Source organism: Thioalkalivibrio sp. ALE28 (assembly GCF_000377425.1).
GTDB lineage: Bacteria > Pseudomonadota > Gammaproteobacteria > Ectothiorhodospirales > Ectothiorhodospiraceae > Thioalkalivibrio.
The window spans coordinates 1-112972 of the sequence record NZ_KB898093.1 but is presented as its reverse complement, the minus strand read 5'-3'; the positions used below and the strand labels follow the sequence as shown (position 1 = coordinate 112972).

Here is a 112972-nt window from a genome sequence, read left to right as displayed (position 1 = left end):
CCTGAATGACTGGCGCGCGATGGCCTACCCCACCAGCTACGTCATCGACCGCGAGGGCCAGCTGCGCTACTACCTGTTCGGCGCGATCGAATGGACCGAACCCGGCGTCATCGACCAGATCCGCGAACTCCTCGACGAACAGGCGCAAGGGTAACGCCGCCGCCCGAAATACCCGCCACACGTGGGCCCTTGCGCGTGCTCGGCAATATTCGGGACTACGCTTGAGGAATGGCGGATGCCGAGGAGAATCCGATGGAAAAGCCCCAACCCGCATCGCCCCGTGTATGCGGCCTGCTCGCGAGCCTGGCACTGCTGGTGGCCTCGCCCACCTTCGCGGAGGTGGAGGTGGGCATCACCGCCGACATGGCCGAGTTCGAGGTGCGCCACGGCGACGAGCGCGTGACGGTGACCCGCGACCAGGACACCTTCGCGACCATCGATCTCGACTATGCGCAGATTGCGCGCCCCTGTCCGCCCTTCTGCATCCAGCCGATGAGCCTGGGTCGAGGGGTCGAGACGCTGGGTGAACTGGAGTTCATCGATTACCTGCGCCAGACCACCGAGCGCGACGACCTGCTGATCATCGATTCACGCACCCCACGCGAATATCGCCGCGGCACCATCCCCGGGGCCATCAACATCCCCTGGGATCGCCTGCACTTCGCCTCCGGGGCCGACCCGGACGACGTACGCAATGTGCTGAGCGACCGGTTCGACGTGGTCTTCGACGGGGACTTCTACGACTTCAGCCACGCGAAGACCCTGGTGCTGTTCTGCAACGGCCCCTGGTGCGGGCAGTCCCCCACCAACATCCGCACCCTGACCAATCTCGGTTACCCCGCCGAGCGCATCAAGTGGTACCGCGGGGGCATGCAAATGTGGCACGCCTTCGGCCTGACCACGGTGGAAGGCTCGACCGACGAATAAGGCACGACCGTCCGGCCGGCTATTCGGGCTCGGTCATGAGGGTACGGACGCGGTTGATGACGTCGGGGTCGTCCCATTCGATGGCGCTGTTGACGGAATAGCGCACGCGGCCGTCGCGGCCGAGGATGAAGGAGCTGGGGAAGGCGAATACGCGCCAGTCGGCGGCGACCCGGCCATCGAAATCCATCAGCACCGGGAAATCCACCTGGACCTCGTCCATGAAGGCGGAGATGTGCTCGGCGCTCTCCTGGTAGTTGACCGAAACGATGGCAAAACCCTTGCCCAGGGTCTCGGCCATGCGGTTCATCGACGGGATCTCGTGGACGCAGGGCGGGCACCAGCTGGCCCAGAAGTTCAGCAGGACCACCTGCCCTGCGTAATCGGACAGCAACTGCTCATCGCCCAGATGATCGGTGAGCGTGAAGTCGTCGACTGGTGGCGGGTGATCGCGCGCTACCAGCCCCCGGCCGGCCTCGACCTCGTGCGCGAGTTCCGGCATAGGCGCCGCCGCCAGCGGGCGCGGGACACTCGCCAGCAGCCGGCCCGCCTGCAGCAACTGCGCGGGCAGACGGGCCGCCATGGCCACTTCCTCCGGTTCGGGGTCGGAACGGCGCAGGTAGTAGAAGTCGCGCACCCCCGGGATCATCTGCACGAATACCGCGCTGCCACCCCGGCGCAGGTCGGTCAGTATCTCGTCCAGGTGCCAGCGGTAGACGCCCTGGGTCGGCTGCAGCAGAAACACCGGAAGGCTGGTGGCCCGCACGACATCCACAAACTCCGCGGGCGCCCCGGCGACCGGCGTGTCCACCATCAGGTTGGGGAAGGCCAGGGCCGCCCCGAGCACGTAAGCCGAGTCGGGCCCGTCTTCCTGCCACTTGCGCAGGCCGCGCAGCGCGGTGATGGCCGGGCGACCGGAGGCCACCAGCATGACCTCCTTGCCCGTCTCTTCATGCGCGGCGCGCAGCAACGCGGCCACGCTGACACCATCCAGGCTGCGCATGCTCTCGTTGGTGCGGGGGAGGAAATGGGCATCCAGCAGGTCCACCTGCCAGACCTCAATGCCCAGGGCCGCCAGCTCGCGGCCGAACTCGGCATGGTTGGCGTGTGCGCCCGCCTGCGGCAGCAGCCAGAGGTAGAGGCGCTCACCCTCGGCCGGGTAGACGGTCACGTCCAGCTCCACGCCGGCGGGATCCGTCACGGTCATCGAACGCGGCTCCGCGACGTCGGCCAGCACCGGCGCAGCCAGAATCAGGCACAGCAGCAGGCCAAGACGTGGCAGAACGCTCATCGACAAGGGACGCACGGATCAGGTAGACGGAAGGCGACTATAGCGCCCTGTCGGGCGGGCGGAAACATCGCCGGCCCATCCAGCAAACGGGATCAGCGCGGGTGAATGTGCCGGTAGGTACGCAGGCGGCGGGTCTTCTCCACCATCCGCCACAGGGAACGGCTGTTGTTGTAGCGCGAGACATGCTGCAGCGGGACCCACAGGATGTCGTGCGACTCGTGGCTGCCGGGCACCGGCAGGCGGTCATCGATCTCCAGCAGGAAGCGCACGTCGATGTGCTCGTGCATCGGGAAATGCGGGCTGGCGGGGATGGTGTGGATATCCAGGTCGAAGATGTCTTCCTCGACGAGCCGGATATGCTCGGGGGACAAGCCGGTTTCCTCGTGTGTCTCGCGCAGCGCCACCTGCAGGATATCCGCCTGACCATCGGCATGCCCGCCTGGCTGGAACCAGCGATGGTGCTTGCCGTGCAGCAGCAACAGGGCCTGCTCGCGATCCGGACTGACCACCCAGGCCGAGCCGGTCACGTGGGCCGGCGTCAGGTCGCAATTGAAGCAGTCCGGGTGGTCGTTGACGAAATCCAGCGCGCGGCGGACGAAGCCGGCCTCCTCGATGAAGGTCGTCTGGTGACGGGCGAGCAGGTCCAGCAGCTGCGCGCGATGCATCTCAGGTACCGGCGGGGTTGTGCAGCGCGTGGATCGCCGCGCGCGCCGCCTCGTCCACGTCGCCCTCGCGGCCGGCCAGGGTCAGACGCCCGAAGGCGCCCACCGCGCGCACATCGATCAGCGACACATTGGCCGCCTTCAACGCCTGATTCGCGGCATAGATGATGTAGCCGGCCGGCTCCGCCTCGAGGATGAACATGCTCTGATCCGGCAGGATCATGTTCCCGCGGCGGTTCTGGCGGTTGATCAGCACGGTGTGATCCGGGGTCATCCCGCGGATGGTCTCCTGCCAGGGGATGCGGCAGGGCTGACGATCCTCCTGGCTGGCGCCCAGGCGCGAGAGCAGCACGCGACCGGCCTCCTGCACCTCGCTCTGGTCGCGGTGGTGGATCACCATGGAACCGAACTCGCGCTCCACGACCTGCTGCGCGAGGTGCACGTTGGTCGCCTTCAGCGCCACGTCGGTCAGACGGTGCACCGCCATCCCCGGCGAAACCTCCACCCACAGGCAGGAGTCCCCCGGTACGGGCAGAAAGCCCTGGGAGACCGTAGCCATGTATTCCGCCAGCTGCGGCTGGAGGGAATCCATGTAGACGTAGGTACGCAGCTGGATCATCGATTCGCTCTGGGCCGGGGCCTGGGCCCCATGGGTCCCGCGCGTCGCGGCCCGAACCCGCGCGGGGCGTCCGCGCACAGGTTACGCAAGCCGCCTGCTACCGCCGGCCTGCGTGAGTACACGGGAGAATTGAGGGGCGTATTGTGAACGCAGCGGGCCTCAAGCTCAATCTCCGGGCCGCATCGGAGCCCCTGCAACGCGCCGACACAACCCCCGTATGGCCTCGTATAATGCTACGCCAGCCCAGCCGCCACAGGGATTGTCATGACAAAGCAGGACGCGGAACACCTCCTGGCCCGCGTGGAAGATGCCGACCTCGACCTGGCCGAGACCCTGCGCGAACTCGTCGACTGGCTGCGCCCGGAAGATCCCCGCAATGTGGCCCCGGTTATCGGCCGGATCGAACAACTGACCCTGGCGCTCGCGGACCACCCGGGCCTGCAGGAACGGCTGCGTCAGCGACTGGAGGACGGGCTGGAGGACGCCCGGCACCTGACGCTGTACACCGGGATCGGCCTGTTCTCGCGCAAGGGGTTCTTCCGCGAGGCGGCGGAGCTGATCTACGAGCGCATCAACCCGCGCCCGATGGATCGCCAGGATCTGAAGGACGTGCTGTTTCACGTCTTTCATCAGACCGACGATGCGGTATGGGTCGCTGCCCTTCCGGACGATGCCTGGTGGCGCCTGCTGGAGGCACTGGGCTGCCTGTCCGGCGAGCATCCCGGGGTCCTGCACCGGGCCCGCGAGGAGATCCTCTACGCCCTGGAGATGCTGTCCATCTGGGTGGCGGCCGAGGAACTGGAACCGGAACTCCTGCGCCTGGACCCGTCGATCGCGGAGCGCAACTCGGCGTTTGTGGCCCAGGAGCGCGAGATCTCCGCCTACGTGCGCGACTATCGTGCCGCGCTGGAGGACCCCAACCGCGAACGCATGGACGACCGCCACGCCCGCGTGCTGCTGGAGCAGTGCGGCGAGCAGATCGCGCGCCTGCGCCAGCTGGCCATCACCCACGGCAACAGCCTGTCCCTGACCCACCTGCTGGAACGCCTGGACCAGACCCTCCGGCGCATCCACAAGCTGCTCGACCTGCTGGAACCCGATGCGGAGCGCGATACCCGCGCCGCCTCGGTCGGCGTGTTCCGCGAACTCATCACCATCAGCGCCCGCCAGCACGGGGTGCGCGCGCTGTGGCAGGACAACATCAAGCTGGTCTCGCGCAGCATTACCCAGCATGTCAGCGACACCGGCGAGCACTACATCACCCAGTCGCGCGGCGAATACTTCCAGATGCTGCGCTCCGGGGCCGGCGCCGGGCTGATTATCGCGGTTATGGCGCTGATCAAGATCCAGATCGGGGCCCTGGATCTGTCCCAGGCGGCCTACACACTGTGGACCAGCCTGAACTACGGGCTCGGCTTCGTGCTCATCCACATCCTGCACTTCACCGTCGCCACCAAACAGCCGGCGATGACCGCCGCGCGCCTGGCCGCCGCCATCGAGGAGAGCGAACGGGGGACGGCCGACCCGCGCAAGATGGCGGACCTCCTGATGCGGGTGGGACGCTCGCAGTTTGCCGCGGTGCTGGGCAACGTGGGCATCGCCCTGCCCACCGCGATCCTGATCGGGCTGTTTTCCGCCCGCCTGTTCGAGGCCCCGATCCTGTCCGGCCAGGAGGCCGACTACCTGATGGACGGCCTGCGCCCGATCATGGGGCTGGCGCTGTTCTTCGCCGCGATCGCCGGGGTCTGGCTGTTCGTCTCCGGCCTGATCGCCGGGTTCTTCGACAACCGCTGCGCCTATCTCGACCTGCCCGGCCGGCTGCGGGAACACCCTTGGCTGCGCCGCCTGCTGCCCGCCGGCGCCCGCCACCGCCTGGCTGACTGGATCGGCTACAACTACGGGGCCCTGATCGGGAACTTCCTGTTCGGCGTCCTGCTCGGGGTCACCGGATATGTCGGCTACCTGCTGAGCCTGCCGCTGGATATCCAGCACGTGGCCTTCGCCTCGGCCAATCTCGGCTATGTCACCGCCAGCGAGGCACCCGGGCCGGGGATATTCACGCTGTTCCTGGTCTTCGTGCTGCTGATCGGGGCCGTCAACCTGTGGGTCAGTTTCGGCCTCGCGCTGTACGTCGCGCTGCGCGCCCGGGGCGTGCGCATGGGGGCCTTCGGCCGCGTCTTCCGCGCCTACGGCCATCATCTGCGCGAACGCCCGCGGGAATTCCTGTTCCCCCCGCGTGCCGTTGACGCCGCCGACGACAACGACAAAGGCGATGCTCGGTAGCCACGCCCGGGGTCTCCTGCTGCTGCCTCTGACCATCCTGTGGCTGGCCGGCTGTGCCGGAGCGGTGCCCAACCCGTCCGGTGGCGAGTCCCGCGTACCAATCCTCGCCCCCGAGGTCATCCACACCGCAGATGGTGATCGACTGCCGCTGCATCGCTGGGGTCCGGAGACCCCGGATCAGGTGGTGCTGGCCCTGCACGGATTCAACGACCACGGCGGCAGCATGCAGGCCCTGGGCGAGGCCCTCGCCGAGCATGCCATCGCAGTCTACGCCTACGACCAGCGCGGCTTCGGCGGCACGCGCAATGCCGGCTACTGGTCCGGTCATCGGATCATGGCCGAGGACGCCCGCACCGCGCTGCGGCTGCTGCAGGCGCGTTATCCCGATCGCACGCCCTACCTGGTCGGCAAGAGCATGGGCGGCGCGGTCGCCCTGCTGGCCGCGGCGGAGGCGCCCGATGCCGGGGACGGGACACCCCTTGTAGCCGGCACGGTGCTGATCGCCCCGGCCGTCTGGAGCCGGGGCGACATGCCCTGGTATCAGCGCTTCGGCCTGTGGCTGGGAGCGCGCCTGGCGCCCGGCTGGCGCCTGGACGGCGAGATGGCGGCGGAACTGGATATCCGTCCCACCGACGACCCCGCCGTGCTGCAACAGATGCGCGACGACCCGCTCGTGCTGCGCGACGCGCGCATCGATGCCCTCGACGGCCTGACCACCCTGATGACCCGCGCGCTGGAGACCGGTCCCGACCTGCCCGCGCCCAGCCTGACCCTCTACGGGGCGCGCGACGACCTCGTGCCACCGCGCCCCCTGGCGCGCCTGCTGGAGGGGCTTTCCGCGCAGGAGTCCGGTGCCCACCGCGCCGTGCTCTACCCCGAGGGCTACCACATGCTGACCCGCTACACCCGCGCCGGAACCACCTTCGCCGACATCGCCGCGTGGCTGCAGGACCCGCAAGCCCCCCTCCCCTCCGGCCACGAACGCAGCCTCGATGCGCTAACGCAATACCTTCGAGACCTGGACTGACTGGCCGCGCCGGCGCATCAAAGCTACGCTCGATGCAGCAACCTCTGGAGAACGCCCCATGACCCACTCGACCCCCAACCGTCTTGACGATCTGGTGGCCCGCAGTCGGCGCGACCAGGCGGAGCGCGAACGCGGCTATCGCGAGCAGGCCCTGAAGATGTATCCGTGGGTTTGCGGGCGCTGCGGGCGGGAGTTCACCCGCGCCAATCTGCGCGAGCTGACGGTGCACCACCGCGACCACAACCACGACAACAACCCCCCGGACGGCAGCAACTGGGAACTGCTGTGCCTGTACTGCCACGACAACGAGCACCAGCGCTATACCGATGCCACCCCCGGAAGCGGCAAGACGGGCGGCACCACGGCCACGCACAACCCGTTTGCCGGGCTGGCCGGCATGCTCAAGGGGGACAACGATCCGCAGGGCGACGACTCGGGGGCGTAACCCCCGCGACCGCTTTCACAGCCGGCGCCACCAGAACTGCAATGGCTTGTGGGTTTCCTGCGTCTCGCCAATATCCGGCCAGGGAAACTGGCAGACCAGGCCCTCGGCCCGGGTGTAGCCGCGCCTCCTCCAGAAACCGTCCAGCGGCCGATAGTCCGCCGGGCGCCGCGGGTGATCCTGCGGGCGCACCACCGCACAGAAGGTGGCATGCGCAAACCCCAACCGGCGGGCCGCCGCCTCGCGCGCGGCGAAAAACCGGTGCCCGGCTCCCTGACCACGAAACTCCGGCTCCAGCACTGACTCCGCGAGGTAGTAGTACGCCGCCGGGTCCAGCCCCTGCTCGCGAAACGGGGCCTGGAATTCCGCCTCGGCCGCGGCCAGAGGCAACGCGGTGGAAGCGCCCACCACACGGCCATCTTCCAGCGCCAGCACCAGCGTGCTGTCCGGGCAGTCCGCGTAGTCCTGCAGGTACCGCGCCTCGTACTCCGCACTGCCGTCGTAGAGGTACGGCCACTCGCGGAACACCGCGATACGCAGGCGTGCCACGGCGTCCAGATAGGGCGTTATACCCGCCCCGCCCACGGTCCTGAATTCCATTCGTTTCGGCCTCCTGCGCTCGCGCTCAGACCGCTCCCGGGGTGTCGGCCGGGGCCGGCTGCCCCACACCGCGCAGCAAACGGCCGAGGATATCGGTCCCGCTCAGGATGCGGCGCTGATCATCGGTCCACAGCAGGATGACATCGTCGCCGACCACGGTGTCGCCACTGCTGGCCGGGCGCACCTTGAAATGCGGCACCAGCCCGCCCAGACGTCGGCCCCCATCACGCACCACCAGAGGATGATGGCAGTGATGCTGGGGATCAAAGCGTTCCGGTGCAAACAGGGCCTCGCGGGTAAACTCCGGGACCCGGATCACCGTGCGCGGCTCGCCTTCGGGGTCGGTAATCACTATCCATCCCCGCCCCGGCCGATTGAGCCGAACCAGGAACGGATCATCGGTCCGCGGCGCGATCGCGGGGAAGACCGGGCGCCCGTCCGCGAATTCCATGGCGACCACGCTGTCCGGATCCAGCGCCTGCCCCTCGTGCTGCACCAGGATGTCGTCCAGCTCCAGGAAATTGCGGGCACCGCGGCCCTCGACCCGCGTGATCTCGCTGCCGTGCGCCTGCATATGCAGATCGATCAGATAGTGCAGATCGCGCTCCGGAAAGAACCGGATCTCCTCGCCGCCGAGCCAGCGATCCAGCACCCAGGCCGTGGGGCGCGCCACCGGATACATCAGGAACTGGTAGAACCGCAGCAGCGGATAGAGCGCCCCGGCCACCTTCAGCGCGTGCCGGGAGAAATAGGACTGCGGCAGGATCTCGGCAAAGATCGTGATCACGACCGTGGAGAACAGGAACGCCGCCACGCCCCCCATCACCGAGCCCGACAGCAGCGCCAGGAGCACGTTGACGGCGACATTGCCCCAGAGGATGGTCACCAGTGCAAAGTTCGCATCGCCGCGCAGGGCCAGCAGGCGTTCCGCGCGCGGATCCCCCTTCTGCGCCTGGACCTCCAGTTCCAGCTTGCTGCGCGAGAACAGCCCGAGATTGAGCCCGGACAGGATCGCCGATTGAGAGAGGCAGACGAGGATACCCAGCCAGGTCAGGAGGCTCATGGGGTCTTTACCTTGGCTCGCGCATACATGGCATCAGGGTACCGCGCCGTACGCCGTGCGCGCCCGCACGGAACAGGCCCTGCGCTTTGCGATACCACCCCAAGCCGCTGCAGAGCATCTACACTCGAAGACGGGGCCGGTGCCTGCCGGGCCGGCCCCGCAGCGGTCCCGTCGCCCCGTCCAACGGGTACCCGGGGCCACCGTCTACGCCACAGGAGGATCTGCATGGACACTGTCTGGATCGTTGTCGCCGATGCCGCGCGCGCCCGCATCTTTGCCTGCGAGGGCCGCGCCTGTCAGGGGATGCACGAGAGCGAGACGCTCTCGCACAGCGAGTCCCGCGCCCACAACCAGGATCTCGTCTCGGATCGCCCCGGGCGCAGCTGGAGCAGTGCCAGCGGGGATGCGCGGCACGCCATGCAGGAGAGTACCGATCCCGCCGCCAACGAACGCAACCGTTTTGCCCGCCAAGTCGCCGAGCGGCTCAAGGCCGCCTATCACGAGGGCACCTTCAAGCGACTCGTGATCGTCGCCGCGCCGACTTTCTTGGGCGCCCTGCGCGAGGTACTGGACCCGACCGTCGCCCAGAGCGTTACCGCCGAGGTGGCCAAGAACGTGACCAAGTCCACCGACGCCGCCAGCCTGCGCAAGCACCTGCCGGATTTCCTCTACTGACCGACCCGCCCCGGCCCCGACCCGGGGCCGGCCTTCACCACGCGCGCCACACCCAAGCGACGGGCGCGCGATTGTGTGCATGGATCCGAGTTTTCCTGGCTCAGTGCATCAGGTCATCGGGCTGCAGCGTTCCGAGCAGACGCGGCCCGTCAGTATGCGGCTCGAACACGGCCATCTCGGCCTCGTCGATCTCCACCTCCGCGGCGTGGCGCAGGTTCAGGTCATGGCCCACGATCACAATGTTCTTCCCCGGGGCCTCGGGCGGCGTGTTCAGGTGCCGCCGCAGCCCTTCGATCAGCTCCTCGCGGCGCGCAGCATCCTGAATAATCGGCAGATTGTAGAGTTCGGTCCGGATCTCGTACTCGCCGAACCCGTAGTGCGCGGTCTCCCAGTTACGGCAGAACTCGCTGGTCAGCACCTGCTCGACCGGTATGGCGTGCCGCTCGAAGCCCTTGCCCACCTGCCGCGCCTGTTCCCGCCCGCGGGTGCTCAGGTTGCGCTGCCCTTCGCAGTCCGTCATGTCGGAGAGGTCATAGTCGTCGTGCGACCGATCCGTGGCCGCATGCCGCCAGTAGATCACCAGCCCGCCCGCCTGCAGGCGCTCGATCAGGGCCTTCGGTGCCAGCGGCTCGGCGCCGGCCGGAGCCACCATCGCCAGCATCAGGGCCAGTACTCCACCCACCATCCCGTTCCTCACCACATCACCCCCGATCTTTCCGCCCTCCCCTTTGCGTAGACGCTCCGGCATCATTCTGCCCGGCCACGCGACCCCGGCCCGCCAGGGCGGGCTGGGGTCGCTTAGTCGAAATCCTCGGGGGTCAGTATGCCGAGCACGCGGGGCGCATCCCCGCCCGGCTCGAACACCGCGATCTCGCCTTCGTCGATGCGCACTTGCGCCGCGCGCTGGAGGTTGATGTTGTGCCCCACGATCACCACGTTGCTGTCGCCATCCTCCGGCGGCGTCACGAGATAGTCCCGCAGGGCCGTCACCAGCGCCTGCTGTCGCTGACGGTCGCGCACCGGCGGCACGTTGAACAGGTCGTCCCGAACCTCCCAGGAGCCCTCGCCGAAGGCGATCCGGGCGCTGTCGATATTGCGGCAGAACGCCGAGCTCAGGATGCGCTCGACCGGGATCGCGTGACGCTCGAAGCCGGCGCCGACCCGGCGCGCCTGCTCGCGTCCGCGGTCGTCCAGATTGCGCTGCAGTTCGCAGCGGCTCATGTCGGTCAGGTCCTGATCGCGGCGGCTGTGATCGGTCGCGGCGTGGCGCCAGTAGATCACCAGCCCGCCCGCCTGCATGCGCTCGATCAGGGCATCGGGCTCGAGCGCATCGGCACTCGCCAACGTGGGCAGGAACAGCAGGGTCAGCAACAGCCACAGGCCGGAACGAAACATCGGCATCTCCTCGCAAGAACACGCATTCAGTAGGCCTGCAGACCACGCGGCGGGGGCACCGGTTCGGTGCATCCGCCGACGGCACTCAACGCGACACTGCGTTGACGCCCCCCGACCCCAGCCCTAGTATGCCGTCACTGCCTTGCCCGGAAACCCGCGCCCCCATGACCTACTGTGTCGCCATCGACCTGGACGACGGCCTCGTCTTCGCCTCCGACTCCCGCACCAATGCGGGCGTGGACCAGGTGAGCACCTACAGCAAGATGCACACCTTCGAGATCGAGGGGCAGCGGGTATTCGTGGTCCTCGCGGCCGGCAACCTGGCCACCACGCAGTCGGTGGTGCAGCAGCTCAAGCGCGACATGGAGGAAGGCGCCGAGGAAAGCCTGGCGACGGTGGAGCGCATGTCGGATGCCGCCGAATACCTCGGCCGGCTCAACCGCGAAGAGGCGGAGAAGCATTCCGAGGCCCTGTCCCGCTCCGGCATCAAGGCCGAGGCTACCCTGATCATCGGCGGCCAGATCGGCGACGATGCCCCGGCGATCTTCATGGTCTACCCGCAGGGCAACTACATCACCACCTCGCAGCAGACGCGCTTTTTGCAGATCGGCGAGAGCAAGTACGGCAAGCCGATCCTGGACCGCATCATCGAACCGGCCACCCCGCTGGGGGATGCCGCGCGCTGCGCGCTGGTCTCCATCGACTCGACCATTCGTTCGAACCTGACTGTGGGGCCCCCGATCGAGGTCATGGTCTACGAGCGCGGCACCCTGACCTTCGACCATTACCTGTGCCTGGAGACCGACGACGCCTACCTGCGCTCGCTCACCCAGGCCTGGGACACCAACATCAAGAAGGCCTTCACCGACCTGCCGCGCTTCGACTGGGAGTCCGCCCACGCGCGCAAGCAGCGCGGGACCCGCGTCAGCCGCGGCTCCGGCAAGGCCGCAACGCCCGCTTCGAGCAAAGCGAAAAAGTCCCGCCGCTGAACGGATCGCAGCTTCACCCGCGATCCATCGACTACCTCCCTATGCCGCCTGCGTCTGGGTTTGCGCCGGCGCGATCCGGAACCAGGTCTCCACGTTCGCACCGTGGATGTCCCCGATATCCCGCTGCAGCACATCCATGAAGGCATGCAGGCCGTCTTCCGCGATCAGCTCCTCCACATGCGCACTGGAGGCGTGGCGGCGCGCCTGGATCACCAGGCGCAGCGGCAGTTCGTTGCGCGGCAGCTTCTCCAGCGCATCCTGCACCTGAGTCAGGGCGTGGGTCACCGAACGCGGGAAGGCGGTGTCCTGCAGCAGGAACCGCACCACGTCCACACCGTTGATCCGCCGCTTCACATGCTGGCGGTACATCTGAAAGCCACTCCCCGAACGCAGGATGCTGGTCCATAGCAGCCCCTCGTAGGGCTCGGGATCCTCGCCGTCCTTTTTCAGGAGTTTGAGGGCGCCCACGTCGACATGCCGGGTGGACATGTCGGCGCGCTCCAGATTGCGCCCCAGGCGGATGAAGTCATAGGCCGCATCATGACTCATGGTGCCGGCCAGCAGCCCTGTCAGGGTCTGGCAGCGCTGAACCACCTCGGAGAGAAACTCGAACCGGCCGCGCTTGCCGATGCCCTGATCGATATGGTCACGGGCGAACAGGTACAGCTCGTTCATCACCTCCCAGGCCTCGGAGGGAACCAGGTCGCGGGTGGTACGCACATTCTCGCGCGCCGCCCGCAGGGAGTTGAGCACCGAACTCGGGTTGTCGGCATCCGCCAGCAGGAATTTCACGCAATTGCGTTCATCGTCCCGCTGATAGTGGTTATCGAACAGGTCCTCGTTGCCGGTGACCTCTACCAGGCCCTTCCACGACACCTGCACCGATTTCGGCATGTCCAGCGCCAGCAGATTGAAGGCCGTGACCATGCGTGCCGTATTCTCGGCGCGCTCGACATAGCGCGCCATCCAGTAAACGCGTTCGGCGACTCTCGAGAGCATCTCAGTTCTCCTCGTCCACGATCCAGGTGTCCTTGCTGCCCCCGCCCTGCGAGGAGTTCACCACCAGCGAGCCCTTGCGCATGGCCACGCGCGTCAGCCCGCCGGCGGTCACGTCGGTGCGCACCCCCTGCAGGATGAACGGGCGCAGGTCCAGATGGCGCGGCTCGATCTCGTCGCCGCACAGGGTCGGGGCGACGGAAAGATCCAGCGTCGGCTGGGCGATATAGTTGCGCGGGTCCTTCTTGATCAGCTGGGCAAACTCGGCCCGCTGCTTCTTGGTCGCGTGCGGGCCCACCAGCATGCCGTAGCCGCCGGACTCGTTGGCCGGCTTCACCACCAGCTCGTCGAGGTGGTCCAGCACATAGGCGCGATCCTTCTCGTTCACGCAGAGATAGGTCGGCACATTGGGGATGATCGGTTCCTGGTCCAGGTAGTAACGGATGATCTCGGGGACATAGGCGTACATCACCTTGTCGTCGGCCACGCCGGCACCGGGGGCGTTGGCCAGGCCCACGTTCCCCTTGCGCCAGGCGCGCATCAGTCCGGGCACGCCCAGCATCGAATCGGGGTTGAACACCTCCGGGTCGAGGAATTCGTCGTCGATGCGGCGGTAGATCACGTCCACGCGCTCAAGACCGTCGATGGTGCGCATGTAGACGCAGTCGTCGTCCCCGACGACCAGGTCCGCGCCCTCCACGAGCTCGGCGCCCATGCGCTGGGCCAGGAAGGAGTGCTCGAAGTACGCGGAATTGTAGATGCCGGGCGTCAGCACCGCGATCTCGGGATAGTCCTGCGGGCGCGGCGAGATCGACGCCAGCATGTCGAACAGCTGAGTCGGGTATTCATCCACCGGCAGGATGCTGGAGCTCTCGAACATCTCCGGGAACACGCGCTTGGTGACCTGGCGGTTCTCCAGCATGTAGGACACCCCGGACGGGACGCGCAGGTTGTCCTCCAGTACGTAGAACTGCCCCGATCCGTCGCGCACCAGGTCGGTACCGCAGATATGCGCCCAGACGCCCTGCGGCGGCTTGATGCCGATGCACTGCTCGCGGAAATTCTTCGACTGGTTCAGAACGTAGCGCGGGATCACCTTGTCCTGAAAAATGCGCTGCTCGTTGTAGATGTCGTCGATAAAGAGATTCAGCGCGTTCAGGCGCTGCTCCAGGCCGGCGGACACCTGGTCCCACTCCTTGCGCGCGATCACCCGGGGGATGATGTCGAACGGCCAGGCGCGGTCGATATTCTCGCCCTCGGTATACACCGTAAAGCTGATCCCCATCTCGAGGATCGCGCTGTCCGCGGCCTGCTTGCGGCTGTGGATCTCGCCCTCGTCCAGCGAGGCCAGGTATTCCGCCAGCGCCTTGCCCGGCCCGCGCGGCTTGCCGGGCTTATTGATCAGTTCGTCATAGAACGGGGCGGGGTCATAGCGCTTCCAGTCGATGGCCATTCGTCGGATCCTCTGACGCGGTGGGCGGGTTCCTCTACAGTAACGCCTTTTCCGACCACTGGCGCGACGGCCAGGGCCACTCAGACGTCTCTCTGAGGCTTTCGTCCGCTACAGCCCGACCGAGGTTCCCATGCCCGACGCACTCGAACACCGCCTGATCGCGCTCTTCCAGCACCCGAAGATCCAGGGCTGCAACTGGCAGCCGCGGCTGTTCTGGCACGCCGCCGCGGACGGGTCACCGTTTGGGCGCCTGCGGGTGGACGGGGGCGAACTGGAGGTCTTCCTGGCCACGATCGTCGGCGAGGCGTCCACCGAGCAGGCGCGCCTGGACCGCGAACAGGACGGGCGAGGCCGCTTCATCGCGGCCAATGCGCGCCGCCACGAGCTGCCGCTCTTCACACGCCTCTGACACACCCCGGAATCATCACGCGCCCCGTCATCGCGAGGAGCGTAGCGACGTGGCGATCTCCCGGGGCGGCCCCTAGGGGGCATTCCAAGGCAGTGCTTGTAGCGGAGCCCGGCGAGCGGCGCCGCTCAGGCAGGCTTGCGGAATTCGACCTGTTTCCAGTAGCCGAACAGGCTGGCCGGGGCGACCATGCAGGGTTCCTGCCCGGTGACGCGGACAAAGTCCTCGAACTCCATATCGGGGCGAAATCCGACGGCCTTGGACAGCGGGCGCAGGCAGCGCTCGAAGCCGCGCAACAGCCATTGCTGCGAGGCGAAGTGATTCACCACCAGCAGGCGACCGCCGGGGCGACAGACCCGCCACATCTCGGCGAACAGGGCGTCGGGGTTCGGCACCACCGTGGCCACGTACATCGCCACCACCGCATCGAAGCTGTTGTCGGCAAAGCCGAGTTGCTCCGCGTCCATTTCGCAAAGCCCGGATACGGCCGGGAGTCCCCCGTTCAGGCGGCCCCGTGCGACCTCCAGCATCTCCCGGGAGACATCGATCCCGACGACCTCGCAGTCGTCCGGGTAGTCCGGCAGCGAGATGCCCGTACCCACCCCGACCTCGAGGATGCGCTTGCCGGAGAGCGGTGCCAGGGTTTCCTGCGCACTTGCGCGCCCGGTCGCGAACACCCGCCCGAACGTCGCGTCGTAATGACGGGCGTAGCGCCGGTAGCTCTTGCGAATGCTGACGAGATCCATGCCGAAGCGTCCCGAATCTGAATGGCCGGGCACCGCAACCCGGTGCCCGTGAACGAAACGAGCCCGATCAGGACTCGGGTTCGACTGCCTTCATGCTCAGACGAATGCGCCCCTGCTTGTCCACTTCGAGTACGCGAACCGTCACGGAATCCCCCTCGGCGAGGAAATCGCCCACGTTCTCGACTCGCTCGTCGGAGATCTGCGAGATGTGCACCAGGCCGTCGCGGCCCGGCAGGATGGAGACGAACGCGCCGAAATCCATGATCTTGGCGACCTTGCCGGTGTACTGCCGGCCCACCTCGATATCCGCGGTCAGCTCCTCGATGCGGCGCTTGGCCTCGAGACCCGCCGCCTGGTCGGTGGAGGCAACCTTGACCGTCCCGTCGTCCTGGATGTCGATGCTCGCGCCGGTCTCCTCGGTCAGGGCCCGGATGGTGGCCCCGCCCTTGCCGATCACATCGCGGATTTTGTCCGGGTTGATCTTCATGGTGATGAAGCGCGGCGCGTGGGAGGACATCTCGTCGCGATGACGCGGCAGCACCTCGTTCATGCAGCCGAGGATGTGCATGCGGCCCTCGCGCGCCTGCGCCAGCGCCTGCTCCATGATCTCGCGGGTAATGCCGTCGATCTTGATATCCATCTGCAGGGCGGTGACGCCGTCCGACGTCCCGGCGACCTTGAAGTCCATGTCGCCCAGGTGGTCCTCGTCTCCGAGGATGTCGGACAGCACCGCAAAGCGGTCCCCTTCCTTGATGAGGCCCATCGCGATCCCCGCGACCGGCGCCTTCAGCGGCACCCCGGCATCCATCAACGCGAGCGACGTACCGCACACCGAGGCCATGGAGCTGGAGCCGTTGGATTCGGTGATCTCGGAGACCACGCGGACCACGTACGGGAAGTCCTCGTCGTTCGGCATGGCCGCGGCGACGCCGCGCTTGGCCAGACGCCCGTGCCCGATCTCGCGGCGCTTGGGCGAGCCCACGAATCCGGTCTCGCCGGTGCAGTAGGGCGGGAAGTTGTAGTGCAGCATGAAGCGGTCGCGGCGCTCGCCCTCGATCGCGTCGATCACCTGGGCGTCACGGTCGGTCCCCAGCGTCGCGACTACCATGGCCTGGGTCTCGCCGCGCGTGAACACCGCGGAGCCGTGGGCACGTGGCAGCACGCCGGTGTCGATGCGGATCGGGCGGACCGTCTTGTTGTCGCGGCCGTCGATGCGCGGATTGCCGTCGAGGATGCGATCGCGCACCAGACGGTACTCGAGATCGTGGAAGGCGGTCTTGATGGCATCCGCCGATGGGCCGGACTCGGCGTCGCTGGCGAGGGCCTCGACGGCCTGGGTGCGCAGCTCGCCGATGCGCTGGGTACGCGCCTGTTTCTCGGCAATCTGGTAGGCCTCGACCAGGGCATCGCCCACTACGGCCTTCACCTGATCCTCCAGCGAATCGCTGGTGGCCGGGGCCTCCCACTCCCAGGCCGGCTTGCCGGCCTCGGCCGCCAGCTCGCGGATCGCCTGGATCGCGGCCTGCATCTGCTCGTGGCCGAACATGACCGCCCCCAGCATCGCCTCTTCGGAGAGTTGGTTGGCCTCGGATTCAACCATCAGCACGGCATTCTCGGTGCCGGCCACGACCAGATCGAGGTCGGACTCCTCCAGCGCGCTGTAGGTCGGGTTCAGCAGGTACTCGCCGGCGCGGTAGCCAACCCGCGCGGCCCCGATCGGACCCGCGAACGGGACCCCGGACAGCGCCAGCGCCGCGGACGTGCCGAGCATCGCGGGGATGTCGGGATCCACCTCGGGGTTGATCGACATCACCGTCGCGACCACCTGGGTCTCGTTCTTGAAGCCTTCCGGGAACAGCGGGCGGATCGGGCGATCGATCAGGCGCGAGGTCAGGGTCTCCTTCTCGCTCGGACGCCCTTCGCGCTTGAAGAACCCGCCGGGGATCTTGCCCGCGGCGTAGGTGCGTTCCTGGTAGTTCACGGTCAGGGGAAAGAAGTCGCGTCCCGCATCGGCCTCCTTGCGGGCGACCACGGTGACCAGGACCACGGTCTCGGCCATGTTGACGAGGACGGCGCCACTGGCCTGGCGAGCGATGTCACCGGTTTCGAAGGTGACCGTATGGTTTCCGTACTGGAACGACTTCTTGTATGCCACGTTATTTCCCGTTTCCCGTGTTCATCCAACGTTGATGCCTGAATTCTGGCCTTCGCGGGCCATTGCGCGGCCCCGAAAGCGAACAGGCCCGCACCAGTGGCGCGGGCCTGTCGTGCCGGCCTTAGCGGCGCAGCCCAAGCTCCTGAACCAGGGCCTGATAGCGGTCCTGGTCGTGGCGCTTGAGGTAGGTCAGCAGCTTGCGACGCTGGCTGACCATCTTCAGCAGGCCGCGGCGCGAGTGATGATCCTGCTTGTGCTTGTCGAAGTGCCCCATCAGATGCTGGATGCGGGCCGTCAGCAGCGCGACCTGGACCTCCGGCGAACCGGTGTCGTTGGCATCGCGCTTGTGCTTCTCGACGATGGCCGATTTTTCTTCGGTAGTGAGCGACATGAAAACCTGACTCCTGAGATTACTTGACCGTTAATCGACCAGTGGCGCTGGCGATAGGCGCGCAATGGTACCACGGCCCACGCCGGCATGAACAGAATACAACCACCCGCTTGCCGGGCCGCCGTCAGGCCGCGGGAACGAACAGCCGCCGCGCCCGCACCTGCCCCGCGTCGTCGCGCACCCCCACCGCCAGGAAGGCCCCTGCGGCATCGAACACCCGGACCAGGGCCCAGCCGGTTTCGGCCTCGCGCGGGGCATCGGACGCGCCCGGGGCGTCGGCGATCACCGCCGTCGCCGCCGCGGGATTGCCATGGCGCATGGCGGCACTGGCGGCTGCATCCAGGGTCACCGCCGGCCAGTGCGCGAGCGCCGCCTCGGCGGGTTGCAGCAGGGCTTCGATGGCCGCGGCCCCGCCGGGCTCGAACGCGGCCTCGACCGTCTCCAGCGACACCATGGACTCGGCATCGAAATGGCCATGCCCGACCCGGTGCAGGGTATCCACCGCCGCACCGCACCCCAGCGCATGCCCGATATCGGCGACCAGCGACCGGATGTACGTGCCCTTGGAGCAGTGCACCTCCAGGCGCAGCCGGTCCGGGGCGGTCTGCTCGATACGCAGGGAATGTATACGGACCGGGCGCGGCGGCCGCTCGACCTCCACCCCGCGCCGCGCCAGCTCGTACAGCCGCTGGCCCTGGTGCTTGAGCGCCGAGACCATCGGCGGGACCTGGGCCTGATCGCCGCTGAAACGCTGCTCCAGCTCGCGCAGGGTGGTCGAATCAATCGCCGGCACCCGGGACTCGCGGATCACCTCGCCATCGAGGTCGGCGCTGTCGGTCTCCACTCCCAGCTGTGCCTCGGCGATGTAGCGCTTGTCCGCATCCAGCAGCCAGCCGGAGACCTTGGTCGCCTGACCGAAGCACAACGGCAGAAGGCCGGTCGCCCGCGGGTCCAGTGCCCCGGTGTGACCGGCCTTCTTCGCCTGCAGCAGATACTTGACGCGACCCAGCGCCTGGTTGGAACTGCGCCCCCGAGGCTTGTCCAGCAACAGGATGCCGTCGACCTCGCGCCGCTTGCCCGCCATGGATGGATCGCCCGACCGGAAACGCCGGGGCTCAGGCCCCGCGTTCCGGCCCTTCGCCCGGGTCACGGGCGTCCTCGGCATCCCCCTGTGAGGACTCGCCGCTACCGTCCCCGGCATCGGGATCGTCCGCGTGGTGCGCACGATCCTCGGCCAGTGCCTGGTCGATCAGCGACGACAGGTGCGCCCCGCGCTCCGGGGTGTCGTCGTAGGTGAAGCGCAGTTGCGGCACCGAGCGCAGGCGCATGCGCTGCCCCAGAGCCCGGCGCAGGAACCCGGCGGCATTGTTCAGCCCCTGCTGCGCCTCCGCGCCCTTCTCGGCTCCGCCCAGCTGGGTGAAATACACCCGGGCATGAGCCAGGTCGCGGGATACCTCGACCCCCGCCAGGGTGATCATGCCAACGCGCGGATCCTTGACCTCCATGCGGATGAGCTCGGCCAGCTCGCGCTGAATCTGCTCGCCGACCCGGTCCGAGCGATGAAAGTCGCGGTTTCCGGGCATCAGAGGGTCCGTGCCACCTCGACGCGCTGGAAGACCTCGATCTGGTCGCCCGCCTTCACGTCGTTGTAGTTCTTCACCGCGATCCCGCACTCGGTGCCGGCCTTGACCTCGTTCACGTCGTCCTTGAAGCGACGCAGGCTTTCCAGCTCGCCCTCGTAGACCACCACGTTATCGCGCAGCACGCGGATCGGATTGCCACGCTTGACCGCGCCCTCGACCACGAGACAGCCAGCGACCTGGCCGAAGCCGGAGGCCTTGAACACATCGCGGACCTCGGCCAGACCGATCACCTCTTCGCGGATCTCGGCCGACAGCAGGCCGGACAGCGCCTGCTTCACGTCGTCGATCGCCTCGTAGATCACCGAGTAGTAGCGCACGTCGATCTCGTTCTCGGCGGCCAGGCGCTTGGCGCCCGCATCGGCACGCACGTTGAACGCGATCACGATCGCCTCGGAGGCCATCGCCAGGTTCAGGTCGGACTCGGAGATCCCGCCAACCCCGGCGGAGACCACCTTCACGCGCACCTCGTCGGTGGACAGCTTGACCAGCGATTCGCGCAGCGCCTCGGCCGAGCCCTGCACATCCGCCTTGATCAGGATGTTCACGGTGGCGATCTCGCCTTCCTGCATCTGGTTGAAGATGTTCTCCAGCTTGGCCGCCTGCTGCGCGGCCAGCTTGCGCTCGCGCTGCTTGGTGTCGCGATGTTCAGCCACCTCACGGGCAGTCTTGTCGTCCGCGACCACCAGGACCTCGTCACCCGCCTCCGGCACACCGGACAGGCCGAGGACCTCCACGGGCATGGACGGACCGACTTCCTTCACCGCCGTGCCGGTATCGTCGAACATCGCCCGCACACGGCCGTACTCCTTGCCCGAGAGCAGGATGTCGCCGTGCTTGAGCTTGCCGGACTGGACCAGGATGGTGGCCACCGGGCCGCGGCCCTTCTCCAGGCGCGATTCGATGACCACGCCACGCGCCGGGCCCTCGTCCGGGGCCTTCAGTTCCATCACCTCGGCCTGCAGGCCCAGGGCCTCCAGCAGTTCGTCGATCCCCTGTCCGGTATGGGCAGAGACTTGAATGAACTGGGTATCGCCGCCCCAGGCCTCCGGGATCACCTCGTGCTGGGCCAGCTCGTTCATGACCCGCTCCGGTTCGGCCTCCGGCTTGTCGACCTTGTTCACCGCGACCACAACGGGCACACCCGCCGCCTTCGCATGCTGGATGGCCTCTATGGTCTGCGGCATCACGCCGTCATCCGCGGCCACCACCAGGATCACGATATCCGTGGACTGGGCGCCCCGGGCCCGCATCGCGGTAAACGCGGCATGGCCGGGCGTATCCAGGAAGGTCACGCCGTCGTGGTTGTTCTTCACATGGTAGGCGCCGATGTGCTGGGTAATACCACCGGCTTCGCCGGAGGCGACCTTCTCCTTGCGGATGTAGTCCAGCAGCGAGGTCTTGCCGTGGTCCACGTGACCCATCACGGTGACCACCGGCGGGCGCGGCTTGGCCTCGGCGGTCTGCTCCAGACCGGTATCGATCTCGTCCTCGACCGAGGTCTCCTTGGCCGCGATGGGGTTGTGCCCCATCTCCTCGACCACCAGCATCGCCGTGTCCTGGTCGATGGACTGGTTGATGGTCGCCATCACACCCATGCCCATCAGCGCCTTGATCAGCTGCGGCGCCTTGATCGCCATCGCCTGCGCCAGGTCCGCCACGGTAATGGTCTCCGGCACCTCGACATCCCGCACCACCGGCGCGGTCGGCTTGGCAAAGCCATGCTTGCTGGTCACCGCCTGGGCGGCCGCGGACTGGGCCTTGCGGCTCTCGCCCTTCTTGCGGCGCCCGCGACGATCGCCGGCCACATGCAGCTCCTTGCGATCGTCCTTGCGCCCACCCTTGCGAGCACCCTTGCCGGCCTTCGCATCGCCTTCCGGCGCCGTGGGCGCGGCCGCCCTGGCCGCCGCCTCGCGTTCCAGACGGGCCTGTTCTTCCTTCTCGCGCTTGGCCTCCTGGGCCTCCAGTTCCTTCTGCCGGCGCTTCTGGCGTTCCTCGCGTTCAGCCGCCTCCTGCTTGCGTGCCTCGGCCGCCTTGCGCTGGGCCTCGCGCTCGGCCTCGACCTGCAGCGCCAGCTGCTCGGTGCGGCTCAGCGGACGCTTCGGCTTGGCCGGCTCCGGCTCCGGTTCCGGCGCGGCCTCCTCGGCGGGCGCCGCCTCGACGGGTTCGGGTTCCGGCTCGGCGGGCGCATCGGGCTCCTCGACCGGGAGCTCCTCGGCCGCCGGGGTCTCCTCGACCGGCGACTCGGCGACCGGCTCCTCCACCGGGGCCGCGGCGCGGGTCTCTTCGGGGGCCTCCGGCGCCGGGGCCTGTTCCTCGACCGCCGGGGCCTCTTCTACCGGCGCCTCGGGCTGCGCCTCGGCGGGCTTGCGCTTCAGCGTGCGCTTCTTGCGCACCTCGACGTTGACCGTCTTGGAGCGGCCCTGACCGGAGCTGACCTTGAGGGTCTGCGCCTGGGTGCGGCGTTTCAGGGTCACGCGCCCCGACTCGCCGCCTTCGCCGTGCGACTGGCGGAGGTGATCGAGCAGCTTGCGCTTTTCGGCATCGGTGATCGCCGCCTCGGGACCATCGACCTCGACGCCCGCCTCCTTGAGCTGAACCATGAGGCGGTCAACCGGTGTCCCCACCGATTCCGCGAATTGCTGCACTGTCATTTGCGCCATGGCGCCTACCTCCATTCCAGATTCTTTTCAGGCCTGCCGACAGCCCGGATACGGGTTCGCGATAACGGCGACCGGGGCTTAATCCCCGGTCTCGAACCACGGGGCGCGCGCGGTCATGATCAGCGCCGACGCCTCTTCCGTATCCAGACCGGTCATCTCGACCACATCGTCGGATGCCTGCTCCGCCAGGTCCTCCATGGTGCACACGCCATGTGACGCCAGCTTGTTCGCCAGCGCCGCGGTCATGCCCTCCATGTTCAGGAGATCCTCGGCGGGCTGATAGCCCTCACGGCCTTCCTCGGCCGCAATGGCCTTGGTCAGAAGCGCATCGCTCGCGCGGTTGCGCAGCTCCTCGACCATGTCCTCGTCGAATTCCTCGATCGCGAGCAGCTCGGCCTCGTCTACGTAGGCCACCTCGTCCAGGGTGGTAAAGCCTTCCTGGACCAGAATGCCGGCGACTTCCTCGTCGACATCCAGGGCCTCCATGAAGAAGGTGACCAGCTGTTGTGCCTCGGCCTCGCTCTTCTCGGCCGCCTGTTCCTCGGTCATCACGTTCAGCTCCCAGCCGGTAAGCTGGGAGGCCAGGCGGATGTTCTGTCCGCCGCGACCGATCGCGAGCGACAGCTTGTCCTCCTCGACCGCGATGTCCATCGACTGCTTGTCCTCGTCGACCACGATCGACAGGACCTCAGCCGGCGACATCGCATTGATCACGAACTGGGCCGGGTTCTCGTCCCAGACGATGATGTCGATACGCTCGCCCGCCAGTTCATTGGAGACCGACTGCACACGCGAGCCGCGCATGCCGACACAGGCACCGACCGGATCCAGGCGCGGGTCGTTCGAGCGCACCGCAATCTTCGCGCGCATGCCCGGATCGCGCGCCGCGCCCATGATGTCGATGATGTTCTGCCCGACCTCCGGCACCTCGAGCTTGAACAGCTCGATCAGGAACTCCGGCGCGGTACGGCTGAGGATCAGCTGCGGGCCGCGCGCCTCGGGACGGATCTCCTTGAGGAAACCGCGCAGCCGGTCATTGGTGCGTACGGTCTCGCGCGGGATCATGTGCTCGCGCGGGATCAGCGCCTCGGCGTTGCTGCCAAGATCCACGTAGGTCCCGTTGCGGTCGGTGCGCTTGACGATGCCCATGACCAGCGTACCCACGCGATCCTGGTACTCCTCGACCACCTTGGCGCGTTCGGCCTCGCGCACCTTCTGCACGATAACCTGCTTGGCGGTCTGAGCGGCGATGCGCCCGAAGTCGACGGCCTCGACTGGCTCCTCGATCACGTCGCCAACCTGCGCATCGGGATTCTTCTGCTGGGCATAGGACAGCAGGATCTGGTACTCCGGGGACTCGAACTCCGGGTCCTCGTCGTCCACCACGGTCCAGCGGCGGAAGGCCTCGTAGTCGCCCTCCTCGCGGTCGATGCTTACGCGCACGTCCATCTTTCCGCCGTGGTACTTGCGGGTCGCCATCGCTAGGGCCGATTCCAGGGCGTCGAAGATGATGTCCTTCTCCACTCCCTTCTCGTTCGCCACGGCATCGGCGACCAGCAGGATCTCCTTGTTCATGTCTTGCCTCTCCGCACTCGGCAGTCACCTGCCGATTCAACAAAAGCGTAGCAGCGTCCCACGCAGCAGCCGCGTTACAGCTGCTCCAGGACGCGCGCGTTGTGGATCGCGGCCAGCGGCAGCTCGTAGGCCATGCCGTCCACTTCCACCTCGATCATGGGTTCGTCCACCGACAGCAGCACGCCACGGAAATTGCGGCGATCGTGCTCCGGCCATGACAGGCGCACCTTCACCGGGTGTCCGATGTAGCGCCGGAACTGCTCGGGGGTAAACAGGGGGCGTTCAACGCCCGGGCTGGAAACTTCCAGGGTGTAGTTGCCCTTCAGGACCTGCTCGACTTCCAGTACCGCGCCCACCTGCTCGCTGACCCGCGCGCAGTCATCCACGGTGACGCCGTTCTCGCCGTCGATAAAGATCCGCACGACGGGCGGCTTGGAACCGGCGTGATACTCCAGCCCCCAAAGCTGCATTCCCTCCCCCTCGACCACCGGGGTGAGCAGCGTGTTCAGTTGTTCAGCCTTCTGCGACAAGGGCGTCTCGATCGACTCCGTCCCGATGGCGGGACCCGGAAACAAAAAAAGGGCGCCGAACGCCCCTCGTACACCTCTAACGATGGCTGCAGCGAAACGTCCGCTGCGAGGCGCGCGGGAGCGCGGCCTTAAGGACCCAACCCGGCCGCGAGCAGTTGCGGCCGGACCATCGATCCTTAACAAAAAGGCCCCATACGGGGCCTCTCTGACAATTGGTAGCGGGGGCAGGATTTGAACCTGCGACCTTCGGGTTATGAGCCCGACGAGCTGCCAGACTGCTCCACCCCGCATCCGAGACGCAGAACTATACCAAAGCGCCGCCCTGGCCCGCAAGAGCTGGCGGCGATTATTTACCGGGTGCGGCGCTCGCCGGTACGCAGATGCGGGCGCAGGTCGTAGCGCCAGATGTACCCCGGCAGCGCGAACATCGCGAACAGCGACAGGGTGATGACATAGAACTCCCAACCCTGCGAATGGATGCCGCCGGTTGCCTGGAACTCCAGCCCCTTGCCGATCAGCCCGGCGAGGATATAGAGCCCGAACCACTCGAAGATCCGGGTCCAGGGCCCCTTGGTCCCATTTTTCGGCAGCACCATCAACGCGATGCGTTCACTCAGCCACGGCAGGTTCGCGCTGATGAACGCGACTACCACAAACCCCCAGACGAGGGCCTCGAACGGAATCCACTGTGTCACGACTTACCCAATGATTGCGTAGTGGGTGAGAGACAGCAGAAGCCCCGGGAAAATTCCCAGCAGCAGTACCGCCAGCCCGTTGATGCTGAGCGCGGTGGCCAGGGCGCCGGACGGCTGCACCGGCTCCTCGGCGCCCTCCTGCGGGTCATCGAAGAACATCATCTTGACCACGCGGAGGTAGTAGAAGGCGCCGATGATGGAGAAGATCACCGCAACAATCGCCAGCCACACCAGGTCCGCGCCCACGGCCGCCTGGATCACCGCCAGCTTGGCGTAGAACCCGACGGTCGGCGGCACGCCGGCCATCGAGAACAGCAGCAGCAGCATGATGAAGGCGAACCAGGGGTTACGCTTGGCCAGGCCCTTGAAGTCGTCGATCTGGTCGGCTTCATACCCCTTGCGCGACAGGAACACGATCATGCCGAAGCCACCGGCCGCGGTGATCGCGTACACGATCACGTAGAACATCGCCGAGGCGTAGCCGCTGTCGGTCCCCGCCAGGATGCCCATGAACAGGAAACCGATATGGGCAATGGTCGAGTAGGCGAGCATGCGCTTGATACTGGTCTGCGCGATCGCGATCACGTTGCCCACCGCCAGCGACAGCACGGCCAGGATGATCAGCATCCCCTGCCAGTCCGCGTGCATCGGGCCCATGCCCTCCACCAGCAGGCGCATCAGGAAGGCGAACGCGGCGATCTTCGGCGCGGTGGCAATGAACAGCGTCACCGCCGTCGGGGCGCCGTCGTAGACATCCGGCACCCACATATGGAACGGCACCGCCCCCAGCTTGAAGGCGACGGCCACCACCAGGAACACCAGGCCGAACACCAGCGGGATGTTCAGGCTGTCGTCCGCGGCCACCAGCTCGGCGGCGATCACGGCGATATCCAGCGAGCCGGTCATGCCATAGATCATCGACATGCCGTACAGCAGCAGGCCGGAGGCCAGCGCGCCCAGCACGAAGTACTTCATCGCAGCCTCGGTCGCCCGGCTGTTTTCGCGCCAGAAGGCGACCAGCGCGTAGGACGACAGCGACAGCAGCTCCAGGCCCAGGTACAGGGTCAGCAGGTTGTGCCCGGAGATCATGATCATCATGCCGAGCACCGCAAACAGGCCCAGCACGTAGAACTCGCCCTTGTGGATACCGCGCTCCATCAGGTACGGACGGGCATACAGGAACACCAGGAAGCTGGTCACGTACACCGCGATCTTCAGGATGTCGGCCATTGGGTCCTTCACGAAGGTATCCGAGAAGGTCAGGACCGTCTCCGGCCCCATCAGCCACAGCGTCAGGCCGGCCGCCGCGACCAGCGTCGCCTGCACCAGGCCGTAGGTGACATCGCGCCGCGAATCCGGCAGGAACGCGTCGATCACCAGGATCAGGCACGCCATCCCGAGCACGAACATCTCGGGCACGGCGGGGAGGAAATTGGGGATCTCGAAATTCATGTCAGGCGTCCCTTCAGAGCTTCGACTGCGCGATATGCGCCACGAGGTGGTCGATGGTCGCGTTCATCACATCCAGCAGCGGCGCCGGCCACACACCCAGCAGCAGGGTGAAGAAGGCCAGCACGCCCATCAGGAAGAACTCGCGGCGGTTCATGTCGGACAGGCCGGCCACGTTGTCATTGGCCACCGCGCCGAAGATCACGCGCTTGACCAGCCACAGGGTGTAGCCCGCGGCCAGGATCAGCGTGGTCGCGGCGAGGAAGGCGATCCAGAAGTCCGCCTTGAACGCGGCCAGGATGACCATGAACTCGCCGACGAAGCCGGAGGTGCCCGGCAACCCGGTGTTGGCCATCGCGAACAGCACGAAGAACGCGGCGAACCACGGCATGGTGTTCACCACGCCACCGTAGTCGGCGATCTGCCGGCTGTGCAGGCGGTCGTACAGCACGCCAACCGCGAGGAACATCGCCGCCGAGATGAAGCCGTGCGAGATCATCTGCACCATGCCGCCGGCAATACCCAGCGAGGCCCCTTCCCAGTCACCGGTGTTGGAGTAGATGTAGAAGGCGAGGAAGAAGCCCAGGGTCACAAAACCCATGTGCGCGATCGACGAATAGGCGATCAGCTTCTTCATGTCGCTCTGGATCAGGGCGACCACCCCGATGTAGACGATCGCGATCAGCGACAGCACGATCATCAGCGTATCCAGCACCGCGCTGGCATCCGGGGTAATCGGCAGCGAGAAGCGCAGGAAGCCGTAGCCCCCGATCTTCAGCATGATCGCGGCCAGGATCACCGAGCCGCCGGTGGGCGCCTCCACGTGCGCATCCGGCAGCCAGGTATGTACCGGGAACATCGGGATCTTCACCGCGAACGCCATGAAGAAGGCGAGGAAGATCAGGATCTGCGCGGTCATGCCGATCTGCAGGGCATGGAAGTCCTGGATCAGGAAGCTGCCGGACTGGATGTACATCCAGATCAGCGCAACCAGCATGAACACCGAGCCGAGGAAGGTGTAGAGGAAGAACTTCAGCGTCGCATAGACGCGCCGCGGCCCGCCCCAGATCCCGATCACCAGGAACATCGGGATCAGCATCGCCTCGAAGAACACGTAGAACAGCACCGCGTCCATCGCCGCGAACATGCCGATCATCAGGCCTTCCATCACCAGCATCGCGGCCATGTAGTAGGCGATGCGGTCCTTCACCGATTCCCAGGCCGCCACCACGACCACCACGGTGATCAGCGTAGTCAGCAGGATCAGCGGCATGGAGATCCCGTCCACACCCAGGTGGTAGTTCACGTTGAACGCGGGAATCCACGAAGCCAGCTCCTGGAACTGCATCTCCGCGGTGCCACGCTCGAACGCGAACCACAGCGGCAGACTGGCCACAAAGGTCGCCACGGCCACCGCGAGCCCGAGCCGCCGCGCAACATGGGGCGCGTCGCGCCCGGCGGCAAGCACCAGGAAGCCGCCGAGAATCGGCAGCCAGATCAACAGACTCAAGATAGGCCAGTCAGCAAACATGGTCGTTCCTTGAAACAGCGATGGACTTCGAGCGCATGGGTGTCGAAGCCGCTCAGATCACGTAGGCGAACATCAGGACCAGCAGGCCGATGATCATCACGAACGCATAGTGGTAGAGGAAGCCGGACTGCATGTGGCGAATGCGCGCGGCGATCCAGCCGACCGAGCGCGCAGTCCCGTTGACCAGCAGCCCGTCGATGATCAGCGCATCACCGTAGCGCCACAGCGCACGGCCCAGTCGCACGGTCCCGCCGGCGAAGAACCAGTCATTGAAGCGGTCGAAGCCGTACTTGTCCTCGAGGATGCGCACACCCAGCTTCAGCCGTTCGGCAATCACGCCGGGCAGTTCGGGCCGCTTCATGTACAGGTACCAGGCCGTACCCAGGCCGGCCATGGCCAGCCAGAACGCGGGCAGCATCAGACCGTGCAGCACGAAGCCGAACACCCCGGTGTAGGTCTCGCCCTTGGTCGCCAGCACGTCCTGCTCGGGCAGCACGAACAGGCTGTCGGCGAAGAAGTCGCCGAACAGCATCGGGCCGATAAAGTAGCCGGCCACCACCGACGGGATCGCCAGCAGCACCAGCGGAACAGTCACCACCCACGGCGATTCCTTCGGCTGCAACGGTCCGTGGTCGTGGTGATGGTCGTCGTCGTGATCGTCACCATGATCGGGCATGTACTTGTGCGCCTGGTCATAGCGCTCTTCGCCATGGAACACCATGAAGAACATGCGGAAGGTGTACAACGCGGTCACGAACACCCCGGCCAGCACCAGCCAGTAGGCAAAGGTCGCCCCCGGGATCTGCGAGTACCCGACCGCCTCGATGATCGCGTCCTTGGAGAAGAACCCGGAGAAAAACGGGAACCCGATCAGCGCCAGCGAACCGATCAGCGCGGTCACGTAGGTGACCGGCATGTGCCGGCGCAGCCCGCCCATCGCACGCATGTCCTGCAGGTGGTGCATCGCGATGATCACCGAGCCCGCGGCCAGGAACAGCAGCGCCTTGAAGAAGGCGTGCGTCATCAGGTGGAACAACCCGGCGGCGTAGGCCGAGGCCCCCAGCGCCACGGTCATGTAGCCGAGCTGCGACAGCGTCGAATACGCGACCACGCGCTTGATGTCGTTCTGCACGAGCCCGATCAGGCCCATGAAGAACGCGGTGATCGCCCCGATGATCAGGATGAACGACAGCGCCGGGACGGAGAACTCGTACAGCGGCGACATGCGCGCCACCATGAAGATGCCCGCGGTGACCATGGTCGCCGCGTGGATCAGCGCGGAGATCGGCGTCGGGCCTTCCATGGAATCCGGCAGCCAGACGTGCAGCGGCACCTGGGCAGATTTCCCCATCGCACCGATGAACAGGAAGATCAGTGCCAGATCCAGCAGGCCGAAGGTCCAGCCCGGCCAGATGGTGATGGTCGCCTCGCTCATCGCCTGACCTTCGGCAAACACCTCGGTGTAGTTCAGGCTGCCGGTGTAGAACACCAGCGCGGCGATCCCGATCAGGAAGCCGAAGTCGCCGACGCGGTTGACGATGAACGCCTTCATGTTGGCGTAGATCGCGGTCGGGCGCTTGTACCAGAAGCCGATCAGCAGGTAGGAGACCAGACCCACAGCCTCCCAGCCGAAGAACAGCTGCATGAAGTTGTTCGCCATCACCAGCATCAGCATGGAGAAGGTGAACAGCGAGATGTAGGCGAAGAAGCGCTGGTAACCCGGATCGTCCTGCATGTAGCCGATGGTGTAGATGTGCACCATCAGCGACACGAAGGTGACCACCAGCATCATCATCGCGGTCAGGTTGTCGACCAGGAATCCGACCTCGAACTGGATGCCGTCGGAGACCATCCAGGTGTAGACGGTCTCGTTGTAGACCCCGGCATCCCCGAACACGTGGGCCCAGAACACCACCACGGACAGGATGAACGAGATCGCCACCCCCAGGATGGTGACGCTGTGCGCGCCGGTACGCCCGATCTGGCGGCCGAACAGCCCGGCGGCAATCGCGCCGAACAGCGGCGCCAGAACGATAAGCAGATAGATCGTATCCATGGCCCGTTATCCCTTCATTGCGTCCATGTCCTGGACGTTGATGGTTCCGCGGTTACGGAACAGCAACACCAGGATGGCGAGGCCGATGGCCGCCTCGGCCGCGGCGACGGTCAGGATGAAGAACACGAACACCTGGCCCGCGAGGTCCTGCAGGAAGAACGAGAAGGCGATGAAGTTGATGTTGACCGCGAGCATCATCAGCTCGATGCACATCAACAGCACGATCACGTTTTTCCGATTCAGGAAGATCCCGGCCACGCTGATGGAAAACAAAAGCGCGGCCAGCACCAGGTAGTGCTCTAGCGTAATCATGTTCTAGCCCTGAGTTCTTTCGGGGGCGGCTTCCGCCCCCGGTGTCCGGGTCCCGCCGCGCGCGGCCGGGATCCCCGATTGGGATTGCACTCGGTTTGCCTACTTGGATTCGTCCTCGCCGCCCGGCGCATCGGCCCCGGACCCCTGCCCACCCCGGCGCGGGGCCTTCTTCTTCTCCGACGCCATGGTGACCATGCGCACGCGACCCTCGCGCGAGACCGCCATCTGCTTGCCCGGATCGATGGACTTGTTGTCCGGACGCTTGCGCATGGTCAGCGAGATCGCGGCGATGATCGCGACCAGCAGGATCACCGCGGCAATCTCGAACGGATACACGTATTCGGTGTACAGGATCGCGCCCAGGGCCTCGGTATTGGCGTACTCGGGCCCGGCGCGTTCCGGGACGTCCATGGTGATGTAGCGGGTAATCACCAGCACCAGCACGGTGGCCATGGCCAGCGCGACCACGATGCCCACCGGCAGGTACTCGGTGAAGCCCTCGCGCAGCTTGGCCAGGTTGATGTCCAGCATCATCACCACGAACAGGAACAGCACCATCACCGCGCCGACGTACACCAGCACCAGCACGATACCGAGGAACTCGGCCTCCGCCAGCAACCACAGGGCGGCGGCCGCCACGAAACACAGCACCAGGAACAGCGCGGCATGTACCGGGTTGCGCACACTGATCATGGCCAGCGCGCCGCCCAGCAGGATCGCGCCGAACAGATAGAAAAGGACGAGCTCGAAGGTCATGAGGCGTTCCCTGCGTTACCGGTAGGGGGCATCGACCGCGCGCGCCTGCGCGATCTCTTTTTCGAAGCGATCACCAATGGCCAGGAGCTTGTCCTTGGTCATGATCTGCTCGCCCCGGTTCTCGAAGTGGTACTCGAAGATGTGCGTCTCGACGATGGAATCCACCGGGCAGGCCTCCTCGCAGAAGCCGCAGAAGATGCACTTGAACAGGTCGATGTCATAGCGCGTGGTGCGGCGCGTGCCGTCGGCGCGCTCCTCGGAATCGATGGTGATCGCCAGCGCCGGGCAGACCGCCTCGCACAGCTTGCAGGCGATGCAGCGCTCTTCCCCATTGGGGTAGCGGCGCAGGGCATGCAGGCCCCGGAAACGCGGCGACATCGGAGTCTTCTCGTCCGGGTACTGCACGGTGAACTTGCGACTCAGCAGGTACCGCCCGGTCAGGCGCAGCCCCAGCAGCAGCTCGAAGAACAGGAAACTCTTGAAGAAACGGCGCACGGCTTTCATCTCGAACTCCTCACGCGAACCACGGGCCGACGTTGAAGGCGACCAGCACGCCCTCGACGAACAACCAGACGATGGTCACCGGGATCAGGACCTTCCAGCCCAGGCGCATGATCTGGTCATAGCGATAGCGCGGGAAGGTGGCGCGGAACCACAGGAAGGCGAACAGGAAGATCGCGGTCTTGAACAGGAACCAGTGGATCCCGTGATCCAGCAACGAACCGATCACCGGCAGATCGAAGGCGGCCGCCGGCAGGATCCCCTGGAACGGCGACAGCCAGCCGCCGAGGAACAGGATCGCGGTCAGCGCCGAGATCAGGATCATGTTGGCATATTCCGCGAGGAAGAACACCGCGAACGCCATGCCCGAGTATTCCACATGGAAACCCGCGACGATCTCGGACTCGCCTTCCGCGACGTCGAACGGGGCGCGGTTGGTCTCCGCGATCCCGGAGATGAAATACACGAAGAACATCGGCAGCAGCGGGAGCAGGAACCAGTGGTACATGCTCCCCGACTGCGCCTCGATAATCCCGCCCACGTTCAGGGTGCCGGCGGCCATCAGCACCCCGACCAGGGCAAAGCCCATCGCGATCTCGTAGGACACCAGCTGCGCGGCCGAACGCAGCGAACCCAGCAGCGCGTATTTCGAGTTCGAGGCCCAGCCGGCGATGATGATGCCGTACACACCCAGCGAGGTCAGCGCCAGCAGGTACAGGAGTCCGGCATTCACATCCGCCAGCGCCCCGCCCTCGAAGAACGGCACCACCGCCCAGGCGGCCAGGGCCGGGGCGATCGTCAGTACCGGCGCGCTCAGGAACAGAAAGCGGTTGGCGTTGGTCGGGAGGATGACCTCCTTGGTCAGCAGCTTCAGCGCATCCGCGATCGGCTGCAGCCAGCCCCGCGGGCCGACCCGGTTCGGGCCCACCCGCACGTGGGCGTAGCCAATCACCTTGCGCTCGGCAAAGGTGGTGTAGGCCACGGCCAGCATCAGCGGGATCACGATCAGCTGAATGCCGATCAGGATCTGCATCACGGTCGGCAGGCTGTAGAAGAGGTTCATCATCCAGTCGAACATGTCTTAAGTCCCTCAGGCCCGCGCCAGCGCGACCGTGGTGTTCGGCAGGCCGAGGGCCCCCATCGCCGCGGAGCCCGCGAAGGTCACGGCCAGGCCCGGCGGTACCGAATCGTCCAGCAGCAGGGTCAGTTCCGTCTCGGCCTTGCCCTGACGCAGCCGCACGCGACTGCCGTGGGCATGCCCGCCGGCGGAGTCGGGGTGCACCAGCACGCTCTCCGCCAGTTGCCCCTCGGGGCTGGTCTGCAACGGCTCGGCGCGGCGCAGCAGCGGATCGCCGCTGTAGAGAGCGGCCGCCTGCACGCGCAGAAGGCCCTCGCCGCTGCCGGCCTCGGGCAGGTCCACATGCACCTTGTTCAGGTTGACGCCCGTGTCGAAGCTGGCATCGGCCAGCTGCCCCTTCAGCTCGTCCCGCACCGCAGGCGAGTCGAGATAATCGAAGCCGGCCTGCTCCAGCAGGTTGCCCAGCACACGCCACACCTTCCACCCGGGGCGCGCGTCATCCGGCGTGCGCGCGGCGGCGCGGAAGCTCTGCCAGCGACCCTCGGCGTTCACGAAGGTTCCGGAGTGCTCGAAGCTGGTGGCGATCGGCAGCAGAACATCGGCGACCGCCTCGAGGTCCTCGTTCGCGAAACTGGTGAGCGCGACGACCAGCCCAGCCTGTTGCAGGGCCGCGCGGAAGGCGACCGGGTCGGCGCCGTCACGCCCCGGCTCGAGCCCGGCGATCACGAAGGCGTCGCGGCCCTGTTCCAGCATCGCGGCGGCATCGGCGCCGGCAGTCTCCAGCTCGCGGCCGGCCGGACCGCGATGCGGCAGTACACCCGCGAGCCACGCGCCCCCGGCATTGGCGCCCTGCGGGAGGTAGCCCAGGCTCGCCCCGGTATGCTTGGCGATCCAGCCGGCCAGGGCCCGCAACGTGGAGAAGGCCGGCCCCTGCATCGCGGCAGCCCCGAGCAGGACGTGACCCTGCTTCGCGTCCAGCAGGGCCCGCGCGGCGCGTTCGAAGGCCTCGCGCGTGGCGGGGTCGTCGGTCTCGGCCGCCTTGACGACCTTTTCCAGCTTCTTCGGCAGCGCCTTGCCGGCCGCGGCGATCTGTCCGGCGACCCCGGCCAACGCCAGCACCTGGTCGTGCGCGTCACCGACCAGCTGGGCCTGCACCGGATAGGTCAGATCCAGCAGCATGTCGTTGATCAGGCTGACCCGGGCACCACGCGAGGCGGCCTTGCGCAGGCGGTGCGCAATCAGCGGCTGCTCGCGACGCGGGTTGCTGCCGACCAGCAGGACGCCATCGGCGTTTTCCAGATCGCCGATCGCGGCACCCAGATAGGGGAACAGCGGCGCTGCGGCCTCGTCGCGGAAATCGCGCTGGTTCACGCGGTGATCGATATCGGTCACACCCATGCCGCGCAGCACCTTCTGCGCGAGATAGTGCTCCTCCAGCGAGAGCGAAGGCGACAACAGGGCGCCGATGCGCTCCGGAGCGACCTCTTTGAGGCCCTCGACCGCATAGCTCAGCGCGGTCTCCCAGGAGACCTCCTGCCACTGGCCATCGACCTTGATGCGCGGACGGGTCAGGCGATCCTCGGCGTACAGGCCCGTGTAGCTGAAACGGTCGCGGTCGGAGATCCAGGTCTCGTTGACGGCCTCGTTCTCGCGCGGGACCACGCGCATCGCGCGGCCGTCATCGGTATGCAGGAACAAGTTGGAGCCCACGGCATCGTGCGGGGCAATTGTGGCGGCCTGGGCATATTCCCAGGCACGCGCGCCATAGCGCGACGGCTTGGCGGTCAGCGCGCCCACCGGGCACAGGTCGATCACGTTGCCCGACAGCTCGTGGGCGACGGTCTTCTCGACATAGGTGCCGATGCGCATGTGCTCGCCGCGCCCGGTCGCCCCCAGCTCGCGCACCCCGGCGATCTCCTCGCCGAAGCGCACACAGCGGGTGCAGTGGATACAGCGGGTCATCTCGGTCTCGATCAGCGGACCGATGTCCTTGTCCTTCACCACGCGCTTGGCCTCGGTGTAGGTGGACACGCTCTCGCCGTAGCCCATGGCCACGTCCTGTAGCTCGCACTCGCCGCCCTGATCGCAGATCGGGCAATCCAGCGGGTGGTTGATCAGCAGGAACTCCATGGTCCCCTTCTGCGCGCGCAGCGCCAGCGGGGACTGGGTGTACACCTTCATCCCGTCCATCACGGGCGTCGCACAGGCCGGCAGCGGCTTCGGCGCCTTCTCCACCTCCACCAGGCACATGCGGCAGTTGGCCGCCACCGACAGCTTCTTGTGATAGCAGAAGCGCGGGATGCGGATATCGGCATCATCGGCGACGTCGATGAGCATGGCGCCCTTGGGCGCCTCCACCGTACGGCCGTCAATCTCGATGCTGACCAGATCCTGTTTCTGATCCTGACTCATGCTCGATTCCTGATGCGATGGCGCGGTAGAGCGTCAGGCGGCGTCTGCCACCGGGCTCCGGCCGTGCTGGATGTAGTATTCGAATTCGTGGCGGAAGTGCTTGACGAAGCTGCGCACTGGCATGGCCGCGGCGTCACCCAGGGCGCAGATGGTGTGCCCCTCGATCTTGCTCGCCACGTCGTCCAGGCGTTCCAGGTCCTCGGGACGGCCCTGGCCTTCCACGATGCGGGTCAGCATGCGGTAGAGCCAGCCGGTCCCCTCGCGGCAGGGCGTGCACTGGCCGCAGGACTCGGAGAAGTAGAAACGCGAGATGCGCTGCAGGGCCTTGACCATGTCGGCGGTCTCGTCCATCACGATCACCGCGCCGGAACCCAGCATGGAGCCGGCATGGGCGATGGAGTCGAAGTCCATGTTGGCCTGCAGCATCACGTCGCCCGGGACCACCGGCACCGAGGAGCCGCCCGGGATCACCGCCTTCAGCTTGCGGCCGTTCAGCACCCCGCCGGCCATCTCGAGGAGATCCTTGAACGGCGTGCCCAGCGGGATCTCGTAGTTGCCCGGCTTGTTCACATGCCCGGAGACGGAGAACAGCTTCTCGCCACCCGACTTGGGCACGCCGAGATCCGCGAACCACTGGCCACCATTCCGAATGATGGACGGGATGGACGCCAGCGACTCGGTGTTGTTGATCGTGGTCGGCTTGCCGTACAGACCGAAGTTGGCCGGGAACGGCGGCTTGAAGCGCGGCTGGCCCTTCTTGCCCTCCAGCGACTCCAGCAACGCCGTCTCCTCGCCGCAGATGTAGGCCCCGGCACCCAGCGACGGGTAGAGATCGAAATCGACCCCGGAACCGAAGATGTCCTTGCCGAGATAACCGGCGTCGTAGGCCTCTTTCAGCGCCGCGGTGAAGCGCGTGTTCACCTCGTCCATGAACTCGCCGCGCATGTAGTTGTAGCCCACGGTCGCGCCAATCGCGTAGCCGGCGATCGCCATGCCCTCGATCAGGGCATGCGGGTTGTACATCAGGATCTCGCGGTCCTTGCAGGTGCCCGGCTCGGATTCGTCCGAATTGCAGACGATGTACTTCTGGCCCGGGGTGTTGCGCGGCATGAAGGACCATTTGAGCCCGGTCGGGAAGCCCGCGCCGCCGCGGCCGCGCAGGTTGGAGGTTTTGACCTCCTCGATCACGTCCTCGGGGGCCATCTTGCCCTTGTAGACCTTCTCCAGGGCCTGGTAGCCGCCAACGCTCTTGTAGGTCTCGAGCGAGGCCGGATCGTCCAGGTAGCGGGTCGCAAAGCAGATCTGGTTGGCCATGCTACTTCTCCAGACCGTCGAGGATCTCGTCCACCTTCTCGGGGGTGAGATTCTCGTAGTAGACGTGATCCACCTGCATCATCGGGGCGCCACAGCAGGCCGCCAGGCACTCCTCTTCCATCTTCAGGTAGAACTTGCCGTCCGGCGTGCTCTCGCCGAGCTTGATGCCGAGACGGTTCTCCAGGTGCTCGATGATCTGTTCCGAGCCGCGCAGCATGCAGGAGATGTTGTTGCACACCATGATCGTGTGCTTGCCGACCGGCTCCAGCTCGTACATCGAGTAGAACGAGCCCACCTCGTAGACCGCGATCGCCGGCAGGCCGAGGTACTCGGCGACGGCGTCCATTTTGGCGGTGGAGAGATAGCCATCCTCGTGCTGCACCGCGCGCAGGGCGCCCAGCACCGCAGAGCGCTTCTGGTCTTCGGGATAGCGCGCCAGCCAGGCGTCGATCTCTTCGCGCTCGTGGTCGCTGAGCTCCACCTTCTTGCCGGCGGGCTTGTGGAAGGCGACGGTTTTCTGTTCGGCAGCCATCAGCGGTCGATCTCCCCGAATACGATGTCCTGGGTCCCGATAATGGCGACCACATCGGCCAGCATGTGGCCGCGCGCCATCTCGTCCAGCGCGGACAGGTGCACAAAGCCCGGCGGGCGAACCTTCAGGCGATAGGGCTTGTTGGAACCATCGGAGACCAGATACACCCCGAACTCGCCCTTCGGATGCTCCACCGCGGCGTAGGCCTCGCCTTCCGGCAGGCACATGCCCTCGGTGAACAGCTTGAAGTGGTGGATCAGGGCCTCCATGTCGGCCTTCATCTCCTCGCGCTTCGGCGGGGTGATCTTGTGATCCTCCAGCAGCACCGGGCCCGGGTTCTGGCGCAGCCAGTCCACGCACTGACGGATGATGCGGTTGGACTGGCGCATCTCCTCGATGCGCACCAGATAGCGGTCGTAGCAGTCGCCGTTGACGCCCACCGGGATATCGAAATCGAGGCAGTCATAGACCTCGTAGGGCTGCTTCTTGCGCAGGTCCCACTCGATGCCGGAGCCGCGCAGCATTGGACCGGTAAAGCCCAGCTGCTTGGCACGGTCGGGATCGACCACGCCGATGCCCACGGTGCGCTGCTTCCAGATCCGGTTGTCGGTCAGCAGGGTCTCGTATTCGTCCACGCAGCCGGGGAAGCGCTCGGTGAAGGCCTCGATGAAGTCCAGCAGCGAGCCCTGGCGGATTTTATTCAGGTCATCCACCACTTCCTGGGATTTCCAGGAGGACGGCTGATACTTGGGCATCGTGCCCGGCAGGTCGCGCGCGACGCCGCCCGGACGGTAATAGGTCGCGTGCATGCGCGCACCCGAGACCGCCTCGTAGCAGTCCATCAGGTCCTCGCGCTCGCGGAAGGCATACAGGAACACCGCCATCGCGCCGATATCCAGCGCATGCGCACCCAGCCACATCAGGTGATTCAGGATGCGGGTGATCTCGTCGAACATTACCCGGATGTACTGCGCCCGCAGCGGGGCCTCGATGCCCAGCAGCTTCTCCATCGCCAGCACGTAGCCGTGCTCGTTGGCCATCATCGACACGTAGTCGAGACGGTCCATATAGCCGATGGACTGGTTGTAGGGCTTGCTCTCGGCGAGCTTCTCGGTGCCGCGATGGAGCAGACCGATATGCGGGTCGGCGCGCTGCACGACCTCGCCGTCCATCTCCAGCACCAGACGCAGCACGCCGTGGGCGGACGGATGCTGCGGCCCGAAGTTCAGGGTGAAGTTGCGAATCTCAGGCATTCTCGGCTCCTTCGCCCGGCTTCTCGCCCTCGCTGTAGCGATGGTCGTCGCGGATCACCTTGGGCACCAGCACGCGGGGCTCGATGGTCACTGGCTGGTACACCACGCGCGCCTGTTCGGCGTCGTAACGCATCTCGACGTGGCCGATCAGCGGGAAGTCCTTGCGGAACGGGTGGCCGACAAAGCCGTAGTCGGTGAGGATGCGGCGCAGGTCCGGGTGCCCGGAGAACAGGATGCCGAACAGATCGAAGGCCTCGCGCTCGAACCAGTTGGCCGAGGCCCAGACCTCCACCAGCGACTCGATCTCGGGAAATTCCTCATCGTCCAGCCAGGCCCGCATGCGGACGCGGCGGTTGTGCGCCACCGACAGGAGGTGGGCCACCACGGTGAAGCGCGGCCCGTCCCAGTTGGAATCTTCCGGCGCGTCATCGAAGGTGAAGCGCCCCGAGGTCGCAGCCTCGACTCCCCGGGAGAAGCCCGTATTGGTGGCGGAATCGGTACCCCACTCGTCCTGGCCGTATTCGAGGTAATCCACCCCGCACAGGTCGATCAGGATCTCGAAACCCAGCGCATCACGGAGCTTCTCGCCCGCCTCGCGCCAGGACCCGGGCGTGATATCGACGGTGATCTCGTCGTTCGCCTCGTGCAGGCTTTCCAGGGCATCGCCCAGTTCCGCCCGCAGGGCGTCGATCCAGTTGTCTTGTTCAGCCATCGGAAACCCCGGGTGCGTCAGCGCGCGATGGTGTTCGTGCGCCGGATCTTGTTCTGCAGCTGGATGATGCCGTAGAGCAGCGCCTCGGCCGTCGGCGGGCAGCCCGGCACGTAGACATCCACCGGCACGATGCGGTCGCAGCCGCGCACGACGGCGTAGGAGTAGTGGTAGTACCCGCCCCCGTTGGCACAGGAGCCCATGGAGATCACCCAGCGTGGCTCGGGCATCTGGTCGTAGACCTTGCGCAGGGCCGGGGCCATCTTGTTGACCAGGGTGCCGGCGACGATCATCACGTCCGACTGGCGCGGACTGGGCCGGAAGATAATCCCGAAGCGGTCGAGGTCATAGCGCGCCGCACCGGCGTGCATCATCTCCACCGCGCAGCACGCCAGGCCGAAGGTCATCGGCCACAGGGAGCCGGTACGGGCCCAGTTGATGAGCTTGTCCGCCGAGGTCGTGACGAAGCCCTTTTCAAGAACGCCTTCTATTCCCATTCCAGCGCCCCCTTCTTCCACTCGTAAATGAAACCGACCACCAGAATGACGAGAAACAGCGCCATCGCAAGAAGCCCGAACAGGCCAATGGTGTCTAGCGACACTGCCCACGGGAACAGGAAGGCGATCTCCAGATCGAAGATGATGAACAGGATCGCCACCAGGTAGAAGCGCACATCAAACTTGAGCCGCGAGTCCTCGAAGGCCTCGAAGCCGCACTCGTAGGGCGAGTTCTTGGCGGCGTCCGGCTTGCGCGGACCCACCGCCATACCGACGATCAGCGGTACGATCCCGATCACGATGCCCACTGCGATGAACAGCAGGATGGGTAGATAACCTTCCAGCATTTCTCTCTCCCGTACGCCGCCTCTGGCGGGCAGGTTCGCGAGGCGTCGCGTGGATCGGGCGCGCCGGCGAGCCGTTCAGCGTTGCTGGTTGAAAGCGCGGGTACGGACCGCCCTCGTGGAGACGAGACAGGACCGCACACCGGGCACGGAGTCTAGGTGATGCCCAAAAACGGTGTCAAGTATTCGTAATTTTATAAGACGCTGATTTTATTGTTATTTGGCCCGGGCACTCAGGAACAGAGAGCAACCCGGGCCATCCAGAATTTGGTGCAGATGGTGGGACTCGAACCCACACGGCTTGCGCCACTACCCCCTCAAGATAGCGTGTCTACCAATTCCACCACATCTGCCGTTTGGTACAGGTACCCGGGATCAGTCGGGCACGTCGGCCGGCCGGCCGGATTGCGGGGTATCGCCCGCGGGCTCCTGCCCCGGGACCACCTCGCGCGGAAGATCCGGCGGACCGTCACCTTCCTCTTCCATGGCCTCCATCTGGTCCAGCAGGCTCTCGGCCTCCGGGCTGGAGGCGGCCAGATAGGCCAGTGTCAGGCTATTCAGGAAGAACACCACCGCCAGAAACGCGGTCGAACGGCTCAGAAAGTTGGCCGAACCGGCCGCCCCGAACACCGTTGCCGAAGCCCCGCTGCCGAAGGCGGCGCCAGCATCGGCCCCTTTGCCGTGCTGCATCAGGATCAGCGCGATCAGGCCGATCGAGACCGCGACCTGGACAACCAGGAGCAGGCCGTAAATCATGCTGCGACTCGCTCGCCCGCGGCACGGACGATGGCGGTGAACCCGTCGGCATCCAGCGAGGCGCCGCCGATGAGACCGCCGTCGATATCCTCCAGCGCCAGCAGCCCGGATGCATTGTCGGCCTTCATGCTGCCGCCGTAGAGAATGCGCAGCTCCGCGGCGATGCGCGGGTCGCGGCCGGCGACGCGATTACGGATGAAGGCATGCACCTCCTGGGCCTGTTCCGGCGTGGCGGTCAGCCCGGTGCCGATTGCCCAGACCGGCTCGTAGGCCACCACGGCACTGGCGAAGGCCTCGACCCCGGCCGCGTCCAGCACCGCATCCAGCTGCTCGGCCACGACGCTCTCGGTACGGCCACCCTCGCGGTCGTCCTTCTGCTCGCCGACACACAGGATCGGAATCAGGCCGGCCGCCTGGGCCGCAACGAATTTCGCGGCCACCCAGGCACTGTCCTCGTTCTGCCGCTCACGGCGCTCGGAGTGCCCGACGATCACGTAACGGCAGCCGACCTCGGCCAGCATGGCGCCGGCCAGTTCGCCGGTGTAGGCGCCCTTCTCCTGGTCCGAGCAATCCTGGGCACCCACCGCAATGGGGCCGCCCGAGAGGTCGTCGGCGATTTCGGCGAGGTAGACCGCGGGCGGACACACCGCCACGTCCACGCCCCGGATATCGCCCAGGCTGCCCTTCAGGGCGCTCAGGAGCGCGCGGTTCGCGTCCCGCGAACCGTTCATCTTCCAGTTTCCGGCGACCAGCGGCGTGCGCATGCGGATCTTCCTCCTGCGGTCGGACGCACCCCATGGATAGACGGGGTCCGATCATGATGATTAGAGCGGCGGGATGTTACCGGCGCACCGGGAGCAAATCAACCAAGCCGGCACGCGCCACGCCGGCGGCGCCCGGCGCGGGGTGACGCAGGGAGAGCCGCCCGCGGGCGCCGAGGGCGTCAGATCGCCGCGCGGATACTGTCGGCGATGCGCTCAGCGGCCGAGCGGGTCTCGTTCGCGTCCTCGCCCTCGACCATCACCCGCACCAGCGGTTCGGTACCCGAGGGACGCAGCAGCACTCGGCCGCGCTGGCCCAGCTGCCCCTCGACCGCGGCAACCTCCGCGCGTACCGGCTCGGCCTCCAGGCAGCCCGAAGCGGCACCGCTGACGGGCACATTGATCAGGCACTGCGGGAGCTTGGGGATCGCCGCGGCCAGCGCCGACAGCGGCTGGCCGGTGCGATGCATCAGGTGGGCAACCTGCAGCGCCGCGACCGTGCCATCACCGGTCGTGGTGTGCTCGAGGCAGACGATGTGGCCCGACCCCTCGCCACCCAGGGTCCAGTCGCGACGCCGGAGCTCCTCCAGCACGTAGCGATCCCCGACCTTCGCGCGCACGAACGGGATGCCGGCGCCATTCAGGGCCTGCTCCAGGCCGAGGTTGGTCATCAGCGTCCCGACCACCCCACCATCGAAGCCCCCGCTCTGCTGCCGCGCCAGCGCCAGGATGCCGAGGATCTGATCGCCGTCCACGACCGTGCCATCGGCATCGGCCAGGATCACGCGGTCACCATCGCCGTCCAGGGCAATCCCGAGGTCCGCCCCGCTGGCGCGCACCTGCGCCGCCACCTTCTCGGGGTACAGGGCGCCCACGCCCTCGTTGATGTTGTAGCCGTCAGGACTCGCGCCAAGGATCTCGACACGGGCGCCCAGCTCCTCGAATACATGCGGGGAGACGTTGTAGGTGGCCCCATGGGCGCAGTCGATCACCACCTTCATGCCGCGCAACTCGGAGCGCGCCGGGATGGCGCTCTTGCAGAACTCCACATAGCGGCCGGCCGCATCGCTGATGCGCACGGCCTTGCCCAGTCGCGCCGCGTCGATCGGCTGCGCCGGCTGATCCAGGCGCGCCTCGATCGCGGCCTCGGTCGCATCCGGCAGCTTGTCGCCCTCGGGCGTGAAGAACTTGAACCCGTTGTCGTGGAACGGGTTGTGCGAGGCACTGATCACGATGCCCGCGGTCGCACGGAAGGTATGGGTCAGGTAGGCGATCGCGGGCGTGGGCATCGGCCCCAGCAGCGCGACATCCAGCCCGGCGGCCGACAGCCCGGCCTCCAGCGCCGACTCGAACATGTAGCCGGACACCCGCGTGTCCTTGCCCACCAGCACCGGGCCCTGGCGCTGGCCGTTCTCGCCCAGCACCTCGCCCACGGCATACCCCAACCGCAGCGCAAACTCCGGCGTCATGGGCCACTCGCCGGTGCGCCCGCGAATCCCGTCCGTCCCGAAATACTTGCCCATCAGTTCCCTCGATTGTCCTGCTCTTCGCCGCCATCCGGCCGCAACTCCGAGTATAGCGCCAGCGCGTCGCGGGTCGCCGAGACGTTGTGCACACGCAGGACACGCGCCCCGGCCTGCGCCGCCAGCATCGCCGCCACGGCACTCCCCGGGTCCCGCTCGGCGACCGGGCGATCCCCCAGCAACTGGCCGATCATCGATTTGCGCGAAACGCCGACCAGCAACGGCAGGCCGGCCCCGGCCAGATGCGGCAGGCCACGAAACAGGGCGACGTTGTGCGCCAGGGTCTTGCCAAAGCCGAACCCCGGGTCCAGCAGGATCTGGCCTCGCGGCACGCCGGCGGCCCGCAATTCGCGCACCCGCTGGTCCAGAAAGGCCGCGATCTCGGTCACCACGTCGTCATAATGCGGCGCACGCTGCATCGACTGCGGCTCGCCCTGCATATGCATCGCGCAAAGCGCCACGCCATCCTCGCGCGCCGCCTCGACCGCCGCCTCCAGGGCCCCCTCGGCTCGGAAGCCGTTGACGTCGTTGAGCAACCCGGCGCCGGCCGCGACCGCCTCGCGCATCAACGCCGGCTTCATCGTATCCACGGACAGCGGCACACCGATTTCCGCGTGCAGCGCCTCGATCACCGGCAGCACCCGGCGGCGCTCCTCCTCCAGTGGTACCGGCTCCGCGCCGGGACGCGTGGACTCACCCCCCACATCGAGGAGATCCGCCCCCTCCGCGACCATGGCGCGGGCGCGCGCCAGGGCCTCTTCGACCCGGGCATATTGCCCGCCATCGGAGAACGAGTCCGGGGTCACATTGAGGATACCCATGATGCGTGGCCGCCCCAGGTCCAGGCGGCGCGCTCCGCATTGCAGCACGGGTGCATCGGTCGGCACGATCATTCTCCTTTGCTACCAACGAAAAAGGCCGCCAGGAAAGGGCCTGGCGGCCTGGGTTCGACGCGTCGGCGGGGGCCCCGCTCAGGACTGCGGCGCGGGCCCGCCTACAACACCCTTGTTGTCGTCGTCATCGCGACCTTCGGAGCCGTCACCCGAGCCACTGGCGTCGGACTCCTCGCCGGCCTGCGCGGTACCGCCGGGGCCGCCGCCGCTGTCCCAGTCGGCGGGTTCGCGGGGTTCGCGCCCGGCCATGATGTCCTCGATCTGCTTGTCGTCGATGGTCTCGTACTTCACTAGTGCCTGGGCCATCGCATGCAGCTTGTCGATGTTATCCACCAGGATCTGCTTCGCGTGCTGGTAATTCGTGTCGATGATCTGGCGCACCTCGGCGTCGATCTCGCGCGCGGTCTCGTCGGACATCGGCTTGGACTTGCCCATCTGCCCGCCCAGGAAGGGATGCCCCTCTTCCTCGCCGTAGTCCAGCGGGCCCAGCTTGTCCGACAGGCCCCACTTGGTGACCATATTGCGCGCGATCTGGGTGGCACGCTCGATGTCGTTGGAGGCCCCGGTGGTCACCTTGTCGTTGCCGAAGATGATCTCTTCCGCCAGCCGCCCGCCGAACAGGCTCGCCAGCTGGCTTTCCAGACGCGTCTTCGAGTGGCTGTAGCGGTCTTCCTCCGGCAGGAACATGGTCACCCCGAGGGCGCGCCCGCGCGGGATGATGCTGACCTTGTACACCGGGTCATGCTCCGGCACCGTCAGGCCGACGATCGCATGCCCGGCCTCGTGATAGGCGGTCAGCTTCTTCTCGTCCTCGGACATCACCATGGACTTGCGCTCGGCACCCATCATGATCTTGTCCTTGGCGCGCTCGAAGTCGGACATATCCACCAGGCGCTTGTTGGCCCGGGCCGCGAACAACGCCGCCTCGTTGACCAGGTTGGCCAGATCCGCCCCGGAGAAGCCCGGCGTACCGCGGGCAATCAGGTCCGGGCGCACATCCTCCGCGATCGGGGTCTTCTTCATGTGGACCTTGAGGATCTGCTCGCGGCCGCGCACGTCCGGCGGCGGCACCACCACCTGGCGGTCGAAGCGGCCCGGGCGCAGCAGCGCCGGGTCCAGCACGTCCGGGCGGTTGGTCGCGGCGATCACGATGACCCCCTCGGTGCCCTCGAAGCCGTCCATCTCGACCAGCAGCTGGTTCAGCGTCTGCTCGCGCTCGTCGTGACCACCGCCCATGCCGGCGCCGCGCTGGCGACCGACCGCATCGATCTCGTCGATGAAGATAATGCAGGGAGCGTGCTTCTTGGCCTCGGAGAACATGTCTCGCACGCGCGAGGCGCCCACGCCGACGAACATCTCGACGAAGTCGGAACCGGAGATGCTGAAGAACGGCACCTTGGCCTCGCCGGCGATGGCCTTGGCCAGCAGCGTCTTGCCGGTACCCGGAGAGCCCACCATCAGCACCCCGCGCGGGATCTGGCCGCCGAGTTTCTGGAACTTGGACGGGTCGCGCAGGAAGTCCACCAGTTCGGTGACCTCTTCCTTGGCCTCGTCGCAGCCGGCCACGTCACCGAAGCCGACCTTGACCTGGTCCTCCGACATCAGCTTGGCCTTGGACTTGCCGAAGGACATCGCGCCCTTGCCGCCGGCGCCACCGCCCTGCATCTGGCGCATGAAGTAGATCCACACGGCGATCAGCAGCAGGATCGGGAACCAGCTGATCAGGATGCTCATCAGCAGGGAACGCTCGGCCTCCTCGTGGGCATTGACCTCCACATTGTTCTGCAGCAGGTCGCCAATCAGGCCCGGGTCGTTCGGATTCACCGTGGTGAATCGCTGGCCTTCCAGCGTGGTGCCCTCGATCTTCTCGCCCTTGATGGTCACGTTATCCACGCGACCGCCCTGCACATCGCGGATGAACTCGGAGTAGGTAATGCTCCGCACATCCTGCGTCTGCTGCTGTGGGCCGAAGTTGTTGAAGACAGACATCAGGACGACGGCAATCACCGCCCAGATGATCAGGTTCTTGGCCAGACCGTTCAAAACGACACCTCGAAAAACATCAATCGTCAGTTGCAGGCAGCTTTACACATCCCGGGGCTCGCGTGCCAATACATACACTTCCCGTGACCGAGGCCGCGAGGCCTTCGGTTTGCGCACCTTGACCGAGCGAAACCGGCGGCGCACCTCGGCCAGGTAGGCATCGGAACCTTCGCCCTGAAACAGCTTGACCAGAAAAGCCCCCCGGGGGTTCAGAATCTGGGTGGCCAACTCCAGCGCCAGTTCACACAGATGGATGGAACGCGGCTGATCCACGGCATCCGTACCGGTCAGGTTGGGGGCCATATCGGAAAGCACAAGGTCGGCCGGCTCGTCCCCGAGCGCGCTCAGGATCGCATCCAGCACGGCGTCCTCGCGGAAGTCGCCGGTCACGATCTCCGCGCCCGGCACGGGATCCATGGGCAGGATATCGGTCGCGACCAGGACCCCTTTGCGCCCGATTTTCTGCGCGGCGTACTGGGTCCAGCCGCCCGGCGCCGCACCCAGGTCCACCACGCGCATCCCGGGCTTCAGCAGCCGGTCGCGCTCGTCGAGCTCCTGCAGCTTGTAGACCGCGCGCCCGCGGTAGCCCTCCTGCTGGGCCCGCTGGACGTAGGGGTCATCGAAATGTTCCTTCAGCCAGCGCTGGCTGGAGCGGCTACGCTTGGGCATGCCCGATCCTTGCGCCGGCACTCGGCGTGCTACAATTTTGGCTTTCCAACACCGAAAAACGGCCTCCCGTGAATCTGACCGACGCGCAACGCCGCCACCTGCGCAGCCTCGCCCATCCCCGCAAACCCGTCGTGACCATTGGCCGCAACGGGCTGACCGACGCGGTGCTGGCGGAACTGGAACTGGCGCTCACCCACCACGAACTGGTCAAGATCAAGGTGAATATCGGGGATCGCGAGGCCCGCAACGGGGCCGTCGAGGAACTGTGCGAGCGCACCGGCGCCGAGCGGATTCAGCGCATCGGTCATGTCGCCACCCTGTTCCGGCGCAACCCGGAGGACCCGAAGGTCTCGCTGGACCCGGCCTGACAGCCGGATACGGCGGCGTCAGTTGACGTAGCGGACCTCCAGGATCTCGTACTCCGTCTCCCCGCCCGGGGCCTGCACGGTGACCACATCGCCCTCTTCCTTACCGATCAGCGCCCGCGCGATCGGGGAAGACACCGAGATCATGTTGTTCTTGATGTCGGCCTCGTCCTCGCCCACGATCTTGTAGGTCACCTGGCGCCCGTCCTCGGTCGCCTCCAGCACCACCGTGGTGCCGAACACGACCTTGCCGGTCTGCGGCAGGGCCGTGACGTCGATGATCTGGGCATTGGAGAGCTTCGCCTCCAGCTCGCGGATGCGGCCCTCGATGAAGCTCTGCTGCTCGCGCGCGGCGTGATACTCGGCGTTCTCCTTGAGGTCACCATGCTCGCGCGCCTCGGAGATCGCGTTGACCACGCGCGGGCGGTCCTCGCCCTTCAGCTTCTTCAGCTCTTCCTTCATCTTTTCCGCGCCAGTCACGGTCAAGGGCGTCTTGTTCATGCGCTTTTCCCTCCGAGATTTTCCTGGTGGAGGTCCTGCAGCCGGAAGACGTCGTTCGCCCCCAGATGATCCAGGGCCTGCACGGTGGCCTTGGCCCCAGCAATGGTGGTGGTATAGCCCACCTTGTGCATCAGCGCCTCGCGGCGGATGGTGTAGGAGTCGGAGGTCGACTGCTTGCCCTCCACGGTGTTGATGATGAAGCTGATCTCGTCGTTCTTGATCATGTCCACGATATGCGGACGACCCTCGGTGACCTTGTTCACGCGGGTCACCGCGATCCCGGCCTCCTCCAGCACGTTCGCCGTGCCCCGGGTGGCCAGAACCTCGAAACCCAGCTCGACCAGGCGGCGCGCGACTTCACCCACCAGCGGCTTGTCGATCTCGCGCACGGACACGAAGGCCTTGCCGGTGGACGGCAGCAGCACGCCCGCCCCCAGCTGGCTCTTGGCGAAGGCCTCGGCGAAGCTGCGACCGACCCCCATCACCTCGCCGGTGGACTTCATCTCCGGCCCCAGGATCGGGTCCACGCCCTGGAACTTGGCGAACGGGAACACCGATTCCTTTACCGAGTAGTAATCGGGGTAGACCGCATCGCCCACGCCCTGCTCGGGCAGGGTCTGCCCGGCCATGCAGCGGGCGGCAATCTTGGCCAGCGGCCGGCCGACGCTCTTGGAGACATACGGCACGGTGCGCGAGGCGCGCGGATTGACCTCCAGCACGTAGATATCGTCGCCCTTGATCGCGAACTGGGTGTTCATCAGGCCGACGACCTTGAGCCCCAGCGCCATCTTGCGCACCTGCTCGACCATCTCGTCCTGTAGCGCCATCGACAGCGAGAACGGCGGCAGCGAACAGGCGGAGTCGCCCGAGTGCACGCCGGCCTGCTCAATGTGTTCCATGATCCCGCCGATGATCACGTTCTCGCCATCCGAGATGGCATCGACATCAACCTCGATCGCGTCATCCAGGAAGCGATCCAGCAGCACCGGGGCATCGTTGGAGACGGACACCGCGTTCTGCATGTAGCTGCGCAGGTCCTCGCGGTCGCGCACGATCTCCATCGCGCGGCCACCGAGCACGTAGGACGGACGCACCACCAGTGGGTAGCCGATCTCGTCGGCCAGCTTCTCCGCCTCTTCCTCGCTGCGCGCGGTGCGGTTCGGCGGCTGCTTGAGTCCCAGCTTGTTCAGCAGGGCCTGGAAGCGTTCGCGGTCCTCGGCCAGGTCGATCGAGTCCGGGCTGGTGCCGATAATCGGCACCCCGGCCGCCTCGAGATCCCGCGCCAGCTTCAGCGGGGTCTGCCCGCCGTACTGCACGATCACGCCGGCCGGGTTCTCGGTCGCCACGACCTCCAGCACGTCCTCCAGGGTCAGCGGCTCGAAGTACAGCCGATCCGAGGTGTCATAGTCGGTGGAGACGGTCTCCGGGTTGCAGTTGACCATGATGGTCTCGTAGCCGTCCTCGCGCATCGCCAGCGCCGCGTGCACACAGCAGTAGTCGAACTCGATGCCCTGGCCAATACGGTTCGGCCCGCCGCCCAGGACCATGATCTTCTGCTTGTCGGTCGGTTCCGCCTCGTTCTCCTCTTCGTACGATGAGTACATATAGGCGGTGGTGGTCGCGAACTCGGCCGCGCAGGTATCCACCCGCTTGTACACCGGGCGCACGCCCAGGCCGTGGCGGTGCTTGCGCACGGCCTTTTCCGTCTCGTTGAGGATCGTCGCCAGGCGCAGGTCGGAGAAGCCGCGCTGCTTCAGGCGGTACATCTCCTCGGCCTTGATGTCGCCCAGGATGCGGTCGCGCAGGCCCTTCTCGACGTCCACCAGTTCCTGGATCTGGGCCAGGAACCAGGGGTCGATCGCGGTCAGGTCGAAGATGTCCTGGATCGAGAAGCCGGCGCGGAAGGCGTCGGCCACGTACAGCACCTGCTCCGGGCTGGGGTTGGCGAGCCGGGTGCGCAGCTGATCGACCACGTCGTCGGCATCCAGGTCAATGCGCTCGTCGAGGCCGTCCATGCCGGTCTCCATCGAGCGCAGCGCCTTCTGGAACGACTCCTGGAAGGTGCGGCCGATGGCCATCGCCTCGCCCACCGCCTTCATCTGCGTGGTCAGGCGCGCCTCGGCCTGCGGGAATTTCTCGAAGGTGAAGCGCGGGATCTTGGTGACCACGTAGTCGATGGACGGCTCGAACGAGGCCGGGGTCAGCCCGCCGGTGATCTCGTTTTTCAGCTCGTCGAGGGTGTAGCCCACCGCCAGCTTGGCCGCGACCTTGGCGATCGGGAAGCCAGTCGCCTTGGAGGCCAGCGCCGAGGAGCGCGACACCCGCGGGTTCATCTCGATCACGATCATGCGCCCGTTCTCCGGGTTGATCGCGAACTGCACGTTGGAGCCACCGGTCTCCACGCCGATCTTGCGCAGCACCGCCAGCGAGGCGTCGCGCATGATCTGGTATTCCTTGTCGGTCAGGGTCTGCGCCGGCGCCACGGTGATCGAGTCCCCGGTGTGAATACCCATCGGGTCGAGGTTCTCGATCGAGCAGATGATGATGCAGTTGTCCGCCTTGTCGCGGACCACCTCCATCTCGAACTCCTTCCAGCCAAGCGCGGACTCCTCCAGCAGCACCTGGTTCACCGGCGAGAGGTCGAGCCCATTCTTGACGATGTACTCGAACTCCTCGCGGTTGTAGGCGATACCGCCGCCCGAGCCGCCGAGGGTGAACGACGGCCGGATGATCACCGGAAAGCCGATCTGCGGCTGGACCTCCTGCGCCTCCTCCCAGGAGTGCGCGAGCATCGCGGTCGGAGTGTCCAGACCGATATCGGCCATCGCCGCCTTGAAGTGATCGCGGTCCTCGGCCATGTCGATCGCCGCCTCGTTGGCGCCGATCATCTCCACCCCGAACTTCTCGAGCACGCCTTCCTTCGACAGGTCCAGCGCGCAGTTCAGCGCGGTCTGACCGCCCATGGTCGGCAGCACCGCATCCGGGCGCTCCTTCTCGATGATCTTGGCGACCGTCTCCCACTCCACCGGCTCGATGTAGGTGGCATCCGCCATCTCCGGGTCGGTCATGATCGTCGCCGGGTTGGAGTTCACCAGGATCACCCGGTAGCCCTCCTCGCGCAGGGCCTTGCAGGCCTGGGCGCCGGAGTAGTCGAACTCGCAGGCCTGGCCGATCACGATCGGGCCGGCCCCGAGGATCAGGATGCTCTGGATGTCGGTACGCTTGGGCATGTGACGGCTCTCGCAGGCTGTCGATATCGGAAATTCGGGAGGAGGAGCTTTAGCGACGCGCGGCGCGCATCATCTCGACGAAGTCGTCGAACGCCGGGGACACGTCGTGGGGGCCCGGGCTGGCTTCGGGGTGTCCCTGCAGGCTGAAGGCCGGGCAGTCGGTGCGGGCGATCCCCTGCAGCGTGCCGTCGAACAGCGACCGGTAGGTCGGCGTCAGCGTATCGGGCAGGTTGTCCTCGTCGATCGCAAAGCCGTGATTCTGCGACGAGATCATCACCCGCCCGCTTTCCTCGTGGCGGATCGGGTGGTTCGCCCCGTGATGGCCGAACTTCATCTTCACGCTCTTGCCGCCGCTGGCAATGCCCAGCAGTTGGTGCCCGAGGCAGATACCGAACAGCGGCAGCTTGCGCTCGCAGATGTCGCGGATCGCATCGATCGCGTAGGTGCAGGGCTCGGGGTCGCCCGGGCCGTTGGACAGGAACACCCCGTCGGGTTTCAGCTCCATGACCTCGGCCACCGGAGTCTCGGCCGGCACCACGGTCACGCGACAACCCCGGTCCGCCAGCTTGCGCAGGATGTTCTGCTTCATGCCGAAGTCGTAGGCCACCACATGAAATTCAGCCTGCTCCGGGTCCACCCGGGCCGGCTCTTCGCCGAGCTGCCAGGTGCCCTCCAGCCATTCGTAGCGGCTGCGCGTGGTGACCTCGCGCGCCAGGTCCATGCCCTTGATGCCGGGAAACTCGCGCGCGGCGGCCAGGGCCGCTTGCTCGTCCACCTCACCGGCCTGGATGCAGCCGTTCAGCGCGCCCTTCTCGCGCAGAATGCGGGTCAGTTTGCGGGTATCGATCCCGCTGATCGCCACGATGCCGTGGCGCAGCAGGTAATCCGGCAAGGATTCGCGCGAGCGCCAGTTCGACACCAGCGGCGGCAGGTCACGGATGATCAGCCCGGCCGCATGGGCGCGGGCGGACTCGTCATCCTCCGGATTGGTCCCGGTGTTGCCGATATGCGGATAAGTCAGCGTGACCATCTGCCGGTGGTAGGAGGGATCCGTGAGGATCTCCTGATAACCGGTCATCGCGGTGTTGAACACCACCTCGCCGACCGTCTGGCCCTGGGCGCCAATCGCCTGACCATGAAACACAGTGCCATCTTCCAGGACGAACAGAGCGGGCGCGGACACAGGGGACCTCCGGATGGTCTGGGTCGGGGCCGCCAGGCGGTTCGCCGGCGGCGGTACTGCGATCGATTCGGGTCTTTGACCCGGCCTCGCCCGCACCGTTTCAACAGGGAAAGGGCCCTGCTATGGGCAACGGTTCGGTGCTCGCGGGACGGGTACGGATACGCCTTCAAGTGTACGCGAGCGCCGCGCGCGGCGTCCAACGAGATGCCCGCTTGCGACGTCATCCGCCTCTCCGCTACAGCCTGGCGATCCCTAACTCTTGGGCGTTGATGGCTGGCCCCCGTTCGTCACCCGGTGTTTCGCCTGCCTTGTTGTGGCTGGCCCTGGCTCGGCCTCGGGTGTTTACGGTGCCTTCGGTCCGCAACCTGCCGTGCGCTGACTCGCCAGCGCGCCGCGAGGTCCTTTCTTGCTTGCCCAAGAAAGGACCCAAAGAAGGGCACCCGGATTCCGCCCGGGAACCTCGCTCCGGACGTGCTGGGCCGGCGGCGCTGAACTCGCTGCGCCTTCGGCTCCGCTCAGACATCCAGCGCCTTCTCCCGGCCCACCACGCCCTCCGCGAGGGGCTCCATACGGGAGGGGAAGGTCAAAACCGAACGTATCCCCACCTTTACGCCTAACCATAGGCAACGCCGTCCGAAGGCCCCCGGCGCCCGCTGCGCGGGCGCGGCACGCAACGGCCAACGGCCGAGCGTGCCCAAGATGTGCGAAGACCTAGCCATCCTCCACTGGCACGACCGTCGGGACGGCCGTTGTTTGGACCTGCCTCCCCGTTGTCGTCGCGCCGAGCGGAGAGGGTTTTCGCGGGAGACAAGGCGCTGGATGTCTGAGCGGAGCCGCAGGCGCAGCGAGTTCAGCGCCGCCCGCGAAAACCCTCGGAGCGAGGGAAGCCCCGGCCCGCGCAGCGGGCCGGGGTCGCGGCAGTCGGGCGTGTTTCTTGGTTACTTCTTTGCACGAGCAAAGAAGTCACTCGGGGCGCGCTGGCGAGTCAGCGCACGGCAGGTTGCAGACCGGAACCACCGTAAACACCCGAGGCCGAACCAGGACCAGCCACCACGAGGCAGGCGGCGGACCGAAAGCACATAAACGCTGACGACCACGCTGTCCCTGCCAGGATCACCGCGGATTCGCGCGCTAGCGCTTGACGGTAGAGCGCAGCGCGAGACGCACCAGCGTCTCCACCGAGTCGGCCTGGTCGCGGACCGCCGCAACCATCTTCTCGGCACTGGCCCGCGGATAGCCAAGGGACTCCAGCGCGGCCAGGGCCTCGCCCTCCATCGCGGCCGCCGGCGTGGGCTCGCTGCCCGCCGCCGCCCCGGCGGGCGCGGCGGCAAAGCCCATCTCGGCCAGGCGCTCGCCCAGCTCCAGCACCACCCGTTCGGCGGTGCGCTTGCCGATACCCGGCACCTTGGCCAGGCCTGTCACGTCACCACCACTGATCAGGCCCGCCAGCTCGTCGCCGGCGTAGGTCGAAAGCATGGCCAGCGCCAGTTTGGCACCGATACCGTTGACGCGGATCAGACGGCGGAACAGGTCGCGGTCACGCTTGTTCAGGAATCCGAAGAGCTGGTGGGCATCCTCGCGCACCACCAGGTGGGTCGCCAGCACGACCGTCTCGCCGGGTTCCGGCAGGGCCGCCAGCGTGGACAGCGGGACATCCACCTCGTAACCAACCCCGCCGGCGTCGATCACCACGCCGTTCACCTCGCGGCTGATCAGCCGCCCCTCCAGTCGGGCGATCATGGGCGCCCCCCGATCATCGCAGCAGCCGAGCCCTGCAGGCGCGCCTCGTTCTGCCGGGTGTGGGCGTGGCAGAGCGCGACGGCCAGGGCGTCGGCGGCGTCGCTGCTGGCCGGTTCGGCCAGACGTAACAGTTGCTGCATCATGTGCTGGACCTGCTCCTTGTCCGCGCCACCGACACCGACCACGGCCAGCTTGATCGCGCGCGGGGCGTATTCGTGTACCTGCAGACCGGCCTGGGTGGCAGCGCAGATGGCCGCGCCACGGGCGTGCCCCAGCTTGATCGCGGACTGGGCATTGCGGGCGACGAACACCGACTCGATGGCCAGTACGTCGGGCTTCAGCTCGTCGATCACCTCGACCACGCCGGCGAAGATCTCGCCCAGGCGCTCGGGGAAGGCCTTCGCCTTCGGCCGGATCACGCCGTGGCCGCAGGAACGGCCGCGGCTGCGATCAAACTCGATGACCGCGAAGCCGGTCACGCGGGAGCCGGGGTCGATCCCGAGGATGCGCACGCCGCTCACGCTGCGGCCGGTTCAGTCACCGCTGACTTCTTCGGGGAAGTCGGCGTTGGTGTAGACGTTCTGCACGTCGTCCAGATCATCGAGCATGTCCAGCAGCTTCAGGACCGACTCGGCGGTCTCCGCATCCAGCGGGGCCAGGGTCTCCGGCCGCCAGGTGACCTCGGCGTTTTCCGGCTCCAGGCCGCGCTCCGTCAGTGCGGCGCGCACGTCCTGATAGGTCTCCGGCTCGGTAATCACCTCGATCGCACCGTCGTCCTCGACCTGGACGTCCTCGGCCCCGCCCTCCAGCGCGGCCTCCATCACCACCTCGTCATCCAGGCCCGGGGCGAAACGGATCACGCCCTTGTTCTGGAACAGGTAGGCGACCGAGCCGTCGGTGCCGAGGTTGCCGCCCATCTTGGAGAAAGCATGCCGCACCTCGGCAACCGTGCGGTTGCGGTTGTCAGTCATGCAGTCGACCAGGATGGCCGCACCGCCAGGCCCATAGCCCTCGTAGCGGATCTCCTCGACGTTGTCGCCATCGGTCTCGCCGGCGCCACGCTTGGCGGCCCGCTCGATGGTGTCGCGGGTCATGTTGGAACCCAGCGCCTTGTCGATCGCCAGGCGCAGGCGCGGGTTGGTCTCCGGGTCCGAGCCGCCCTGGCGGGCGGCCACGGTGATCTCGCGGATCAGCTTGGTGAAGAGTTTGCCGCGCTTGGCGTCCTGGGCGTTCTTGCGATGCTGGATATTCGCCCACTTGCTGTGGCCTGCCATTCGGTCACGACTCCTTGAGTTGGGTTCGGTTATGCCGACCCGGCATGCCGCCGGGCACCGGAATGCGCACAGTCTAATCGCTGGGGCCGCGCTAATCACGAATGCGGGCGGCATGCCCCTGCCGTAGCCCCTTCGTCATTGCGAGGCCCCGCAGGGGCGGTGAACGGCCGCAGGCCGGCTCGAAGGGCGCGCGCAGCGAGTAACCTCCGGACCGAACCCCCGACGCCCGCCCGGGCCAGCGCCGGGGCCAGCCACGGAGATCGCCCCGGCGCTCCGCGCCTCGCGATGACCGCGGTGGTCGGGCTTGACGGGCCCGTCCGGCGTCAGGGCAGAAACTCGCCCGCCTCCAGGAAGTGCAGGGTCTCGCGCGCCACGACGGTGTCGAACAGCATGCCCATATGCGTCACCGGCAGGGTCAGGTGACGCGAGACGTCGGGGCCCCGCGTCTCGTCCACCGCGACCAGGCCGTCATGGGGATGCGGCAGGCGCGCAATCAGCGGGCCCGGCCCGAACGGCCGGCTGCCGGCCAGCATGCCGATGTCGCGCCCGCGCAGGATCGGGCTCCCACCGAGCAGGCCGCGTTCCAGGGGCGCGCCCAGCCACCAGCGCCCGGCCCGGTTGCGCGCCAGCCGGGCCGCCACGCGGCTGCCGGCCAGGGGCGAACCCAGCATCACGATGCGGCCGGGACGCTGCACGGGCGCGACCTCGAACAGGTGGCGCACCACCACGCCGCCCAGGCTGTGGGCGACCAGGTGCACGAGGTCGCCGGGGACGTCGTCGAGAAAGGCCGCCAGCGCGCGCCCCGCCTGCTCCGGCGTCTGGCGCCGCGAGGCGTAGCGGAAGGGGTGAACCGCGTGACCGGCCGCGCGCAGGCGCCGGGCGAGCAGGGCCATCTCCAGGCCGGACATATGCCAGCCATGGACCGTAACCACACTGGTACGCATGCCGGCCATGGTGAACGACCGGCCCGTTGCCTACCCGGCCTGTTGCGTAGCGCTGGCGCGCAGGCGGATGCCCAGCTCGCGCAGCTGCTTCTCGCCGACCGGCGCCGGGGCGTCGGTCAGCAGGCAGGCGGCCGTCTGGGTCTTGGGGAAGGCCATTACGTCGCGAATGGAGTGGGCGCCGCTCATCAGCATCACCAGGCGGTCCAGGCCGAAGGCCAGGCCGCCGTGCGGCGGGGCACCGAACTCCAGCGCATCCAGCAGGAAGCCGAATTTCTCGCGGGCCTCGTCCTCGCCGATACCCAGGGCCTCGAACGCAGCCTGCTGCATCTCGGGGTTGTGGATACGGATGGAGCCACCGCCCACTTCGGTGCCGTTGAGCACCATGTCGTAGGCACGGGACAGGGCCTCGCGCGGGTTATTGCGCAGCGCGTCCGGGCTGTCCACCGCCGGGGCAGTGAACGGGTGATGCAGGGCGTACAGGCGCTTGTCCTGGTCGTCGTACTCGAACATCGGGAAGTCGACGACCCACAGCGGCTGCCAGCCCGCCTCGACCAGGTCGAGGTCGTGGCCGAGCTTCACCCGCAGCGCGCCGATCGCCTCGTTGACCACAGAGGCCTTGTCCGCACCGAAGAAGATCAGGTCGCCGGCGGCGGCCGCGGTCTTTTCCAGGATCTGCCGGGTCACGTCCTCCGGCAGGAATTTCAGGATCGGCGACTGCAGCCCGCCCTCGATATCCGCCGGGTCGTTGACCTTGATGTAGGCCAGGCCCTTCGCGCCGTAGCGGCCGACGTACTCGGTGTAGACGTCGATCTCCTTGCGCGTGAGCTTGGCTCCGCCCGGCACGCGCAGCGCGGCCACGCGGCCCTCGGGGTCGTTCGCCGGGCCGTTGAAGACCTTGAACTCCACCGCCTGCATCACCTCGGTCAGCTCGGTGAACTCCAGCGGGATGCGCAGATCGGGCTTGTCCGAGCCGAAACGGGCCATCGCCTCGGCGTAGGCCATGCGCGGGAACGGGTCGGGCAGCTCGACACCCTGTACCTCGCGGAACAGGTGCCGGATCAGGCCCTCGGTCACGTCCATCACGTCGGCCTCGTCGACGAAGGCCATCTCCATGTCCAGCTGGGTGAACTCCGGCTGGCGATCGGCGCGCAGGTCCTCGTCGCGGAAGCAGCGGGTGATCTGGTAGTAGCGGTCCATGCCGGACATCATCAACAGCTGCTTGAACAGCTGCGGCGACTGCGGCAGGGCAAAGAAGCTGCCCGGATGCGTGCGGCTGGGCACCAGGTAGTCGCGCGCGCCCTCCGGCGTGGCCTTGGTCAGCATCGGGGTCTCGAGGTCGAGGAAATCGCGTTCCTCGAGGAAGCGGCGCATGGCCGCGGAGACCATTGCGCGCAGACGCAGGCGCTCCTGCATCACCGGGCGGCGCAGGTCCACGTAGCGATAGCGCAGGCGGGTGTCCTCGCCGACGTCCTCGTCGTCCAGCGGGAACGGCGGGGTCTTCGCGGCGTTCAGGACCTCCAGTTCCAGACCCAGGATCTCCACCGCACCGGTGGACAGGTCCGGGTTTTCGGTCCCCTCGGGACGGCGGCGCACACGACCGGTCATGCGGATCACGTACTCGCTGCGCAGCTGCTCGGCGCGGGCGAAGACGTCCTCGCGGTCGGGGTCGAACACGACCTGCACCCGACCCGTATGGTCGCGCAGATCGACGAAGATCACGCCCCCGTGGTCACGCCGGCGATTCACCCAGCCGCAAAGGGTCACCTCCGAGTCGAGTTCGTTCTCGGTGACACGTCCACACAGATGAGTTCGCATTGCGCTGTTCCAGCCGAAGGGCACGCCCGCCAGGGATCGGTGGTTCCTGAGAGGCCTGCATGGTTAGTCGGGAAAACGGGGCGCACGCGACGTCCGCACCCGCGAAAAGGCCGGAAATCTTACGATTTGCCCTGCCCTTGCGCAACCGGAGCCGGGGCCTCTTCAGGTCCTTTCAGGGGCGTGACGACCCCCATGGACATCACGAACTTGAGGCCGTCCTCCACCGTCATGTCGAGTTCAATCGCCTCTTCGCGCGGGACCATCAGCACGAAGCCCGAGGTCGGGTTGGGGGTCGTCGGGACGAATACGGTGATTACCTCGTGCTCGGTACGCTCCTGCACCTCGCCGGTGCCGACGCCGGTCATGAACCCGACCGACCACAGGCCGCGACGCGGGTATTCGATCAGCATCACCTTGCGGAAGGCCTGGCCGCCATCCGCCAGTACCGTCTCGGTCACCTTCTTCACTGCCCCGTAGATCGAGTTGACCAGCGGGATGCGGTGCACGATGGACTCGCCCAGCGCGACCAGCTTGCGCCCGACGATGTTGGCCACGATCACCCCGGTGACGAACACCACGACGATCGCGACCACGATCCCCACGCCCGGGATGGAAAAGCCCAGCAGCGCCTCCGGCCGCCAGCCCGGCGGCAGGAGGAGGATGGTGAAGTCCAGCAGGTCGACCAGCAGCTTGATAATGAAGCCGGTGACGATCAGCGGCAGCCAGACCAGCAGCCCTGCAATCAGGTAGCGGCGCAGGGAAACCAGCATGGGTCAGGTGCTGGCCGCGGCCTTGCTCGTGGAGGTATCGGACTTGCCGGCGCCACCGCCCGAATCCTTCAGGTTGCGCTTGCCGTCCTTCTTGAAATCGGTCTCGTACCAGCCGCCCCCGGCCAGGCGGAAACCGGCGGCGGAGACCTGCTTGGTCAGGGCCTCGGCACCGCACTCGGGGCAGGTGGTGGCGGGCGGGTCGGAGATCTTCTGCAGGATCTCGGAGATCTCGCCGCAATCCTTGCACTGGTATTCATAGATGGGCATGGCTGGAATCCTCGGAACACATCCGCGAAAACACGGGTTGAGGCGTATTATGCGGCCGTTCGCCGGGAATAAAAGGCCTTCCGCACCGACAGGCGGTGTTTGCGCCGCGCGGCCGCAGCGCGGATGATTCGCCCCATACCCGAATGCACTGCCCGCAAGGACCTGCCATGGCCGAAAAGATCGTGATCATGCTGCTGAATCTGGACCTCGACCGCCCCGGCACCCTGGGCGCCCCGTTCTTCCAGGCCACCGTCGCCGCCGCGATGGATCTCGAGGTCGAGATCTACTTCGCCGCCGGCACCACCCGCCTGCTGCGACAGGGCGTGGCGGACCAGATCTACCCCGGCGAGGCGAAGGAGAAATCCGTCTACAGCTTCATGCAGGACGCCCACGAGGCCGGCTGCGCCTTCTACGCCTGCGCCGGTGCAATGGACGAGAACGGACTGACCCTGGACAACGCGGTCCCGGAACTGGACGGGATGCGCGGCGGCGGCGCCTTCATCGGCGAGGTCGTTGAGGACGGCGTCGCCACCCTCACCTACTGATCCGGCCGCCATGAGCGAACCCTCCCAGCGCGCGGTCCTGATCACCGGCTGTTCCAGCGGCATCGGGGCCTGCACCGCGGGCATGCTGCGCGAACGCGGCTACCGGGTCTTCGCCACCGCCCGGCGCAGCGAGGATGTCGCGCGGCTGAAGAAGGACGGCTTCGAGGCATTGCAGCTGGACCTGGATGACTCCGCCAGCATCCACAGCGCAGTCACCGAGATTCTGCACCGCACCGACGGCCACCTCTACGGCCTGTTCAATAACGGCGCCTATGGTCAGCCCGGCGCGGTGGAGGACCTCAATCGCGCCACCCTGCGCGCACAGCTGGAGACCAACGTGCTTGGCTGGCTGGAGCTAACGAATGCCGTGCTGCCCGCCATGCGCCGCGCCGGCGAGGGCCGCATCATCCAGAACAGCTCGGTCCTTGGGCTGGTCGCCCTGCGCCTGCGCGGCGCCTACGTGACCTCCAAGTTCGCGATCGAGGGCATGAGCGACACCCTGCGCCAGGAACTGCACGGCACGGGTATCCATGTCTCGCTGATCGAGCCGGGCCCGATCCGCAGCGAATTCCGCGCCAACGCCCTGAAGGCCTTCCGCTACCACATCCAGCGCGAGCACAGCCCGTGGCAGGAGACCTACCGTGCCGCCGAGGCCCGCATGGCGGACGCCGAGTCCGATGCGCCGTTCACACTGGGGCCCGAGGCAGTCGCGCGCTGTGTGGTGCACGCCCTGGAGGCCCGCCGGCCACGGGTGCGCTATCACGTGACCTTCCCCACCCGGTTGTTCGCCTTCCTCAAGTGGCTGCTGCCGGCGCGGGCGCTGGATGCTGTGCTGCGCGGTGTATCACGCGGAGAGAACCGCTGACCGTGGCAAACTGCGAGGCATGAACCTGATCTTTCTCGCCCTGATCGTGATCGCCGTGGCAACGGCCGCGATCCGCGAGATCCGCTCCACCGACCCGGACGAGCAGCCGATGCAGGCGCTGTCCGAGGGCGCAATCGACGCGGCCGGCTCCGCGGTGGAACTGGCGCTGGGTCTGGCCGGGGTAATGGCGCTGTTCCTGGGCCTGATGAAGATCGCCGAGGCTGGCGGCCTGCTGACCGTACTGGCCCGCCTGCTGCGCCCGCTGATGACCCGCCTGTTCCCGTCGGTCCCGCCGGAGCACCCGGCGATGGGCGCGATGATCCTGAACTTCTCCGCCAACATCCTGGGGTTGGGCAATGCCGCGACGCCGTTCGGCATCCGCGCGATGCAGGAACTGGAGAAGCTGAACCCGCACCCGGGCACCGCCACCAATGCGATGGCCCTGTTCCTGGCGATCAACACCTCCAGCATTACATTGCTGCCCACCGGGGTCATCGCGCTGCGCGCCAGCCTTGGCTCCGAGGCCCCGGCGGCGATCCTGCCGACCACGCTGTTCGCCACGCTGTTCGCGACCATCGCCGGCATCACCAGCGCCCTGATCCTGCAGCGCTATTTCCGCAGCCCGGCGCCGACCCGATCGATCGACCCGGACGCCGCCGATCGCGACGGCGCCACGGACCTGGACGACACGGTTCGCGCGACCGAGTCCCGCAGCGCCCCGTCCGACGCCGAAGCGGGCGCGACCGAAGAACCCGCCCCGGAGCAGCAACCGATGAACATCGAGGTGCCCACCGAGGGCTACCCGGCCTGGGTCTCGCTGACGGTACTGGCCGGAGTGCTCGCGATCATCCCACTGACCATCCTCTACGGCCAGGCGATCGCCCCCTGGATCATCCCGGGGCTGGTGGTCGGCTTCCTGTCCTACGGGGTGATCCGCGGCGTGCCGGTCTACGAGGTCTTCGTCGAGGGGGCCAAAGAGGGCTTCAACGTGGCCCTGCGCATCATCCCCTACCTGGTGGCGATCCTGGTCGCGGTGGGGATGCTGCGCGAGAGCGGTGCGCTGGGCATGTTCGTCGGGCTGGTCGGGCCGCTGACCACGCCGTTCGGTCTGCCGGCCGAGGCCCTGCCGATGGCACTGCTGCGCCCGCTGTCCGGCTCCGGCGCCTACGGCATCATGGCCGGCATCATGCAGGACCCGGCCACCGGGCCGGACACCCACGTCGGCATCCTGGTCTCCACCCTGCAGGGCTCGACCGAGACCACCTTCTACGTGCTCGCGGTGTACTTCGGCGCCATCGGCATCAAGCGCGTGCGCCACACTCTGGCGGCCGCGCTGACCGCGGACGCCGTCGCCGTGGCCGCGGCGATCGCGATCGTCGCATTCCTCTTTCTTTGAGAATCGCCGACGCGCGCGGCGGCTCAGCCGCTCGCGCGACCCGCGGCACAGCGCTGCAGCGCGCCCAGCAGATCGCTCGCCCCGATCGGCTTGGTGAGCAGAGCATCAAAGCCGGCCGCCGCCACCCGCTCGCGCGTGGCCTCGGTGGCATCGGCCGTCACCGCGATCACCGGGATCGCCGCCAGCGCCGCCTCGGCGCGCAGCGCGCGCAGCACCTGAAAGCCGTCCATCACCGGCAGATTCAGATCGAGCAGGACAAGCCCCGGCGGGTCCCGCAGGGCCATGTCCAGGCCCGCCACGGCGGAGTCCGCCACCCGGCAGTCGCTCACCCCCTGCTGCCTCAGCATCTCGCGCAGCAGACGCTGATTGGCGGCATGATCCTCGATGCAGAGCACCCGGCAACCGTCCCGGATCGCAACGTCCGAGGCTGCGGCCGCGGGCGGGAGGTGCTCCTGCGCCGCGGGCAGACGGAACCAGAAGGTGCTGCCCGTACCCGGTATGCTGTCGACGCCGATCTCGCCGTCCATCAGCTCCACCAGGTTGCGGGTCACCGCAAGGCCCACCCCGCTCCCCTCGATTCCCTGCTCCTCGGCCACCAGGCGCTCGAAGGGCTGGAACAGCCGCTGGCACTGCTCCGGCGTCAGCCCCGGCCCGTCGTCTTGCACCGCGATCCGCACGCCGGAGCCCTCGTGTTCGCAGGTCACGCGCACGCGCCCGTCCGGCCGGTTGTACTTGACCGCGTTGGACAACAGGTTCAGGAGTACCTGCCTCAAACGCCGGGGGTCGGCCTGCACCATCACCGTCGGCAGGGGCTCCGCTGCGAGCACCACGCGATGCTCGCGCGCCAGGGGCTCCAGCAGGGACAGGCATTCATCCAGTAGCGGGTCCACGGCGACTGGTTCCGGCTCCACCTGCATGCGCCCCGCCTCGATCCGCGCCAGGTCCAGGATCTCGTTGATCAGGTCCAGCAGATGGCGCCCGGCGCGCATGATTTCATCGAGATGGCCGCGCTGGTGTTCATCCAGCCCTGGATCGCGCTCCAGCAGCTGTGCAAACCCGAGAACCGCGTTCATCGGCGTGCGCAGCTCGTGGCTCATGTTGGACAGAAAATCCGACTTGGCCCGGTTGGCCGCCTCGGCCGCCTCGCGCGCACGGTGCAGCTCGGCGCGACGACGCAGCTCGTCGGTGAAGTCGCTGAAGATATTGAAGCCGTATTGCGGTTCGCCGCGATCGTCGAGGACGACCCCGATGTTGCTGACGGTGATAAACACCGCCCCGTTGGCGCAGCGGTGGGGCAGCTTTCCGGCCCAGGAACCGCCTTCGGAAAGCACCCGGTCGATCTCCCGCGCCTCCTCTTCGGAGTCCTCGGGGATGATATCCATCTCGCGGAAGCTCCGGCCCAGCATCTCGCTCGACTCGTAGCCCACCATCTCGCGCGCGGCGGCATTCACGTAGACGAAGCGGCCCGCACGGTCCACTACCGCGATGCCCTGCCCGGAGGACTCGAAGATGCGCTGGAACAGGGCCAGATGTTCCTGGGCCTCGTGCAGTTCGGTGATGTCCTGCAGGCTCCCGGCGATGTGCGCGGGTCGGCCCTCTGCATCCAGGCTGACACTGGCGATGACGTGGACAAAGCGGGTCCGCCCGTCCCGGAATTGCACCCGGTGACCGAGTTCGTGGTGTCCGGCCGCATTCAGGCCCTGCAGAAAGGCCGTCACCGGCTCGCGATCCTCCGGGTGCACCAGCGCCAGGTATGCGTCGCGCCCGAAGGACGCATCCCCCGCATCCGCCTCGAAGATCTCGTGGATGACCCGCGACCATGTGATCGCCCCGCTTTGCGGGTCCATCTCCCAGTTGCCGATGCGCGCCAGGCGCTGCGATTCCAGCAGCCGGGTAGACAGCTGGGACAATGCCAGTTCCGAGGTCTTGCGCTTGGTGATGTCCTGCATCACACCCAGCATGTACAGAACCTCGCCGTCCTGATCCCGGACCACGTCGCCGCGCTCGAGCAGCCAGTGCTCCGAGCCGTCGGGCCAGATGACGCGATGCTCCAGTTCCAGGTAGGACCCGCGACGCAGACTGCTGGCGATCGCATTGCGCACCCGGACGCGATCGTCGGGGTGCACCGCCTGCACGAAATTGGCGACCGTGGGTTCCAGCCCGCCCTCGGGATAGCCCAGAAGCGGCGGGATGCGCTCCGACCAGCCCAGCGCCTCGCGGTTCGGCGCCCATTCCCAGGTCCCCATGTTGGCGAAGATCTGGCTGGAGCGCAGGCGGTGCTCCTGATGCTTCACGTGGGTGATCTCGGTGCGGATCGACACGTACTGGTAGGGGCGCCCGTTGCTCCCGAGATACGGGACGATGGTGGTCTCCACCCAGTACAGCGAGCCGTCGCGCGCACGATTGCACATTTCGCCCTGCCAGACGCGCCCGGACGCGATGGTGGACCAGAGCTCGGCATAGAATTCCGGTGGATGCTGGCCGGACTTCAGGATGCGGTGATTGCGGCCCATCAGCTCGGACACCGCATAGCCGCTGACCCGGGAAAAGCGCTCGTTGGCGTAGACGATGTTGCCGGCCACGTCCGCGATACTGACCAGGGCATGTTCGTTGACGGCCACATGCTCGCGTTCGCGCTCGTACAGGGCATCGCGATAGGACTGGCTGACCCCGTCGATCTGGCGCATCTGGCGCGCCCGCGCGGCAATCGCGGCCTGGATACGGGCTGGCTCCACGGGCTTCAGAAACACCCCCGCCACACCGGGGTGCACCGTCATCAGGGCGTTGATCCGTCCGGGGTCCTCGGTCAGGAACAGCAGCGGAACCGCCCCCCCGTTGTCCCGAGTACGCAGCAGCGCGACAAACGATTCCGCCGGTTCGTCCAGCCCCTGCAGATCGAGGACCACCACATCGGCGCCGATCTCGCCCAGCCGGAGGCGCGCATCCTCCGGGTCGGACACCGTCGATACCTCCAGCCCGGAAGCGGCCAGATGATGAGCGAGTTCGCTGTCCGCCTCCCCGGCGACCAGCAGCACGCGATAATCCGACTCCACGATTACGCCGCCGATCTGCATCAGCTGCTCGACCAGGGTGTCGGTTACCAGGGGGTGATCGAGGCAGCGCGTCACCCCCTGGCGCACGCATTCGAGGCGGGCGCCGGGACTCCAGGCCTGAGCGACGGCCAGCACCGGAAGCCCGCTGGCCAGCGCAGACGCCAGCCCCGGCAAGCCGCCCCCGTCCGCCGCGACCACGTCGGCACACAGCACCGCTGCGGAAAGCGGCTCGTCGTCGGCCACGGCAACCTCGCCCCGGGTTACACGAAAACCCTGGTCGGCCAGCATGCGGGCCACCGCCTCGCCGACCGCGCCGCCGTCGTCGATCAGGCGGACTCGTGACTCCGACGGACGCCCCCCCACGGGCTGCATGCGCGCCTGCGCCGCCGGCCGCGCCCGCTGCCGATAGGCCTCCACGGCCGTGGCCAGGCGGCGCACCCCCGCGACAATCAGGTCACGATCCGGTCCGGGCGGGGCCCGGCGTACGCCGGCCACGGCGGCCCGCAGGGATTCCGCCGCGCCGCGGATCAAGCCGACATCGAAGACCTGCCCCGACTGCGCCAGCGCCTGGGCCTCGCGGTACAGGGTGATCAGGCGTTCGCCATCCGCAAACGTGCCGTCGAGCTGACCGGGCAGGGCCTCCAGCTCCGCGACCCGCTGCCCCAGTGACTCGAGGAATTCGCCCCGCAGCCGCGCTAGCCCCGGCGATGCCGGGGCTGGTGTCACGAGAGGCGTACGTGACGGATGCACCGAATCAGTTCGGCGGGCCGCCCGGATTGATGTCCTTGTCCTTGACGATGAAGTAGACCCCGATCGCCGCCAGGCCCATCCACATCAGCAGTGCAAACACCCCGAGGATCTCCCAGAGCGTCACGAAGAAGAACAGCATGATGGCGGCGGCGCCAAGGAAGATGTTGCCGATCACGAAATTGGACGGCCGGCGGGAATCATTGTCGGGCATGGAGCACTCCGGTACGGGTGCCAGGGACGGCACCGGGCAGGGCTATTGCTTCTTGTAGGGGGCGAAGTCGAACTGCCCGGCGGTCATGTCGTCCCACAGATCGCTCTGCAGCACGGCCAGCAGCTTGAACAGCTTGCGCAGTTCGGGGTCGTCCATGAAGCGCTGGTCCTCGCTGGCCTTCAGCGTCTCGACCAGGGTGGCGCACTGTTCGCGGCTGATTCCGAGGACGTTCAGGCCCTCTTCTCCCATCTCGACATCCATCGAGCGTCTCCGGTTCGGTTAAGTGGCACCGATTGTAGCCGCATGCCGGCACACGGCGAAAACACCGGAACCCGCCCGCGTCATTGCGAGGCCCCGCAAGGGGCTATGGCACAAAAGCGCGACGCGCGTTGAGCGGCCGCAGGCCGGCCCGAAGGGCGAGCGCAGCGGGAACCCCGCGACGAAATCCCGATGCTCGCCCCACCCAGCGTCGCAGCCGGCCATGGAGATCGCCACGGCGCTGCGCGCCTCGCGATGACGGGATCCGCTTACGCCGCCTGGGCGCGGATCAGCTCGACCCGGTTGCGCACGTACAGGTAATACAGCACCGGGATGATCACCAGCGTCAGCAGCGTGGAGACAAACACGCCGAAGATCAGCGAGATCGCCAGGCCGGAGAAGATCGGGTCATCCAGGATAAACCCGGCGCCGACCATCGCCGCCAGCCCGGTCAGGATGATCGGCTTGGCGCGCACCGCACCCGCGTGCACCACTGCCTCGATCACCTCCACGCCACGGCGGATCTCCTCGTTGATGAAGTCCACCAGCAGGATCGAGTTGCGCACGATAATCCCGGCCAGCGCGATCATCCCGATCATCGAGGTCGCGGTGAACTTGGCGTCCATGAAGAAGGCATCCATGAAGGCATGCCCCGGCATCACCCCGATCACGGTCAGCGGGATCGGCGCCATGATGATCAGCGGCACCATGTACGAGCGGAACTGCGCGACCACCAGCAGGTAGATCAGGATCAGCCCCACCGAGTAGGCAATACCCATGTCGCGGAAGGTCTCGTAGGTCACCTGCCACTCGCCGTCCCACTTCAGGGAGAAGTTGTACGGGTTGTCCGGCTGGCTGATGAACAGCTGCTCCAGCGGCTCGCCATAGGCCATCGGCTGATCGCGCAGGCCGAAGAACATGTCGAACATGCCGTATAGCGGGCTGTCCAGACCACCGGCCAGGTCGCCCATCACATAGACGACCGGCAGCAGGTTCTTGTGATGGATCGAATGCTCCAGGGTCGAGTCCACCACATTGACCACCTCGGACAGCGGCACCAGCGTGCCGTCGCGCGAGCGCACCTTGAGCCCCAGCACCGGGTCCAGGCTGCCCTTCTCGGCCTGTTCGAACTCGAGCCGCACGGGCACCGCGTACTTCACGTTGGAGCCGTAGAGGTAGGTCACGTCCTCGCCGGACAGCGCGGTCTCGATCGCCTGCACCACCGCCTGCTGCGACACGCCCAGGCGCGCGGCCCGCTCGCGGTCGACCTGCAGGATCTTCTTCTGCCCCGGATATTCCACCGAGTCGTCGATATCGGTAATGCCGTCGGTGTTCTCGAAGCGCTCGCGCACCTGGCGGGCGATCTCGATCTGACCGTCGTAGTCCGGCCCGTAGATCTCGGCCACGATCGGCGACATCACCGGCGGCCCGGGCGGCACCTCGACCACCTTCACCGCGGCACCGTGACGATCGGCGATCTCGTTGATTGCCTCGCGCACACCGAGCGCCACCGCATGGCTCTGGCGCGAGCGCTCGGAGGCATCCACCAGATTCACCTGGATGTCGCCGACGTGCGAGCCCTCACGCAGGTAGTACTGCCGCACCAGGCCGTTAAAGTTGATCGGCGCCGCGGTACCCGCGTAGGTCTGCACGTTGTGCACCTCGGGCACGGTCTTCAGATAGTCGCCCATCTCCGCCAGCACGCGGGAGGTACGCTCCAGGCTGGTGCCCTCCGGCATATCCAGCACCACCTGGAACTCCGACTTGTCGTCGAACGGCAGCATCTTCATGACCACCAGCTGGAAGTAGGCCAGCGACACCGAGCCCAGGATCAGCACCAGGGTCCCGACCCACAGCACCAGGCGGTTGGTCTTCTTGCGCCCGGAGGTCCCGAGAAACGGCAGCAGCAAGCGGTTGAAGATCTTCATCAGCCCGGCGGAGGCGCTCTCGCCTTCCGCGCCGTGCCCGCCGCCGGCCGGTGCGGCATGCGCGTGCTGCTCGGCCTGGCGGCGCAGCACCTTGTACGTCAGCCAGGGCGTGACCACGTAGGCCACCGCCAGCGAGATGATCATCCCCATCGAGGCGTTGATCGGGATCGGGCTCATGTAGGGCCCCATCAGCCCGGTCACGAAGGCCATCGGCAGCAGGGCCGCGATCACGGTGAAGGTCGCGAGGATGGTCGGTCCGCCGACCTCGTCCACCGCGAGCGGGATAGCCTCGAGGAATTTCCTGCCGCCCTTGGCCATGTGCCGGTGGATGTTCTCCACCACCACGATGGCATCGTCCACCAGGATCCCGATGGAGAAGATCAGCGCGAACAGCGACACGCGGTTGAGGGTGAAGCCATAGGCCCAGGAGGCGAACAGGGTGATCGCGAGCGTGATCACCACGGCCACACCGACGATGAAGGCCTCGCGCCAGCCCAGTGCGATCCAGACCAGGATCACCACCGACGCGGTTGCCAGGATCAGCTTCTGGATCAGGGTATTGGCCTTGTCGTCCGCAGTCTCGCCGTAATTCCGGGTGATAGTCGTCTCGATACCGTCAGGGATATAGGTCCCGCGCAGCTGTTCCAGGCGCTCGACCAGGGCGTCGGCGATATCCGGGGCGTTTGTCCCCGGTTGCTTGGCAATCGCCACGGTGACCGCCGGGTGGCTCTCGCCCGCGCGCGCTCGATCGCCGGCGGCCGCGCCATGGGCAAAGCGCACGTGCTCGGTGGCATAGGCCGGGCCCTGCACCACCTCGGCAACGTCCTCGAGGTAGATCGGACGGCCGTCGTGCATGCCGACCACCAGACTGGCGAAAGCCTCGGGTTCGGTAATGAAGTCGCCAGCCTGGACGAGGATCTCTTCATCGTCCTGATAGAGCTGACCGGCGTCGCGCGAGAAGTTGGAGGCCTGCAGGCTGGTGCGCAGGTCATCCACCGACAGGTTGTAGGCAGCGAGCGTCTCCGGCTTGAAGCGCACGTGCACCACGTGGTCCGGGCCGCCGACCGTGTAGATATCACGGGTACCCGGGACCCGCTTGAGCTCGGCCTCGATCCCGTGCGCCACGCGCAGCAGATCGTGCCCGCCGCGCTCGGGGTCCTCGGTCCACAGGGTCACGTTGACGATCGGCACGTCGTCGATGCCCATCGGCTTGATGATCGGCTCGCCGACCCCCAGCCCCGGCGGCAGCCAGTCCTGGTTGGAGAACACCTGGTTGTACAGGCGCACCAGCGCCGCGGTGCGGTCCTCGCCGACCTCGAACTGAATGGTGATCTGCGCCATGTTCGGGCGCGAGACGGAATAGATGTCATCGATGCCCTCGATCTCCGAGAGCACCTGCTCGGCCGGCGTGGCGACCAGTTGCGCCACCTCCTGCGCGCTCGCCCCGGGGAACGGGATGAACACGTCGGCCATGGTCACGTTGATCTGCGGCTCTTCCTCGCGCGGGGTCACCAGAATCGCGAACAGCCCCAGCAGCAGCCCCAGCAGGGCCAGCAACGGGGTGATCTGGGTGGTCAGGAAGGCCTGCGCGATGCGCCCGGAGATCCCCATCCGCTCGGACGCCCCCTCCGTGGTGGCATCGCTCATGGGTTCACCTGCTGATGTTCCTTCAGCCAGATCTGCGCGTGGACCGGATCCAGCGCCACGCGCTCGCCGGCCTCCAGACCGCCGTGGATCTCGATCAGGCCGTCATGCTGACGCCCGACCCGTACCTGGCGGAACGCCACCCGGTCGTCCGCATCCACCACATAGACGGCGATGACCTCGCTGCGATAGACCACGGCCTCGGTCGGCACCACCAGGCGCTCCACCGCGTCCACGACGAAGGCGGTCTTCACGAACATGCCGGGGAACAAGCCCAGATCCTGCTGCTCCGGCAGGTTCACGCGGATGCGGAAGGTCGAGCTGGCGGGATCGGCGTAGGGGAAGATGGTCAGGCTTTCGGCCGCCACCCGGTCTCCGTTCAGCAGGACCTCGGCACTGCGCCGCTCACGCACGCTGTGAATCAGACGCTGCGGCACATCCACCGCCACCCGCAACTGGTCCAGGCTGATCCCGGACAGCAGCGGCGACCCCGGGCTGACCGACTCGCCGACCTCTACATGGCGCTCGGTCACGATCCCCGAATAGGGCGCGTACACCTCGGTGTAGCCCAGTTGTTCACGGGCCTCCTCGACCCGACCCTCGGCCGAGCGCAGGCGGGCACGCGCCGACTCCAGCGCGGCCTCGGCGCGATCGAACTCGGAGCGCGACACCACCCCGCGATCGAACACATCGCGAATGCGCTCGAACTCCGAACGGGCCTCGTTGAAGCGGGCGCGGGCCTCGGCCAGATCGCCCTCGGCCTGGCTTACACGGGCCTGCTGCTCGGTGTCGCTGACCCGGACCAGCAATTCATCGGCCTCGACGAAGTCGTCGACATCCACGTAGATCTCGCGGATCCGCCCGGAGGTCTGCGCCGAGATCGTGGACCGCTGCACTGCCTCGACGCGGCCATCCAGGATCCGTTCCTGGGTGATCGTCTGGCGTTCGGCGGTGGCCGTCTCGAACGGCAACTCCGCCTGGGCCGCAAACGGCAACAGCAGCAGGGCCCACAGGGTGTGGCGCATCCGGTTTCGTGTCATGAGGCGTCTGTCCTTGCTCGAAGAGGTCGTCGGGGGTGCGCAGGCGCGCACCGGGCCCGGAACCATATATTAGATTTTTCTAATTTATTATTTCCTGATGTTGAACGCAATCCGGCCGTCCGGCCCCGCCGCGTTCGTCTCCCTCGCAGCGAGTATAGCCACCCTGACAAGGGTTTCACCCGCTAGGGAGACGCGAGCGCTGCACCGACCCCGCGCTCCCCGTATCATGGCGACCTTTCGCCGCAACGCCCCGGAGGATGCCATGCCGCTGCTGCAAGTCGAGACCAATGCCGCCCTGCCCGACGACACCGCCACGTTGTGCCAGCGCCTGTCCGCCGCGGTCGCCGACTGGCTGGGCAAGCCCGAGGGCTACGTGATGGTCGCCTGCCGCCACAACCCGGCCATGTGCTTTGGCGGGCGCACCGATCCGCTCGCGTACTGCGAGCTGAAGAGCATCGGCCTGCCCGAGGGCCTGACCCGCGAGCTGTCGCGCAAGCTGTGCGACAGCCTGCAGGCGGAACTGGGCATCGAGCCGGCCCGCGTCTACATCGAATTCGCCGACGCCCCGCGCCACTTCTGGGGCACCAACGGCACCACGTTCTGAACCCTTTCCAGCCATCAACCACGGACTGCCCCCGATGCGCGTCTCGCAATTCCCGCTGAACACCCTGAAGGAAACCCCGGCCGACGCCGAGATCATCTCCCACCAGCTGATGCTACGCGCCGGCTACATCCGCCGGCTGGCCTCCGGGCTGTACACCTGGCTGCCACTGGGCCTGCGGGTGCTGCGCCGGGTGGAAAACATCGTACGCGAGGAGATGAACCGCGCCGGCGCCCTGGAGGTGCTGATGCCGGCGGTGCAGCCGGCCGAGCTGTGGCAGGAGTCCGGGCGCTGGGACTTCTACGGCGCCGAACTGCTGCGCATCAAGGATCGCCATGACCGCGACTTCTGCTTCGGCCCGACGCACGAGGAGGTGATCACCGACCTGGTACGCCGCGAAGTCCGCAGCTACCGCCAGCTGCCGGTCAACTACTACCAGATCCAGACCAAATTCCGCGACGAGCGCCGCCCGCGCTTCGGCGTGATGCGCGCCCGCGAATTCCTGATGAAGGACGCCTACTCCTTCCATATCGACGCCGACTCCCTGGGCGACACCTACCAGCAGATGCACGCGGCCTACACCCGCATCTTCGAACGCTGCGGTCTGGACTTCCGCGCGGTGGAGGCCGACACCGGCGCCATCGGCGGCAACACCTCGCACGAGTTCCACGTGCTGGCCAGCTCCGGCGAGGACGCCATCGCGTTCTCCCCGGCCGGGTTCGCCGCCAACGTCGAACTGGCCCCCTGCCCGGTGCCCGCGCCGGCCCCGGCCCCCGGCGCGGCGCTGGAGAAGATCGCCACGCCCGACGTGCACACCATCGACGATCTCGCGAAATTCCTGGACATCCCGACCGAGCGGACGGTGAAGACCCTGGTGGTGGCCGCCTCCGACGCGATCGACGCCGACCTGGTCGCCATCGTGCTGCGCGGCAACCACGAACTGAACGCGGTGAAGGCCGAGAAGCACCCCTGGGTCGCCGAGCCGCTGCGCATGGCCGAAGCCGCCGAGATCCGGGCCGCCTTCGGCGCCGACCCCGGTTCGCTGGGGCCGGTGGACAGCCCGATTCCGGTTCTCGCCGATCAGGCCATGCTGGGCATGGCGGACTTCGTGGTCGGCGCCAACGAGGACGGCCACCACCTGACCGGCGTGAACTGGGGCCGCGACCTGCCGCAGCCGGAGACCGCCGACCTGCGCAACATCCTCGAGGGCGAGCCGGCCCCGGACGGTTCCGGGGCGATCGAGATCCGCCGCGGCATCGAGGTCGGCCATATCTTCCAGCTGGGAGACAAGTACAGCCAGGCCCTGGGCGCCCGCGTACTGGACGAGGACGGCCGCGAACAGGTGGTGACCATGGGCTGCTACGGCATCGGCGTCTCGCGCGTGGTCGCCGCCGCGATCGAGCAGAACTCCGACGAGCGCGGCATCTGCTGGCCCACCGCCATCGCCCCCTTCGACATCGCCCTGTGCCCGATCGGCGCCAAGAAGTCCCAGCGCGTGCGCGAGGCGGCCGAGAAGCTGCACGACGAGCTGGAGGCCGCCGGCTTCCAGGTCCTGCTGGATGACCGCGAACAGCGCCCCGGCGTGATGTTCGCCGACATGGAGCTGATCGGAATCCCGCACCGCCTGGTCATCGGCGAGCGCGGCCTCGACGCCGGCGAACTCGAATACCAGGCACGCACGGCCACCGAGGCCGAACACCTCCCGATGGATGGCCTGCTCGACGCCCTGCGCCAACGCCTGCAATAAGGGCTCGGCGGTCACCGTGCCTCGCCCGCAGAAAACAGCGCCGAAGTGACGGGCGTATTCGGGACCGGTATTTCCCGGGAGAGTCCGGTTCGACAACCGTTTGCGCGCTAATAACGCAGCGCGTTAACATTTATCCATGATCCAGAGCTACCGCGGCAAGGAAGCCGCGCGGCTGGCCCGGGGCGAGAGGGCACGCCGCCTGCCCGACGAGGTAACGCGCCGGGCACGAATGCGTCTGGCGCGCATCCACGCTGCCACCCGCCTCGAGGATCTGCGCCAGCCTCCCTCGCATCGACTGGAGGCACTGAAAGGCGACCGCGCGGGTCAATACAGCATCAGGATCAACGACCAGTGGCGCATCTGTTTCGAATGGCGAGACGGTCACGCCTACAACGTCGAGATCGTGGATTACCACTGATCCGACGACCACCAGGGAGGCAACGATGACAGCACAGGATATCGAGGCCCCGATCCATCCGGGCCAGCACCTGGCCGAATTCATCGAGGAGGCAGGCATCAGCCAGTACCGCCTGGCGCACGACATCAGCGTGCCCCCCCGCCGAATCAACGAGATCGTGCAGGGCAAGCGCGCGATCACGGCGGATACGGCGCTTCGCCTGGGCCGTTATTTCCGCACCTCGCCCGAGTTCTGGATGAACCTCCAGGATCACTTCGAGCTCGAGCAGGCCCGCCAGTCCCTGGGGCCTCGGCTTGAACAAGAAGTACATCCGCGCGTTGCCTGATTCACGCGGCCCCCTCATCGACTGCCCCGCCGCAACCGATCCCCGCAAACAGGGCCGCTTCTGATGGGGTCGGTCGCCTTTACCCTGGAGATGGGGATCGTGTTCGGCCTACTAGGGCTGACGATCCTGCTGTTCGTGACGGAGGTGATCCGGATCGACCTGGCGGCGCTGAGCGTGCTGTTCCTGCTCGGCATGGTCGCGCTGGTGCCGGGGGTGGCGCCGATCGTCGAGGGCGAGGCACTGTTTTCCGGCTTTGCCTCGAACGCGGTGATCGCGATCATCGCGGTGATGATCATCGGCAAGGGGCTGGACCGCTCCGGGGTCATGAACCGCCTCGCGGACCTGATCCTGCGCTTTGGCGGGCAGACCGAGCGCCGCGTGATGGCCACCACCTCGGGGGCCGTGGGCATCATCACCAGCTTCATGCAGAACATCGGGGCCGCCGCGTTGTTCATGCCGGTGATCAACCGCATCGGCGCGGCCGCACGTATCCCCCGCTCGCGCCTGCTGATGCCGATGGGCTTTGCCGCGATCGTCGGCGGCACCCTGACGCTGGTGGCCTCCAGCCCGCTGATCCTGCTCAACGACCTGTTGCCCGGCGAGGTCGAGGGCTTCGGGCTGTTCGACGTGACCCCGATCGGACTCGCCCTGCTGGGTACGCTCATCCTCTACTTCGCGCTGTTCGGACGCTGGGTCCTGCCGGCCCGCGATCCCCAGACCGAGGACCCGGACGAGAGCCGGGTGCAGACGACCTCGGCCTGGTTCCGCGATGTCTACGGCATGGATTTCGGGGTGCGCGAGGCACGCCTGGACGAGGACAGCTCCCTGGCCGGAATGCGCGTGGGCGACTTCGAGGCGGCCTTCGGGGTACACGTCGTGGGCGTCACCACGGGCGACGAGACCCGCATCGAACCCAACCGGGACGTGGAGCTGGAGCGCGGAGCACACCTCGCCATCCTCGGCCCGGTCACCACCATCGAGACGACCTGCGACCACACCGGCACCTTGCTGAAGGACGAACTGGACGTGTTCGCCCGCGCCCTGTCCGCTCGCCACGGCGGCATCGCGGAAGTGATCATCCCGCCCGGCTCCGACCTGATCGGCCAGACCGTGCGCGACAAGGGCATGCGCCGCAGCTATGGCATCTCGGTGCTGCGCATCCAGCGCGGCGACGACCTGATCGTCGACGAGGTCCCGGATACCCCGCTGAAGGCCGGCGACACCCTGGTCGTGCATACCCCGTGGGAGAACCTGCAGGCGCTGGAGGACGACCGCGACTTCGTCGTGGTCACCAGCCGCTACCCACGACGCAAGCAGGAGGCCTCAAAGACCCACCGGCCGCTGGCCGCGCTCGGCTCCCTGGCGCTGGGGCTGGGGCTGGTGCTGTTCACCGACCTGCCGCTGGCACTGGCCCTGCTGGGCGGGGCCCTGGGGATGATCTTCACCGGCGTGATCACCATGGACGAGGCCTATCGCGGCATCAGCTGGAAGACCGTCTTCCTGCTCGCCTCGCTGATCCCGCTGGGGCTGGCGGTGGAGAACTCCGGCGCCGGTGAGTGGATCGCGACCAACGGCATGCAGCAACTGGAAGGGATGCCGGTCTGGGTGCTGCAGGTCGCGGTGTTCCTGCTGACCACCTTCTTCACGCTGGTGATGTCCAACGTCGGGGCAACGGTTCTGCTGGTCCCGCTGGCGGTCAGCTTCGCGAGCGTCGCCCAAGGCATGGGGATCGACGCCGACCCGCGCGTGTTCGCGCTGATCGTCGCGATCGCCGCATCCAACTCCTTCATCCTGCCCACCCACCAGGTCAATGCCCTGATCATGGATCCCGGCGGGTACCGCGTGGCCGACTACCTGCGCGCCGGCGCCGGTGTGACCCTGCTGTTCATGGTCGTCTCGCTGCTCGTCATCAACCTGCTGTTCTGAGGGAAACAGTGTTTCCCTCAGCCCGGTTCAGGGCCGGTACAGGCTACTCGGACAGAATCGGGTACAAACCCACACGGAAATCGCGCATGCCCGCAACGCTTCGTCTGTACCCGGTCCTGGCAGCCCTGGCACTGCTGCTGGCCGCCTGCAGCCCGCGGATCTACGGGGTAAGCGAAGAACAATGGGACGCCATGGGCGAGGCCGAACGGGTCGAGGCCATCCGCGCCTGGGAATCGGTGCAGAAGGCCCGCGAGGCCCGGCTGCAGGCCGAGGCCGAGCAGGAGGCGGCACTGGCAGCCGAACGCGCCGAGCGGGTCGCGGCCATCCGCAGTGGCCAGGCCGGCCTGCCCGGAGACCTGATCCGCGTCAGTCTCAGCGGCGGCACGCTGCGGATCGGCGGTCGCGAACGCGCGCTGGAGCCAACGGCCTTTACCCTCGCCAGTGGCGAGAGCCGCAGCATCGAGGTACACGCCGAGCGCTACCGCAGTGAGCTCGAGGTCGCCTATGAAGACGGCCTCTTGCTGATCGACCTGCCGCGCCATTCGCGCACCGGGGCGGCCCGCCTCGCCTGGGACGGCGCCTGGATGCAGGGGGCCGAGACCCGCATCCGGTCGGAAGGTCCGCACCGGCTGCACGACGTGCGTGCCTTCGTCCAGGTCATTCCGCCACCGGGTCGCCCGCTGCGGCGCTACTGAGGCACCGCCGAGTCAGCCCGTGGAGAACTCGCGCGGCGCCGGCTCCGGGGGTTCCAGCTCCTCGGCCTCCACCGCATCCACCCGCGCCATGCGCGGCCCGTCGGCCAGCCACTCCTCCAGCGTGTCCAGCGCCCTGCGCGGGCCCACGGCCAGCACCTCGACGCTGCCGTCCGGCTCATTACGGGCATAACCGGTCAACCCGAGCCGCCGGGCCTCGTCGCGGGTAGAGGCGCGGAAGAACACCCCCTGCACCTGACCGCTGACACGCCAGCGGCGGGCATGGTTATCATTGGCCTCCGTCATTTTTCGTCCTCCGGAGTGGATTCATGTCCGATGCCCCTACGCTGTACCACAACCCGCGCTGCAGCAAGTCGCGCGCGACCCTGGCACTGCTGCGCGAGCAGGGCGTGGAGCCGCAGATTGTCGAATATCTGAAGACGCCGCCGGATGCCGCCACCCTGCGCGCCATCGTCGACCGGCTGGGCATCGCCCCGCGCGATCTCCTGCGCACCGGCGAGGCGGAGTACCGCGAACTGGGCCTGAAGGATGCCGAGCTGGACGACGAGGCGCTGATCCAGACCATGGTGCAACACCCGAAACTGATCGAACGCCCGATCCTGGTCGTGGGTGAGCGCGCCCGCATCGGGCGTCCGCCCGAGCAGGTGCTGGAGATCCTGTCGTGAGCGCGGCCCCCGAGGTCCTGGTGCTGTACTACAGCCGCTACGGCGCGACCGCCGAGCTGGCCCGTCACGTCGCCAGCGGCGTGGAGCGGGCCGGCGCCGTCGCCCGCGTGCGCACTGTGCCGCCGGTGAGCACCAACATCACCGGCGAGGCGCCGGCGGTTCCCGCCGACGGCCCGCCCTACGCGGAGACCCGCGACCTGGAGGAATGCGCCGGGCTGGTCATGGGCTCGCCCACGCGCTTCGGCAACATGGCCGCGCCGCTGAAGCACTTCCTCGACGGCACCAGCGGCCTGTGGGCCAGCGGCGGCCTGGTCGATCGCCCGTTCGGGCTGTTCACCAGCACCGCCACCCAGCACGGCGGGCAGGAAACCACCCTGCTGACCATGGCCCTGCCCCTGATCCACCAGGGGATGCTCTGGGTCGGCGTGCCCTACACCGTGCCGGAACTGAGCACCACGACCTCCGGGGGCTCGCCCTACGGCGCCAGCCATGTCGCCGGTGGCCAGGGCGAGCACCCGGTGACCCGCGAGGAGCAGCGCATCGCCACGGCCCTGGGCGAGCGGGTCGGGCGGATCACGCGCCGCCTGCAGAACGGGGAATCGGCATGATCCTCGCGGCGCGCGCGCTGGCGCTGGTCGCCTATCTGGCCCTGATCGGCCTGATCCTGGTCTGGACCACCTGGATCGACCGGCCGGAGATCGTGCCGGTCTCGTTGGCGCTGGTGATCCTGGTCCTGCCGCTGCTGTTCCCGCTGCGCGGGATGCTGCACGGGCGCCGCTACACCCACGCCTGGTCCAGCCTGCTGGCGCTGGCCTACGTGACCTTGGGGATCACGCTGGCCGCGGCGGCCGATGCGCGCCTGTACGGGCTGCTGATGACCGCCGCCAGCCTCGCCTGGTTCGCCGGCTGCCTGCTCTACGTCAAACTCGACGCCCGCCGCGCTCGCAAGCTTACTTCCTGATATTCACCACGAAGCGCACGAAGACACGAAGAAGGTCAAAACCCGTTCACAGGAAGACGGGAAGGCTGGAAGAGGGCATTTTGTTTACAGGAGGTTGCGGGAAAGTCCTTTCCGGTGCGCAATGTACCCACGCTTCGGCCGGAGCGAGGCGCCCAGCCAGCATCCCCGGGCCGAGGACCGCCTCCCGGTACGCCCCATCCAGAATCTTCCGTCCTTCCCGTCTTCCTGTTAAACGCCCTTGACCTGGCCCTTCTTCGTGCCTTCGTGTGCTTCGTGGTGAAGATCAGGAACGCGCGAGCTGGTCGCGGACGAAGGGGATGGTCAGACGCCGCTGTTCGGCCAGGGCGGCCAGGTCCAGGCGGTCCAGCAGGGCCAGCAGGGCCACCAGATCACGGCGGTAGTGGCGCAGCAGGTAGTCGGCCACCGCCTCCGGCAGCTCCAGCCCGCGCAGTGCGGCGCGCTGGGCGAGGATGCGCTTGAGGTCGTCTTCCTCCGGTGCCTGCATCCGGAACACCGGTCCCCAAGCCAGGCGCGAGGTCAGGTCCGGCAGGCGGCTGCCCAGCCCGTCCGGCGCATGGGTCGCCGCCAGCAGCACCCGGCAGCCGCTGTCGCGCAGGCGGTTCAGCAGCCCGAACAGGGCTTCGTCCCAGTCGCCCTTCCCGACCACCTCGTCGAGATCGTCCAGTGCCACCAGGCGGGCACGCTCCAGGCCGTCCAGCACCGCCAGCGGCGGGGCGGATGCGACCTCGCCCAGCGGCAGGTAGGCCACCGGATCGCCGCGTTCGTGGCTCTGATGGCAGGCCGCCTGCAGCAGGTGGGTCTTGCCGACGCCGGACGGCCCGTGCAGCAGGATCTGTGGCTCGCTCATGCCAACCCCGACGGCCAGCGCCTCGACGGCATCCCGGGCGAGCGGATTGCCGCCGGGATAGAAGCCGGCAAAGCGCGACGTATCCCGCAGGCGCAGGTCCAGCGGCAGCTGGCGCTGCGGGGCAGCCTCGCGACCCTGGCCGGCAGTCATTCCCGGCAGGCTCCCGGCTCCGAGGGCGCTTCCCCGGCATTCAGGCGCCGGTAGTGCACCAGCAGGTGGCGCACGCCGACAGCCAGCACCGCCGCCACCGGCAGCGCCAGCAGCACGCCGAAAAAGCCGAACAGCTGTCCGCCGGCCAGCACGGCAAAGATCACCGCGACCGGATGCAGCCCGGTGCGGTCGCCCACCAGCCAGGGCGTCAGCACCATGGACTCCAGCACCTGGGCCACGGCGAAGATCGCCAGCACGATCAGCAGCAGGGTCCAGCCGTCGCCCTGCACCAGCGCGGCGGCGCTGGCCAGCAGCACCCCGACGATCACGCCAACATAGGGGATAAAGCTGACCAGCCCGGCGATCAGGCCAATCGCCAGCCCCATCTCGACCCCGGCCACGGTCAGGGTGACCGCATAGAACAGGCCCAGCGCCAGCATCACCAGCATCTGTCCGCGCAGAAAGGCCCCCAGCGTTTCGTCCGACTCCGCGGCGAAGGTCATCACCGCCGAACGCCAGGCCCGCGGCAGCAGGTCGCGCAATCCGTCCAGCAGGCGCGGCCAGTCGCGCAGCAGATAGAAACTCACCACCGGGATGAGCACCAGGTTCAATACCCCCAGCACCAGCGCGCCGGTGGAGCTGCCGATCCACTGCAGTACACCCCCGGCCAGCCCGCCGGCCTCGCGCCAGTGCTCGGTGACCAGCCCCTGCAGCGCACCGGCGTCCAGCGGCGGCAGGCCGTCCCCAGCCAGTTCCTCCAGCCAAGGCCGCACCTGCGCATCGAACCAGCCGAGGATCTGCGGCAGCGCCAGCGTGAGTCGTTCGAACTGGGCGATGGCCAGCGGGATCAGGATCAGGATCAGCGCGGCCAGCCCGAGCATCACCAGCAGGAAGATGATCACCGTGGCCAGGGTGCGCGAACGCCCGGTGCGCGCCGCCAGACGCGTCACCAGCGGATTGAACAGATAACCGATCAGCAGCGCCACGACGAAGGGGGTAAGGATTGGCGCGAGCAGGTAAAGCGCCCCGCCCAGTACCAGCAATCCGACCAGGGCAGCCAGGGTCGCGGCCGAGACCGGCCCGACGCGCTCGCGCAACTCGACCCCCGTGCTCATGACGCCCTCCCGTTCGCCGCGTCCGACCCGCCCTGGCCGCGCAGGTAACGCCACGCATACAGGCCCCACTGCACGGTATAGGCCAGACCGCTGGCCAGGGTCGTGAAGGCCACGACAATAATCAGCAGCTGCACCCAGATCGGGTCCAGTGCCAGCAGACCGACCTTCACGATGGCCACCAGCACCAGCGCGATCTGCAGGAAGGTGTTCACCTTGCTGATCAGCAACGGCCGAATGGCCAGGGGCCCGACAAACACCCGGTACAACGCGGAGCCAAGGGTCAGCCAGACATCCCGCCCCACCACCAGCAACAGCAGCCAGAGGGGCAGCAGTCCGGACAGGGTCACGGCCACATAGATCCCCAGCATCAGCAGCTTGTCCGCCGCCGGATCCAGCCAGGCACCCAGCGACGTATGCCAGCCGTAACGCCGGACCAGCCAGCCGTCCAGGGCGTCACTTAGTCCGGCGATTGCCAGCAGCACCACCGCCACCAGGTAGTGCTCCAGCGCCAGCAGCACGACAATCGGCGGGATCAGCAGGATCCGGCCGATCGTGACGGCATTGGGGATCTGGTGGCGGGGCAGCATCCGGTTCGCCGCGACAGCAATCAGCGCCGATCAAGCCAGGCATCGGCCTCGGGTGCCGCATCCGGCGCCTCGGCCCGGGCAAAGCCGGAGCCGCGCAGCAGGTCGACCAGGTCATCGCGATCAAGGCCGGTGCGCACCTGCAGCACCACGCTGTCGCCGGCCAGCGCATCCAGACGCGCCGCCTCCACCGCCTGCAGCCGCGCCAATTCCGCGCGCAGGCGCTCGAAGGCCGCAAAGCCCTGGACCCCGGCAAACCCCAGGCGCAGCCATTCGGGCTCGGCCGCGACCCGTGCCAGGGGCTCGGCCACCCGGTCCAGCGCCCGCGCCACCGCCTCGCGGGCCGCCGCCGCGGGGCTGTCCCCACTGGCGGAACTGCGGTATTCACGGGTGTCGTGCACCGCGACCACCCGCGCCTCGGCGCCGCTCGCGGTCTCGCGCACGTGCAGCAGCAGAACCCCGTCGGCCTCGTATCGGCGCGCGGCCGCAACCAGCGGCTCGCTCACACCGCCCACGATATCGGAGGGCTGGGCGGACCGGCGGTCCTCCAGATCGCCGAGCGGGAACAGCAACGGCATGTCCCGGGCCTCGGCCAGCTCGTCCAGCGCCGCGAGGATCCCCGGGCCGTCCACCGCATCCCCGAGCAGGTCACGCTGCCCGCCGGCATCATGCACGGCCCAGACCAGCAGCGCCGGACGCTCGCCCAGCAAGGCCGGCACACCCGCGTCTCGCAACGCGGTGCGCAGACGAAACGGGTCGAACTCCAGGCGGTAGCGGTCCTCTTCGAGCTGTTGCCGCCGCTCCAGCGCCGCGATCCAGCCCTCGTCGTCGCGGCCTTCGAGGAGTTCGCCCGCCAGATCCAGCACCGGGCCCGAACGCAGCCCTGCCAACCTTACCAGCGCCTGTTCCAGCCCCTGCTCCAGGGCCCGGGCCTCGTCCTCGGCGGTGACCGTCACCACCAGCGCGTCATCGGCGGCCCCGACCGGGGTCAGCACCAGGAAAAGGAGGCCCAGCAGGAAGGCCAGGCGGGAATGCGCTCGAGGATGCAGGGGCATGGTCATGATCGGTTGTTCGACAGGCGCCACAAAATACCACAGGCATGCGCCCCGGCATCGCCGGAGAAGGCTCGCCAGCGCCGCCCGTTCGCACCCGCCTTCGTCGCCGCGAAACGCTTCCCGGCTTTGCACCCCCGCACCCGGCTCGCTACCATGCCGGGTTCTGCGAGACCGCCGCAGCGCGCGGCCTCCACCCGCGCTCATTCAACATCGGGGAACCCATGTCCGAATCCCGTTCAGGCCTGACCTACCGCGAGGCCGGTGTCGACATCGAAGCCGGCGCCGAGCTGGTCGAACGTATCAAGCCGCATGCGGCGCGCACCCGACGCCCCGGCGTGATGGCCGGCCTGGGTGGCTTCGGGGCCCTGTTCGAACTGCCGATGGATCGCTACCGGCAGCCGGTCCTGGTATCCGGCACGGACGGCGTCGGTACCAAGCTGCGCCTGGCGCAGGAGACCGGCCGGCATGACCGCATCGGCATCGACCTGGTCGCGATGTGCGTCAACGACATCGTCGTCCAGGGGGCCGAACCGCTGTTCTTCCTTGACTACTACGCCACCGGCCACCTGGATGTGGACATCGCGGCGGACGTGGTGACCGGCATCGCCGAGGGCTGCGAACAGGCGGGCTGCGCCCTGATCGGTGGCGAGACTGCCGAGATGCCCGGGATGTACCAGGGCGAGGACTACGACGTGGCCGGCTTCGCTGTCGGCATCGCCGAGAAGGACGCCCTGATCGACGGCAGCCGGGTCGCCGCCGGGGATGTCGTCCTCGGCCTGGAGGCCAGCGGCCCCCATTCCAATGGCTACTCCCTGATCCGGCGCGTGCTGGAGCATGCCGGCACGCGCCTCGACGCACCGCTGCCGGGCGCCGACGGCATCACGCTGGGCGAGGCCCTGATGGCCCCCACCCGGATCTACGTGCGCCCGTTGCTGGAACTGCTGGAGCAGTTCCCGGTGCACGCCATGGCTCACATCACCGGCGGCGGTCTGACCGAGAACCTCCCGCGCGTGCTGCCCGACACCCTGGGCGCACGCATCGACCCCGACAGCTGGGCGCGGCCGCCGGTGTTCGACTGGCTGCAGCAGGCCGGCGACATCGCCGACGAGGAGATGCTGCGCACCTTCAACTGCGGCATCGGCATGACCGTCATCCTCCCCGAGGACCGGGTTGAGGCCGCCAGCACACAGCTCGCGCGGGCCGGCATCCGCAGCTGGCCGATCGGCGTGATCCGCGAACGCGACGAGTACCAGCCCGGCGTCACCTACGCCGCCGCATGAGCGGACCCATCGGGCAATCGGACACGACTCCGCGGCGCCTGGTCGTCCTGATCTCCGGGCGCGGCAGTAACCTCGGCGCCCTGATCGAGGCCTGCGAACAGGGCCGCATCCCCGCGCGGGTGGTCGGGGTCATCAGCAACCGGCCGGATGCCGGCGGGCTCGCGCTGGCCGAACAGCAAGGCATCCCGCGGCGTGTCCTGAATCATCGCGACTACCCCTCGCGCGAGGCCTTCGACGCCGACCTGGCCACCGCCATCGAGGACTATGCCCCGGATCTGGTCATCCTGGCCGGCTTCATGCGCATCCTGACCCCAGGTTTTGTGGACCGATTCACCGGCCGCATGCTGAACATTCATCCCTCGCTGCTGCCCAAGTATCGCGGCCTGGATACCCACGCCCGCGCCCTGGCCGATGGCGAGACCGAGCACGGCGCCAGCGTCCACTTTGTCACCCCGGAGCTGGACGGCGGACCGGTGATCATGCAGGCACGCGTGCCGGTGGCGCCCGACGATACGCCCGACACCCTGGCCGCCCGCGTGCAACGGGTCGAGCACCGGCTGTACCCCGAGGTCGTCCGGCGCGTGTGTTCAGGCGAAATTCAGTGGTGCGGGCGGATCCTGCAAGACGACGGCAGGCCGCTTGAGGCACCGCTGCAACTCGACGAGGACACCCATGAACGTTCAGGCCCCGACGACCGGCGCTAGCCGCGCGATGACCCGGCGTGCAGTTTTCATGATGCTGGCGCTGGTGCCGGCCCTGCTGCTGGCCCTGCTGGCCACCCCGGCAGCCGCGGACCGCGACCTGCGCCCGATCCCGCCCTACACCGCCAGCTACGAGGCCAGCGCCATGGGCAATACGCTCAAGGCGCGCATCACCCTCAACCACGAGGACGTGCAGACCCGCATGGCGATGGATGCCCATGTCTCCGGCTTCCTGCGCATCCTCGGCCGCTTCGAGCTGAGCCGCGAGGCCCTGATGAACAGCCGCAACGGCGACCTCCAGCTGGTGCAGTCGCGCAGCCAGCAGATCACCCCGCGCCGCGAGCGCAAGGTCGAGACGCGTTTCGACTGGGAGAGCAACCGCGCGATCGGCACCATCAATAGCGAGCGCTTCGATCTCGAGGTCCCGGAACAGACCCTGGACTTCCTCGGCTCGCTGTACCTGATGATGCAGCGCCTGGAGACCGGCGAACTGGCCGCCGCGGGGGACCGCGAGACCATCCAGGCGCTGGAACGCGACCGCCTGCGCGAATACGAGTTCGAGGTCGTCGGACGCGAGACCATGGACTCCCCGATCGGCCGCGTGGAGACCATCCGCATCGACCGCCGCAGCAAGGACAGCGACGTCGCGCTGTCCGCCTGGTTTGCGCGCGAGCTGCGCCACGTCCCGGTGCGTTTCGACTACGAGGCCGACGGCCGCGTGTTCGAGCTGAACCTCACGCAGCTGGAATGGCACGACCCGATCATTGACCTGACCGAGTAGACACCATGAGCGAGACCTTTGACCTGGCCATCATCGGCAGTGGCCCCGGGGGCTATCGTGCCGCCGTTCTGGGCGCCCTGCGCGGACTGAGCGTCGTCATCATCGAGAAGGGCGACTGGGGTGGCTGCTGCCTCAACCGCGGCTGCGTACCCAAGAAGGACTGGTACCACACCGCCCGCACCGTCGCCGCGCAGCGCCACTTCGAGGGCCGCGGCATCAGCGGCAGCCTCACGGCCGACATGGATCGCGCCTGGGACCACCAGAAGGACGTGGTCACCGAGGTGCGCAACTCCTACCTCGGCTACATGAAGCACCTGAAGATCCAGTACCGCCACGGCACTGCGAGCTTCCGCGACGCCGAGACCCTGGAGGTCGTCACCGATGACGGTACCGAGACCGTCAGCGCCCGCCACACCATCATCGCCACCGGCGCCACTGCCGCCGTTCCGGCCCCGTTCACGGCCGAACCCGGGCGCGTACTGACCACCGACATGCTGTTCGACGACAAACCGCCGGCGGGCGCGCGCGTCGCGATCATCGGCTCCGGCGTTGTCGCCACCGAGTTCGCCTGGATCTTCCATCATCTCGGCAAGCAGGTGACCTGGCTGTCGCGCTCCAAGCCACTGTCCACCCAGAAGTTCAGCCCGCAGGCACTGAGCACGCTGAAGGAACAGCTGGCCGCGGACGGCATCGAGCCGGTGCGGGTCAAGGGCTACGAAAGCGTCGAGACCTCGGATGACGGCGTCACCATCACCGACAGCGAAGGCAACAGCTTCGAGGTCGACTGGGTCCTGCTCGGAACCGGACGCACCCCGCATACCGAGGGCCTGAACCTCGACGCAATCGGGGTGAAGACCGACGCCCGCGGCTTCGTGAAGCGCCGCCCCACCCTGCAGACCGATGTCGACAACATCTACGCCATCGGCGATGTCGCCAGCGAATGGCAGACCGCCAACCACGCCCTGGCGGACGCCACCATCGCGGTGGAGAACATCCAGAACGGCAATACCCGCGAACAGGACGAGCGCTTCGTGCCAATCGCGATCTACTCCGCGGTGGAGATGGCGCGTCTCGGCATGGACGAGGATGACGCCGAGGACGAGGAACTGGAACCGGCGGTCGGCTTCGCCGCCTTCGAGACCTCCCCGCGCGCGCTGGGCCAGGACGAGCCGGAGGGCTTCGTGCGCCTGATCGGCGACATGGACACCGGCGCCCTGCTGGGCGGCGAGGTCATCGGCAGTGATGCCGGCGAGCTGATCCACATCCTGTCTCTGGCCCCCGACCGCGACACCGCGCTGGCCTGGATCGCCCAGGGCCAGTGGAACCACCCGGCCCGCGCCGAGGAGTTCCTCAACGCCACCGAGACCTTGGCCTCCAAGTGGAACCTCAAGTCCGAGATCTTCGGCCTCTGAACCACCGGCCCGTGTGCGGCCGGCAGGACCGCCGCCGCGGGTGATCCGGGGGGCCGGGCCGGGCTCTACTTTGCCTTGCGGGCGCGCTTGGCCGCGAGGACCTCGGCGTCGGCGCGTTGTACGAGCATCTCGAGCTGCGTATCGGCGGCCTCGAAACCGGCGACCCCAAGGCTCAGGGCCACACCCGCGTCCTCCTGCACCTGAGTACGCAGGCGCTCGCCCATCTGGCGCGCGGCCGCGAGGGGCGTATCGGGGAGGAGCAGCACGAACTCATCCCCGCCATAGCGGGCAAACAGGTCATTCGCGCGCAGGGTCGTCTGCACGCTCGCCGCTACCTTTCTCAACACGGCGTCGCCCGCCGCGTGACCGTCCTGGTCGTTGATGCTCTTGAAGCCGTCGAGGTCGAACATGAGCAGGGACAAGGCGCCACCATGCCGTCGCGCGCGTTCCATCTCGCGCTCGGCCCCCGCCTGGAAATGCCGGCGGTTGCCCACCCCCGTAAGGGTATCGCTCGAGGCGAGCGCCTCCAGTTGCCGGTTCGCCTCCTGGAGCTGCTGGTTCACCGCGTTCAGGGCCCGTGTGCGCTCGTCGACCACGGCCTCGAGGTCGCGGTTGTAGCGCTCCAGGCTCGCGCGCGCCAGCCGCAGCTCGGTGACATTCTGGGAGACCCCGAACAGGTGCGTGATGGTCCCGTTCGGGTCGTGTACGGGCACCAGCAGGGTCAGCCAGTGCCCCTCGCGTTCCTGGCCACGGGCATCGTGAAAGGTTGCGTGTTCCTCGTAGCGCAGAGGGGCATCCTGGCGCAGACACTCGCGGTAGTGCGCCACCACCTCCTCCGCGACCGACCAGGGCAGGAAGTCGTGCAGGCGCTTGCCGCTGCAGTCCTGCCCAAACAGTTCCGTCATCTTCGGGTTGGCCGCCTCGACCAGGAAGTCCGGCCCCTCGACCCGGATCAGGAACATGTTCTCCGGGAAGTGCTCCCAGATCTCCACCAGCAGGCCCGCCTGCTCGATGGCTTCCAGAAATCCCGGTTGCTGGCGGTCCGTCATGCGTTCGATCCCTCTGGGTCCGGGTTGCGTGCCCGGCAGCCCCGGGCTCAGCGCATGTAACCGTAGCCGTCCTGTTGCTGCAAGCGCACGATCTCGGCATCGGCCATCGGGACCACGCTGGCGAAGCCGTGGAAGTCCTCCGGTCCATAGCCACGGCGGGCGGCGCCGGCCTGGCAGATTCGGTACTCGATGACGCCATTCAGCGTGAGCCCGCGGGCGCGGGTCATCAGGGTTTCATGTTCGGCAAAGTGTTCACGCGCGAACAGGTCCAGTGCGTCCCCGTGGATGACCAGCACGATGTGACTGTCGAACGGATCGTCACCCGTCATGCGGCTCAGGTAGGCGGCGTGATCCAGCACGTCCTCCAGGGCCTCCGGGGTACCGGCCGTCACATCATAGACGGCCTTCAGGCCCGCATAGTCCTGCTCCACCGGCGCGGCGCTTCCCCAGGGTGCCGGGGTCTCCTCCGCGTGAACCAGGGCGACCGGAACGGCCAGGAGCCCAATCCACAATCCGGCAAGCACCCGCGACCGCCACCTGCCCTGCCGTATCCGAATCATTCCTGCTCTCCTTGGGTATCAATCGTCCCGTGATCGGCGGCGTCCGTTCCGGCCGCAACCAGTGCCTCGAAATCGGCCACCGGCATCGCGTGGTGGTACAGATAGCCCTGGAAACGATGGCAGCCGTGGCGCACCAGGAAGTCCCGCTGGGCCTCGTTCTCGACCCCCTCCGCGATCAGGCTGAGCCCCATGTTGTGGGCAATGGCGGCGATGGTCGCGACGATATTGGCGTCATCGGCGTCGTGTTCGATGTCCTGGACAAAGGAACGGTCGATCTTCAGCACGTCCTGCGGCAGGCGCTTGAGGTAGCCAAGGGACGAGTAGCCGGTCCCGAAGTCGTCCAGCGCCAGGGCGACGCCCCGGGCCCGCAGGGCCTCCAGGTTGGCAATCAGGGGCTGCGAGGCATCCGCCATCACGCTCTCGGTAACCTCGATATGCAGCCGCTGCGCGGCGGCCCCGGTCTCGTCCAGGATGGTGGTCACCTCCTCCATGAGCCGGGGCTGGCGCAAATGATGCGGGGACAGGTTCACCGAGATCGGCAGCCTGTCCAGAACCGGGCGCCCCTGCCAGGCCCGCAGGGTGTGGCAGGCCTGCTGCAGCGCCAGGCGCCCAACCTCGAGGATCTGGCCGGTGTGTTCGGCCACGGGGATGAATTCACCGGGCGAGATCCAGCTGCCATCGGGCTGCGGCCAGCGCATCAGGGCCTCCGCCCCGAGGATCCGCCCCTCCGGGTCGACCTGGGGCTGCAGGTGGATCACCAGTTCCTCGCCCTGCAGGGCCCGGCGCAGCTTGCGCTCGAGTTCCGCCTCGCGCAGCAGCGTGCGCTGCATGGCGGGATCATAGAAGCGCACCCCGTTGCGCCCCTGCTGCTTGGCCTGGTACATCGCGAAATCGGCCTGCTTGAGCAGCTCCTCCGGGGTGTCAAAGCCACGCGGGAACAGCGTGATGCCGATGCTCCCGGACATCACGTGCTCGATATCGTCGATGCGAACCGGCTCGCGCATGGCCTTCAGCAACTCGCCCGCGATGCGCTGGGCGTCCGCGCCGGCCTGCGAGCGATCCGGGCTCAGTTCCTCCAGAAGGGCCACGAATTCGTCCCCGCCCAGACGGGCCACGATATCCTGATCGCGCAGGCGCGCGGTAAACCGCTGCGCGAGGGCCTGCAGCAGGCGGTCGCCGGCGGAATGGCCGCAGGTGTCGTTGAGCGTCTTGAAGTTGTCCAGGTCGATCAGCAGCAGTGCCGCGTGGCGCCGGGTGCGATTGACCGTGTGGATGGCGTGCTCCAGGTGCTCCAGCAGCAGCCGCCGGTTCGGCAGGTCGGTGAGGGCATCACGAAAGGCCAGCCGGGCATTCTCTTCCTCGATCTCCACGATATGCCCCAGGCGGCCGGCCATGGTCCGGGTCACCTCCTGCAGGCGGGCGATCTCGGCCACGCGCGAGTCGGCTTGCAGATCAGTCTCGAAGTCCCCGTGACCGATCCGGTCCAGCGTATCCATGGCCCGCCGCATCGGGCGCAGGGTGCGCCCCAGCCACAGGTACAGCCCGCCGGCAATCAGCACGAGCATCCCGAAGGCGGCGACGTAGGTCGTGGCATTGATCAGGTTCTGGGTCGCCACCGATTCGGTCAGATCCCGCGCCAGGACCACCGTGGCCGTCGCCTCTTCGCCACCAAACGGGACCAGCGGCAGGTAGACCAGCTGGGAATGCCGGCCATCTGCGTCAACGCGGCTGGCCGCCGCCTGCTGGTGCAGTCGCTCGCCCGGCGCGAGCGCCATCAAGAACGGCGCGGTCAGCGCCAGCGGCCCGCGCTCATCCAGCAGCGCGGCGCGCCCCCCGATGGCTTCGGCCATGGACTCGAGCGCGGAGGTCGACAGGTCGCGCAACTGCACGACTGCACCGATCGGATTGCCCCCCCGATACACCGGGATCGCCAGCCCGGCATAGACCCGCTCCCCGGGTACATGATGCAGCCCCTCGTGGAAGCGCCCGTCCTCCAGCGCCGCGCGCGCCAGCGGGACGCGTTCGCCGTGGTTGTCCGCGGAGTCGTAGCGCACGCCCCCCTGGGCATCGACGACCACGATCCGGTCCGCGATACCCCCGGCGCGCAGCCGGTTGTACAGGGGGTCGGCATAGGTCCGGATGCCGGCATCGTCGCGCAGCGCGCCGATCAGCGCCTCGTTGCGGGTCACGGCCGTCGCCTCGGCGCGCATCCGCTGCCATTCGTTCGCCAGCGTCTGGCGCCAGGCGGCCGACTGGCCCTCCACGCCCAGCCGGTCCAGGCGCTGCTCGGCCTGACCCACGGCGAGATGAGTGCCGGTGGCCAGCGTCACGCCCAGCACCAGGAGCCCGGCGAACATGACCCCGGCCAGGATCGTCTGGAGCCGGATTCGCCGCCCGGTGGGTGCGCCTGCAGACACCACGCGATTATTCAAACGGATAGCCCGAACGGATCCACTCCGGGAAGCCGCCGGGGAAGTAGTAGAGGTTCGTAAAGCCCCATTCCAGGGCGCGGCGGGTGGCCGCCTCGGTACGCCAGCAGTCCCGCTCGTTGCAGTACATCACCACCGGTGCGTCGACATCGCCGATGAACTCCAGCAGGTTCTCGCGGGTGAAGCGATTCCGCTCGTCGTCCCGGTCGCGCATGATGGTCAGATTGCGCGCCTCGGACACCCGCCCCGCCTCGTAGTCCGCACGCAACCGGGTGTCGACAAACGGCACCCCCGCGCGGAACAGCGCCCAGGCCTCGGCGGCCTCGATGGTCTGACTCCCCGGGATCATCTCCGGCGCGCGGTAGGGCCCCTGGGCCGCCGCCTGCTGCGCGAATAACAGCAGGCACAGGACCACCAGCCCCACCCGGACGAGCGATCCGCGGCGGGGCCGGAAAAGGGCCTGGTGAAATACAGCATTCATGCGCGAACGGTAGCACGGTCCGCGCCCCGAACCACACGAAAATGCGGCCGTTTCGGGGCAGATCCGTGCAGGCACGGCCCGCATCAGCCCTCCCCCGCGCACCCGGCTCCACACGAAAAAGCCCCGCACAAGGCGGGGCTCTTCAACAACCTGGCGCTTGCGCGCCGGGGTTGTCTTACTGCGCTTCGACGTTCGCGGCAGCCGGACCCTTCTGGCCCTGCTCGACGTCGAACGAGACGCTCTGGCCTTCGGCCAGGGACTTGAAGCCACTACCCTGGATGGCGCTGTGATGGACGAACACGTCCTTGGAGCCATCGGTCGGGGTAATAAAGCCAAAGCCTTTTTCGTCGGAGAACCACTTCACTGTACCTGTAGCCATTTCGGTTACCTCTGTTTTGTACGTACTGGATTGGGATTTCGAGGGGGGAGAGACTGGAGGGCAACCGAACGACGGTGAAGATTGATCGTGATTCTCTGCGGCCCCAACCGGGACCGGAACTGCGAATCTGAACGCCCCTTGCGGGGTGTCGCCTGGTGCTGCATGGAGCCTGTTACCGTTACCTCGCGGCCATTGTCCGCCCAAACCGCGGTGCATTGATAGTGTTTTTTCGGGTTTTCTCGGGTGCCGGCCCGAAACCCCTTTGGGATCCGTGACTTGCCAGCGAATTTATTTTTCGGTTCGCACACGGGCCAGACCGTCCCCGCGGCAACCGAGCGCAAAACCCGCGATTCTGCCCGCATCGCGTTCAGACGCCGCCCTCGCCGGTCGGCTGGGATCCAGCCCAGTCGTCCACGGCCAGCGGCAACGGGACATGTAGCGCGGCCGCCATCACCCGCATCAGTTCGACCTCGGCGGTCACCACCTGCCCGCCATGGCTCGCGGTGGTGACCATGGCCTGGATCAGCTGGTCCTTGTCGCGCATGCGCAGGCCATCCAGTTGCTCCAGCACACGGTCCAGCACACTGGCCCAGGCGCGGGCGCCGGAGGGACCGGTCAGGGCCTCTGGAAGCTCGACTGTCAGCGGCAGGGCGCCGGTCAGGACACCCACGCCGGCCGTCAGCGCCGCGCGCGCCGCGGCCGGATCGGCCGCGTGACCGTGATGGGCAAGCACCGCCAGCAGGAAATGCGCACCCTCCTGGTGGTCCTCCAGGGCAGCGTGGCGCGGCCGGGACGCGGCGGCCGGGTCCTGAATGTCCCCGAGCTGCCGGTCAAGAAGACGCCCCAGCGCGTATTCGAAGACCGCCACTCGCCCGTCGGCATGGATCAGGCGATCGACCAGGGACCGCAGGCGTGCCCTGTCGTCCGCGTCCAGGCGCCGCAGGGCCGGGAATCCGAGCTCCAGCAAGGGCAGGCGCAGATCGTCCCGCAGCTCGGGTTCCGCTGTCTGCAGGCGACGCACGGCCTCCTGGAGGTCGCCGCCCAGCGCCTCGCCGATCACCGCCAGCTGCCGTTCGCGTACCTCCGGGTCCGGGTTCAGGAGCAGATACAGCACCACCTCGATCGCCCGCGCCTCCGAGCGCGCGGCCCAGGCCAGCGGCCCCGGGATGGCGGCCAGCAGCATCCCCGCCCCCAGGATGTGGGTCAGGGCCGGATGGCCACCCAGGGCGTCCTCCACGGCCTCCGCCCCGGGCAGACGCCCCTCGCGCTCGCGCTGCATGCCATCCACCGCGCGCTCGCGCGCCCGTTCGCGCACGCGGGCATTGAGCCGCTCGCGCAGGCCCTTGAGCTCCTCCGGATCGAATTGCGGCTGCAGGATGCGTACGCGCTCCAGCAGCGGCGGATGGGTCTCGAAGAGCTGCCCGATCGCGTCGCTGGCAAACAGCATATGGGTGATCTCCTCGGTATTGCCGTTGAGACCGGCATAGCGCGCCGCCACCTTCTTCAGGGCGCCGGCCAGGCCGTCCGGCTCGCGGGTAAACTGCACCGCGTGGGCATCCGCCAGGTATTCGCGCTGGCGCGAGATGCCCGCGCGGATCCAGCGCGCCAGCGCCAACCCCGCATAGCCGACCACGATCAGCGTGACACTGAGCACCCCGACCCCGGTATCCGCGACATCCCCCTTGTGGCGGCGGCGCCGGCGTGCCAGCCCGCCCTGGCCCAGCAGCGCCAGGACCTCGATGCCGTAGAGGATGCCGATCAGGCGCATGTTGAGGCGCATGTCGCCATTGAGGATATGTCCGAACTCGTGCGCGACCACCCCCTTCAGCTCGGCCCGCTCCAGGCTGTCCAGGGCGCCGCGGGTGACCGCGATCACCGCGTCATTCGGGGCAAACCCGGCCGCGAAGGCGTTGATGCCCAGGTCCTGTTCCAGCACGTAGACCTCGGGCACCGGCATCCCGGAGGCAATCGCCATCTCCTCGACCACGTTGCGCAGCCGCTGCCACTGGGGGTCGGCGGGGTTGCCCGCGATGCGCACGCCGCCCATCTCCTGCGCGATCAGGCCGCCACCCCCGGCCCGCAGCTGCCAGGCCCGGTACAGGCTCGCGAGCACGATCAGCCCCGCCGTGATCCCCATGGTCCAGGCGATCGCCGCACCGCTGCCGCCCAGGAGCCAGACCGCAATGCCCAGCACTCCGACAACCGCCAGCACCGCCAGGGCGAACAGAACCAGCAACCAGCGGGTCCTGCGCTGCACCTGGTCCTGCTGTTCGAAAAAGTTCATGGCTGTCCCTCGCCCGCGCTAGGGAGACACTGATTTAATCGCACGTCCGCGCTCGAGTCGCTTTTGCGTGCGAACAAGGCGCGGTGACTGCCGTGCAGTCATTCTGCACAAGGGAGCCGCAACGCCGTGCGCGCGCCCGTTTTCGATCAACAACGGGCGGCCGAGCCCCTGCTTTCGATGAGTTGTGGGGTTGGTGCCCCCTGTTCCCCGATCCTGCGTTGCGCCCCAATCCATCAAAAAGGGGCGGGTAGAACCACTACCCGCTGCACGACGCGCCTTGTCTCGGAGCGCTTTGTTTCGAAAAACTGGGGGGCACCAACGCGGACGTGCGATTCAATCAGCGTCTCCCTAGGCCGCCGCCTCGCGGGATCGGGCGGTCACGGCCATGCAGCCACACGACGAGCGTAGCAGCGTGGAGGGTACCGGGGAATGCGCGGCGCACGCCCACTGCCGGGCGCGCGCCGCGAGGGCGGCTCAGTCGCCGGCGACGGTCATCGACTCGATCAGGATGGAGCCGGTGTGGATGTTGCCGCGGCGGTCGACGTCGGTGCCCACGGCCGCCATGCGCCGGAACATGTCCTTCAGGTTGCCGGCGATGGTGATCTCCTCCACCGGGTACTGCAGCTCGCCGTTCTCGACCCAGAACCCGGCAGCCCCGCGGGAGTAGTCGCCGGTCACCATGTTCACGCCCTGCCCGATCAGCTCGGTCACCAGGAAGCCGGTACCCATCTCGGACAGCAGGGCGTCAAAGTCCTTGTCCCCCGGGGCCACGGTCACATTGCGCGCGCCACCGGCGTTGCCGGTGGTCTCCAGCCCCAGCCGACGCGCGGCGTAGCTGTCCAGGGTATAGCTCTGCAGGACGCCATCGGCGATCAGCGGCCGGTTGCGGGTGCGCACCCCCTCGCCGTCGAAGGGTGCGCTGCCCAGCGCGCGCGGGGTCAGCGGGCGTTCCTCGATCTGCATCCAGGCGGGGAACACGGTCTCGCCCACGGCATTCAACAGGAACGAACTTTCGCGGTACTGGGCCGGCCCGGAGATCGCGCGGGTGAAGCTGCCGATCAGGGTACGCGCCATCTCCGGCGCGAACAGCACCGGGCAGGTGCGGGTGGAGAGCTTGCGCCCGCCCAGCCGGCGCACGGTGCGCTCGGCCGCCTCGCGCCCGATCGCCTCGGCGGCGGTCAGGTCGCCCGCGTGGCGGGCCACGGTGTAGGCATAGTCGCGCTGCATGCCGGCCGCGTCGCGCGCCACCAAGGCGCAGGACAGCGAGTGCCGGGTGCTGCGATAGCCCCCCATGAAGCCCTGGCTGTCGCCGAGAAAGGCCATGGCGCGCCGCGTACTGACGCTGGCGCCCTCGGAGTTCTCGATCCGGTCGTCGGCCGCGAAGCCCGCGGCCTCGATCGCGCGGGCCAGTTCGGTCGCCTCAGTGGCGCTGCAGCCCCAGGGGTGGTCAAGGTCGAGGTCCTCCCAGTCGCTCGCCTTGAACGCGGGGTCCGGCATCCCGGCATACGGATCCGGCTCGGTGTAGCGGGCGATGCGGCAGGCGGCCTCGACGGTGTCGATCAGGGCCTGGTCGCTGAAGTCCGTGGTGGAGGCCGCCCCCTTGGACTGGCCGAAGTAGACGATCAGCGACAGGCTCTGGTCGCGCTCGTGCTCCAGGCTCTCGATCTCCCCCTTGCGCACACCCAGCTCCAGCCCGACGCTGTGGCTAACCACCGCCTGGGCGTCCGAGGCCCCGCGCTCGCGCGCGGCCTCCAGCGTGCGCTGGACCCGTGCCTGGAGGGATTCCGGCGAATGGGACAGGGCCTGGACCTCGCCGTCCTGGGACAGGGATTCCGGGCTCACGCGTTCGGGAGATGTACTCATGCAGGGTTCCGCTATAAAGGGACGAGTCGGGGATATCCGTCAGGGATACAGAAACAGGGAAACGGCCCCGGGCCATTCAACCCGGGACCGCGAGCGGTGCCGGGCGATCTAGTCCACCCGGGCGCCGTGCTTGTGGACCGCGCCGGCGTTACCCCAGCGCTCAAGGTCGTCGACATGCACGCCGACCCAGTACAGCATGCCGACGCTGTCGCGGGTCCAGCCGCCGACCAGGTCCTGGCCCTCGCCCAGCTCGACGTGGTGGGCAAACTGCTCGGCCTTGTCGCGCGCGCGGAACACATGCCACTGCACGATCTGGTCGTGGCCATGCCCTTCCGGCAGGGAACGTTCCTGTTCGAGGAAATCGAGATTCATCTGTTGCCTCCTTGTCGCCGTTTCGACGCCGATTCTCCGGTCCCGCAGCGCTCACGCCGCCTGGGTACCGCCCACGGTCATGCCATCGATCCGCAGCGTGGGCTGACCCACGCCAACCGGCACGCCCTGGCCCTCCTTGCCGCAGGTCCCGATACCGGAATCGAGCTTCATGTCGTTGCCGATCATCGATACCCGCGTCAGCACATCCGGGCCATTCCCGATCAGGGTCGCACCCTTGACCGGGTACGTCACCTTGCCCTTCTCCACCCGATAGGCCTCGGAGGCGGAGAACACGAACTTGCCGGAGGTGATGTCCACCTGGCCGCCGCCGAAATTGACTGCGTACAGGCCGTCGTCCACCGAGGCCAGGATCTCCTCCGGGTCGGCGTCGCCGCCGAGCATGTAGGTATTGGTCATGCGCGGCATCGGCAGCCGGGCATAGGACTCGCGGCGGCCGTTGCCGGTGGAGCGCGTGCCCATCAGGCGGGCGTTCATCTCGTCCTGCATGTAGCCGCGCAGTACGCCGTCTTCGATGAGCACGGTCTGCTGGGTGGGGTTGCCCTCGTCGTCGACGTTCAGCGAGCCGCGCCGCCCCTCCAGGGTGCCGTCATCGACGATGGTGATGCCCTTCGCCGCGACCTGCTCGCCGACGCGCCCGGAGAACGCCGAGGTGCCCTTGCGGTTGAAGTCGCCCTCCAGCCCGTGGCCGATCGCCTCGTGCAGCAGCACGCCCGGCCAGCCGGGGCCGAGCACCACCTTCATGGTCCCGGCCGGGGCCTCGCGGGCCTCCAGGTTGACCAGCGCCTGGCGCACGGCCTCGCGGGCATAGCCGGCGGCCCGGTCCGACTCGCGGAAGTACTGGTAGCCGAAGCGTCCGCCGCCGCCCGAGGTCCCGGATTCGCGACGCCCTCCCTGTTCGACGATGACCTGCACGTTCAGGCGCACCAGCGGGCGCACGTCGGTCGTCAGCTCGCCGCGGGCGTTGAGCACCAGCACGACCTCGTGCACCCCGGCCAGGGAACACATCACCTGGGTGACGCGCGAATCCTCGGCGCGGGCCACGGCATCCACCTCCTTCAGGAGGTCGATCTTGGTCTGTTCGTCCAGCGAATCCAGCGGGTTGTCGGGGGCGTACAGCGCCGGGCGCGACGGCGACCGCGAGGCCACGGCGATGCGCCCGCTCTGACCGGCGCTCGCGATGCTGCGCGCGGTCTTCGCGGCCTCCAGCATGGCCGGCATCGCGATGTCGTCGGAATAGGCGAACCCGGTCTGCTCGCCACGCACCACGCGGATGCCGACCCCGCGCTCGATATTGAAGCTGGCGGACTTCACGATGCCATCCTCCAGCGACCACCCCTCCTGGCTGGCGAACTGGAAGTAGCAGTCGCCCCCGTCGATGCCGTGACCGAAGGTGGTACCCAGAAGGGTGCTCAGCTCGCTGTCGCCGAGACCGGCGGGGTCGAGCAGGGTCTGTTGCGCAAGACGGTCGATCATGCAGTCCTCTCGGGTTCGGAGATCGGCTGCCCCGCCGCACTTGCAGGCGGGGCAGCACTTGTCGGTTCAGTATGGAGCTTGGGGCACCGCCCGCGCTTTCAAGCGCGCCGGCGTTGCGGGTTTATGTCGCCGGATCAGGTGGTCCCGGGGCACGGCAGGCGGCGATGCTCCACGGCCGGGAAGCTGTTGCGGATGCGCGCGGCCTGGGCCCGGTCCAGATCGGCCAGCAGCACGCCCGGGTTGCGCTGGAGCTGGCCGACGATCCGGCCCCACGGATCCACCAGGGCGCTGTGGCCATAGGTTTCGCGGCCGTTCACATGGAACCCGCCCTGAGCCGCCGACAGCATGTAGCACTGGTTCTCGATGGCGCGCGCCCGCAGCAGCACGTCCCAGTGCGCCTGCCCCGTCTGCGCAGTGAAGGCCGCCGGCAGGGCGACCCATTCCGCCCCCTGATCCAGCAGGGCCCGGAACAGCTCGGGGAAGCGCAGGTCGTAGCAGATCGCCAGGCCCATGCGGCCGGCCGGCGTATCCACGACCACCACCTGGTCGCCGCGCTCGAAGACCTTCGATTCGGTATAGGCCTCGCTGCTGTCCGGCAGGCGCACGTCGAACAGGTGGATCTTGTCGTAGCGCGCCACCTGCTGCCCCTGATCGTCGAACACCAGGCAGGCGGACCGCACCCGGTCGCCGCCCGCGGTCTGCAGCGGGATAGTCCCGCCGACGATCCAAAGCCCGAGGCGCCGAGCCTGCTCGGCGAGAAAGGCCTGCAGCGGACCGGCCCCGTCGGCGACCTCGGCGATGCCGAGGACATCGGTCTCCTGCATGCCCATGAAGGCGAAGTTCTCCGGCAACACCGCCAGGCGCGCGCCCTTGTCGGCCGCCTCCTGCAGCAGTCGCTTGGCCTCCAGGAGGTTCGCCTGGGGCTGGGGTCCGGAGGCCATCTGGATGGCCGCTACCTGAGTCATGTTGCTCCGCTTGTCCGTTGCGAGACCGGTCGGGGCGCCACTGCCCGCGCCGGTATCAGTCGTTGTCGGCCCCGTCGGTCTCCGCTGCCGGCTCCACCAGCACGCGTACCTGCGGGTCGTCCCAGGGGCCCGTCACCGCGTACTCGACGCGGGCCGCCTCTTCTATCTGATCCCCGATCCCCAGCACGCGTTCCGCAAGAAGCACCACAACCCCGGTCACGGGGCCGCCCACCAGGGCCCCGACGATCGGGAGCGCGGTGCGCAGGCTCGGCACGACCACGATCTCGTGATCATAGTCACGTGCCACCAGCCCGGTGCGGCCGCTCAGACGCACCTTGGCCGAGGGTCCCTCCAGGCGCAGGTCGGGCACATGCAGGTCCCCGTCGCGCAGCACGGCGTCCGCGGTCAGCTCGCTGAAGGTCAAACCCTCGGTGAACACGTCGCGGAAATCCAGCCGCAACCGCCGCGGCAGTACGTCCAGGCTGACCAGCCCCAGCAGGCGACCCGCCCCCGGCTCGACATCCGCCAGGCGCCCGTCGGACAGCGACAGCTCCACGGACCCTGTCAGCTGCGCCAGGCTCGGGGCGTACAGCGGCCCCGGCCAGACGAGCGACAGCGACCCGTCGCCGGCGCCCCCGACCAGGGCCCGCGACAGCCCCGCCGACCGCAGGGCCGCGCCCCAGTCGTCACCGGACAGGGTCGCATCCAGGCGTGTCTCCGGCAGACCCTCCGCGGACACCCGCCAGACGCCCACGGCATCGGCGTGGAGATCGCCCTCCGGGGCACGGACCTCCAGGTCCCGGATCACCAGACCGCTGGACTGCGGCTCCAGGCCCAGTTCGATATCCGCGAAACGGTAATCGCCCAGCGCCAGGCTGTCGAGCGTCAGGTCCACCGCCGGCCAGGCCCGCGGATCCTCGAACCCCCCGGCCGTGACGGGCTGCACCTCCGCTTCGGCCTCTTCGCCAGCGCCGGTCCACTCGAGATCGTCCAGAATCAGGTGGCGCAGATGCGCCTCCCAGCGATCACGCCCGCCAGCGGCCATCGGGCGCCACCGAGCCTCGCCGGCCAGCCAGTCGGACGCCACCTCCAGATCCCAGCCCGCGTCCCCGCGCCGGCCCAGAAAGCGCAGCCCGGGCAGGTCCCGCCCGCCCCAGCGGATACGGTCGCGGATATCCAGTTCCAGGCGCGTCAGCGCCACGGCCTGCTCCGCCTCCTCGGCGTCGTCGCCGGCCGCGCCCAGATCCACCGCACCGCCCCAGGGGGCCTCGCCCAGGGCCTCGAGCCACGGGTCCACCTCCAGCCGTGGCAGGCGAGCCCGCACGGACACACCCGCCCCCGGCAGGGCCAGGGCGCTGGCTCGGGGAGCGCCAATCTCCAGCGCCAGGGCCTGCAGGGCGATCCCGCGCGCCGCCGTGCGGGGCTCGGCGCCGCGCACGGCCGGATCCTCGGGGGCGGCAGTCGGGGAGAGACGCAGGTGGGCCCGCAGGACCGAGCCCAGTGTCAGGTGGCCAATGCCCGCGCCGTCATGCCCCAAGGGCAGCGTCAGTTCCAGCGCGCGGGCCTCCTCCGCCGGCTTGCCGATCGGCTCCGGCCAGTCGATCGCCACACCCACCAGATCCGAGCTCAGGTCCAGACGCACGCCATCCACCGCCTGGCCAAGGCGCAATTGCGCCTCCCACTGCGCCGCACCCTCCAGGTAGGGGGCCAGCTCCGGAAAATCCTCCAGCCAGGGCCCCAGGGGTTGTCTCCCGCGCGCCGTGAGCCGTGCGGTCTCGCCATCCAGGGGCCAGTCCGCCCCCAGGGTGACGGTCTCGTCATGGACACGCGCGGTCACATCCTCCGCCGCGATGCGATCGGCGGTATCGAACCGGACCTGGCCCTCGACGGCCTCCAGCACCGCGGGCCAGCCCGGGACCTCGGCGCGCGTGCCCTGGAGATCCAGCGTGCCGGCGACCCGCGTCTGGTCCATGCGCCCCTCCTGCAACGGCAGGGTCAGGGAGAGCCCCAGCCGGGTCGGGCCCGTCAGGCGCGCCTGATCGCGCAGTTCCGCCGCCTCCTCCAGCAGGTCGGCCTGACGCAGATAAGTCAGCAGATCAGCGGCATCACCATCGGCCGTGCCCTCCAGTTCGAGGACCGCGTTCTCCATATCCTCGATCCCGATCCGGGTGGCATGCACCTCGGTGTCGAGGATGCGGCCCCGCGCGTCCTCGGCGCGGAAGCCCGCGTTGTGGAACAGCAGCCGCCCGCTGACGTCCTCGGCCCTGGGCCAGCCCTCTTGGTAGTCGAGGATGCCCGCCTCGACATCCGCCCACAGGTCGAACACCCCCTCGCCGTCGGCAAACGGGAAGTCCTCTCCGCGTCCCCGGTAGGCCATGCCGCCCCCCGTGGAGACCCCGGTCACGATGCTGTCCACCAGCCACTGATAGGTGTTCTCCGGCAGGTGATACAGCGGCAGGTAGCGCGCGGTACGGTCGCCGTTGGCACGCAGGATGTCCATGGCGATATCGACCCGCGGGCCGGCCGCGTGCCCGTCCAGCCGCATCCGCATGCGCCCGCGTACCGCGGCGTCGGCATTCGCGGCATTCAGGCCCTCGCCCGCCAGATGCCAGTGCCCGGAGTCGTCACGCTCGGCGCGCAGGCGGCCACGGGCGGTGTCCAGCACCACCGGCTCGGCCAGTACCCGCGGCAGATCGATCTCCAGGTCGCGGCTGTCCAGCAGCAGTTCCACGCCGCCGCGACGCCACTGCAGGTAGCCCGCCGCTCCCTGCACCCCGAGCCCGTGCCCGGCGGCGCGCCAGCCGAGATCCCGCACATCGGCCTCGGCCCAGACCGGCTGCAGCCGGTCCGACTCGCGACGTGCCTCGAACCGGGCCAGGTCCAGTGTTCCGCGCGGATGGAGGTCGGCGATGCGCTCGGCCAGCTCGGGCGCCGCCTGGCGCAGCAGCGTGAGCAGGGGTGCGTAGGGCTCGACGTCGACATCGCGGGCCGCCAGCTCCACCGCATCCACCACCAGCTCGCGGGGCTCGCCCTCCAGGCGGTAGGCCAGGCGCAGGTCCCCGGAACCCGGCCGCGTCCCGCTCCAGGACGACCGGTGCCGACCGTCCCGGACCCGCCAGTCGAATCGATGGCCGATGGCCGGACCGTCCGGTTCCCCGGCCAGGCTAAGAGTCGTCTCGTGATCCCCGCGCAGCCAGGCCATGCGGCCATCGTCGAGCGCACCCCACAGGCGCAGCGTCGCGGTGCCCTCGGGCGCGGGCCAGCCCAGGTAGGCCAGCCACGGCTGCCAGGCGGTCAGGTCCACCGCATCCGCTTCCAGGAAGAAACGCGCATCGCGCAGATCGGCCGCCGGCGCCTGCAACCCGAGCACGAAATGCCCACCCGCGTCCGGCGCGTCCAGGGCCCCGTCGAGAAACAGCCGCAGCGAGCCATCGTGCGCCGTGCGCAGGGCCGCCCGGTCCAGCCGCGCGGCGGACTCCAGGCCCGCGCCGCGGTCCTCCCAGATCAGCCGGATCGCCTCCGCCTCGACATCGGGCCACTGCGCCACCGGGATGGTGAGCAAGCGCCCCTCACCCATGCCGATCTCGCGCCCGTGGAGGGAAAACCGGCCATCGGCATGGCGCACCAGGCGCAGATCCACACCCTCGACCCGCACCGCCAGTGCCGGGTGCCGGCTGCGCAGGCTGGCCCCGGCACTCAGCGATATCCCGAGGCGCTCGATGGCAACCGGCTCGCCCTCGGGCATCGCCACCCGGACCTCCCGCGCCACCAGCGCCGGGGACCAGCCGGCCCAGCCCAGTTCGATGCCCGCGGCGGAGACCTCGCGCTCCAGTTGCTCGCTGACGGTCGTCTCCACCCAGGCGTGCAGGCCGTCCCAGTGCGGCAACGCCAGGCGCAATGCCAGGATGGCGATCACCAGCGCCAGCACCAGGGCCAGCAGGACCCCCAGGGTCACGCGCACACTTTGTGAACGGATGCTCATTTTTCACCCACCCGATCAAAACGCGGCCTGCCCGGCCGACCGGGACCCCGATCCATGCTGGGTCCGCACGCGTGCTTCACCTTGGTGTCTCTCCCTCCCCGCTGGCGACAATCGCCCGAATCCGGGCCATGTCTGAATTAGGTATAGCTCAGACGAAGACCACGTCGAACTGTTCCTGGGTGTAGAGCGTCTCCACCTGGAAGCGGATGGGGATGCCGACAAAGCTCTGCAGCTCCGCCAGCGCGGCGGATTCCTCGTCCAGCAGCAGGTCGATCACGTTCTGCGACGCCAAGACCCGCAGCTCGCGCGCGTCGTACTGGCGCACCTCGCGCAGGATCTCGCGGAACAACTCGTAGCAGACGGTCTCCGCCGATTTGAGGTAGCCGCGCCCGCCGCAGACCTGGCAGGGCTCGCACATCTGGTGCTCCAGGCTCTCGCGGGTGCGCTTGCGGGTCATCTCCACCAGCCCCAGCGGCGAGACGTCGCAGATCTGCGTCTTCACGTGGTCGCGTTCCAGCGCCTTTTCCAGTGCGCGGATCACCTGGCGCTTGTGCTCGTCGTCCTGCATGTCGATGAAATCGATGATGATGATCCCGCCGAGATTGCGCAGGCGCAGCTGGCGCCCGATGGCCTGGGCCGCCTCCAGGTTGGTCTTGAAGATCGTCTCCTCGAGCTTGCGATGGCCGACAAAGCCGCCGGTGTTGATGTCGACCGTGGTCATCGCCTCGGTCTGGTCGAAGATCAGGTAGCCACCGGACTTCAGCTCCACCTTGCGCTCCAGGGCGCGGTGGATCTCCTCCTCGACGTTGAACAGGTCGAAGATCGGGCGCTCGCCGGGGTAATGCTCGATGTGCCCGATCAGTTCCGGCAGGTAGCGTTCGACGAAGCTGCAGACCTTCTGATAGGTCTCGCGCGAGTCGATACGGATGCGCTCGATATCCACTCCCACCATGTCGCGCAGGATGCGCTCGACCAGCGGCAGGTCGGCGTAGACCTCGGTCCCCGGCGGCGCGCTGGCGGCCTGCTCCTGCAGGCTGTCCCAGACCTTCTTCAGGAAGGCGGTATCGTTGTACAGGGCCTCGTAGTCGGCCAGCTCCGCGGCGGTGCGCACGATGAAGCCGTGCTGCGGGGCCAGCTCGTCACGCAGCTGCTCGATGGACTCGCGCAGCCGCGCGCGCACGCCCTCGTCCTCGATGCGCGTGCTCACCCCGACATTCGACTGGTTCGGCATCAGCACCAGGTTGCGCGACGGCAGCGTGATGTAGGTGGTCAGACGCGCGCCCTTGGACCCCAGCGGGTCCTTGACCGCCTGGACCAGGACGTCCTGCCCCTCGCGCAGCAGTTCGCGGATGCCCTCGCGCGCCGGCGCCGCGCCGCCATTGGCGGTCCCGTTGCCCGCGGCGGTTGCCGGGGCATCCCCGCCCGACAGCGCATTGCCATTGAGCTCCTCGCGCTCCACCGGCGCCACGTCGGAGGCGTGCAGGAAGGCCGTACGCTCCAGGCCGATGTCGACAAAGGCTGCGTCCATGCCCGGCAGCACGCGCACCACCCGACCCTTGTAGATGTTGCCCACGATCCCGCGGCGACGGGTGCGTTCCAGGTGCAGCTCGGTCAGGACGCCGTTTTCCACCAGGGCCACACGGCTCTCCTGGGGCGTCACATTCATCAGGATCTCGGTTCCGGTCATGCGTTCTTCTTGTTATCGAATGGGGACCAACCAGCCGCCGGGCCCGCGGGCGGGCGCGGCGGAGGTCCGGGATTTCGGGCTACTTGGTGACGGCTTCGGCCGAACCGGCCTCGCCGTCCGTCGAGGTTTCGGGCGGCGGGTGCTGGGCTCGCGGCCAGGACTTGATCACCGCATGCACCAGGGTCGCCAGCGGGATGGCGAAGAACACCCCCCAGAGCCCCCAGATGCCGCCAAACACGAACACCGCGGCGATAATCGCCACCGGGTGCAGGTTGACCACCTCGGAGAACAGCAGCGGCACCAGCACGTTGCCGTCGAGGAACTGGATCACCCCGTAGGCGATCAGCACCCAGGCGAACTCGGAACTCAGGCCGAACTGGAAATAGGCGACCGCGGCCACCGGGATGGTCACCACCGCCGCCCCGATGTACGGGATGATCACCGAGATGCCCACCATGAACGACAGCAGCACCGCGTATTCCAGCCCGAACCAGTTGAAGGTCAGGAAGGTGACCGCCCAGACGATCACGATCTCGATGAACTTGCCGCGCACGTAGCTGGCGATCTTCAGGTTCACCTCGCGCCACACCTGGCTGGCCAGGTGGGTATCCCGGGGCATGAACCCGCGCACCCAGCCGAGGATCAGGTCACGGTCCTTCAGCATGAAGAACACCATCAGCGGGACCACGATCAGGTAGATCACCACGTCCACAATGTGCCGCGCCGAGGACAGCGAGAAGGACACCACGCGCTGCCCCAGCAGGGTCGCCTCGGCGCGGATCGCCCCCATCAGCTCGAGGACCTGTTCGTCGGTAATCAGCTGCGGGTAGCGCTCGGGGAGCTGCAGCAGCAGCTTCTGGCCCTCCGAGATCATGCCCGGCAGCTCGCGCACCAGCTGGGTGACCTGGGCCGACATCAGCGGCACCACACTGAACAGCGCCGCAACGGTGAGTGCCAGAAAGGCCAGCAGCACGCAGGTGACCGCGAGGATACGCGGGACGCGCCAGAGGACCAGCCTCCGCACCGCCCCCTCCAGCAGGTAGGCAATGATCAGCGAGGCCAGCAGCGGCGCCAAGATGCGCCCGGCAAAGATGATGACCAGGAATCCCGCGAGCAGCAGAAACGCCAGGATCACCACCTGCGGATCGGTGAAATGACGCTGGTACCACTGACGCAGGATGTCGATCATCGCGACGGCCCTCCCGCCTCCGGGTCATCCCCGTCCGCGGAACGAGTCGGGTCCTGGGCCACCGCCTTCTCGTAATGGGTACGGAAGACGACCTCCAGCTCGTCGATCACCTCCACCGCCGGACGCCCCTGCATCACGTGCTGCCCCATCAGGGCCGAGGTCTCGTTCAGCAGCTTGGAGCGATCCAGCATGTGGTAGGTGGCGGACAGGCGGCGCATGGCCTTGATCACCGACTCGTTCTCCGGCCGCGGAATGGGCTCCGGCTCGGGCACCGGCTCCGGTGCGGGGGCCGGCGATTCCTGCTCCAGAAAGCGGGCAAACTTCAGCAGGCTGGCCTGGTCCTCGGGCGACAGCCGCACGGCGATCTCGGCGATCGCCCGCGCCGGGTCCTCGCGGCCCTTCTTGCGCGCGCCCCCCAGCACCGAGCCGAGATCGCCTCCCGACAGACCGCCATCGCTGCCCATGCCCAGTGGAGGGATCATCCCTCGTCCTCGATCTTCAGGCTGAATACCGGCATCTTGCGGCGTTCCTGCATCAGGCCCAGCGCCTTCACCAGCGCCACGATCACGTCCTCGGTCACCTTCTGCATCTCGCCCCATTCCATGCGCGCCTCGCCCAGGAGTTCGCCCATGTTCGGCGGCGGGTTGTGACGCGCCTCCATGATGATGTCCTCGAGCATCCCGGGCTTCATCTCGGGTCGAAACAGCATGCCATAGGTCAGTTCATCCGGCCGGATCGCCAGCCAGTCGCCGTCGTCGTCCACCAGTACTGGCTGCACGCCGTCCGGCAGGTCGACCCGGCCATTGACCAGTTGCAGCACCCGCCGGCCATCCAGGGCCTCGGCGAGTTCGTCGCCCTCGCCCGCCGCGGTCTTGTGCGCGGTCACGAAGCGCGCGCGATACATCGGGTCCTCGTGGGCGGTGCCACCGGCCTGCTCGGCCACCAGCAAACCGCCCATGCCGATCCCGACCACAGGGCGCTTCGAACGGCGGAAGATGTCGATCAGCGACAGCTCGTCCGGGACCTGCGGGTTCTCCTCGTGATCCGCGGTCGGCCAGGCGCCGCCCAGCAGCCACAGCCCGTCGAACTGGGCCGCGGAACCGGGCAGGTCCTGCCCCACGAACGGCCGATAGTAGGAAAAGCCAATATCGCGTTTTTCCAGCTGTGACTCGATCAGTCCGAGAAACTCGGAATAGGTATGCTGCACTACGCAGTAGTTCTTCATGTCGCGTCTATCCTGATTTTGTATTCGGGGCCGGGCGAGGGAAACACGGATCGGGGCCGGCTCGCGGCGGCGTCACTCCGACCGGCGAACAACGCACATGACGGCCGTGCGGTTGCCCGGCATCGCGGACCGCACCGCGTACCTCAATCCCGGTTTTCCTCTGCCGTGCAGTATCCGCGCAGGAACTGCATCAACACCTCCAGCGTGGGCACGCGGAACTTCTGCCGCGCGTGCACCAGGGAGATCGGCCGTTCCAGCGGCGGTGACAGTGGCAGTGCCACCAGTTCGCCCAGTTCCAGCTCCTTGGCCACCACCGCCTCGGACAGCACCGAGAGCCCCATACGGGCCACTACCGCACCCTTGATCGCCTCCGAACTGCCCAGTTCCATGCAGCCCCGCAGGCTGCTGCGGTCGTACCCGGCGCGCCCAAGGTACTCCATGATGACCTCGCGGGTCCCGGAACCCTCCTCGCGGCATATGAATGGGCGCTCGATGAAGTCCGCGACGCGGACGCTCTCGCGCTTGGCCAGTTCGTGATCCGGCGGCACGATCAGGCGCAACTGATCGACCAGGCAGGGCTGTACCTGCAGACTGCGGTGGGTCACCGGGGCCTCGACAATGCCGAGATCCACGCTGCCCTCCTCGACCATGAGCACCACGCTCTCGGTATTGCCCACCCGCAGGCGGATGCCGATATCCGGATGCTCGCGACGGAAGGCCCCCAGCAGCGCCGGCAGCATGTATTCCGCCACCGTGGTACTGGCCCCGATCACCAGCGCCCCGCCATTCGCGCCCTTCAGCTCGCGCAGGGCGGCCTCCAGCTCGCCGTAGGTGTCGAAGATGCGTTCGGCATAGCGTTGCACGAGCCGCCCGGCATCGGTCAGTGTGACCCGATTGTGATTGCGATCGAACAACCGGGTATCCAGCTGTTCCTCCAGCTGCCGCACCTGGAAGGTCACCGCCGGCTGCGTCATGTGCAGCACCTCGGCGGCGCGGGTGAAGGACAACAGCCGCGCCACCGTTAGAAAGACCTGCAACCGCCGATCAGCCATGCCGCCCCGTCCTGGAGAATAAAGTCCGTACCATCCCCGGATGCTACCAAGCCCCCGCGACGGGCAACAGCGACCCGCCTCCCGGACGCATCGGCCCGGATCCTTGCCCCGCCCGCGCGAGAAACGTCTATAAGGGAATCACGACATCATGGCGCAAGCCGAAGGAACCGGAATGGGGGCATCCCCGTACCACGCCTGGTCGCATGGGCGCTCGCAAGGCATCCACAAGCGCTGGAGGGTCGCCGGGACTGCCGCCGCCGCGCTCCTGATGGCACTGGTCACCCTGCTGGTCTTTCAGACCGGCGGCACCTCCACGGCCTATCTCAACTTCATCCTGATCCCGGTGCTGCTGGGGGCGGCCCTGTTCGGCCTGTGGGGCGGGTTGGCCTTCGGGCTGCTGGCCGGCCTGCTCCTAGGGCCCTTCATGCCCCTGGACACCACCACCGGGGCGGCCCAGCCCGCCCTGAACTGGCTCACGCGCACGGGCATCTACGTGGTGCTGGGCGGCTTCTCCGGCTGGCTCTTCGACACCCTGCGGCGGCATTCCGGCCGCCTGCTGGAGCAGGCCTACACCAACCCGGTAACCAACCTGCCCAACCGCGAGTCGCTGGAACAGTACGTCCAGCAGCTGATGCGCCAGGCGGAGTCCCCGCAGGCCGCCGCCACACGGGTGTTCGTGATCAGCCTGCAAATGGACAACTACCAGGACAGCATCAGCGCCCTCGGCCTGGCCGCCGAGCGCCCCCTGCTGCGCGGCATTGCCGACCGCATGCAGGGCGTGGCCGGTCCTGCCGGGGCCGACGTGTTTCATGTCCACGACGACCACTTCGCCCTGATCCTGCCGCACCGCGGGCGCAAGGAGGCCCTGGCGGTAACCCAGGCGGTGATCGACGCCCTGCAGGCCCCCTTCGAGGTCTACGACATCCCGGTCTATCTCGGGGCCCACGCGGGGATCTCGTCCTTCCCCTTCCACGAGCAGGACGAGCCGACCCGGCTGCTGACCAAGGCCTGGATGGCCATGCACCAGGCGAGCCACTCGGGCCGTCGCTACCGCAGCTATGACCGGCGCAGCGACGACAACAGCCTGCATACGGTCGAGCTCCTCGGCGAGCTCCAGGGCGCCCTGGACGACGGCCAGCTGCACCTGCACTACCAGCCCAAGGTGGACCTGGAGACCCGGCAGCTGATCGGGCTGGAGGCCCTGCTGCGCTGGGAACACCCCACGCGCGGCCGCATACCCCCGGGCGAGTTCATACCGCAGGCGGAGCGCACCGGGCTGATCCACGAGCTGACGCGCCGCGTCCTGCGCCTGGCCCTCGCGGACCTCGCCACCCTGCGCGAGCACGGCCTGACCATGCCGGTCAGCATCAACATCTCCGCACGCAATTTCCTCGACCCGGCATTCGCCGATCATCTGCTGGAACAGGTACACGCCTCCGGCCTGCCCCCCTGCGCCCTGGAGCTCGAGTTCACCGAGACCGCCCTGATGGCCGATCCGGACGAGGTGATCACCGCCCTCAACCGCCTGACCGCCGCCGGGCTGGCGCTCGCCATCGACGACTTCGGCACCGGCTACTCCTCTCTGGCCTATCTCAAGCGGATGCCGGTCACCACCCTCAAGATCGATCAGGCCTTCGTGCGCCAGATGCTGGAACACGCGGTGGATGCCCAGATCACCCGTGCCAGCATCAGCCTGGCCCGCGATCTCGGGCTGAAGGTGGTGGCCGAGGGGGCCGAGGACGCCGCCACCCTGGACACCCTGCAACAATGGGGCTGCGACGCGGCCCAGGGCTTCGGCATCGCCCGGCCGATGCCGCTGGATGCGACGCTGGCCTGGGCCCGCGAATGCGGCGTGGCGCCCCGGGTCCGGGCCCACTGCGCCCCCGGGGCCAACTGAGCGCGCCGCGGCAGACCCGGTTTTCCCTTGCACCGGCCCCGGGGCTGCGCTATAGTCCGCCGTCTTTCTGGTAGACCCAAATTCCGGAGTCCCCCGATGGCCCGAGTATGTCAGGTGACCGGCAAGCGCCCGGCGACCGGTAACAACGTTTCGCACGCCCACCGCAAGACGCGGCGGCGCTTCCTGCCCAATCTGCACTCCCACCGTTTCTGGGTGGAGAGCGAGAACCGTTTCGTACGCCTGCGCGTCAGCAGCAAGGGCATGCGCATTATCGACAAGCGCGGCATCGACGCGGTCCTGGCGGACTGCCGTGCCCGCGGTGAAAAGGTCTAAGGAGGCTTCACGATGGCTGCCAAGTCCGCACGCGACAAGATCCGCCTGGTGTCCTCCGCCGGCACCGGCCACTTCTACACCACGTCCAAGAACAAGCGGAACATGCCCGAGAAGATGGAGATCAAGAAGTTCGATCCCGTCGTCCGCAAGCACGTGATGTACAAGGAAGCCAAGATCAAGTAATCGCGCCTCCCGGCACGATTGCCTGATCCCGGGCGAAAAAGGGCCCGGCCCGCTCACGCGGTGCCGGGCCCTTTTTGTGTCTGCGTGTTGTGTCTGCGTGGCCGGAAGCCCCGGATGCACCGCAACGCGTACCCGGGGCCTATCCTCAAACGGGATCCGGCTGACCACCCTTCCCGGATGCCGCGCTGCCCTCCGCGGCGGTCTCCGCCCAGCGCGTCATCACGCGCCCCCAACGATGCGCGGTCGCCGGGTCCAGTTCGATCTTGGTATAACGTTCGCCATCGCGGATAATAACCCGCAGCAACGGAACCCCCGAGTCGTGCAGGATCTGACGCAACTCCACGACTTCGCCAAATGGCGCATCAATCGAATCCATGGTGCGTGTGTTCCTCCCGAGCCGGCCTGCCGCACTTCGTCGTGGCCGCCCATCCGTGATTGATCGTGTTCACCTGACGCAAGCATGCAACCAATTTTTGTCGGCCGGCAACCCATCTTCGACGATCAGGAGAACCTGATCGGCTTCGAGCTCCTCTTTCGCGCGGGGCACATGGATACCGCCTCGGTCACCGACGGCGACCTGGCCACCTCCGATCTCCTGCGCAGCGCCTTTATCGACATCGGGCTGGAGCATCTCGTCGGCGAGCACCTGGCATTCGTCAATCTGACCCGCGGCTTCCTCGAGCACGACGTCATCACCAGCCTGCCACCGGAGCAGGTGGTGCTGGAGATCCTCGAGGATGTCGAGATCGACACCGAGGTGGTCGCCGCCGTGCGACGCCTGAAGGCCCGGGGCTTCCGCATTGCGCTCGACGACTACCAGTTCCAGGAGAGCCACGCGGAACTGGTCGAGCTGGCCGATCTCGTCAAGCTCGACGTGCTGACCCTGGGCCGCGAACGCCTGGAGCAGGAAGTCGACACCCTGCGCGGCTTCGGAGTGGAACTGCTGGCCGAGAAGGTCGAGACCGCCGAGGACTATGCGCGCTGCCGACACCTCGGGTTCAGCCTGTTCCAGGGCTTTCACCTGTCCTTCCCCCACGTGATCGAGGGGCAGCGCCTGGAGAGCCTGGAGCTCGCCCTGCTGCGCCTGCTGAAGGCCCTGCAGGCACCCGATCCCACGCCGGCCGAACTGGAGAGCCTGATCGCCGCCGAACCGGGGCTGGCGATCCAGTTGCTGCGCCTCGCCAACAGCCCGGCCTACCGGGGCCGGCGGGCCACGGACTCCCTGTACGACGCGATCCTGCGGCTGGGCCAGGGGCGAATCAAGCGCCTGGCGATGCTGATGGTCCTGCGCGGCGCCGACGGCCAGAGCCACGGTCTCGAACAGGTCATGATCCGCGCCCGCATGGGCATGCTGATGGCCCGCGCCCTGGGCCTGCCCCCGGAGGAATGCGAGCGCTATTTCACGCTCGGCATGCTGTCCGGCCTGGACCGGGTGCTGGGTGTGCCGCTGCGGCGCATCCTCGGCGAACTCCACCTGTCCACGGAGATGGAACAGGCATTGCTGGAGGGGAGCGGCCCGCTGGCGCCGCTGCTGGCGACCATTGCCGCCTTCGAGGGCCCCGCGCTGCCGCCCGACAGCGCGAATGCCCCCGTCCCCGCGCCGGTCTCCAGCCGCCTCTACCTGGAAGCCGTACGCTGGACCGAGGACCTTCTCGCATCCCTGGCGGAGCCCTAGACGATGCCCCTCACCCTGCGCAGCCAGCTGATGCCGGAAGCCGCGACAGGCCCCGACACGGGGTTGCGGATCCGGCTGCGCGAGCCCGCAGGGATCGAGGCCGCGCGCGGCACCCTCGAGATCCATCCGGGCCTGAGCCCCCTGGCACCGGATGACTATGTCGAATACTGGACCGCCCCCGGCACGCCGCGCTCCTCCCGCGAGGGCCCCGTGCACCTGCTGGAACACGACGATGTGCTGTTTGCGAGCTGGACCGGCCCGGACCACGGGCTGCGGGAGCAGACCGAACAGGCCTACCAGTCGCTGCTGGCCGCCTGCCGCACGCGCGGCTACGAACACCTGGCGCGCATCTGGAACTTCTTCGGCGATGTCCACGGCGAAGAGGACGGACTGGAACGCTACCAGGCGTTCTGTGTCGGGCGCGCCGCCGCCCTGGAGGCTCTGCAGGTCCCGCTGGCCAGCATGCCGGCCGCCACCGCGATCGGTGGCGACCGGCGCCAGCTGGTGATCTACCTGATCGCCACCCGGACACCGGCGAAACCGCTGGAGAACCCGCGCCAGGTCAGCGCCTACCACTACCCGGCGCGCTACAGCCCGAAGAGCCCGACCTTTGCCCGCGCCACACAACTGGATACGGCCGACGGCCCGCTGATCCTGCTCTCCGGCACCGCCAGCATCGTCGGCCACGAGAGCCGGCACCCGGACGACGTAGTGGCCCAGGCGCGCGAGACCCTCGCCAACCTCCAGGCCCTGCACAATACCGCCGGGCGCAAGCTGCCCCGGCCGTCCTGGTTGCGTGTCTACCTGCGCCGCCCGGAGGACCGCCCCCGGGTCGCGGCCGTGCTGGCGGAACACTACAACGCGGCCCACCCGGGTCCGATCGTGCAGTGGGTGCGCGGCGACATCTGCCGCCGCGAGCTGCTGCTGGAGATCGAGGGCGTGCATGCCTGAACTGCCCGAGGTCGAGACCACCCGACGCGGACTGGAACCCCTGCTGGCCGGGCGCCGCATCACCGCCTTCGAGGTCCGCGAGCCACGCCTGCGCTGGCCCGTCCCCGAAGACCTGACCAGGCGACTGACCGATGCGCAGGTCCACCGACTGGCCCGCCGGGCCAAGTATCTCCTGCTGGAGACGGATCGCGCCGGCGTGCTGCTGCACCTGGGGATGTCCGGCAGCCTGCGCCACTGCCCGCCGGAGACATCACTGCGGCGCCACGACCACCTGATCGTTCACCTCGACAACGGCTATCAGGTCCGACTGCATGACCCGCGCCGCTTCGGCTGCTGTCTGCCGCTACCGGACGACGGCACCCCGCATCCGCTCCTGGCTGAGCTCGGCCCGGAACCCCTGGACCCCGCATTCGATGGCGACACCCTCTTCCTGCGCAGCCGCGGCCGCCGTGGCCCGGTGAAGGCCTTCATCATGGACCAGGCCATCGTGGTCGGGGTCGGCAACATCTACGCCACCGAGGCCCTGTTCCTCGCCGGCATCCGGCCCGGTCGCGCGGCCGGCCGGGTCACCCGCGCGGAATACCAGCGCCTGGCCGCACACATCAAGGCCGTACTGGCCGAGGCCATCGAGCAGGGCGGGACCACCCTGCGCGACTTCCTCCGCGAGGACGGTACCCACGGCTACTTCCGCCAGTCCCTGCACGTCTACGGCCGCGCCGGGGAACCCTGCCACGTCTGCGCCGATGTACTGCGCACCCGCCGCATCGGCCAGCGCGCCAGCAGCTACTGCCCCACCTGCCAGAAATAGCCGCCCGCTGTGGCCTGGAGGCCGCGAAAGGCTTTTTTACCACAGAGGGCACGGAGGACACGGAGAAGGGCGGGTCACAGGAAGACAGGAAGCTCGCGAAGGTTTCTTCTGGTATGGAGTGTGATCGCGGTCATACCAACCCTCGAGAAGGTTGTGTGCGTCAAGTTGTGCAGAAGTGAGTCAGCCATGTTCGGTTGGTCGGTATGGCTCAGGCGGCCTCGGCCTGCCTCAGCAGGATTTTCTTGTGCTCTTTGAGCAGATCCATGTTCAGGTAGCGGTTGTCCTCCAGCCAGCCTTCGTGGATTTCGACGGCCAGGGCCCGTACCAGGCGTAGACAGCTGTGGGTGTTGGGGAAGATCCGGACCACCCGGGTCCGGCGGCGGATCTCCTCGTTCAGCCGCTCGAGCATGTTGGTGCTCTTCAT

108 protein-coding genes and 2 tRNA genes (1 of these 110 cut by a window edge) are annotated in these 112972 nt (G+C 67.7%); 31 read left to right on the top strand and 79 right to left on the bottom strand.

Annotated features, from left to right (window positions below; all coding sequences use genetic code 11):
- Positions 1-154, top strand: partial view of a peroxiredoxin gene (locus D105_RS0100545; protein WP_018877177.1) — the end only. 1157 nt of this gene lie to the left of the window's left edge; 154 of the gene's 1311 nt are visible here — the last part of the coding sequence; the start codon falls outside the window, past its left edge; the stop codon is at positions 152-154.
- 74 nt (positions 155-228) lie between these two features.
- Positions 229-927, top strand: a complete 699-nt coding sequence (locus D105_RS0100540) for a rhodanese-like domain-containing protein (protein ID WP_018875910.1) — start codon at positions 229-231, stop codon at positions 925-927.
- 19 nt (positions 928-946) lie between these two features.
- Here D105_RS0100540 and D105_RS0100535 read toward each other — a convergent pair whose 3' ends face one another.
- The 3 genes from D105_RS0100535 to D105_RS0100525 form a co-directional block, all read right to left on the bottom strand.
- Positions 947-2215 carry a TlpA disulfide reductase family protein gene (locus D105_RS0100535; protein WP_018877176.1) on the bottom strand — a complete coding sequence of 423 codons (1269 nt, stop codon included), beginning with the start codon at positions 2213-2215 and terminating at the stop codon, positions 947-949.
- 92 nt (positions 2216-2307) lie between these two features.
- Positions 2308-2880 carry an NUDIX hydrolase gene (locus D105_RS0100530; protein WP_018875908.1) on the bottom strand — a complete coding sequence of 191 codons (573 nt, stop codon included), beginning with the start codon at positions 2878-2880 and terminating at the stop codon, positions 2308-2310.
- 1 nt (position 2881) lies between these two features.
- Entirely contained in the window at positions 2882-3496 is a 615-nt protein-coding gene (locus tag D105_RS0100525) for a BMC domain-containing protein (protein ID WP_018867821.1), read from the bottom strand.
- 264 nt (positions 3497-3760) lie between these two features.
- Between D105_RS0100525 and D105_RS0100520 the strand changes: the two genes are divergently transcribed.
- The 3 genes from D105_RS0100520 to D105_RS0100510 are packed head-to-tail and all read left to right on the top strand — an operon-like array spanning position 3761 to position 7251.
- Positions 3761-5779, top strand: a complete 2019-nt coding sequence (locus tag D105_RS0100520) for a site-specific recombinase (protein WP_018877175.1) — start codon at positions 3761-3763, stop codon at positions 5777-5779.
- Positions 5769-6806 (top strand): alpha/beta fold hydrolase, encoded by a 1038-nt coding sequence (locus tag D105_RS0100515; RefSeq protein ID WP_018877174.1) that lies wholly within the window; start codon positions 5769-5771, stop codon positions 6804-6806. The genes D105_RS0100520 and D105_RS0100515 overlap by 11 nt, the downstream gene beginning before the upstream one ends.
- Before the next feature lie 58 nt (positions 6807-6864).
- Positions 6865-7251, top strand: coding sequence for a YajD family HNH nuclease (locus D105_RS0100510; RefSeq protein ID WP_018875905.1), 387 nt, complete (start codon positions 6865-6867; stop codon positions 7249-7251).
- A gap of 15 nt (positions 7252-7266) precedes the next feature.
- Here D105_RS0100510 and D105_RS0100505 read toward each other — a convergent pair whose 3' ends face one another.
- Positions 7267-7848 carry a GNAT family N-acetyltransferase gene (locus D105_RS0100505; protein WP_018867817.1) on the bottom strand — a complete coding sequence of 194 codons (582 nt, stop codon included), beginning with the start codon at positions 7846-7848 and terminating at the stop codon, positions 7267-7269.
- Between the two features lie 25 nt (positions 7849-7873).
- Positions 7874-8911, bottom strand: a complete 1038-nt coding sequence (locus D105_RS0100500; RefSeq protein WP_018877173.1) for a DUF21 domain-containing protein — start codon at positions 8909-8911, stop codon at positions 7874-7876.
- 225 nt (positions 8912-9136) lie between these two features.
- Between D105_RS0100500 and D105_RS0100495 the strand changes: the two genes are divergently transcribed.
- Positions 9137-9586 carry a host attachment protein gene (locus D105_RS0100495; RefSeq protein ID WP_018867815.1) on the top strand — a complete coding sequence of 150 codons (450 nt, stop codon included), beginning with the start codon at positions 9137-9139 and terminating at the stop codon, positions 9584-9586.
- A gap of 100 nt (positions 9587-9686) precedes the next feature.
- Here D105_RS0100495 and D105_RS0100490 read toward each other — a convergent pair whose 3' ends face one another.
- Complete coding sequence (locus tag D105_RS0100490) at positions 9687-10271, bottom strand: histidine phosphatase family protein (protein WP_018877172.1); 585 nt, start codon at positions 10269-10271, stop codon at positions 9687-9689.
- 113 nt (positions 10272-10384) lie between these two features.
- Entirely contained in the window at positions 10385-10981 is a 597-nt protein-coding gene (locus tag D105_RS0100485) for a histidine phosphatase family protein (protein WP_018877171.1), read from the bottom strand.
- 164 nt (positions 10982-11145) lie between these two features.
- Between D105_RS0100485 and D105_RS0100480 the strand changes: the two genes are divergently transcribed.
- Positions 11146-11970, top strand: a complete 825-nt coding sequence (locus D105_RS0100480) for a proteasome-type protease (RefSeq protein WP_018867812.1) — start codon at positions 11146-11148, stop codon at positions 11968-11970.
- A gap of 39 nt (positions 11971-12009) precedes the next feature.
- Here D105_RS0100480 and D105_RS0100475 read toward each other — a convergent pair whose 3' ends face one another.
- Together D105_RS0100475 and D105_RS0100470 are read right to left on the bottom strand one after the other, a co-directional pair.
- Positions 12010-12969: an alpha-E domain-containing protein gene (locus D105_RS0100475; protein ID WP_028485126.1), complete on the bottom strand. Its 960-nt coding sequence runs from the start codon at positions 12967-12969 to the stop codon at positions 12010-12012.
- Between the two features lies 1 nt (position 12970).
- Positions 12971-14419, bottom strand: coding sequence for a circularly permuted type 2 ATP-grasp protein (locus D105_RS0100470; protein ID WP_018877170.1), 1449 nt, complete (start codon positions 14417-14419; stop codon positions 12971-12973).
- A gap of 130 nt (positions 14420-14549) precedes the next feature.
- On the opposite strand from D105_RS0100470, the gene D105_RS0100465 reads away from it, so the two are divergent.
- Positions 14550-14828 (top strand): hypothetical protein, encoded by a 279-nt coding sequence (locus D105_RS0100465; protein WP_018867809.1) that lies wholly within the window; start codon positions 14550-14552, stop codon positions 14826-14828.
- Positions 14829-14953: 125 nt separating this feature from the next.
- Here D105_RS0100465 and D105_RS0100460 read toward each other — a convergent pair whose 3' ends face one another.
- The 31 genes from D105_RS0100460 to rlmE all read right to left on the bottom strand — a co-directional run bounded on the left by D105_RS0100460 (position 14954) and on the right by rlmE (position 46609).
- Complete coding sequence (locus D105_RS0100460) at positions 14954-15571, bottom strand: class I SAM-dependent methyltransferase (RefSeq protein WP_018867808.1); 618 nt, start codon at positions 15569-15571, stop codon at positions 14954-14956.
- A gap of 67 nt (positions 15572-15638) precedes the next feature.
- Positions 15639-17726 (bottom strand): polyribonucleotide nucleotidyltransferase, encoded by a 2088-nt coding sequence (gene pnp, locus D105_RS0100455; RefSeq protein WP_018877169.1) that lies wholly within the window; start codon positions 17724-17726, stop codon positions 15639-15641.
- A gap of 121 nt (positions 17727-17847) precedes the next feature.
- Complete coding sequence (rpsO, locus tag D105_RS0100450; protein ID WP_018867806.1) at positions 17848-18117, bottom strand: 30S ribosomal protein S15; 270 nt, start codon at positions 18115-18117, stop codon at positions 17848-17850.
- 124 nt (positions 18118-18241) lie between these two features.
- Positions 18242-19201, bottom strand: coding sequence for a tRNA pseudouridine(55) synthase TruB (gene truB / locus D105_RS0100445; RefSeq protein WP_018877168.1), 960 nt, complete (start codon positions 19199-19201; stop codon positions 18242-18244).
- A gap of 31 nt (positions 19202-19232) precedes the next feature.
- Positions 19233-19700 (bottom strand): 30S ribosome-binding factor RbfA, encoded by a 468-nt coding sequence (rbfA, locus tag D105_RS0100440; RefSeq protein WP_018867804.1) that lies wholly within the window; start codon positions 19698-19700, stop codon positions 19233-19235.
- Entirely contained in the window at positions 19700-22435 is a 2736-nt protein-coding gene (infB, locus tag D105_RS0100435; protein ID WP_026280377.1) for a translation initiation factor IF-2, read from the bottom strand. Before infB ends, rbfA begins: the two co-directional genes overlap by 1 nt.
- A 63-nt stretch (positions 22436-22498) precedes the next feature.
- Positions 22499-23995, bottom strand: coding sequence for a transcription termination factor NusA (nusA, locus tag D105_RS0100430; RefSeq protein WP_018867802.1), 1497 nt, complete (start codon positions 23993-23995; stop codon positions 22499-22501).
- Between the two features lie 74 nt (positions 23996-24069).
- The gene (rimP, locus tag D105_RS0100425) at positions 24070-24525 is read right to left on the bottom strand and encodes a ribosome maturation factor RimP (RefSeq protein ID WP_018867801.1); all 456 of its coding nucleotides are present in this window, start codon (positions 24523-24525) and stop codon (positions 24070-24072) included.
- Positions 24526-24738: 213 nt separating this feature from the next.
- A tRNA-Met gene (locus tag D105_RS0100420) sits at positions 24739-24815 on the bottom strand.
- Between the two features lie 60 nt (positions 24816-24875).
- A complete protein-coding gene (locus tag D105_RS0100415) occupies positions 24876-25220 on the bottom strand; it encodes a DUF2818 family protein (protein ID WP_018867800.1) in 345 nt (114 codons plus the stop codon).
- Positions 25221-25223: 3 nt separating this feature from the next.
- Entirely contained in the window at positions 25224-26672 is a 1449-nt protein-coding gene (gene nuoN, locus D105_RS0100410; RefSeq protein WP_018877166.1) for an NADH-quinone oxidoreductase subunit NuoN, read from the bottom strand.
- A gap of 13 nt (positions 26673-26685) precedes the next feature.
- A complete protein-coding gene (locus tag D105_RS0100405) occupies positions 26686-28200 on the bottom strand; it encodes an NADH-quinone oxidoreductase subunit M (protein WP_018867798.1) in 1515 nt (504 codons plus the stop codon).
- A gap of 52 nt (positions 28201-28252) precedes the next feature.
- On the bottom strand, positions 28253-30256 hold the full coding sequence (gene nuoL, locus D105_RS0100400) for an NADH-quinone oxidoreductase subunit L (RefSeq protein ID WP_018877165.1): 2004 nt from the start codon (positions 30254-30256) through the stop codon (positions 28253-28255).
- Between the two features lie 6 nt (positions 30257-30262).
- A complete protein-coding gene (nuoK, locus tag D105_RS0100395) occupies positions 30263-30568 on the bottom strand; it encodes an NADH-quinone oxidoreductase subunit NuoK (protein ID WP_018141813.1) in 306 nt (101 codons plus the stop codon).
- A gap of 99 nt (positions 30569-30667) precedes the next feature.
- Positions 30668-31324, bottom strand: coding sequence for an NADH-quinone oxidoreductase subunit J (locus D105_RS0100390; protein WP_018877164.1), 657 nt, complete (start codon positions 31322-31324; stop codon positions 30668-30670).
- A gap of 15 nt (positions 31325-31339) precedes the next feature.
- The gene (gene nuoI, locus D105_RS0100385; protein WP_018141815.1) at positions 31340-31828 is read right to left on the bottom strand and encodes an NADH-quinone oxidoreductase subunit NuoI; all 489 of its coding nucleotides are present in this window, start codon (positions 31826-31828) and stop codon (positions 31340-31342) included.
- Positions 31829-31838: 10 nt separating this feature from the next.
- Positions 31839-32903 carry an NADH-quinone oxidoreductase subunit NuoH gene (gene nuoH, locus D105_RS0100380; RefSeq protein WP_018867795.1) on the bottom strand — a complete coding sequence of 355 codons (1065 nt, stop codon included), beginning with the start codon at positions 32901-32903 and terminating at the stop codon, positions 31839-31841.
- 12 nt (positions 32904-32915) lie between these two features.
- Positions 32916-35315, bottom strand: a complete 2400-nt coding sequence (gene nuoG / locus D105_RS0100375; protein WP_018877163.1) for an NADH-quinone oxidoreductase subunit NuoG — start codon at positions 35313-35315, stop codon at positions 32916-32918.
- A gap of 33 nt (positions 35316-35348) precedes the next feature.
- Positions 35349-36629: an NADH-quinone oxidoreductase subunit NuoF gene (gene nuoF / locus D105_RS0100370; protein WP_018877162.1), complete on the bottom strand. Its 1281-nt coding sequence runs from the start codon at positions 36627-36629 to the stop codon at positions 35349-35351.
- A gap of 1 nt (position 36630) precedes the next feature.
- The gene (gene nuoE, locus D105_RS0100365; protein WP_012982125.1) at positions 36631-37161 is read right to left on the bottom strand and encodes an NAD(P)H-dependent oxidoreductase subunit E; all 531 of its coding nucleotides are present in this window, start codon (positions 37159-37161) and stop codon (positions 36631-36633) included.
- The gene (locus D105_RS0100360; protein ID WP_018877161.1) at positions 37161-38414 is read right to left on the bottom strand and encodes an NADH-quinone oxidoreductase subunit D; all 1254 of its coding nucleotides are present in this window, start codon (positions 38412-38414) and stop codon (positions 37161-37163) included. Before D105_RS0100360 ends, nuoE begins: the two co-directional genes overlap by 1 nt.
- Complete coding sequence (locus D105_RS0100355) at positions 38407-39126, bottom strand: NADH-quinone oxidoreductase subunit C (protein WP_018867791.1); 720 nt, start codon at positions 39124-39126, stop codon at positions 38407-38409. Before D105_RS0100355 ends, D105_RS0100360 begins: the two co-directional genes overlap by 8 nt.
- A gap of 17 nt (positions 39127-39143) precedes the next feature.
- Complete coding sequence (locus D105_RS0100350; protein WP_012982122.1) at positions 39144-39620, bottom strand: NADH-quinone oxidoreductase subunit B family protein; 477 nt, start codon at positions 39618-39620, stop codon at positions 39144-39146.
- Complete coding sequence (locus D105_RS0100345; protein ID WP_017941353.1) at positions 39611-39967, bottom strand: NADH-quinone oxidoreductase subunit A; 357 nt, start codon at positions 39965-39967, stop codon at positions 39611-39613. Before D105_RS0100345 ends, D105_RS0100350 begins: the two co-directional genes overlap by 10 nt.
- A 265-nt stretch (positions 39968-40232) precedes the next feature.
- Positions 40233-40317 (bottom strand) — tRNA-Leu (locus D105_RS0100340).
- Between the two features lie 22 nt (positions 40318-40339).
- A complete protein-coding gene (gene secG / locus D105_RS0100335) occupies positions 40340-40720 on the bottom strand; it encodes a preprotein translocase subunit SecG (RefSeq protein ID WP_018867790.1) in 381 nt (126 codons plus the stop codon).
- Positions 40717-41484, bottom strand: coding sequence for a triose-phosphate isomerase (tpiA, locus tag D105_RS0100330; protein ID WP_018875888.1), 768 nt, complete (start codon positions 41482-41484; stop codon positions 40717-40719). Before tpiA ends, secG begins: the two co-directional genes overlap by 4 nt.
- A 179-nt stretch (positions 41485-41663) precedes the next feature.
- Complete coding sequence (glmM, locus tag D105_RS0100325; protein WP_018877160.1) at positions 41664-43004, bottom strand: phosphoglucosamine mutase; 1341 nt, start codon at positions 43002-43004, stop codon at positions 41664-41666.
- Entirely contained in the window at positions 43004-43897 is an 894-nt protein-coding gene (gene folP / locus D105_RS0100320) for a dihydropteroate synthase (RefSeq protein ID WP_018867787.1), read from the bottom strand. Before folP ends, glmM begins: the two co-directional genes overlap by 1 nt.
- A gap of 78 nt (positions 43898-43975) precedes the next feature.
- Positions 43976-45940 (bottom strand): ATP-dependent zinc metalloprotease FtsH, encoded by a 1965-nt coding sequence (gene ftsH, locus D105_RS0100315; RefSeq protein ID WP_018875886.1) that lies wholly within the window; start codon positions 45938-45940, stop codon positions 43976-43978.
- A gap of 42 nt (positions 45941-45982) precedes the next feature.
- Entirely contained in the window at positions 45983-46609 is a 627-nt protein-coding gene (rlmE, locus tag D105_RS0100310) for a 23S rRNA (uridine(2552)-2'-O)-methyltransferase RlmE (protein ID WP_018867785.1), read from the bottom strand.
- 68 nt (positions 46610-46677) lie between these two features.
- On the opposite strand from rlmE, the gene yhbY reads away from it, so the two are divergent.
- The gene (yhbY, locus tag D105_RS0100305) at positions 46678-46977 is read left to right on the top strand and encodes a ribosome assembly RNA-binding protein YhbY (protein ID WP_018867784.1); all 300 of its coding nucleotides are present in this window, start codon (positions 46678-46680) and stop codon (positions 46975-46977) included.
- 18 nt (positions 46978-46995) lie between these two features.
- Here yhbY and greA read toward each other — a convergent pair whose 3' ends face one another.
- The 11 genes from greA to D105_RS0100255 all read right to left on the bottom strand — a co-directional run bounded on the left by greA (position 46996) and on the right by D105_RS0100255 (position 58698).
- Positions 46996-47475: a transcription elongation factor GreA gene (greA, locus tag D105_RS0100300; RefSeq protein WP_018867783.1), complete on the bottom strand. Its 480-nt coding sequence runs from the start codon at positions 47473-47475 to the stop codon at positions 46996-46998.
- On the bottom strand, positions 47472-50705 hold the full coding sequence (gene carB / locus D105_RS0100295) for a carbamoyl-phosphate synthase large subunit (protein WP_018877159.1): 3234 nt from the start codon (positions 50703-50705) through the stop codon (positions 47472-47474). The genes greA and carB overlap by 4 nt, the downstream gene beginning before the upstream one ends.
- 49 nt (positions 50706-50754) lie before the next feature.
- Positions 50755-51888: a glutamine-hydrolyzing carbamoyl-phosphate synthase small subunit gene (gene carA / locus D105_RS0100290; protein WP_018877158.1), complete on the bottom strand. Its 1134-nt coding sequence runs from the start codon at positions 51886-51888 to the stop codon at positions 50755-50757.
- Positions 51889-52403: 515 nt separating this feature from the next.
- On the bottom strand, positions 52404-52607 hold the full coding sequence (locus D105_RS15235) for a hypothetical protein (RefSeq protein ID WP_081619697.1): 204 nt from the start codon (positions 52605-52607) through the stop codon (positions 52404-52406).
- A gap of 412 nt (positions 52608-53019) precedes the next feature.
- Positions 53020-53628, bottom strand: a complete 609-nt coding sequence (gene ruvA, locus D105_RS0100285; RefSeq protein ID WP_018867436.1) for a Holliday junction branch migration protein RuvA — start codon at positions 53626-53628, stop codon at positions 53020-53022.
- Positions 53625-54140, bottom strand: coding sequence for a crossover junction endodeoxyribonuclease RuvC (gene ruvC / locus D105_RS0100280; RefSeq protein WP_026280376.1), 516 nt, complete (start codon positions 54138-54140; stop codon positions 53625-53627). Before ruvC ends, ruvA begins: the two co-directional genes overlap by 4 nt.
- 21 nt (positions 54141-54161) lie before the next feature.
- Entirely contained in the window at positions 54162-54902 is a 741-nt protein-coding gene (locus tag D105_RS0100275) for a YebC/PmpR family DNA-binding transcriptional regulator (protein WP_018877156.1), read from the bottom strand.
- Between the two features lie 323 nt (positions 54903-55225).
- Positions 55226-55855, bottom strand: coding sequence for a triacylglycerol lipase (locus D105_RS0100270; protein WP_018867439.1), 630 nt, complete (start codon positions 55853-55855; stop codon positions 55226-55228).
- A 21-nt stretch (positions 55856-55876) separates the two neighbouring features.
- Positions 55877-57661: an aspartate--tRNA ligase gene (gene aspS, locus D105_RS0100265; RefSeq protein ID WP_018877155.1), complete on the bottom strand. Its 1785-nt coding sequence runs from the start codon at positions 57659-57661 to the stop codon at positions 55877-55879.
- Between the two features lie 119 nt (positions 57662-57780).
- Positions 57781-58431: a DUF502 domain-containing protein gene (locus D105_RS0100260; RefSeq protein WP_018867441.1), complete on the bottom strand. Its 651-nt coding sequence runs from the start codon at positions 58429-58431 to the stop codon at positions 57781-57783.
- 3 nt (positions 58432-58434) lie between these two features.
- A complete protein-coding gene (locus D105_RS0100255; RefSeq protein ID WP_018867442.1) occupies positions 58435-58698 on the bottom strand; it encodes an FmdB family zinc ribbon protein in 264 nt (87 codons plus the stop codon).
- Between the two features lie 167 nt (positions 58699-58865).
- Here D105_RS0100255 and D105_RS0100250 point away from each other — a divergent pair, with 167 nt between their 5' ends.
- Genes D105_RS0100250 through D105_RS0100240 form a run of 3 tightly spaced genes read left to right on the top strand, consistent with a single transcriptional unit; the run spans position 58866 to position 61504 of the window.
- Complete coding sequence (locus D105_RS0100250; RefSeq protein WP_018140668.1) at positions 58866-59243, top strand: DsrE family protein; 378 nt, start codon at positions 58866-58868, stop codon at positions 59241-59243.
- A 10-nt stretch (positions 59244-59253) separates the two neighbouring features.
- Positions 59254-60108: an SDR family oxidoreductase gene (locus D105_RS0100245; protein WP_018867444.1), complete on the top strand. Its 855-nt coding sequence runs from the start codon at positions 59254-59256 to the stop codon at positions 60106-60108.
- 19 nt (positions 60109-60127) lie between these two features.
- A complete protein-coding gene (locus D105_RS0100240) occupies positions 60128-61504 on the top strand; it encodes a nucleoside recognition domain-containing protein (protein WP_018877154.1) in 1377 nt (458 codons plus the stop codon).
- 23 nt (positions 61505-61527) lie between these two features.
- Here D105_RS0100240 and D105_RS0100235 read toward each other — a convergent pair whose 3' ends face one another.
- The 5 genes from D105_RS0100235 to D105_RS0100215 form a co-directional block, all read right to left on the bottom strand.
- A complete protein-coding gene (locus D105_RS0100235) occupies positions 61528-65283 on the bottom strand; it encodes a PAS domain-containing protein (RefSeq protein ID WP_018877153.1) in 3756 nt (1251 codons plus the stop codon).
- Between the two features lie 28 nt (positions 65284-65311).
- Positions 65312-65518, bottom strand: coding sequence for a hypothetical protein (locus D105_RS0100230; protein ID WP_017941374.1), 207 nt, complete (start codon positions 65516-65518; stop codon positions 65312-65314).
- Positions 65519-65560: 42 nt separating this feature from the next.
- On the bottom strand, positions 65561-65779 hold the full coding sequence (locus D105_RS0100225) for a hypothetical protein (RefSeq protein WP_018867447.1): 219 nt from the start codon (positions 65777-65779) through the stop codon (positions 65561-65563).
- Between the two features lie 266 nt (positions 65780-66045).
- The gene (locus D105_RS0100220) at positions 66046-69351 is read right to left on the bottom strand and encodes an efflux RND transporter permease subunit (protein ID WP_018877152.1); all 3306 of its coding nucleotides are present in this window, start codon (positions 69349-69351) and stop codon (positions 66046-66048) included.
- Positions 69348-70373 carry an efflux RND transporter periplasmic adaptor subunit gene (locus D105_RS0100215; RefSeq protein ID WP_018867449.1) on the bottom strand — a complete coding sequence of 342 codons (1026 nt, stop codon included), beginning with the start codon at positions 70371-70373 and terminating at the stop codon, positions 69348-69350. The genes D105_RS0100220 and D105_RS0100215 overlap by 4 nt, the downstream gene beginning before the upstream one ends.
- 277 nt (positions 70374-70650) lie before the next feature.
- On the opposite strand from D105_RS0100215, the gene D105_RS0100210 reads away from it, so the two are divergent.
- The 6 genes from D105_RS0100210 to D105_RS0100185 all read left to right on the top strand — a co-directional run bounded on the left by D105_RS0100210 (position 70651) and on the right by D105_RS0100185 (position 76100).
- A complete protein-coding gene (locus D105_RS0100210; RefSeq protein WP_026279294.1) occupies positions 70651-70992 on the top strand; it encodes a phenylpyruvate tautomerase MIF-related protein in 342 nt (113 codons plus the stop codon).
- A 34-nt stretch (positions 70993-71026) separates the two neighbouring features.
- Positions 71027-72736, top strand: coding sequence for a proline--tRNA ligase (locus D105_RS0100205; protein ID WP_018877151.1), 1710 nt, complete (start codon positions 71027-71029; stop codon positions 72734-72736).
- A gap of 136 nt (positions 72737-72872) precedes the next feature.
- Positions 72873-73154 (top strand): type II toxin-antitoxin system RelE/ParE family toxin, encoded by a 282-nt coding sequence (locus D105_RS0100200; RefSeq protein WP_018867452.1) that lies wholly within the window; start codon positions 72873-72875, stop codon positions 73152-73154.
- A 25-nt stretch (positions 73155-73179) separates the two neighbouring features.
- Entirely contained in the window at positions 73180-73479 is a 300-nt protein-coding gene (locus D105_RS0100195; protein ID WP_018867453.1) for a HigA family addiction module antitoxin, read from the top strand.
- Between the two features lie 63 nt (positions 73480-73542).
- A complete protein-coding gene (locus D105_RS0100190) occupies positions 73543-75405 on the top strand; it encodes an SLC13 family permease (RefSeq protein WP_018877150.1) in 1863 nt (620 codons plus the stop codon).
- A gap of 86 nt (positions 75406-75491) precedes the next feature.
- Positions 75492-76100, top strand: a complete 609-nt coding sequence (locus D105_RS0100185) for an Hsp20/alpha crystallin family protein (RefSeq protein ID WP_018877149.1) — start codon at positions 75492-75494, stop codon at positions 76098-76100.
- 12 nt (positions 76101-76112) lie between these two features.
- Here D105_RS0100185 and yccX read toward each other — a convergent pair whose 3' ends face one another.
- Positions 76113-76403 (bottom strand): acylphosphatase, encoded by a 291-nt coding sequence (gene yccX, locus D105_RS0100180; RefSeq protein WP_018867456.1) that lies wholly within the window; start codon positions 76401-76403, stop codon positions 76113-76115.
- A 23-nt stretch (positions 76404-76426) separates the two neighbouring features.
- Here yccX and arsC point away from each other — a divergent pair, with 23 nt between their 5' ends.
- Genes arsC through D105_RS0100165 form a run of 3 tightly spaced genes read left to right on the top strand, consistent with a single transcriptional unit; the run spans position 76427 to position 77744 of the window.
- The gene (gene arsC / locus D105_RS0100175; protein WP_018877148.1) at positions 76427-76783 is read left to right on the top strand and encodes an arsenate reductase (glutaredoxin); all 357 of its coding nucleotides are present in this window, start codon (positions 76427-76429) and stop codon (positions 76781-76783) included.
- Positions 76780-77391, top strand: a complete 612-nt coding sequence (gene wrbA, locus D105_RS0100170) for an NAD(P)H:quinone oxidoreductase (protein ID WP_018867458.1) — start codon at positions 76780-76782, stop codon at positions 77389-77391. The genes arsC and wrbA overlap by 4 nt, the downstream gene beginning before the upstream one ends.
- Entirely contained in the window at positions 77388-77744 is a 357-nt protein-coding gene (locus tag D105_RS0100165; RefSeq protein WP_018867459.1) for a DUF2069 domain-containing protein, read from the top strand. Before wrbA ends, D105_RS0100165 begins: the two co-directional genes overlap by 4 nt.
- Positions 77745-78027: 283 nt before the next feature.
- On the opposite strand, the gene hda is transcribed toward D105_RS0100165, so the two are convergent.
- From hda to D105_RS0100145, 4 genes are read right to left on the bottom strand one after another with little or no spacing between them, the layout of a single operon-like run.
- Entirely contained in the window at positions 78028-78762 is a 735-nt protein-coding gene (gene hda, locus D105_RS0100160; RefSeq protein ID WP_018877147.1) for a DnaA regulatory inactivator Hda, read from the bottom strand.
- Positions 78759-79877, bottom strand: a complete 1119-nt coding sequence (locus D105_RS0100155) for an AI-2E family transporter (RefSeq protein ID WP_018877146.1) — start codon at positions 79875-79877, stop codon at positions 78759-78761. Before D105_RS0100155 ends, hda begins: the two co-directional genes overlap by 4 nt.
- Positions 79874-80464, bottom strand: a complete 591-nt coding sequence (locus D105_RS0100150) for a CDP-alcohol phosphatidyltransferase family protein (protein ID WP_018877145.1) — start codon at positions 80462-80464, stop codon at positions 79874-79876. The genes D105_RS0100155 and D105_RS0100150 overlap by 4 nt, the downstream gene beginning before the upstream one ends.
- A 20-nt stretch (positions 80465-80484) precedes the next feature.
- Positions 80485-81516, bottom strand: coding sequence for a DUF2066 domain-containing protein (locus D105_RS0100145; RefSeq protein ID WP_018877144.1), 1032 nt, complete (start codon positions 81514-81516; stop codon positions 80485-80487).
- Between the two features lie 221 nt (positions 81517-81737).
- Here D105_RS0100145 and purM point away from each other — a divergent pair, with 221 nt between their 5' ends.
- The 4 genes from purM to D105_RS0100125 are packed head-to-tail and all read left to right on the top strand — an operon-like array spanning position 81738 to position 85690.
- Entirely contained in the window at positions 81738-82796 is a 1059-nt protein-coding gene (gene purM / locus D105_RS0100140; protein WP_018877143.1) for a phosphoribosylformylglycinamidine cyclo-ligase, read from the top strand.
- Positions 82793-83500, top strand: a complete 708-nt coding sequence (gene purN / locus D105_RS0100135) for a phosphoribosylglycinamide formyltransferase (RefSeq protein ID WP_018877142.1) — start codon at positions 82793-82795, stop codon at positions 83498-83500. The genes purM and purN overlap by 4 nt, the downstream gene beginning before the upstream one ends.
- Before the next feature lie 31 nt (positions 83501-83531).
- Complete coding sequence (locus D105_RS0100130) at positions 83532-84278, top strand: DUF3108 domain-containing protein (RefSeq protein ID WP_026280375.1); 747 nt, start codon at positions 83532-83534, stop codon at positions 84276-84278.
- 5 nt (positions 84279-84283) lie between these two features.
- A complete protein-coding gene (locus D105_RS0100125; protein WP_018877140.1) occupies positions 84284-85690 on the top strand; it encodes an NAD(P)/FAD-dependent oxidoreductase in 1407 nt (468 codons plus the stop codon).
- 65 nt (positions 85691-85755) lie between these two features.
- Here the strand turns inward: D105_RS0100125 and D105_RS0100120 are convergent, their stop codons facing one another.
- The 16 genes from D105_RS0100120 to D105_RS0100045 form a co-directional block, all read right to left on the bottom strand.
- Positions 85756-86739 (bottom strand): GGDEF domain-containing protein, encoded by a 984-nt coding sequence (locus D105_RS0100120; RefSeq protein WP_018867468.1) that lies wholly within the window; start codon positions 86737-86739, stop codon positions 85756-85758.
- Positions 86740-86786: 47 nt separating this feature from the next.
- The gene (locus tag D105_RS0100115; RefSeq protein WP_018877139.1) at positions 86787-87251 is read right to left on the bottom strand and encodes a DsrE family protein; all 465 of its coding nucleotides are present in this window, start codon (positions 87249-87251) and stop codon (positions 86787-86789) included.
- Between the two features lie 44 nt (positions 87252-87295).
- Positions 87296-89656, bottom strand: a complete 2361-nt coding sequence (locus tag D105_RS0100110) for a bifunctional diguanylate cyclase/phosphodiesterase (RefSeq protein ID WP_018877138.1) — start codon at positions 89654-89656, stop codon at positions 87296-87298.
- A gap of 67 nt (positions 89657-89723) precedes the next feature.
- Positions 89724-90152, bottom strand: a complete 429-nt coding sequence (locus D105_RS0100105) for a rhodanese-like domain-containing protein (protein ID WP_018877137.1) — start codon at positions 90150-90152, stop codon at positions 89724-89726.
- A 232-nt stretch (positions 90153-90384) separates the two neighbouring features.
- Positions 90385-90588, bottom strand: coding sequence for a cold-shock protein (locus D105_RS0100100; protein WP_018140642.1), 204 nt, complete (start codon positions 90586-90588; stop codon positions 90385-90387).
- A 367-nt stretch (positions 90589-90955) separates the two neighbouring features.
- Complete coding sequence (locus tag D105_RS0100095) at positions 90956-92872, bottom strand: M48 family metalloprotease (protein WP_018867472.1); 1917 nt, start codon at positions 92870-92872, stop codon at positions 90956-90958.
- Between the two features lie 474 nt (positions 92873-93346).
- Positions 93347-94735: a metalloprotease PmbA gene (gene pmbA, locus D105_RS0100090; protein WP_026280355.1), complete on the bottom strand. Its 1389-nt coding sequence runs from the start codon at positions 94733-94735 to the stop codon at positions 93347-93349.
- Between the two features lie 108 nt (positions 94736-94843).
- Entirely contained in the window at positions 94844-95107 is a 264-nt protein-coding gene (locus tag D105_RS0100085) for a hypothetical protein (protein ID WP_018867474.1), read from the bottom strand.
- Between the two features lie 51 nt (positions 95108-95158).
- The gene (gene tldD, locus D105_RS0100080; RefSeq protein WP_018867475.1) at positions 95159-96601 is read right to left on the bottom strand and encodes a metalloprotease TldD; all 1443 of its coding nucleotides are present in this window, start codon (positions 96599-96601) and stop codon (positions 95159-95161) included.
- Positions 96602-96735: 134 nt separating this feature from the next.
- Positions 96736-97566, bottom strand: a complete 831-nt coding sequence (locus D105_RS0100075) for a carbon-nitrogen hydrolase family protein (protein ID WP_018867476.1) — start codon at positions 97564-97566, stop codon at positions 96736-96738.
- A 55-nt stretch (positions 97567-97621) separates the two neighbouring features.
- The gene (locus tag D105_RS0100070) at positions 97622-101548 is read right to left on the bottom strand and encodes a YhdP family protein (protein ID WP_038032615.1); all 3927 of its coding nucleotides are present in this window, start codon (positions 101546-101548) and stop codon (positions 97622-97624) included.
- Between the two features lie 148 nt (positions 101549-101696).
- Complete coding sequence (rng, locus tag D105_RS0100065; protein ID WP_018867478.1) at positions 101697-103235, bottom strand: ribonuclease G; 1539 nt, start codon at positions 103233-103235, stop codon at positions 101697-101699.
- Between the two features lie 79 nt (positions 103236-103314).
- A complete protein-coding gene (locus tag D105_RS0100060) occupies positions 103315-104424 on the bottom strand; it encodes an AI-2E family transporter (RefSeq protein ID WP_018877135.1) in 1110 nt (369 codons plus the stop codon).
- Positions 104421-104906 (bottom strand): hypothetical protein, encoded by a 486-nt coding sequence (locus D105_RS0100055; protein WP_026280373.1) that lies wholly within the window; start codon positions 104904-104906, stop codon positions 104421-104423. The genes D105_RS0100060 and D105_RS0100055 overlap by 4 nt, the downstream gene beginning before the upstream one ends.
- Positions 104903-105649 (bottom strand): type 1 glutamine amidotransferase, encoded by a 747-nt coding sequence (locus tag D105_RS0100050; RefSeq protein WP_018877133.1) that lies wholly within the window; start codon positions 105647-105649, stop codon positions 104903-104905. Before D105_RS0100050 ends, D105_RS0100055 begins: the two co-directional genes overlap by 4 nt.
- Positions 105650-105792: 143 nt before the next feature.
- The gene (locus D105_RS0100045) at positions 105793-106701 is read right to left on the bottom strand and encodes a LysR family transcriptional regulator (protein ID WP_018877132.1); all 909 of its coding nucleotides are present in this window, start codon (positions 106699-106701) and stop codon (positions 105793-105795) included.
- Between the two features lie 172 nt (positions 106702-106873).
- Here D105_RS0100045 and D105_RS0100040 point away from each other — a divergent pair, with 172 nt between their 5' ends.
- The 3 genes from D105_RS0100040 to rpmG all read left to right on the top strand — a co-directional run bounded on the left by D105_RS0100040 (position 106874) and on the right by rpmG (position 109114).
- Positions 106874-108598 carry a bifunctional diguanylate cyclase/phosphodiesterase gene (locus tag D105_RS0100040; RefSeq protein ID WP_018877131.1) on the top strand — a complete coding sequence of 575 codons (1725 nt, stop codon included), beginning with the start codon at positions 106874-106876 and terminating at the stop codon, positions 108596-108598.
- 96 nt (positions 108599-108694) lie between these two features.
- Positions 108695-108931 (top strand): 50S ribosomal protein L28, encoded by a 237-nt coding sequence (gene rpmB / locus D105_RS0100035; RefSeq protein WP_017941409.1) that lies wholly within the window; start codon positions 108695-108697, stop codon positions 108929-108931.
- A 12-nt stretch (positions 108932-108943) separates the two neighbouring features.
- Positions 108944-109114 carry a 50S ribosomal protein L33 gene (gene rpmG, locus D105_RS0100030; RefSeq protein WP_017941410.1) on the top strand — a complete coding sequence of 57 codons (171 nt, stop codon included), beginning with the start codon at positions 108944-108946 and terminating at the stop codon, positions 109112-109114.
- Positions 109115-109259: 145 nt separating this feature from the next.
- Here rpmG and D105_RS0100025 read toward each other — a convergent pair whose 3' ends face one another.
- On the bottom strand, positions 109260-109490 hold the full coding sequence (locus D105_RS0100025) for a hypothetical protein (RefSeq protein WP_018867485.1): 231 nt from the start codon (positions 109488-109490) through the stop codon (positions 109260-109262).
- Between the two features lie 84 nt (positions 109491-109574).
- Here D105_RS0100025 and D105_RS0100020 point away from each other — a divergent pair, with 84 nt between their 5' ends.
- Genes D105_RS0100020 through mutM form a run of 3 tightly spaced genes read left to right on the top strand, consistent with a single transcriptional unit; the run spans position 109575 to position 112548 of the window.
- Positions 109575-110789, top strand: a complete 1215-nt coding sequence (locus D105_RS0100020) for an EAL and HDOD domain-containing protein (protein ID WP_018867486.1) — start codon at positions 109575-109577, stop codon at positions 110787-110789.
- 3 nt (positions 110790-110792) lie between these two features.
- Positions 110793-111740, top strand: a complete 948-nt coding sequence (locus D105_RS0100015; protein WP_018877130.1) for a hypothetical protein — start codon at positions 110793-110795, stop codon at positions 111738-111740.
- Positions 111733-112548, top strand: coding sequence for a bifunctional DNA-formamidopyrimidine glycosylase/DNA-(apurinic or apyrimidinic site) lyase (gene mutM, locus D105_RS0100010; protein ID WP_018877129.1), 816 nt, complete (start codon positions 111733-111735; stop codon positions 112546-112548). The genes D105_RS0100015 and mutM overlap by 8 nt, the downstream gene beginning before the upstream one ends.
- 208 nt (positions 112549-112756) lie before the next feature.
- Here mutM and D105_RS14055 read toward each other — a convergent pair.
- A partial coding sequence (locus D105_RS14055; protein WP_019558383.1) for a transposase occupies positions 112757-112972 on the bottom strand: 216 nt, incomplete at its 5' end.

Excerpts from the sequence above, each read along its gene's own strand:
- yccX (WP_018867456.1), bottom strand. The coding sequence starts at position 76,403 with ATGACGGAGGCCAATGATAACCATGCCCGCCGCTGGCGTGTCAGCGGT.
- D105_RS0100205 (WP_018877151.1), top strand. The coding sequence starts at position 71,027 with ATGCGCGTCTCGCAATTCCCGCTGAACACCCTGAAGGAAACCCCGGCC.
- D105_RS0100225 (WP_018867447.1), bottom strand. The coding sequence starts at position 65,779 with ATGGATGTCGAGATGGGAGAAGAGGGCCTGAACGTCCTCGGAATCAGC.
- truB (WP_018877168.1), bottom strand. The coding sequence starts at position 19,201 with ATGGCGGGCAAGCGGCGCGAGGTCGACGGCATCCTGTTGCTGGACAAG.
- D105_RS0100345 (WP_017941353.1), bottom strand. The coding sequence starts at position 39,967 with ATGCTGGAAGGTTATCTACCCATCCTGCTGTTCATCGCAGTGGGCATC.
- D105_RS0100480 (WP_018867812.1), top strand. The coding sequence starts at position 11,146 with ATGACCTACTGTGTCGCCATCGACCTGGACGACGGCCTCGTCTTCGCC.
- rng (WP_018867478.1), bottom strand. The coding sequence starts at position 103,235 with ATGACCGGAACCGAGATCCTGATGAATGTGACGCCCCAGGAGAGCCGT.
- D105_RS0100490 (WP_018877172.1), bottom strand. The coding sequence starts at position 10,271 with ATGGTGGGTGGAGTACTGGCCCTGATGCTGGCGATGGTGGCTCCGGCC.
- D105_RS15235 (WP_081619697.1), bottom strand. The coding sequence starts at position 52,607 with ATGGCTAGGTCTTCGCACATCTTGGGCACGCTCGGCCGTTGGCCGTTG.
- D105_RS0100195 (WP_018867453.1), top strand. The coding sequence starts at position 73,180 with ATGACAGCACAGGATATCGAGGCCCCGATCCATCCGGGCCAGCACCTG.
- D105_RS0100060 (WP_018877135.1), bottom strand. The coding sequence starts at position 104,424 with ATGATCGACATCCTGCGTCAGTGGTACCAGCGTCATTTCACCGATCCG.
- tpiA (WP_018875888.1), bottom strand. The coding sequence starts at position 41,484 with ATGCGCACGCCGCTGGTCGCCGGAAACTGGAAGATGAACGGTTCGCGG.
- D105_RS0100525 (WP_018867821.1), bottom strand. The coding sequence starts at position 3,496 with ATGATCCAGCTGCGTACCTACGTCTACATGGATTCCCTCCAGCCGCAG.
- infB (WP_026280377.1), bottom strand. The coding sequence starts at position 22,435 with ATGGAGGTAGGCGCCATGGCGCAAATGACAGTGCAGCAATTCGCGGAA.
- pmbA (WP_026280355.1), bottom strand. The coding sequence starts at position 94,735 with ATGAGTACATCTCCCGAACGCGTGAGCCCGGAATCCCTGTCCCAGGAC.
- D105_RS0100130 (WP_026280375.1), top strand. The coding sequence starts at position 83,532 with ATGCTGGCGCTGGTGCCGGCCCTGCTGCTGGCCCTGCTGGCCACCCCG.
- D105_RS0100045 (WP_018877132.1), bottom strand. The coding sequence starts at position 106,701 with ATGGCTGATCGGCGGTTGCAGGTCTTTCTAACGGTGGCGCGGCTGTTG.
- D105_RS0100025 (WP_018867485.1), bottom strand. The coding sequence starts at position 109,490 with ATGGATTCGATTGATGCGCCATTTGGCGAAGTCGTGGAGTTGCGTCAG.
- D105_RS0100275 (WP_018877156.1), bottom strand. The coding sequence starts at position 54,902 with ATGGCAGGCCACAGCAAGTGGGCGAATATCCAGCATCGCAAGAACGCC.
- D105_RS0100050 (WP_018877133.1), bottom strand. The coding sequence starts at position 105,649 with ATGAAGAACTACTGCGTAGTGCAGCATACCTATTCCGAGTTTCTCGGA.
- D105_RS0100360 (WP_018877161.1), bottom strand. The coding sequence starts at position 38,414 with ATGCCTGAGATTCGCAACTTCACCCTGAACTTCGGGCCGCAGCATCCG.
- rlmE (WP_018867785.1), bottom strand. The coding sequence starts at position 46,609 with ATGCCCAAGCGTAGCCGCTCCAGCCAGCGCTGGCTGAAGGAACATTTC.
- D105_RS0100495 (WP_018867815.1), top strand. The coding sequence starts at position 9,137 with ATGGACACTGTCTGGATCGTTGTCGCCGATGCCGCGCGCGCCCGCATC.
- ruvA (WP_018867436.1), bottom strand. The coding sequence starts at position 53,628 with ATGATCGCCCGACTGGAGGGGCGGCTGATCAGCCGCGAGGTGAACGGC.
- D105_RS0100100 (WP_018140642.1), bottom strand. The coding sequence starts at position 90,588 with ATGGCTACAGGTACAGTGAAGTGGTTCTCCGACGAAAAAGGCTTTGGC.
- D105_RS0100150 (WP_018877145.1), bottom strand. The coding sequence starts at position 80,464 with ATGCTGCCCCGCCACCAGATCCCCAATGCCGTCACGATCGGCCGGATC.
- D105_RS0100095 (WP_018867472.1), bottom strand. The coding sequence starts at position 92,872 with ATGAACTTTTTCGAACAGCAGGACCAGGTGCAGCGCAGGACCCGCTGG.
- D105_RS0100070 (WP_038032615.1), bottom strand. The coding sequence starts at position 101,548 with ATGAGCATCCGTTCACAAAGTGTGCGCGTGACCCTGGGGGTCCTGCTG.
- glmM (WP_018877160.1), bottom strand. The coding sequence starts at position 43,004 with ATGGGCAAGTATTTCGGGACGGACGGGATTCGCGGGCGCACCGGCGAG.
- D105_RS0100240 (WP_018877154.1), top strand. The coding sequence starts at position 60,128 with ATGAACCTGATCTTTCTCGCCCTGATCGTGATCGCCGTGGCAACGGCC.
- D105_RS0100405 (WP_018867798.1), bottom strand. The coding sequence starts at position 28,200 with ATGTTTGCTGACTGGCCTATCTTGAGTCTGTTGATCTGGCTGCCGATT.
- D105_RS0100470 (WP_018877170.1), bottom strand. The coding sequence starts at position 14,419 with ATGGCCATCGACTGGAAGCGCTATGACCCCGCCCCGTTCTATGACGAA.
- D105_RS0100230 (WP_017941374.1), bottom strand. The coding sequence starts at position 65,518 with ATGCCCGACAATGATTCCCGCCGGCCGTCCAATTTCGTGATCGGCAAC.
- D105_RS0100110 (WP_018877138.1), bottom strand. The coding sequence starts at position 89,656 with ATGTTCGCCGGGCTCCTGGTGCTGGGCGTGACGCTGGCCACCGGCACT.
- D105_RS0100145 (WP_018877144.1), bottom strand. The coding sequence starts at position 81,516 with ATGCCCCTGCATCCTCGAGCGCATTCCCGCCTGGCCTTCCTGCTGGGC.
- tldD (WP_018867475.1), bottom strand. The coding sequence starts at position 96,601 with ATGATCGACCGTCTTGCGCAACAGACCCTGCTCGACCCCGCCGGTCTC.
- D105_RS0100220 (WP_018877152.1), bottom strand. The coding sequence starts at position 69,351 with ATGAGCGATGCCACCACGGAGGGGGCGTCCGAGCGGATGGGGATCTCC.
- nuoK (WP_018141813.1), bottom strand. The coding sequence starts at position 30,568 with ATGATTACGCTAGAGCACTACCTGGTGCTGGCCGCGCTTTTGTTTTCC.
- rbfA (WP_018867804.1), bottom strand. The coding sequence starts at position 19,700 with ATGCCCGGAAACCGCGACTTTCATCGCTCGGACCGGGTCGGCGAGCAG.
- D105_RS0100245 (WP_018867444.1), top strand. The coding sequence starts at position 59,254 with ATGAGCGAACCCTCCCAGCGCGCGGTCCTGATCACCGGCTGTTCCAGC.
- D105_RS0100125 (WP_018877140.1), top strand. The coding sequence starts at position 84,284 with ATGAGCGAGACCTTTGACCTGGCCATCATCGGCAGTGGCCCCGGGGGC.
- carB (WP_018877159.1), bottom strand. The coding sequence starts at position 50,705 with ATGCCCAAGCGTACCGACATCCAGAGCATCCTGATCCTCGGGGCCGGC.
- aspS (WP_018877155.1), bottom strand. The coding sequence starts at position 57,661 with ATGCGAACTCATCTGTGTGGACGTGTCACCGAGAACGAACTCGACTCG.
- D105_RS0100120 (WP_018867468.1), bottom strand. The coding sequence starts at position 86,739 with ATGACGGACCGCCAGCAACCGGGATTTCTGGAAGCCATCGAGCAGGCG.
- D105_RS0100355 (WP_018867791.1), bottom strand. The coding sequence starts at position 39,126 with ATGGCTGAACAAGACAACTGGATCGACGCCCTGCGGGCGGAACTGGGC.
- D105_RS0100040 (WP_018877131.1), top strand. The coding sequence starts at position 106,874 with ATGGGGGCATCCCCGTACCACGCCTGGTCGCATGGGCGCTCGCAAGGC.
- nuoH (WP_018867795.1), bottom strand. The coding sequence starts at position 32,903 with ATGTTCGACTGGATGATGAACCTCTTCTACAGCCTGCCGACCGTGATG.
- nuoL (WP_018877165.1), bottom strand. The coding sequence starts at position 30,256 with ATGGATACGATCTATCTGCTTATCGTTCTGGCGCCGCTGTTCGGCGCG.
- D105_RS0100515 (WP_018877174.1), top strand. The coding sequence starts at position 5,769 with ATGCTCGGTAGCCACGCCCGGGGTCTCCTGCTGCTGCCTCTGACCATC.
- D105_RS0100350 (WP_012982122.1), bottom strand. The coding sequence starts at position 39,620 with ATGGGAATAGAAGGCGTTCTTGAAAAGGGCTTCGTCACGACCTCGGCG.
- D105_RS0100075 (WP_018867476.1), bottom strand. The coding sequence starts at position 97,566 with ATGACTCAGGTAGCGGCCATCCAGATGGCCTCCGGACCCCAGCCCCAG.
- nuoN (WP_018877166.1), bottom strand. The coding sequence starts at position 26,672 with ATGAATTTCGAGATCCCCAATTTCCTCCCCGCCGTGCCCGAGATGTTC.
- D105_RS0100270 (WP_018867439.1), bottom strand. The coding sequence starts at position 55,855 with ATGGCCGGCATGCGTACCAGTGTGGTTACGGTCCATGGCTGGCATATG.
- folP (WP_018867787.1), bottom strand. The coding sequence starts at position 43,897 with ATGATCGTGCCGACCGATGCACCCGTGCTGCAATGCGGAGCGCGCCGC.
- D105_RS0100015 (WP_018877130.1), top strand. The coding sequence starts at position 110,793 with ATGCCCCTCACCCTGCGCAGCCAGCTGATGCCGGAAGCCGCGACAGGC.
- D105_RS0100260 (WP_018867441.1), bottom strand. The coding sequence starts at position 58,431 with ATGCTGGTTTCCCTGCGCCGCTACCTGATTGCAGGGCTGCTGGTCTGG.
- D105_RS0100210 (WP_026279294.1), top strand. The coding sequence starts at position 70,651 with ATGCCGCTGCTGCAAGTCGAGACCAATGCCGCCCTGCCCGACGACACC.
- D105_RS0100505 (WP_018867817.1), bottom strand. The coding sequence starts at position 7,848 with ATGGAATTCAGGACCGTGGGCGGGGCGGGTATAACGCCCTATCTGGAC.
- nusA (WP_018867802.1), bottom strand. The coding sequence starts at position 23,995 with ATGAACAAGGAGATCCTGCTGGTCGCCGATGCCGTGGCGAACGAGAAG.
- D105_RS0100485 (WP_018877171.1), bottom strand. The coding sequence starts at position 10,981 with ATGTTTCGTTCCGGCCTGTGGCTGTTGCTGACCCTGCTGTTCCTGCCC.
- D105_RS0100165 (WP_018867459.1), top strand. The coding sequence starts at position 77,388 with ATGATCCTCGCGGCGCGCGCGCTGGCGCTGGTCGCCTATCTGGCCCTG.
- rpsO (WP_018867806.1), bottom strand. The coding sequence starts at position 18,117 with ATGTCGCTCACTACCGAAGAAAAATCGGCCATCGTCGAGAAGCACAAG.
- rpmB (WP_017941409.1), top strand. The coding sequence starts at position 108,695 with ATGGCCCGAGTATGTCAGGTGACCGGCAAGCGCCCGGCGACCGGTAAC.
- D105_RS0100200 (WP_018867452.1), top strand. The coding sequence starts at position 72,873 with ATGATCCAGAGCTACCGCGGCAAGGAAGCCGCGCGGCTGGCCCGGGGC.
- hda (WP_018877147.1), bottom strand. The coding sequence starts at position 78,762 with ATGACTGCCGGCCAGGGTCGCGAGGCTGCCCCGCAGCGCCAGCTGCCG.
- arsC (WP_018877148.1), top strand. The coding sequence starts at position 76,427 with ATGTCCGATGCCCCTACGCTGTACCACAACCCGCGCTGCAGCAAGTCG.
- nuoI (WP_018141815.1), bottom strand. The coding sequence starts at position 31,828 with ATGAAAGCCGTGCGCCGTTTCTTCAAGAGTTTCCTGTTCTTCGAGCTG.
- D105_RS0100390 (WP_018877164.1), bottom strand. The coding sequence starts at position 31,324 with ATGACCTTCGAGCTCGTCCTTTTCTATCTGTTCGGCGCGATCCTGCTG.
- purN (WP_018877142.1), top strand. The coding sequence starts at position 82,793 with ATGAGCGGACCCATCGGGCAATCGGACACGACTCCGCGGCGCCTGGTC.
- D105_RS0100155 (WP_018877146.1), bottom strand. The coding sequence starts at position 79,877 with ATGAGCACGGGGGTCGAGTTGCGCGAGCGCGTCGGGCCGGTCTCGGCC.
- D105_RS0100500 (WP_018877173.1), bottom strand. The coding sequence starts at position 8,911 with ATGAGCCTCCTGACCTGGCTGGGTATCCTCGTCTGCCTCTCTCAATCG.
- D105_RS0100055 (WP_026280373.1), bottom strand. The coding sequence starts at position 104,906 with ATGATCCCTCCACTGGGCATGGGCAGCGATGGCGGTCTGTCGGGAGGC.
- mutM (WP_018877129.1), top strand. The coding sequence starts at position 111,733 with ATGCCTGAACTGCCCGAGGTCGAGACCACCCGACGCGGACTGGAACCC.
- D105_RS0100540 (WP_018875910.1), top strand. The coding sequence starts at position 229 with ATGGCGGATGCCGAGGAGAATCCGATGGAAAAGCCCCAACCCGCATCG.
- nuoG (WP_018877163.1), bottom strand. The coding sequence starts at position 35,315 with ATGAGTCAGGATCAGAAACAGGATCTGGTCAGCATCGAGATTGACGGC.
- D105_RS0100475 (WP_028485126.1), bottom strand. The coding sequence starts at position 12,969 with ATGCTCTCGAGAGTCGCCGAACGCGTTTACTGGATGGCGCGCTATGTC.
- D105_RS0100185 (WP_018877149.1), top strand. The coding sequence starts at position 75,492 with ATGCCCGCAACGCTTCGTCTGTACCCGGTCCTGGCAGCCCTGGCACTG.
- D105_RS0100020 (WP_018867486.1), top strand. The coding sequence starts at position 109,575 with ATGCAACCAATTTTTGTCGGCCGGCAACCCATCTTCGACGATCAGGAG.
- D105_RS0100530 (WP_018875908.1), bottom strand. The coding sequence starts at position 2,880 with ATGCATCGCGCGCAGCTGCTGGACCTGCTCGCCCGTCACCAGACGACC.
- D105_RS0100250 (WP_018140668.1), top strand. The coding sequence starts at position 58,866 with ATGGCCGAAAAGATCGTGATCATGCTGCTGAATCTGGACCTCGACCGC.
- D105_RS0100190 (WP_018877150.1), top strand. The coding sequence starts at position 73,543 with ATGGGGTCGGTCGCCTTTACCCTGGAGATGGGGATCGTGTTCGGCCTA.
- greA (WP_018867783.1), bottom strand. The coding sequence starts at position 47,475 with ATGAACAAGACGCCCTTGACCGTGACTGGCGCGGAAAAGATGAAGGAA.
- D105_RS0100215 (WP_018867449.1), bottom strand. The coding sequence starts at position 70,373 with ATGCGCCACACCCTGTGGGCCCTGCTGCTGTTGCCGTTTGCGGCCCAG.
- nuoF (WP_018877162.1), bottom strand. The coding sequence starts at position 36,629 with ATGGCCAACCAGATCTGCTTTGCGACCCGCTACCTGGACGATCCGGCC.
- D105_RS0100510 (WP_018875905.1), top strand. The coding sequence starts at position 6,865 with ATGACCCACTCGACCCCCAACCGTCTTGACGATCTGGTGGCCCGCAGT.
- rpmG (WP_017941410.1), top strand. The coding sequence starts at position 108,944 with ATGGCTGCCAAGTCCGCACGCGACAAGATCCGCCTGGTGTCCTCCGCC.
- D105_RS0100255 (WP_018867442.1), bottom strand. The coding sequence starts at position 58,698 with ATGCCCATCTATGAATACCAGTGCAAGGATTGCGGCGAGATCTCCGAG.
- D105_RS0100465 (WP_018867809.1), top strand. The coding sequence starts at position 14,550 with ATGCCCGACGCACTCGAACACCGCCTGATCGCGCTCTTCCAGCACCCG.
- D105_RS0100460 (WP_018867808.1), bottom strand. The coding sequence starts at position 15,571 with ATGGATCTCGTCAGCATTCGCAAGAGCTACCGGCGCTACGCCCGTCAT.
- secG (WP_018867790.1), bottom strand. The coding sequence starts at position 40,720 with ATGATTTACGGCCTGCTCCTGGTTGTCCAGGTCGCGGTCTCGATCGGC.
- nuoE (WP_012982125.1), bottom strand. The coding sequence starts at position 37,161 with ATGGCTGCCGAACAGAAAACCGTCGCCTTCCACAAGCCCGCCGGCAAG.
- D105_RS0100535 (WP_018877176.1), bottom strand. The coding sequence starts at position 2,215 with ATGAGCGTTCTGCCACGTCTTGGCCTGCTGCTGTGCCTGATTCTGGCT.
- purM (WP_018877143.1), top strand. The coding sequence starts at position 81,738 with ATGTCCGAATCCCGTTCAGGCCTGACCTACCGCGAGGCCGGTGTCGAC.
- D105_RS0100085 (WP_018867474.1), bottom strand. The coding sequence starts at position 95,107 with ATGAATCTCGATTTCCTCGAACAGGAACGTTCCCTGCCGGAAGGGCAT.
- D105_RS0100520 (WP_018877175.1), top strand. The coding sequence starts at position 3,761 with ATGACAAAGCAGGACGCGGAACACCTCCTGGCCCGCGTGGAAGATGCC.